The 115,343-nt window shown below is 41.5% G+C and carries 98 protein-coding genes and 3 pseudogenes (2 of these 101 cut by a window edge); 36 read left to right on the top strand and 65 right to left on the bottom strand.

The window, feature by feature from the left end; translation table 11 throughout:
- Positions 1-1,902: the 3' portion of a sensor domain-containing protein gene (locus AC0L6H_RS03885; RefSeq protein WP_473392718.1), read on the top strand. Its footprint begins 780 nt before the window's first position; the window shows 1,902 of its 2,682 coding nt (coding positions 781-2,682); its start codon lies off the left edge, out of view; it ends in the stop codon at positions 1,900-1,902.
- A gap of 37 nt (positions 1,903-1,939) precedes the next feature.
- On the opposite strand, the gene AC0L6H_RS03890 is transcribed toward AC0L6H_RS03885, so the two are convergent.
- From AC0L6H_RS03890 to AC0L6H_RS03900, 3 genes and pseudogenes are all read right to left on the bottom strand, one after another.
- Entirely contained in the window at positions 1,940-2,209 is a 270-nt protein-coding gene (locus AC0L6H_RS03890) for a hypothetical protein (protein WP_473392720.1), read from the bottom strand.
- A 156-nt stretch (positions 2,210-2,365) separates the two neighbouring features.
- Positions 2,366-3,490 (bottom strand): DUF6136 family protein, encoded by a 1,125-nt coding sequence (locus AC0L6H_RS03895; protein ID WP_473392721.1) that lies wholly within the window; start codon positions 3,488-3,490, stop codon positions 2,366-2,368.
- Positions 3,491-3,497: 7 nt separating this feature from the next.
- Positions 3,498-4,013: pseudogene (locus AC0L6H_RS03900) on the bottom strand (ABC transporter ATP-binding protein); the annotation flags it as partial.
- A gap of 248 nt (positions 4,014-4,261) precedes the next feature.
- On the opposite strand from AC0L6H_RS03900, the gene AC0L6H_RS03905 reads away from it, so the two are divergent.
- Positions 4,262-4,657 (top strand): diacylglycerol kinase, encoded by a 396-nt coding sequence (locus AC0L6H_RS03905; RefSeq protein ID WP_473392722.1) that lies wholly within the window; start codon positions 4,262-4,264, stop codon positions 4,655-4,657.
- 156 nt (positions 4,658-4,813) lie between these two features.
- On the top strand, positions 4,814-5,212 hold the full coding sequence (locus AC0L6H_RS03910) for a Dabb family protein (protein WP_473392724.1): 399 nt from the start codon (positions 4,814-4,816) through the stop codon (positions 5,210-5,212).
- 195 nt (positions 5,213-5,407) lie between these two features.
- Here the strand turns inward: AC0L6H_RS03910 and AC0L6H_RS03915 are convergent, their stop codons facing one another.
- Positions 5,408-5,608: a PLDc N-terminal domain-containing protein gene (locus tag AC0L6H_RS03915; protein ID WP_473392725.1), complete on the bottom strand. Its 201-nt coding sequence runs from the start codon at positions 5,606-5,608 to the stop codon at positions 5,408-5,410.
- Positions 5,609-5,927: 319 nt separating this feature from the next.
- Between AC0L6H_RS03915 and AC0L6H_RS03920 the strand changes: the two genes are divergently transcribed.
- Both AC0L6H_RS03920 and AC0L6H_RS03925 read left to right on the top strand, forming a co-directional pair.
- Positions 5,928-6,677: a sulfotransferase family 2 domain-containing protein gene (locus tag AC0L6H_RS03920; protein WP_473392726.1), complete on the top strand. Its 750-nt coding sequence runs from the start codon at positions 5,928-5,930 to the stop codon at positions 6,675-6,677.
- Between the two features lie 136 nt (positions 6,678-6,813).
- Positions 6,814-8,667 (top strand): DUF885 domain-containing protein, encoded by a 1,854-nt coding sequence (locus AC0L6H_RS03925; protein WP_473392727.1) that lies wholly within the window; start codon positions 6,814-6,816, stop codon positions 8,665-8,667.
- Between the two features lie 20 nt (positions 8,668-8,687).
- On the opposite strand, the gene AC0L6H_RS03930 is transcribed toward AC0L6H_RS03925, so the two are convergent.
- The 3 genes from AC0L6H_RS03930 to AC0L6H_RS03940 form a co-directional block, all read right to left on the bottom strand.
- Positions 8,688-10,577, bottom strand: a complete 1,890-nt coding sequence (locus AC0L6H_RS03930) for a propionyl-CoA synthetase (RefSeq protein WP_473392728.1) — start codon at positions 10,575-10,577, stop codon at positions 8,688-8,690.
- Between the two features lie 267 nt (positions 10,578-10,844).
- On the bottom strand, positions 10,845-11,267 hold the full coding sequence (locus AC0L6H_RS03935) for a YidB family protein (protein ID WP_473392730.1): 423 nt from the start codon (positions 11,265-11,267) through the stop codon (positions 10,845-10,847).
- Between the two features lie 46 nt (positions 11,268-11,313).
- Positions 11,314-11,559: a hypothetical protein gene (locus AC0L6H_RS03940; RefSeq protein ID WP_473392731.1), complete on the bottom strand. Its 246-nt coding sequence runs from the start codon at positions 11,557-11,559 to the stop codon at positions 11,314-11,316.
- A gap of 241 nt (positions 11,560-11,800) precedes the next feature.
- Between AC0L6H_RS03940 and AC0L6H_RS03945 the strand changes: the two genes are divergently transcribed.
- The 3 genes from AC0L6H_RS03945 (at position 11,801) to AC0L6H_RS03955 (ending at position 17,810) form a co-directional block, all read left to right on the top strand.
- Entirely contained in the window at positions 11,801-12,892 is a 1,092-nt protein-coding gene (locus AC0L6H_RS03945) for a metal-dependent hydrolase (RefSeq protein ID WP_473392732.1), read from the top strand.
- Between the two features lie 88 nt (positions 12,893-12,980).
- A complete protein-coding gene (locus AC0L6H_RS03950) occupies positions 12,981-15,725 on the top strand; it encodes a M16 family metallopeptidase (RefSeq protein ID WP_473392733.1) in 2,745 nt (914 codons plus the stop codon).
- 57 nt (positions 15,726-15,782) lie between these two features.
- Positions 15,783-17,810, top strand: coding sequence for an oxidoreductase (locus AC0L6H_RS03955; protein ID WP_473392734.1), 2,028 nt, complete (start codon positions 15,783-15,785; stop codon positions 17,808-17,810).
- A gap of 214 nt (positions 17,811-18,024) precedes the next feature.
- Here the strand turns inward: AC0L6H_RS03955 and AC0L6H_RS03960 are convergent, their stop codons facing one another.
- The gene (locus AC0L6H_RS03960; RefSeq protein ID WP_473392735.1) at positions 18,025-18,699 is read right to left on the bottom strand and encodes a choice-of-anchor E domain-containing protein; all 675 of its coding nucleotides are present in this window, start codon (positions 18,697-18,699) and stop codon (positions 18,025-18,027) included.
- A gap of 288 nt (positions 18,700-18,987) precedes the next feature.
- Entirely contained in the window at positions 18,988-19,440 is a 453-nt protein-coding gene (locus tag AC0L6H_RS03965) for a tellurite resistance TerB family protein (protein ID WP_473392736.1), read from the bottom strand.
- Positions 19,441-19,746: 306 nt separating this feature from the next.
- Here AC0L6H_RS03965 and AC0L6H_RS03970 point away from each other — a divergent pair, with 306 nt between their 5' ends.
- The 12 genes from AC0L6H_RS03970 to AC0L6H_RS04025 all read left to right on the top strand — a co-directional run bounded on the left by AC0L6H_RS03970 (position 19,747) and on the right by AC0L6H_RS04025 (position 34,578).
- Positions 19,747-21,375 (top strand): TldD/PmbA family protein, encoded by a 1,629-nt coding sequence (locus tag AC0L6H_RS03970; RefSeq protein ID WP_473392737.1) that lies wholly within the window; start codon positions 19,747-19,749, stop codon positions 21,373-21,375.
- Positions 21,376-21,397: 22 nt separating this feature from the next.
- Positions 21,398-22,741 carry a TldD/PmbA family protein gene (locus AC0L6H_RS03975; protein ID WP_473392739.1) on the top strand — a complete coding sequence of 448 codons (1,344 nt, stop codon included), beginning with the start codon at positions 21,398-21,400 and terminating at the stop codon, positions 22,739-22,741.
- Between the two features lie 110 nt (positions 22,742-22,851).
- Positions 22,852-23,544 carry a DUF4159 domain-containing protein gene (locus AC0L6H_RS03980; protein WP_473392740.1) on the top strand — a complete coding sequence of 231 codons (693 nt, stop codon included), beginning with the start codon at positions 22,852-22,854 and terminating at the stop codon, positions 23,542-23,544.
- An 11-nt stretch (positions 23,545-23,555) separates the two neighbouring features.
- Complete coding sequence (locus AC0L6H_RS03985) at positions 23,556-24,566, top strand: AAA family ATPase (RefSeq protein ID WP_473392741.1); 1,011 nt, start codon at positions 23,556-23,558, stop codon at positions 24,564-24,566.
- Positions 24,567-24,578: 12 nt separating this feature from the next.
- On the top strand, positions 24,579-25,475 hold the full coding sequence (locus tag AC0L6H_RS03990) for a DUF58 domain-containing protein (protein WP_473392742.1): 897 nt from the start codon (positions 24,579-24,581) through the stop codon (positions 25,473-25,475).
- The gene (locus AC0L6H_RS03995) at positions 25,475-26,110 is read left to right on the top strand and encodes a BatA domain-containing protein (protein WP_473392743.1); all 636 of its coding nucleotides are present in this window, start codon (positions 25,475-25,477) and stop codon (positions 26,108-26,110) included. Before AC0L6H_RS03990 ends, AC0L6H_RS03995 begins: the two co-directional genes overlap by 1 nt.
- Before the next feature lie 5 nt (positions 26,111-26,115).
- On the top strand, positions 26,116-26,688 hold the full coding sequence (locus AC0L6H_RS04000; RefSeq protein WP_473392745.1) for a hypothetical protein: 573 nt from the start codon (positions 26,116-26,118) through the stop codon (positions 26,686-26,688).
- Positions 26,681-29,047, top strand: coding sequence for a DUF4175 family protein (locus AC0L6H_RS04005; RefSeq protein WP_473392746.1), 2,367 nt, complete (start codon positions 26,681-26,683; stop codon positions 29,045-29,047). The genes AC0L6H_RS04000 and AC0L6H_RS04005 overlap by 8 nt, the downstream gene beginning before the upstream one ends.
- Positions 29,044-30,909 (top strand): translation initiation factor eIF-2B alpha/beta/delta subunit family protein, encoded by a 1,866-nt coding sequence (locus tag AC0L6H_RS04010; protein WP_473392747.1) that lies wholly within the window; start codon positions 29,044-29,046, stop codon positions 30,907-30,909. The genes AC0L6H_RS04005 and AC0L6H_RS04010 overlap by 4 nt, the downstream gene beginning before the upstream one ends.
- A gap of 154 nt (positions 30,910-31,063) precedes the next feature.
- Complete coding sequence (locus AC0L6H_RS04015) at positions 31,064-32,938, top strand: choice-of-anchor I family protein (RefSeq protein ID WP_473392748.1); 1,875 nt, start codon at positions 31,064-31,066, stop codon at positions 32,936-32,938.
- 87 nt (positions 32,939-33,025) lie between these two features.
- Positions 33,026-33,355 carry a hypothetical protein gene (locus AC0L6H_RS04020; RefSeq protein WP_473392750.1) on the top strand — a complete coding sequence of 110 codons (330 nt, stop codon included), beginning with the start codon at positions 33,026-33,028 and terminating at the stop codon, positions 33,353-33,355.
- 80 nt (positions 33,356-33,435) lie between these two features.
- On the top strand, positions 33,436-34,578 hold the full coding sequence (locus AC0L6H_RS04025; protein ID WP_473392751.1) for a methyl-accepting chemotaxis protein: 1,143 nt from the start codon (positions 33,436-33,438) through the stop codon (positions 34,576-34,578).
- An 11-nt stretch (positions 34,579-34,589) separates the two neighbouring features.
- On the opposite strand, the gene AC0L6H_RS04030 is transcribed toward AC0L6H_RS04025, so the two are convergent.
- From AC0L6H_RS04030 to AC0L6H_RS04050, 5 genes are all read right to left on the bottom strand, one after another.
- Positions 34,590-36,263, bottom strand: a complete 1,674-nt coding sequence (locus AC0L6H_RS04030; RefSeq protein WP_473392752.1) for a phosphoethanolamine transferase — start codon at positions 36,261-36,263, stop codon at positions 34,590-34,592.
- 73 nt (positions 36,264-36,336) lie between these two features.
- Positions 36,337-36,720, bottom strand: a complete 384-nt coding sequence (locus AC0L6H_RS04035) for a diacylglycerol kinase (protein WP_473392753.1) — start codon at positions 36,718-36,720, stop codon at positions 36,337-36,339.
- Positions 36,721-36,748: 28 nt separating this feature from the next.
- Positions 36,749-38,542 (bottom strand): BamA/TamA family outer membrane protein, encoded by a 1,794-nt coding sequence (locus AC0L6H_RS04040; protein WP_473392755.1) that lies wholly within the window; start codon positions 38,540-38,542, stop codon positions 36,749-36,751.
- Positions 38,539-38,835: a hypothetical protein gene (locus AC0L6H_RS04045; RefSeq protein WP_473392756.1), complete on the bottom strand. Its 297-nt coding sequence runs from the start codon at positions 38,833-38,835 to the stop codon at positions 38,539-38,541. Before AC0L6H_RS04045 ends, AC0L6H_RS04040 begins: the two co-directional genes overlap by 4 nt.
- The gene (locus AC0L6H_RS04050; protein WP_473392758.1) at positions 38,823-39,017 is read right to left on the bottom strand and encodes a hypothetical protein; all 195 of its coding nucleotides are present in this window, start codon (positions 39,015-39,017) and stop codon (positions 38,823-38,825) included. The genes AC0L6H_RS04045 and AC0L6H_RS04050 overlap by 13 nt, the downstream gene beginning before the upstream one ends.
- Before the next feature lie 155 nt (positions 39,018-39,172).
- Here AC0L6H_RS04050 and AC0L6H_RS04055 point away from each other — a divergent pair, with 155 nt between their 5' ends.
- Positions 39,173-40,318 (top strand): M14 family metallopeptidase, encoded by a 1,146-nt coding sequence (locus AC0L6H_RS04055; protein WP_473392759.1) that lies wholly within the window; start codon positions 39,173-39,175, stop codon positions 40,316-40,318.
- A 76-nt stretch (positions 40,319-40,394) separates the two neighbouring features.
- Here the strand turns inward: AC0L6H_RS04055 and AC0L6H_RS04060 are convergent, their stop codons facing one another.
- Together AC0L6H_RS04060 and AC0L6H_RS04065 are read right to left on the bottom strand one after the other, a co-directional pair.
- The gene (locus AC0L6H_RS04060) at positions 40,395-43,430 is read right to left on the bottom strand and encodes a TonB-dependent receptor (protein WP_473392761.1); all 3,036 of its coding nucleotides are present in this window, start codon (positions 43,428-43,430) and stop codon (positions 40,395-40,397) included.
- A gap of 280 nt (positions 43,431-43,710) precedes the next feature.
- A complete protein-coding gene (locus AC0L6H_RS04065) occupies positions 43,711-44,829 on the bottom strand; it encodes a zinc-binding dehydrogenase (RefSeq protein ID WP_473392762.1) in 1,119 nt (372 codons plus the stop codon).
- Between the two features lie 223 nt (positions 44,830-45,052).
- Here AC0L6H_RS04065 and AC0L6H_RS04070 point away from each other — a divergent pair, with 223 nt between their 5' ends.
- From AC0L6H_RS04070 to AC0L6H_RS04080, 3 genes are all read left to right on the top strand, one after another.
- Complete coding sequence (locus AC0L6H_RS04070) at positions 45,053-47,101, top strand: amidohydrolase family protein (RefSeq protein WP_473392763.1); 2,049 nt, start codon at positions 45,053-45,055, stop codon at positions 47,099-47,101.
- 98 nt (positions 47,102-47,199) lie between these two features.
- Positions 47,200-48,246, top strand: a complete 1,047-nt coding sequence (locus tag AC0L6H_RS04075; RefSeq protein ID WP_473392764.1) for a hypothetical protein — start codon at positions 47,200-47,202, stop codon at positions 48,244-48,246.
- A 215-nt stretch (positions 48,247-48,461) separates the two neighbouring features.
- Positions 48,462-49,076, top strand: a complete 615-nt coding sequence (locus AC0L6H_RS04080; protein WP_473392765.1) for a hypothetical protein — start codon at positions 48,462-48,464, stop codon at positions 49,074-49,076.
- A 127-nt stretch (positions 49,077-49,203) separates the two neighbouring features.
- Here the strand turns inward: AC0L6H_RS04080 and AC0L6H_RS04085 are convergent, their stop codons facing one another.
- From AC0L6H_RS04085 to pdxR, 10 genes are all read right to left on the bottom strand, one after another.
- Positions 49,204-50,670 (bottom strand): helicase HerA-like domain-containing protein, encoded by a 1,467-nt coding sequence (locus AC0L6H_RS04085; RefSeq protein ID WP_473392767.1) that lies wholly within the window; start codon positions 50,668-50,670, stop codon positions 49,204-49,206.
- A 172-nt stretch (positions 50,671-50,842) separates the two neighbouring features.
- On the bottom strand, positions 50,843-51,859 hold the full coding sequence (gene arsB, locus AC0L6H_RS04090) for an ACR3 family arsenite efflux transporter (RefSeq protein ID WP_473392768.1): 1,017 nt from the start codon (positions 51,857-51,859) through the stop codon (positions 50,843-50,845).
- A 10-nt stretch (positions 51,860-51,869) separates the two neighbouring features.
- Positions 51,870-52,589 (bottom strand): arsenical resistance protein ArsH, encoded by a 720-nt coding sequence (gene arsH, locus AC0L6H_RS04095; RefSeq protein ID WP_473392769.1) that lies wholly within the window; start codon positions 52,587-52,589, stop codon positions 51,870-51,872.
- Positions 52,589-53,059 (bottom strand): arsenate reductase ArsC, encoded by a 471-nt coding sequence (locus AC0L6H_RS04100; RefSeq protein WP_473392770.1) that lies wholly within the window; start codon positions 53,057-53,059, stop codon positions 52,589-52,591. The genes arsH and AC0L6H_RS04100 overlap by 1 nt, the downstream gene beginning before the upstream one ends.
- A 16-nt stretch (positions 53,060-53,075) precedes the next feature.
- Positions 53,076-53,411, bottom strand: coding sequence for a metalloregulator ArsR/SmtB family transcription factor (locus AC0L6H_RS04105; RefSeq protein WP_473392771.1), 336 nt, complete (start codon positions 53,409-53,411; stop codon positions 53,076-53,078).
- 147 nt (positions 53,412-53,558) lie between these two features.
- A complete protein-coding gene (cobB, locus tag AC0L6H_RS04110; protein ID WP_473394460.1) occupies positions 53,559-54,317 on the bottom strand; it encodes a Sir2 family NAD+-dependent deacetylase in 759 nt (252 codons plus the stop codon).
- Positions 54,318-54,804: 487 nt separating this feature from the next.
- A complete protein-coding gene (locus tag AC0L6H_RS04115; protein ID WP_473392772.1) occupies positions 54,805-55,113 on the bottom strand; it encodes a hypothetical protein in 309 nt (102 codons plus the stop codon).
- Positions 55,114-55,164: 51 nt separating this feature from the next.
- Positions 55,165-55,353 carry a hypothetical protein gene (locus tag AC0L6H_RS04120; protein ID WP_473392773.1) on the bottom strand — a complete coding sequence of 63 codons (189 nt, stop codon included), beginning with the start codon at positions 55,351-55,353 and terminating at the stop codon, positions 55,165-55,167.
- Positions 55,350-55,691, bottom strand: coding sequence for a class IIb bacteriocin, lactobin A/cerein 7B family (locus AC0L6H_RS04125; RefSeq protein WP_473392774.1), 342 nt, complete (start codon positions 55,689-55,691; stop codon positions 55,350-55,352). The genes AC0L6H_RS04120 and AC0L6H_RS04125 overlap by 4 nt, the downstream gene beginning before the upstream one ends.
- A 132-nt stretch (positions 55,692-55,823) precedes the next feature.
- On the bottom strand, positions 55,824-57,275 hold the full coding sequence (gene pdxR / locus AC0L6H_RS04130; RefSeq protein ID WP_473392775.1) for a MocR-like pyridoxine biosynthesis transcription factor PdxR: 1,452 nt from the start codon (positions 57,273-57,275) through the stop codon (positions 55,824-55,826).
- Positions 57,276-57,378: 103 nt separating this feature from the next.
- On the opposite strand from pdxR, the gene AC0L6H_RS04135 reads away from it, so the two are divergent.
- Positions 57,379-57,996, top strand: a complete 618-nt coding sequence (locus AC0L6H_RS04135; protein ID WP_473392776.1) for a GNAT family N-acetyltransferase — start codon at positions 57,379-57,381, stop codon at positions 57,994-57,996.
- 15 nt (positions 57,997-58,011) lie between these two features.
- Positions 58,012-58,674, top strand: a complete 663-nt coding sequence (locus AC0L6H_RS04140; protein ID WP_473392777.1) for an FMN-binding negative transcriptional regulator — start codon at positions 58,012-58,014, stop codon at positions 58,672-58,674.
- Here the strand turns inward: AC0L6H_RS04140 and AC0L6H_RS04145 are convergent.
- Positions 58,658-59,515, bottom strand: coding sequence for a PA4780 family RIO1-like protein kinase (locus AC0L6H_RS04145; RefSeq protein ID WP_473392779.1), 858 nt, complete (start codon positions 59,513-59,515; stop codon positions 58,658-58,660). The genes AC0L6H_RS04140 and AC0L6H_RS04145 overlap by 17 nt on opposite strands.
- Positions 59,516-60,111: 596 nt before the next feature.
- Between AC0L6H_RS04145 and AC0L6H_RS04150 the strand changes: the two genes are divergently transcribed.
- Positions 60,112-62,073 (top strand): tetratricopeptide repeat-containing diguanylate cyclase, encoded by a 1,962-nt coding sequence (locus tag AC0L6H_RS04150; protein ID WP_473392780.1) that lies wholly within the window; start codon positions 60,112-60,114, stop codon positions 62,071-62,073.
- 26 nt (positions 62,074-62,099) lie between these two features.
- Here AC0L6H_RS04150 and AC0L6H_RS04155 read toward each other — a convergent pair whose 3' ends face one another.
- The 24 genes from AC0L6H_RS04155 to rpmH all read right to left on the bottom strand — a co-directional run bounded on the left by AC0L6H_RS04155 (position 62,100) and on the right by rpmH (position 83,163).
- Entirely contained in the window at positions 62,100-62,378 is a 279-nt protein-coding gene (locus AC0L6H_RS04155; RefSeq protein ID WP_473392781.1) for a hypothetical protein, read from the bottom strand.
- Positions 62,379-62,521: 143 nt separating this feature from the next.
- A complete protein-coding gene (locus AC0L6H_RS04160) occupies positions 62,522-62,935 on the bottom strand; it encodes a F0F1 ATP synthase subunit epsilon (protein WP_473392783.1) in 414 nt (137 codons plus the stop codon).
- Positions 62,936-62,975: 40 nt separating this feature from the next.
- Positions 62,976-64,358, bottom strand: a complete 1,383-nt coding sequence (atpD, locus tag AC0L6H_RS04165; RefSeq protein WP_473392784.1) for a F0F1 ATP synthase subunit beta — start codon at positions 64,356-64,358, stop codon at positions 62,976-62,978.
- Positions 64,359-64,413: 55 nt separating this feature from the next.
- On the bottom strand, positions 64,414-65,274 hold the full coding sequence (atpG, locus tag AC0L6H_RS04170; protein WP_473392786.1) for a F0F1 ATP synthase subunit gamma: 861 nt from the start codon (positions 65,272-65,274) through the stop codon (positions 64,414-64,416).
- A gap of 69 nt (positions 65,275-65,343) precedes the next feature.
- Positions 65,344-66,885 (bottom strand): F0F1 ATP synthase subunit alpha, encoded by a 1,542-nt coding sequence (atpA, locus tag AC0L6H_RS04175; protein ID WP_473392787.1) that lies wholly within the window; start codon positions 66,883-66,885, stop codon positions 65,344-65,346.
- A 15-nt stretch (positions 66,886-66,900) separates the two neighbouring features.
- On the bottom strand, positions 66,901-67,434 hold the full coding sequence (gene atpH / locus AC0L6H_RS04180; RefSeq protein ID WP_473392788.1) for a F0F1 ATP synthase subunit delta: 534 nt from the start codon (positions 67,432-67,434) through the stop codon (positions 66,901-66,903).
- Between the two features lie 12 nt (positions 67,435-67,446).
- Entirely contained in the window at positions 67,447-67,917 is a 471-nt protein-coding gene (gene atpF, locus AC0L6H_RS04185) for a F0F1 ATP synthase subunit B (RefSeq protein ID WP_473392790.1), read from the bottom strand.
- Between the two features lie 48 nt (positions 67,918-67,965).
- Positions 67,966-68,190 carry a F0F1 ATP synthase subunit C gene (gene atpE, locus AC0L6H_RS04190; RefSeq protein ID WP_297348786.1) on the bottom strand — a complete coding sequence of 75 codons (225 nt, stop codon included), beginning with the start codon at positions 68,188-68,190 and terminating at the stop codon, positions 67,966-67,968.
- A 58-nt stretch (positions 68,191-68,248) separates the two neighbouring features.
- Entirely contained in the window at positions 68,249-69,082 is an 834-nt protein-coding gene (atpB, locus tag AC0L6H_RS04195) for a F0F1 ATP synthase subunit A (protein WP_473392791.1), read from the bottom strand.
- Between the two features lie 50 nt (positions 69,083-69,132).
- Positions 69,133-69,510 (bottom strand): ATP synthase subunit I, encoded by a 378-nt coding sequence (locus AC0L6H_RS04200; protein WP_473392792.1) that lies wholly within the window; start codon positions 69,508-69,510, stop codon positions 69,133-69,135.
- 128 nt (positions 69,511-69,638) lie between these two features.
- Positions 69,639-70,526 carry a ParB/RepB/Spo0J family partition protein gene (locus AC0L6H_RS04205; protein ID WP_473392793.1) on the bottom strand — a complete coding sequence of 296 codons (888 nt, stop codon included), beginning with the start codon at positions 70,524-70,526 and terminating at the stop codon, positions 69,639-69,641.
- A 32-nt stretch (positions 70,527-70,558) separates the two neighbouring features.
- On the bottom strand, positions 70,559-71,338 hold the full coding sequence (locus AC0L6H_RS04210) for a ParA family protein (RefSeq protein WP_473392794.1): 780 nt from the start codon (positions 71,336-71,338) through the stop codon (positions 70,559-70,561).
- 120 nt (positions 71,339-71,458) lie between these two features.
- Positions 71,459-72,103, bottom strand: a complete 645-nt coding sequence (gene rsmG / locus AC0L6H_RS04215; RefSeq protein WP_473392796.1) for a 16S rRNA (guanine(527)-N(7))-methyltransferase RsmG — start codon at positions 72,101-72,103, stop codon at positions 71,459-71,461.
- 27 nt (positions 72,104-72,130) lie between these two features.
- The gene (mnmG, locus tag AC0L6H_RS04220) at positions 72,131-74,032 is read right to left on the bottom strand and encodes a tRNA uridine-5-carboxymethylaminomethyl(34) synthesis enzyme MnmG (RefSeq protein ID WP_473392797.1); all 1,902 of its coding nucleotides are present in this window, start codon (positions 74,030-74,032) and stop codon (positions 72,131-72,133) included.
- A gap of 1,036 nt (positions 74,033-75,068) precedes the next feature.
- Positions 75,069-76,277 (bottom strand): glycoside hydrolase family 88/105 protein, encoded by a 1,209-nt coding sequence (locus AC0L6H_RS04225; RefSeq protein WP_473392798.1) that lies wholly within the window; start codon positions 76,275-76,277, stop codon positions 75,069-75,071.
- Between the two features lie 186 nt (positions 76,278-76,463).
- A complete protein-coding gene (locus AC0L6H_RS04230; protein WP_473392800.1) occupies positions 76,464-77,345 on the bottom strand; it encodes an ATP-binding protein in 882 nt (293 codons plus the stop codon).
- A 21-nt stretch (positions 77,346-77,366) separates the two neighbouring features.
- Complete coding sequence (locus AC0L6H_RS04235; protein WP_473392801.1) at positions 77,367-78,014, bottom strand: DnaT-like ssDNA-binding domain-containing protein; 648 nt, start codon at positions 78,012-78,014, stop codon at positions 77,367-77,369.
- Between the two features lie 61 nt (positions 78,015-78,075).
- Positions 78,076-78,510, bottom strand: a complete 435-nt coding sequence (gene mioC / locus AC0L6H_RS04240) for an FMN-binding protein MioC (RefSeq protein WP_473392803.1) — start codon at positions 78,508-78,510, stop codon at positions 78,076-78,078.
- A gap of 46 nt (positions 78,511-78,556) precedes the next feature.
- Positions 78,557-79,933: a tRNA uridine-5-carboxymethylaminomethyl(34) synthesis GTPase MnmE gene (mnmE, locus tag AC0L6H_RS04245; protein WP_473392804.1), complete on the bottom strand. Its 1,377-nt coding sequence runs from the start codon at positions 79,931-79,933 to the stop codon at positions 78,557-78,559.
- A 3-nt stretch (positions 79,934-79,936) separates the two neighbouring features.
- Positions 79,937-80,419: a YajQ family cyclic di-GMP-binding protein gene (locus AC0L6H_RS04250; protein WP_473392805.1), complete on the bottom strand. Its 483-nt coding sequence runs from the start codon at positions 80,417-80,419 to the stop codon at positions 79,937-79,939.
- Positions 80,420-80,651: 232 nt separating this feature from the next.
- On the bottom strand, positions 80,652-82,340 hold the full coding sequence (yidC, locus tag AC0L6H_RS04255) for a membrane protein insertase YidC (RefSeq protein ID WP_473392807.1): 1,689 nt from the start codon (positions 82,338-82,340) through the stop codon (positions 80,652-80,654).
- 15 nt (positions 82,341-82,355) lie between these two features.
- The gene (gene yidD, locus AC0L6H_RS04260) at positions 82,356-82,631 is read right to left on the bottom strand and encodes a membrane protein insertion efficiency factor YidD (RefSeq protein WP_473392808.1); all 276 of its coding nucleotides are present in this window, start codon (positions 82,629-82,631) and stop codon (positions 82,356-82,358) included.
- A 20-nt stretch (positions 82,632-82,651) separates the two neighbouring features.
- Positions 82,652-83,011 (bottom strand): ribonuclease P protein component, encoded by a 360-nt coding sequence (rnpA, locus tag AC0L6H_RS04265; RefSeq protein ID WP_473392809.1) that lies wholly within the window; start codon positions 83,009-83,011, stop codon positions 82,652-82,654.
- Between the two features lie 17 nt (positions 83,012-83,028).
- Positions 83,029-83,163 (bottom strand): 50S ribosomal protein L34, encoded by a 135-nt coding sequence (gene rpmH / locus AC0L6H_RS04270; protein ID WP_473392811.1) that lies wholly within the window; start codon positions 83,161-83,163, stop codon positions 83,029-83,031.
- Positions 83,164-83,818: 655 nt separating this feature from the next.
- On the opposite strand from rpmH, the gene dnaA reads away from it, so the two are divergent.
- The 6 genes from dnaA to AC0L6H_RS04300 all read left to right on the top strand — a co-directional run bounded on the left by dnaA (position 83,819) and on the right by AC0L6H_RS04300 (position 93,154).
- A complete protein-coding gene (dnaA, locus tag AC0L6H_RS04275; RefSeq protein WP_473394462.1) occupies positions 83,819-85,186 on the top strand; it encodes a chromosomal replication initiator protein DnaA in 1,368 nt (455 codons plus the stop codon).
- A 22-nt stretch (positions 85,187-85,208) separates the two neighbouring features.
- Entirely contained in the window at positions 85,209-86,336 is a 1,128-nt protein-coding gene (gene dnaN, locus AC0L6H_RS04280; protein WP_473392812.1) for a DNA polymerase III subunit beta, read from the top strand.
- A gap of 52 nt (positions 86,337-86,388) precedes the next feature.
- The gene (gene recF / locus AC0L6H_RS04285; RefSeq protein ID WP_473392813.1) at positions 86,389-87,483 is read left to right on the top strand and encodes a DNA replication/repair protein RecF; all 1,095 of its coding nucleotides are present in this window, start codon (positions 86,389-86,391) and stop codon (positions 87,481-87,483) included.
- Positions 87,484-87,485: 2 nt separating this feature from the next.
- The gene (gene gyrB / locus AC0L6H_RS04290; protein WP_473392815.1) at positions 87,486-89,903 is read left to right on the top strand and encodes a DNA topoisomerase (ATP-hydrolyzing) subunit B; all 2,418 of its coding nucleotides are present in this window, start codon (positions 87,486-87,488) and stop codon (positions 89,901-89,903) included.
- A gap of 275 nt (positions 89,904-90,178) precedes the next feature.
- Complete coding sequence (locus AC0L6H_RS04295) at positions 90,179-92,635, top strand: M1 family metallopeptidase (protein ID WP_473392816.1); 2,457 nt, start codon at positions 90,179-90,181, stop codon at positions 92,633-92,635.
- A gap of 3 nt (positions 92,636-92,638) precedes the next feature.
- Positions 92,639-93,154, top strand: a complete 516-nt coding sequence (locus tag AC0L6H_RS04300) for a DUF6702 family protein (RefSeq protein ID WP_473392818.1) — start codon at positions 92,639-92,641, stop codon at positions 93,152-93,154.
- Positions 93,155-93,176: 22 nt separating this feature from the next.
- On the opposite strand, the gene AC0L6H_RS04305 is transcribed toward AC0L6H_RS04300, so the two are convergent.
- A complete protein-coding gene (locus AC0L6H_RS04305) occupies positions 93,177-95,168 on the bottom strand; it encodes a methyl-accepting chemotaxis protein (RefSeq protein ID WP_473392819.1) in 1,992 nt (663 codons plus the stop codon).
- Between the two features lie 282 nt (positions 95,169-95,450).
- Here AC0L6H_RS04305 and AC0L6H_RS04310 point away from each other — a divergent pair, with 282 nt between their 5' ends.
- Positions 95,451-96,305 (top strand): SDR family NAD(P)-dependent oxidoreductase, encoded by an 855-nt coding sequence (locus AC0L6H_RS04310; RefSeq protein ID WP_473392820.1) that lies wholly within the window; start codon positions 95,451-95,453, stop codon positions 96,303-96,305.
- A 15-nt stretch (positions 96,306-96,320) separates the two neighbouring features.
- On the opposite strand, the gene AC0L6H_RS04315 is transcribed toward AC0L6H_RS04310, so the two are convergent.
- From AC0L6H_RS04315 to AC0L6H_RS04350, 8 genes and pseudogenes are all read right to left on the bottom strand, one after another.
- Positions 96,321-97,469, bottom strand: a complete 1,149-nt coding sequence (locus tag AC0L6H_RS04315; protein ID WP_473392821.1) for a DUF2855 family protein — start codon at positions 97,467-97,469, stop codon at positions 96,321-96,323.
- Entirely contained in the window at positions 97,462-98,019 is a 558-nt protein-coding gene (locus AC0L6H_RS04320; RefSeq protein ID WP_473392822.1) for a YgjV family protein, read from the bottom strand. Before AC0L6H_RS04320 ends, AC0L6H_RS04315 begins: the two co-directional genes overlap by 8 nt.
- Positions 98,004-99,041 (bottom strand): dipeptide epimerase, encoded by a 1,038-nt coding sequence (locus tag AC0L6H_RS04325; RefSeq protein WP_473392823.1) that lies wholly within the window; start codon positions 99,039-99,041, stop codon positions 98,004-98,006. The genes AC0L6H_RS04320 and AC0L6H_RS04325 overlap by 16 nt, the downstream gene beginning before the upstream one ends.
- A 490-nt stretch (positions 99,042-99,531) precedes the next feature.
- Positions 99,532-101,619 (bottom strand): annotated as a pseudogene (glyS, locus tag AC0L6H_RS04330) (glycine--tRNA ligase subunit beta); the annotation flags it as partial.
- Between the two features lie 2 nt (positions 101,620-101,621).
- Positions 101,622-102,530, bottom strand: a complete 909-nt coding sequence (glyQ, locus tag AC0L6H_RS04335) for a glycine--tRNA ligase subunit alpha (protein ID WP_473392824.1) — start codon at positions 102,528-102,530, stop codon at positions 101,622-101,624.
- Positions 102,531-102,732: 202 nt separating this feature from the next.
- Complete coding sequence (locus tag AC0L6H_RS04340; protein WP_473392826.1) at positions 102,733-103,191, bottom strand: DUF2489 domain-containing protein; 459 nt, start codon at positions 103,189-103,191, stop codon at positions 102,733-102,735.
- Between the two features lie 9 nt (positions 103,192-103,200).
- Entirely contained in the window at positions 103,201-103,725 is a 525-nt protein-coding gene (gene yihI, locus AC0L6H_RS04345; RefSeq protein WP_473392827.1) for a Der GTPase-activating protein YihI, read from the bottom strand.
- A 466-nt stretch (positions 103,726-104,191) separates the two neighbouring features.
- Complete coding sequence (locus AC0L6H_RS04350) at positions 104,192-104,815, bottom strand: c-type cytochrome (RefSeq protein WP_473392828.1); 624 nt, start codon at positions 104,813-104,815, stop codon at positions 104,192-104,194.
- Between the two features lie 171 nt (positions 104,816-104,986).
- On the opposite strand from AC0L6H_RS04350, the gene yihA reads away from it, so the two are divergent.
- Entirely contained in the window at positions 104,987-105,604 is a 618-nt protein-coding gene (gene yihA, locus AC0L6H_RS04355) for a ribosome biogenesis GTP-binding protein YihA/YsxC (RefSeq protein ID WP_473392829.1), read from the top strand.
- A 507-nt stretch (positions 105,605-106,111) separates the two neighbouring features.
- On the opposite strand, the gene AC0L6H_RS04360 is transcribed toward yihA, so the two are convergent.
- From AC0L6H_RS04360 to polA, 4 genes are all read right to left on the bottom strand, one after another.
- Positions 106,112-106,750: a DNA-J related domain-containing protein gene (locus AC0L6H_RS04360; RefSeq protein ID WP_473392830.1), complete on the bottom strand. Its 639-nt coding sequence runs from the start codon at positions 106,748-106,750 to the stop codon at positions 106,112-106,114.
- Between the two features lie 15 nt (positions 106,751-106,765).
- A complete protein-coding gene (locus AC0L6H_RS04365; RefSeq protein WP_473392831.1) occupies positions 106,766-107,203 on the bottom strand; it encodes a DoxX family protein in 438 nt (145 codons plus the stop codon).
- A 130-nt stretch (positions 107,204-107,333) separates the two neighbouring features.
- Positions 107,334-110,240 (bottom strand): M14 family metallopeptidase, encoded by a 2,907-nt coding sequence (locus tag AC0L6H_RS04370; protein ID WP_473392833.1) that lies wholly within the window; start codon positions 110,238-110,240, stop codon positions 107,334-107,336.
- Positions 110,241-110,286: 46 nt separating this feature from the next.
- The gene (polA, locus tag AC0L6H_RS04375) at positions 110,287-113,070 is read right to left on the bottom strand and encodes a DNA polymerase I (protein WP_473392834.1); all 2,784 of its coding nucleotides are present in this window, start codon (positions 113,068-113,070) and stop codon (positions 110,287-110,289) included.
- Positions 113,071-113,646: 576 nt separating this feature from the next.
- Here polA and AC0L6H_RS04380 point away from each other — a divergent pair.
- Positions 113,647-115,098 carry a TrkH family potassium uptake protein gene (locus AC0L6H_RS04380; protein WP_473392835.1) on the top strand — a complete coding sequence of 484 codons (1,452 nt, stop codon included), beginning with the start codon at positions 113,647-113,649 and terminating at the stop codon, positions 115,096-115,098.
- Between the two features lie 42 nt (positions 115,099-115,140).
- On the opposite strand, the pseudogene trkA reads toward AC0L6H_RS04380, so the two are convergent.
- A pseudogene (trkA, locus tag AC0L6H_RS04385) lies at positions 115,141-115,343 on the bottom strand (Trk system potassium transporter TrkA); it runs 1,173 nt beyond the window's last position.

Raw genomic sequence — 115,343 nt, forward strand, 5'->3', positions numbered from 1 at the left:
TACGATTCTCTATTTCAATGGTCTTCACAAGAACCGAAGTTTGATAGTCCAACTCACGAGACACTGCCTCGGCTATGGATAGACCAGCAGGTAACAAGAAGTTGTGGCGATATCTGCAATGTAAATTTAACGGTCTTCCGCTACGTTTATAACCAAAAGCGCTACACCACGTTACAAATACAAGATATTACCAGTACTCAACAAAGTGCAGAAAAATACAAACTTGCTTCACAACAAATAAACGCACTCACCCAATTATTACCAGTAGGTATTATTCAAGTAGATAAGAACTGGCGCTGCACCTTTGCAAATGACAAGTGGTTTGAATTTTCAGGCCTAACCGCAGACGAAAGTTATGGGCCAGAATGGATAAATGCAATTCATCCTTTAGATATAAATGACTTACTAGACTCTTTACACGCCAGTTTAGAAGCGGGTAAAGATCTACAACGTGAAGTACGTATGGTTACTCCGCTTGGGGCAACAAAATGGATAGACTTTAGTTCTCGTGTGCTATTTGATGAAAACGATAACATTGAAGGATTTTTGGGGACATTTTCTGACGTCACCGAGCGATACTTGACGCAAGAAAAACTCAAGTATGTTGCACAATACGACGGTCTTACGGGTCTTGCGAATAAAATACTCTTTCAAGATCGCCTTAGTCAAGGCTTCATCAGTTCAGAACGGGATGAATCAACCGTTAGTCTATTTTTCTTAGACTTGGACGGCTTTAAAGATGTAAATGACACCCTTGGTCATGATGTGGGTGACTTACTTTTGCAGAAGGTTGCCGACCGACTACTTGATACCTTGCGTCGAAACGATACCGTCGCGCGCTTTGGTGGTGATGAATTTGTTATCTTATTGGGAAAAAGTGAGAGTTTGACTGAGGTGCTCGTTGTTGCTGACAAAATTATCTCTGCTGTCGCGGCTCCCTATTTGATAGAAGATCATGAGGTTTTTATCACCACCAGCCTTGGTATTTCCCAAGGAACTTACCGCAACTCAAGCGCTCGCGCGCTTTTGAAAAATGCAGATGTTGCGCTATACAATGCGAAAAAAGAAGGGAAAAACAAATATCAACTTTTTGATGACGAACTTGCTATTGAATCAAAGCAACGTGTCATTTTACTACACCAATTGCGCAGCGGTATTAAACGAAATCGTTTTATCATGCATTATCAGCCTATTTGCGACTTGCAGTCTGCTGAAATTATTGGTTTTGAATCCTTAATTAGATTTGTTGATAATCAAGGACAGCTTGTTGTTCCTGACGAATTTATATCCATTTTAGAAGAGACCAGCATGATTTTGGATGTAGGTCGCTGGGTAATTGAACAAACTTGTCGTCAATTGAGCGAATGGATTAAAAAAGACAATTTTCCATCGGTCGGTTATTTGGCCTTTAACGTATCGCCAAAGCAACTGGTAGAAGACCATTTCGTTGAAAACATTAGAGCTTGCTGTGAACGCTTTAATGTTAGTCCGTCAAATTTAGTAATGGAAATAACTGAATCGGTTATTATCAATAAACCAGAAAGTATCAAAAGTATATTAAATGAAATTCGGGCCTTGGGCATTCGAATAGCCCTAGATGATTTTGGAACCGGTTATTCCTCGTTGAGCTACCTGCAAAACTACCCTTTCGATATATTGAAAATAGATAAATCGTTTATTGACGATTTATCTGATAACAGTAACGACAGTAAAATAACTAAAGCCATAATCGCCCTAGGGAACTCTCTTGAGCTAAAAATCTGCGCTGAAGGAGTAGAAAATGAGCTTGCCTACAGTGCGGTAAAAGATTGGGGAGTGCAGGTCTTTCAGGGCTACTACTTGAGCAAACCCTTACCGGCAAATCAAGTCATCGAATTTTTACAAGAAAGAGTGCTAGCCTAGGCGCAAGGCGCGCCTAAACGTTGAGACATAGACATCGCTACCAACTGCAACCGCCAATTTCTATGGACTCTGCTTCAGCCGATTTGCGCTGGCTTAATTTAGCAAATAAAAGCCCCATCAGCAGAAAAAACGCGGGGATGACATAATAACTAAATATTATCCCTGTAGCGTGTGACGATGTAACAGCTTGGCTTACATCCAAACTAGAAAATCCCACTATTTTCATCGCGATATTGATGAATAATAAAATAAAGAATAGTACCGCTATTTTTCTTCTAAACCTGGCTTGTTTTCTCGCTTTTGTCAATGGATCCTCCTCTTATTACTAAGTTCAGCAAGGTCGAATTTAGCTAAAGTGAAATAAGAGACATTGTTTGGAATCTTTTTTAGCAGTTTAGTTCAATCAAATTTTTACCACGCTAATTGTTTGCACACGCTTTGCGGGCTTGTGGTGCACTAGGCACTATAAACGGAGGGTTAAAACTGCGGTCAGCAAACAAGTGCTTAGCCAAATAATTAAAAATAAACGAGGGGAGCGCTTGGCAAAAATAATACTAATTAACGCAGGTAGGCAATAGACCATTACTATCGCATTGCTGAACACGAGTGCAGCCGCAGTCAACATGATGACTGCGGCTGCAAAACTCACCCAATATTGTAAAACTGAAATACTGCTCTTGTGACAATACATGGCAAAAAACAAGTTATGCTGACGCATTATTTTAGTAGTCGTAAGCTGAACGCTAGCACATGCTAAGACCACAAATTGAGCAGCAATCATATGCACAACCCGACTATATTGTGGCAATTGCTGGGCGCTGTAATCAGCCATAATAATAAACAAAATAGCGAAAGCCACAGACAGCAATAACGGGCTATTTTTATGATTGCTTCTACTGCTTGAGTGCATAGACGAGCCTGAGGAAAGGCTTAGCCAAAAATACAAGGGAGAGGGCATTAAGCTTGACAAACTAAAACGTTCTAAGGGCATTAAACGTGCAAGGGCTAAGCAAATCAACTGGCTTGCGCACAACACCATGAGAGCAGTGTTTAGCGACAAGTCGCTCACCAATGGAATACATAACAATGCTGTGGCCAAAAACAGGGTATTAATATGTGTTTTATAAATCGCGACAAGCATACTACTAACAAGCAAGTACAATAGTAAAAAGGCATGAGTAATGCCCTTGTAAAAATAAAATTCGATAGACCCGATAACCACTAAATACATGAGTAAAATGGGGTTGCACACTATTGCCAAGATTAGGTCACATAAGTAGCGACTCACTCTAGCCCGCTCAAAAGCGTGTAAAAAAAGAGTATATCGGCTGCCCAAAATGGCTTGTTTGAATAAGAGCAATGTTAAGCTTTGCGTCACAATTATTGCCCAAACTATAAGTAAAGTTTGAGAAACCGAAGACTCGTTATCAAGCACAATCCCAAAAGCAAGCAACACGGCAAAGAAAAATGCCGGCAACGCAGTGCCTAAAAAGACAAAGGTAAGTAGCATGAACTGTTCAATTTGTTTACGCAAATGCTTAATTTCGTGCTTAAACACCTGCCTGCGAAGATGTAAATATGCAAACATATTTTGCTTAACTCACAGCTATAGGCTTAGGATTCAAGCTTTTAATTGCAAATCCTTTACTGGCGAAAAGTTCAGGCTCATTGCTAGCTGCCACAATCATACCTTTGTAACTACCAACAAGTTCCCATAAGACCGCAACACTTTGCTCATCAAGAGCAAGATTAGGCTCATCTAACAGCAATAACGGGGCATGGCGCATAAACGCGATAATGAGCTGCAACTTTTTTAGATTGCCAGTGGAAAGCGCATCAATCGTTTTGTGGACATGTGGTGCAAAGTTAAAACGGGCAATTAACGTTTCGGGCCATGGCAAATCGAAAGTAGATTGATTAAGCTTGAGCACTTGCTGAGCACTTAGAAACTCAGGAATGACAATACTGTCTGAGGCAATCGCAAAATTTTGTTTTCGCTGTTTAGCAACAACGGTCTTTTGCTGCCATTCAATGCCACCGGCATTTGGCAACAATAAACCAGCGATAATTAGTAATAAGGTTGATTTTCCCGACCCATTTTCTCCAACAATACAGCTTAAGGGTAAATCAAACTTAGCAGAATAATCGGATAGAATATTGTCTTGTGACATCGGTGAACTTTGATTTGAGTTTGCATAGGCTTTGCTGATATTTTGCAAAATGAGCATATTTGTTCACACACTTTAAATTTGGTTTACACTAACGAGACGTAACGATAACGCAATATCAAGGTGATTTCGAGCGAGCATACGTAAGAAGGTGTGTCACTATAGATATAAATCCTTAGGAAGAATCTACAATGTCCAAGCAAGTACCAAACATTGGCAAAAACCAATCGGGCATCAAGCGATTGCCTCGTGCAATTGCGTGTTCGCTAAATGGCTTTAAAGCGGCTTGGGTTTATGAATCGGGCTTCAGGCAATACGCATCTATTTCTATCTTGTTGTTTATGCTTAGTTTTTTTATTGCACAATCATCTATGCATTGGTTGATTTTGCTTGCGAGTTTGGTGTTTCTGTTATTTTCAGAGATTGTGAATTCGGCAGTTGAGGCGGTAGCCGATGCAACGAAGCCTGAATATGATGTCTTAATCGGGCGCGCCAAAGATCTCGGCTCTGCCGCTGTGTTTATTGCTTTATTGCTGGTAATCGTGGTGTGGGGTGTTGCGCTGTTTGAATTTGCGCACTCCTTATAAGTCAGCTTTTTAAAATCGCTCTATACTTTTTAAAAGCCATCCCCATCAACGACGGCGCGTGGGCACACACAATAGCTGAATGTGAAAGGGCTGTTGGTGTTGTAAGAATCTTGCTAAGCTAACCACAAAATATACCTATTTTAAGTAAGGAAACTCATGCCAGTGACCAGAAGACAATTTATCGCGGCAGGTGCTGCGACGATAGTAAGCAGCAGTGCGATAGGCGCGAATAAGGACCCAGTGAGCCACAAGCTCGTACATAATGTCTATTTTTGGCTAAACAAGCCTGATTCAAAAGAAGACCGAGACATGTTAGTCGCTGGGCTAAAAACACTTAGTCAAATACCTTCAGTAAAATCTTTACAAATTGGCCTACCCGCAAATACCGAAAAGCGTGATGTTGTTGACAATAGTTTTAGTGTATCTGAGCTTATGTTTTTTGATGACGAAGAAGGTCAACTTGCCTATCAAGAACATCCTATACATACTCAGTTTGTTGAAAAACATGCACATTTGTGGAAAAAAGTTGTGGTGCATGATTCACTTATTGTGTAGGCAGTGGGCTGTATAATAGTCTCTTAATTTCAGTCTCTTAATTTCGCCAACAGCGTCTTGTAAAAAAGCAGCGTGTCGATCGTGCATTTAAGCACAATCGATACGTCTAAAGATTATGGTGGGTTAAGGGCAGGTGCTTGAATTAGAGACCGACCTGCTCAGGCGCGTAATGATGCATGACCTAAAATCAAGCTTTTATACTCTCGTTCGCTTTTCATTTAATGGCGCGATTAGATAATAGAATATCCAAGCAAACCATGAAATAAAGATAACAGCTAGCAACCATGCTAATTTTTCACCACCCGATGTGCGGCTTGAGAGCAAAATGGCAACGAGCGGTATTAACCACAAAATGGCCAGTGGAATGAATAAAATAATGCTAAGAATAGTTTCCATTGTAATACCTCTTTAAAAATGACGAATGATCAATGCCGATCCCCTCGATACTGCCGTCAACTTAGCTAAACTAGTTCATGACAAGTTAGCCTAATTTCTGTATTGACTATAAAAACATTGCAAACAAAGTGCCAAGAATATAAATTAGGATATTCAGACACTTAGCGCTAGCTTCAATAGCTCAGCTTACCTTAGTATTGCGAAATTGACCAAAATATAGTGTATTTTTTACCGACTCTAGCATTTTGGCTTAGTTTTTAGTCTCGTTTATCATTAACGTTTATAGGTAGAAAATAACTACACTTTTATGCCTTTATATTTGCAAAAAAATACGACAAACAACATCGCCGTAGGAGAACCGAATTGTTCTACCTTATTTTTGCATATACCTAAAACAGGAGGCAGTAGTGTAGACGCTTGGTTAGAAAGTGTATATCGCGGCCGTCCACAATTCGCTACTGTACACGGAGCAGCTAAAACAGCATTAACGCCGCAACATTATGGTTATCAATACATCCACGACAATTTAGATAAAACTAATACTGACTCTCTTTTCAAGTTCGCAATTGTACGCAATCCTTATCACCGCTTAGAAAGCGAATTCTTTTATCGTGTAAAATTAAAAACGATAAACCTAGGTCCTAATCCTAAATACATGTTCTCAGCCTGGGTTTGCGATATGCTAAACCAGGCGAAACGAACGCCCGACATGCTAGACAATCACTTTCAATGTCAACAATATTACTTACACAGCGATGTAAATGTATACAAATTTGAAGATGGCTTGCTTGATATCACCAAAAGGATCGCTTCAAGGATAGGAGTGATTGCTCCTGTTTCATTGCCCCTAAAACAAGTCAGTAAGAAAGCGCCCGTGTTTTGGACCAATCAAGCTATTGCAATGGTCAACGCGTTCTACAAAACGGACTTTGAACACCTTGGCTATTCACTAATGCCCTTCAACAACAATGAAGCGAAGTTAGCGTCCTTGCTTGCTAATTTCCAATATAAGATGCTTACCTTTGTGCGTCAAAAAAAGCACGCTTGGATGCACAAAACGCGGACTTAATACAAGTGAAGTCCATGACTCGTGTTTTGACAGCATAAGATAACATCGCAAGTGACGTTTGCTAGCGCTAGCATTAAAGTTTTTGTGTACAACCCTTGAAGGGTTTATGATGAGGAAAAAAATAAGGAAATACCTCATGCGCAAAAGTTTAACTGCCCTTGCTATCACCCTCTCTCTTTTAGGCTGCAACCAAAACCAATCAAACGAAGCTACAACAACGGCTCAGACCACTGATGCTAGCATACACAGTACATTCACCGAAGCTGAAATACAGGCTGAAAGTGCCCGTTTAAATGAATGGTTTAATGAAAAGTATGAGCTGCAAGTTCTCAGTAGCCCTACTCAACTAACCAACCTAGGCCGAAGCGAGCGTCAGAACGAAATAGATGATTTCTCTGAAGCTGCCTTAGATGCCCTAGTAGCGCAGTTTGCCAGTGATTTAACCGAATTAAAGCAAAACTTCAATTATGAAAAACTCAACAACGAAACGAAAATTTCCTATGACTTATGGGTATATTTAGCTGAAGAAGTCGCAAAACAAGACGAATTTAGATATCACATCTACACATTTGAACAAATGGGTGCCATGCATAGCTACTTTCCACAATTACTTATTGCGCTGCATCGTGTAGAAAATCCAATAGACATGGAAAATTACCTATCGAGGATAAGCCAAAGCGCACGCGCGCTTGATCAACTCGTCACATTTTCTAAAAAGAGCGCTGAAAAAGGCATTCGCCCGCCCTATTTCGCCTTTGAAACAGTCATTGCCGAGTCACAAAAAATAATTTCAGGAGCACCATTCGACAATGGTGAAGATAGTGATTTATGGGCAGATGCGCAGTCGAAAATCACAAACTTAATAGAGCAAGATAAACTATCTCAACAAGACGCAGACCGACTGCTAGCAAAGATTAAAAACGCCTTGGTTGAAGATTTCAAACCCGCATACGAACGCTTAATTGCATGGCAACAAGAAGACAAAGTAAATGCCAGCACAAAAGCGCAAGGTGTAAGTGCATTAGAGAACGGACTAGCCTACTATAATGAACGCTTAGCAAATCAAACCACGACAACACTCAGTGCCGATGAAGTACATGAAATAGGCTTAAAAGAAGTCGCCAGAATTCGCAGCGAAATGGAGAAAGTGAAAGCGGAATTTGGCTTTGAAGGAAGCCTGCAAGAATTTTTCGTATTTTTACGCGATACAAAAGATGATGAGCGCTTATATTATCCGAACACTGACGAAGGGCGCCAAGGCTATATAGATGACGCTACCGCCGCAATTAACAAAATAAAAGCCGAACTACCAAACTACTTTGGTATTTTACCTAAGGCCGATATGGTCGTTAAACGAGTAGAAGCATTTAGAGAACAAGCCGGCGCCGCCCAACATTACATGCCCTCTACTCCCGATGGTTCAAGACCCGGTGTTTACTATGCGCATTTGTCAGACATGACCGCCATGCCCAAACGTGAACTTGAAGTTATCGCCTATCACGAAGGTTTACCGGGCCACCATATGCAATTGGCCATTGCACTTGAAATTCAAGGCTTACCTACCTTTAGGCAACAAAGCTATTTAAATGCGTTTGGCGAGGGCTGGGCCTTGTATTCAGAATGGCTCGCTAAAGAGATGCCCGGAACATATCAGGACCCCTTATCTGAATTTGGTCGCTTAGGCTCTGAAATTTGGCGCGCAATTCGTTTGGTCGTTGATACAGGCCTGCATACAAAAGGTTGGAGTGAACAACAAGCAATAAAGTATTTTCAAGAGAACTCGGCTATTACTAACGAACAAGCAAAATCTGAAGTAAGGCGTTATTTGGTTATACCCGGTCAAGCAACGGGCTATAAAATTGGCATGCTTAAAATACAAGAATTACGTGCGAAAGCTGAAAGGGAGCTTGCTGATAAGTTTGATATCAAGGCCTTTCACGATACTATTTTAGGAGGAGGAGGACTCCCCCTCACTATTTTAGAGACGTAAAGTGGATGAGTGGATCAAACTTAGCGCACAAGCCCATTAAGCTCCATAATACCTTTGATCTCAGCAACACTTGATGGGTCATCTATCGTAGATGGAATTGTAAATTCTTCGTTTTCTGCAATTTGTCTTAGTAGTTTACGAAGAATTTTACCAGAACGCGTTTTCGGCAGTCGTGGCACAACAAGTGTATGTTTAAGACAAGCAACAGCGCCTATTTTATTACGAACCATGGCCACCAGTTCTTCTTGCAATTGTGCTTCACTAATATCGGCACCGTCTTTTAAAAGTGCCAGGCCAACTGGTACTTGCCCTTTGAGACTATCATAAACCCCAATAACACTGCACTCAGCTACCGCGCTGTGCGATGCTATTACTTCTTCCATTTCGCCGGTAGATAAACGGTGACCTGCCACATTTATTACATCGTCAGTGCGGCCCATAATAAACAGGTAGCCGTCTTCGTCTATGTAACCACCGTCACCAGAGCTATAGTAACCAGGGAATTCACTTAAATAGCCATCCTTATAGCGTGCAAAGTCTCCCCATATTGTCGCAAGGCAACTAGGCGGAAGTGGTAATTTAATCGCAATCGCCCCTTGTGTGTTTGCCGGTAAAGGTTCGCCCTTATAATCAAGGATTTGCACATTAAAACCAGGGACCGGCTTAGTGGCTGACCCAGCCTTCACTGGCAAAGATTCTATCCCAGTTAGGTTGGCGCATATGGCCCAACCTGTTTCAGTTTGCCACCAATGATCAATTACTGGTTTTCCCGTTTTCTCTACCGTCCACTCATAAGTAGGCGGGTCAAGACGTTCACCGGCCATAAAGATAGTATCTAAACAATCGAGATTATAATTAGCTAACAGCTTCGCTTCAGGATCTTCTTTCCTAATTGCTCTAAATGCTGTGGGTGCTGCAAACACGGCTTTGACATTGTATTGTTCTATTACGCGCCAAAAAGCGCCAGCATCAGGTGTTCTTACTGGCTTGCCTTCGTACACAACAGTAGTGCAACCATGTAATAAGGGCGCATACACAATATACGAATGACCAACCACCCAGCCTACATCAGAGGCCGCCCAAAATACATCGCCCGGTGCTAAGTTGTAAACCGCCTCCATTGAATATTTAAGTGCAACAGCATGGCCCGCGTTATCACGAACCACGCCTTTTGGTTTCCCTGTCGTTCCCGAGGTATAGAGGATATATAGCGGGTCGCTGCCTTTTACCATTTCGCAGTCAGCAGCTTTTGCGCTGGCGACGGCCTGCTCCCAATCGATATCACGCTCAGGAGCCATGTCGGCTAGGCATTGGCTTCTTTGTAGCAAAACAACATGCTTAGGTTTGTGCGTAGCAATGTTGATTGCTTCGTCAACCATTGGCTTGTATTCAATAATACGATTGATTTCAATGCCGCATGAGGCGGTGACGATTAGCGTGGGCTTGGCGTCATCAATACGCACCGCTAATTCGTTTGCTGAAAAGCCACCAAATACAACTGAATGAATTGCGCCAATGCGAGCTGCTGCCAACATAGCTACAAGCGCTTCAGCAATCATTGGCATATACACAACAACTGTTTCACCTTTCTTCACGCCATGTTGCTTTAACACGCCCGCGAAAGTGGCCACCTTAGAAAGAAGTTCATCATAAGTGTATGTGTAGCTTGTGCCTGTTACCGGCGAATCGTATATAAGCGCGGCTTGACTACCGCGCCCATTTTCCACATGGTAATCAAGTGCCATATAGCAAGTATTCATCTCACCGTCAGCAAACCATCTGTCTATGCCATTTTCATCACGCGACAGCACTTTTGAGGCTTTTTTGTACCATGGCAAGGCATCGGCTTTTTCTGCCCAGAAGGTTTCAGGAGAATTTATAGAAGCATTATATTCTTGCAGATAAGTCATTAGGTTAACCTCTTTTTCAAATACGCATTAAAACAAGCCGACTAAATAATCTTAGACACTTGTTCACATTGAAGTAACAATAGTATGAAAATGCTACGAAAAGCTATTCGACTTCAGGCGTATAATGTATGGAGTTTGACGAGGGTATGAACAGGTAATTAAAAAAAGCTTCTTGCTTGCAAAATAGACCCAAATGTAAAGTGATAGGTTAAGCACTTAACACGAAACGTCTTTTTGCCAACAAGAAGCATGATGACATGAGCAGGTTTAGAAAAATTTACCTAAAAGATCTGAGGCCAATTTTGAGCCAACATCAGCAACGAGATTTCCGCCTTCGCTGCCTTTATCTACCAAATCGGGTATCATTCCTGAAAGGCCCCCTGCTGCTTGGTCTGTATTTAAACCTAGGCCTTCAGCAAACTGCGACACCTTCGATTCGCCAAGTAGCGACATAACACTACTCAAATCAAAGCCGTCATTGCCACCATCGCCCAGCCAAGAGGATGCCATAGCAGCCAAACCACCTCCGTTACTGGTAAACATGCTAACAAGCGCACTTATATCAAGGTCACCGTTATTGTTTGGAAGTAGGTTTTGTAAGCCAGATACAACAGAATCAACATTTAAGCCGCTTCCATCGCCGCCTAGTTTGTTGATAAATAATTCTGCGGCCGTTTTTAATAAATCCATGGTCACTCCTTTAGATATAATCCCAACTTATCACTAGCCTAGAAGACTAAAGTGCTGCTACTTTTTCATCAAACAAGCTAGCTGCAGCGTCAGTAAATTCAAAGTTATTGCGAATATAATGAAGGGTTGCTAATTCGATTTCGGTGACTGAACTTCCATCTTGTGCTGAAGCGATTAGGTCAAGTACTTCGTCTTTTGAAATCTTTCCTTCGCCTTTGCCTGTTGTATGTTTCTCAGCAAGATCTAAAAGTTCTTTTTCATATTTAACGCCATCTATTTGCGTGTAAGCCATTTTTAATATTCCTAATTTAGTTATTTTAATAAAAACAATTGTTTATGTTGCATAAGCTGCAAAATTGATGATTTCGTGTCAATATGCCTTTACGATTTTGCAATTAAACGCAGTAAATTACTATTAGTTATTATCATGAAACTTATATGTCGTTGTAAATATTAGAACTAATTTTGTTTCTGTTATTACGTGCGGTAATGCTCTATTCTTAGCACCCATTTATAAACGACGTTACTAAATCATGGATTCATTGACCCAAATAGCACTCGGTGGCGCGGTAGGTTACGCAGTATTAGGCAACAAAGTCGGGCGCAAGGCGATGTTGTGGGGTGCAGTTTTAGGTACCTTACCTGACTTAGATGTATTTTTACCCTACGGTGGTGAGGTAGAAGCTTTTACCTACCATAGAGGTTTTAGTCACTCTTTATTGATGCATATATTAGTAAGTCCTTTGATTGCATGGTTAATTGTTAAACTTCATCCAGCAACGCGCGCATTCAAAAAAGAGTGGTTTTGGCTGGTTTTCTTGACCTTAAGTACACATGCAATTTTAGATAGTTTTACCGTCTATGGCACCCAGCTCTTTTGGCCATTGACTGAATATCCTGTCGGCATTTCAAATTTATTTATCATCGATCCTCTTTATACTTTACCCTTGCTATTTGGTCTCGCAATTGCCGCCATGCCCAAAATGAGCACGCTAAAAGCCACACGCATGAATACCCTTGGGCTTGTACTTAGTAGTGCCTATATTGCCTGGTCGTTGGCAGCTAAGGTATATATAGACAATAAAATTGAAGCTAGTTTAAGCTTGCAAGGTATTGATAGCACGCGCTATGTAAGCACCCCGGCGCCCCTTACGACCTTGCTTTGGCGCGTCGTCGTAATGTCGAACGATAAATATTATGAAGGCTATGCATCAATATTTGATTCTCCCAAAGAAATTACTTTCACCCCTTTTGAAAACCAGATTTATTTGCTAGACGATATCAAAAACGAATGGGGTGTTGAGCGTCTACGGTGGTTTACGAAAGGCTTTTATGCAATAAAACAAGACGGTGAAAAACTCCTACTAACGGATTTACGTATGGGCGTTGAGTGCGCGTATGTGTTTAATTTTGTTGTAGGTAAAATAACGCAAGAAGGGATTGTGAGTGCTAACTATGAAAAAATAAGTGGTCGCCCCGATCTTGGCAAGTTAAGCGCTATTTGGGACAGAATTTGGGACTCCTCTACCTCCTTATCGCCAGCGCTAGGTAGTGCTCAAAGCATGAGTAGCAGCAAAAAGGTGCAAAGCAGTAGCAGTTGCCAAGGCATGACGCATCAACAATAATAGTTGAACCAACGGGAATTGAATTGTCTGAAGAAGAGCTTATTTACTTCACAGCGATACCGTTAAAATACAGAGGTCAGGAATTTATATGCTTGTAAAGATAAAGACATTAGGGTTAGCGATTGGACTATTTACAATGAGTAGTTTTGCGCTTGTTGCCCAATCCAAGATAGAAAAAGTAAATGAGGTAGAGGGGATCAGTGAATATCGCCTTAGCAACGGTTTACAGGTATTGCTCTTTCCTGATCAAACAAAAGAAACAGTGACCGTAAACGTTACCTATCGCGTGGGTTCGAAACACGAGAACTATGGCGAATCAGGCATGGCACATTTACTTGAGCATATGGTTTTTAAAGGCACGCCTTTGCACAAAGACATTCCCGCCGAATTAAGTGCCGCTGGCGCAAGGCCTAATGGTACAACGTGGACCGATCGCACTAACTATTTTGAGACCTTTACCGCGACTGAAGAAAATATCAATTGGGCCCTGTCGATGGAATCTAGCCGTATGGTTGATTCATTTATCGCAAAAGAAGATTTGGACAGCGAGATGACCGTTGTTCGCAATGAATTTGAAAGAGGTGAAAATGATCCTTTTCGGGTTACTTTGCAGAACATGGTAAGTGTTGCCTATGACTGGCACAATTATGGTAAGTCGACTATTGGTGCGCGCTCAGATCTTGAAAATGTGCCTATCGAGCGCTTACAAGCCTTCTATAAAAAATACTATCAGCCCGATAATGCGACTTTAATTATTGCAGGTAAATTTAGCACCGATGACATGCTTGCCTTGGTAGACAAGTACTTTTCGCCCATTCCCAAACCAAGCCGTGTATTACCTACATTGTATACATCTGAACCGGCGAAATCGGGGGAGCGTAGCGTTGTCGTTCGACGTGTTGGTGACATACAGCTCGTTGCCAGCGCCTATCATATTCCTGCAGGTTCTCACCCTGATTATGCGGCAATTGAGGTGCTTACCCAAATTATTGGCGACACCCCCAGCGGACGCTTACACAAAAATATTGTAGAAGAAAAATTAGGTAGTCGCGTATTTGGCTTTAATTTTCAGTGGCAAGACCCAGGTTTAGCGATGTACTTCGCTACCGCCGACAAAGACGCTGCGCTTGAAGAAACTACTGAAGCGTTGCTCAATACTGTCGAAAATATGGCGACAGCATCGATTAAGCAAGAAGAGGTAGACCGGGTTAAACGCAGTTTGCTGAAAGACATCGAATTGTCGTTTAACTCATCTGAACGTATCGCGCTTGAATTAAGTGAATGGCTAGCTATGGGTGATTGGCGTTTGTACTTTTTGCAGCGCGATCGCATTGAAAAGGTCACCTTAGAAGATGTACAACGAGTCGCTAACAAGTACTTGGTACGCAACAACCGCACCCTAGCGCAATTTATTCCCTCAGAAAATCCAGAGCGTATAAGCATTCCACAGGTAGATAGTGTAGCAAAAATGGTCGAAGGCTATGAAGGTCGCGAAGCCATTGCGCAAGGTGAATTGTTTGAACCCTCCTTTGATAATATTGACAAACGTACACAAAATGTCAGCCTAGAAATAGGCGGGCAATTAGCGCTTCTGCCGAAAAAAACCCGCGGTGAATCGGTCGTGGTAAGTTTAACGATGCGTTATGGGAATGTAGATAACCTTCAAAACAAAGCGCTCATTGGTGCAACTGCTGGTAATTTATTGCTTCGCGGAGCTGCAGGCTTAACTCGCCAAGACATTCAAGATGAATTTGACAAATTAAAAGCACAGGTACGTATTGTAAGTGGTGTGTCTTATACCCTAGCAAATATCATGACCAACAAAGAAAATTTGCCAGCCGTACTCGACTTGCTAGCCAAAATACTAAAAAAACCAAGCTACGACGAAAAAGAATTTAGTCAATACATAAGTACGATGAAAGTAGATATTGAAGCCAACTTGCAAGACCCTCAGCGCTTGGCGTTTAACGAATATAGTCGTTTACAAAACCCCTATGAAGAAGGGCATCCACTATACGTCGCCACGTTCGACGAAACTCTCGACAACTTAGAAAACCTCAAGCTAAGCGATGTAAAAGCCTTTCATAAAAAATACTTTGGCGCGAACAATTTACATGTCGCGGTGGTGGGCGATTTTGATAGCGAAGAAATAAGCGACACATTCAAAAGCCTGTTCAATAACTGGGAAAGTCAGGTTGAATTTGCCGACATTATAGACAAATATAAAAAGACTGAAGCCATGAATGTGGTTTTCGATACGGTTGACAAAGAAAACGCAACCTTTGTCGCTGCCCTTATGTTGCCTGTGGGAGAGAATCACCCAGACGCGGCTGCAATTGAACTAGGCAATTATATTTTTGGGGGTGGCTTTTTGAATAGTCGTCTTGCCACTCGCCTTCGTCAACAAGACGGTTTAAGCTATGGTGCAGGGTCTTTCGTTACGCAGTTAGCAAAATCGCAAAAATCAACCTTTGGAGCTTATGCGATTTGCGCACCGCAAAATCTAAAAGCGGTTGAGCAAGGCTTTAATGAAGAGCTCAAACGCATGCTAAAAGATGGCTTTACAGATGAAGAGATTGCCGCTGCAAAATCTGGCTTATTACAAGAGAAAAGAGTCAGTCGTGCCCAAGATAGTGAGTTAGCGGGTAACTTGCGCCGAAACATACGCTATGAGCGCGATATGCAATGGTACAAAGAATATGAAGCGCGTTTGTCCTCTTTGAGCGCAAAAGACGTACAAAAGGTCATGAATAAGTACTTTGATGCTGATGAGTTCTCGATTATTAAAGCAGGTGATATGTCGAAAGTCAGAGCAGCGTCGAAAAAATCTTAGCAATGCCTTAGCTGGCATTGCTTCACCATAGGCAATGCCAGATACAAAGGTCACTTTATGAATAAAGCTGCTAACTTCGAACACTTACTTGCCCCTCTAGACTTAGGCTTTACTACCTTAAAGAATCGAGCCCTTATGGGCTCTATGCACGTAGGCTTAGAAGAAGAGAAGGGCGGTTTTGATAAACTAGCCGCTTTTTATGCAGCGCGAGCTAAAGGTGGTGTGGCCCTTATTGTAACTGGCGGAATATCACCAAATATAGCGGGCTGGTTGGGCCCATTTGCTGGTCGAATGTCAAGTAGCAGGCATGCTAAAAAACATCGCGTAGTGACCGATGCTGTGCACAAAGAAGGCGGCAAAATATGTATGCAAATTCTGCATGCAGGACGTTATGGCTACCATCCTCTGGCGGTGTCTGCGTCAAATGTAAAGTCTCCAATATCACCATTTAAGCCAAAAGCGCTTTCAAGCAGCGGTGTTCGCAGCACCATTAAAGACTATGTAGCGTCAGCGAATTACGCGAAACAAGCTGGTTACGATGGCGTCGAAATTATGGGCTCTGAAGGATATTTAATTAACCAGTTCTTTTGTGAACGCACCAATCAGCGTGATGACGAATGGGGCGGTAGCCTTGAAAACAGAGCGCGTCTAGCCATTCAGGTCGTTACACAAACAAGGCAAAAAGTAGGCCCTGAATTTATCATTATTTACCGCTTATCGATGCTTGATTTAGTTGAAGGCGGGGCACCATGGGAAGAGATTGTCTATCTCGCCAAAGAGATTGAAAAAGCCGGAGCGACGCTGATCAATACCGGTATTGGCTGGCATGAAGCACGTGTTCCAACAATTGTCACTTCGGTTCCTCGCGCGGCATTCACTTGGATAACCGAGCGTATGAAAAAAGAAGTGAGTGTGCCGCTTATCACCAGCAACCGAATTAACACTCCAGAAGTCGCCGAAAAAGTTATCAAAGACGGCCACGCTGACATGGTATCAATGGCAAGGCCCTTCTTGGCGGATCCGAACTTTATTGCCAAAGCCATTGAAGGGAAGTCTGAGTTAATCAATACCTGTATTGCCTGTAACCAAGCATGCCTAGACCATGGCTTTGAACGCAAGCGTGCAAGTTGCTTGGTAAACCCACAGGCTTGTTACGAAACTGAGCTTATCTTCAAGTCGGTCGCACAAGCGAAAAAGCTAGCCGTGATTGGCGCAGGCCCAGCCGGATTAGCTTTTGCTACCTATGCAGCCGACCGAGGTCATAAGGTTGATTTGTTTGAACAGGCAGCCCAAATAGGTGGCCAATTCAATTACGCCAAACAAATCCCCGGAAAAGAAGAGTTTCACGAAACCTTGCGCTATTACGCAAAACAAATAGAACGCACAGGCGTGAGGCTGCACTTAAATACGAAAGTAGACGCTAATCTGTTAAAAGGTGAAGACTATGACGACGTCATAATGGCCACCGGCATTAGCCCAAGAGAGCTTGATATAGAAGGTGCTAATCACCCTATGGTCATGAGTTACTTGGATGTTTTAAAAGAGCACAAACCTGTAGGAAAACGTGTCGCAATTATTGGCGCAGGCGGTATAGGCTTTGATGTCGCGGAGTATTTGGTCGAGTTAGAGGGCCTCACGACAAATTTAGAAAAATGGCTAGCGCATTGGGGAATAGACAAAGAATATAAAGCACCTGGCGCCTTAAGCGCCAAAAAAGAAGTCAAACCACACCGAGAAGTATTTTTATTGCAACGCAAAACAAGCAAAGTAGGCAAAGGCTTAGGTAAAACCAGCGGCTGGATCCATCGCGCTTCGCTAGTGAATCACCATGTCAAAATGATGAACGGCGTTACTTACCAAAAAGTGAACGATGAAGGCTTACACATTAGTATAGGCGACAAGCAAATGTTACTAGCTGTCGACAATGTGATTGTGTGTGCAGGACAATTACCTTTGCGTGAGCTAGAAGCGAGCCTGCTGGAGGCTGGCATGAAAGTTCATGTCATTGGCGGCGCCGATGTTGCTTCTGAACTAGATGCAAAACGCGCAATTCGCCAAGGTGCAGAGCTCGCCGCGATTATTTAACACGCCATTTAGTGGGTAAGTGGTGTGACTGATAAGTTAAGAATTTCAGGCATAGTGATAATTTACATCTAGTGCCTAGACTGACTCCTGTTAAGGCAGATTCAGGCCATTTAAACATCCCAGACGTGGTTTGAAAGTGTAAAAATTCCTGACAAAAAAAATCGCCGTTTGCTAAAACGACGATTTTTCAATAACAATAAACTAATGCAGCGACTTATTTGCGCACTTTTCTCAAACCTGCAAACCCTAATAAACCAAGGCCTAATACAGCAACGTGAGTTGGCGCAGATACAACAATACTCGTATCAGTATAAGAATATACAATAGATACAAGTGCTCCTGCAGTACTTGCAAACCTCGTTGTTATATTACCAGCACCCGTTGACGAACTAGTGGCTTGAGCATCAAAAGTAAACGATGCCATATCCATTCCAGTAAACATTGCAAGGGTTGGAGCGTCAGTATAGGTGGCTTCTTCATATTTATTGGCAGTCAAATCAGGATACGTAATACCAGACGTACCACCAAAATCAAGACTACCGTCATAAGCGCCTGCGTTGAATGTGTTAGTGATGCTCGGAATAGTAACTACTAAGGTATTCATCAATGAATCAATAAGCAACAACTCAGCAGATAACATTGTGATGATAGTCGTTGGTAGCGCATCTCTGCTTTCAACTTCAGCGCTGCCAAAAATTGTACCATCAATAGAAAAAGATACCGAATCGAGAGAGCGCGTACCGCCCATTGTATCGAATTTAGCAAACGAAAGCGTTTGCTGGAAGTTAGTTTTAGTAACAGCAACGGTGTCAGTTAAGGTTATTGTAGCGGCATTAGTGAAACCTGCAGCGCACAGCAACGAGGCTCCACATAGAAGTCTCTTCAACATGGTTTGGTCCCTTATTTATTTAGTTAGAATTAGTTATTAAGAATAATACTACTAAATGTTAAAAGTCATTCCCTTATCCTCAGTTTAAGACGTGCAAATAGTATGCCTGCAATAATTTAAGCTTAAATATTAACAACTTACAAAAATAAATTTAGGTATGAAATTAAGAGTGTAAAAAATCCTGACACTTTAAAGCACAAGCATTATGTATATTGTTGATATTATTTATAAAACATTGGGAGTTTACGATATTTTCTATGACGACAATGTCAGCAATAAACGCAGGTTTTAAAGCCCTTTCTCGCTGGCTTCAAGTTTGGTTTTAACAAAGTCACTGTGGCGGATATAAAGTAAGTCAGCTACTTTCCTAATCACACTATCTTCGTATTTGTCTAAATCGCCATCAGCATAGGCAACTTTCCACATCAACGAGATTAAATTCACTCTTTGATCATAGTCATAATGAGCATTTATCAGTGACGTAAAAGGGTGCACAGAAGTATTTTCTTCGCTTTTGCTTTCGCTATATTCGATTAGTTCAGCTAAGGTTTCGTCGCTTAAATCGAATAAGTTCTTAAGCAAGCCGGTTACTTTGTCTTTTTCACTGTCAGCGATATTAAAGTCAGCCCGTGACACTTCCATCAACAACATTGCACAGGCACGTTGAAGGGCTTTTTCAGGGTCACTATTGGTTGTAGGCTGTAATTCAGCAGCAAAAAAGTCTTGAAGTTTTTTTAGCATAGAGTTCCTATTGTTGGCTCATTACATTGTCAGGATGATAATACTTATACGTTTAGATTGACATAAAAGTAGCATAGTTTGGAAGCATCCTTGCGTTTTTTTGTACCGTAATAAGCGCTCTGCAATCATTTGTTACAAAATCAATGCAAGCAAGATTTGCCGATATGAGATAGTATATTTTTGACAGGTCTCACTAAAAAATAATAATAGGTTTTATCAAGCCATCAATGCTCTTACGCCTGAAATTGATCAATATTGTATAGCGTTTGCTGATGAAACCAATAAACACCTAAACGAGGGATAAAGATGGACAGACGCAAATTTATTAAACTAAGTGGAGCTGGCGTAGGGGCAATGCTTCTACCCATTTCTGGTATGGCGGTAAGTCTTGATCAGATACTAGACAAACCTATGGATGTTGCCTACAAAAAGATGTTAGCAAACATTGCTTTGAATGCGGCTAAAGCAAAAGGCGCAAGCTACGCCGATGCGCGAATTGGCCGCTATCTAAACCAGTTTGTGACAACCTCTGAAGCGGTTGTAGATAACATTGTAAATACCGAAAGTGCAGGGATTGGCATACGCGTTATTGCCAACGGAACTTGGGGATTTGCATCTACGTCGATTATGACACCCGACAGCATAGCCAAAACGGCTGAAAAAGCTGTTGCAGTAGCCAAAGCTAACTCAAAATTTCAGACCGAGCCCGTTAAATTAGCGCCGGTTAAAGGAGTTGGTGATGTTTCTTGGAATACGCCAATAAAGAAAAATGCACTTGAAATACCAGTAAAAGACAAAGTTGATTTATTGCTATCGGTGAATGACGCCGCCATGCAAAATGGCGCTAACTTTATCACCTCTGTATTATTCTTGGTTAACGAACAGAAGTACTTTGCCTCAACCGATGGCTCTTATATTGACCAGGACGTACATCGTTTGTGGGCCCCATTTTTTGCCACTGCCATCGGCAAAAATGGGTTTAAACAACGTACAGGCTTAGGCAATCCGGTGGGTATGGGATTTGAGTATCTTGACGGCAAAGAAGAAGACAAAATACGCGTTAGCGGTGCAAATGTCGGCTACAAAAATAGCTACGATATAATAGAAGACGCGGCTGCAGCAGGCAAACAATTGCAAGCCAAACTCAAAGCGCGCTCAGTAGAACCCGGTAAATACGACTTAGTACTCGACCCAGCGCACTTAATGCTTACTATTCATGAATCTGTTGGCCATCCACTTGAGCTTGACCGCGTACTTGGCTATGAAGCCAACTATGCAGGAACTAGTTTTGCCACCCTTGATAAATGGAAAAGCGGTAAATTCCAATATGGTTCTGACATCGTTAATCTGTTTGCTGATAAAACCCAAGATTACTCTTTAGGCAATGTAGCTTTTGATGATGAAGGCGTTAAAACCAAAGAATGGGACTTAGTCAAAGACGGAATATTGGTTAACTATCAAGCCACTCGTGACCAAGTGCACATGATTGATCAAAACGCCTCACACGGTTGTTGCTACTCACAAAGCTGGCGTGACGTGCAGTTCCAACGCATGCCTAACGTTTCGCTGCGTCCTAACAAAAAAGATATCTCAGCAGACGATGTCATTAAAGACGTCGAAAACGGAATATACATTGCTGGACGCGGTTCGTTCTCTATCGATCAACAGCGTTATAACTTCCAATTTGGTGGCCAGCTATTTTTCGAGATTAAAGACGGCAAAATTACGGAGCAGATTGAAGATGTTGCATATCAGTCAAACACCACAGAATTTTGGAATAACTGCGCGCAAATGGCAGGAAAGTCTGATTATCGTCTAGGGGGCTCGTTTTTCGATGGAAAAGGCCAGCCTTCGCAGGTAAGTGCAGTATCGCACGGTTGCCCAACCACACGTTTCAATAACGTGAACGTTATTAATACAGCGCGTAACGTATAGTCGACGAATAAGGAAAATTACCATGACAATTATGACAGAAAAAGATGCTAAAGCCTTGTTGACTAAAGTAATCAAGCTTTCAAAAGCAGACGAGATTGAGTGTAATCTAGACGGACTTGATGGCGGAAATATTCGCTACGCTCGAAACTCAGTATCAACGGCTGGCGAAGAGAGTGATTTGACACTTGCGGTTCAATCTACCTTTGGCAAGCGTACTGGAGTTGCAACAATTAATGAATTTGATGACGCCTCGTTAGCAAAAGTCGTTAAACGTTCAGAAGAACTCGCTAAACTGGCGCCAGAGTCAAAAGAATACACGCCAGTATTTGGCAAACAAAAATACCTAGAAAGTAAAACCTTTTTTGAATCCACTGCTAGTGTGACGCCTGAATATAGGGCGCAAGCGGCTGAAGATAGCATTGTCCCTTCTAAGAAAAACAAGCTCGTCTCATCTGGCTTTTTAGAAGAAACCGTTAACTTTACCGCTATTATGAACAACAAAGGCTTATTTGCTTACAATGCCTCAACTGAAGTGGACTTTTCGGTAACAATCCGCACCGAAGACGGCACCGGTTCGGGCTGGGCGACACGCGACTACAGTGACATTAAAAAGCTAGATACGGCTAAAGCCTCTAGTATTGCCATTACTAAAGCGAAAAACTCCGTTAATGCAAAAGCCATGGAGCCAGGCAAGTACACCGTAATTTTAGAGCCCGCCGCAAGTGTAGGCCTTTTGGGCAACATGTTCGGTAACATGAGTCAACGCTCGGCAGATGAAGGCCGCAGCTTTTTAAGCTATAAGCCTAAAGAAGGCGAAGATGCAGAAAAAGCGCCTAAAAATCGCATGGGCGAGAAAATGTTTGACGAACGTGTGAACATTCATAGCGACCCACAACACCCTGAAGTGCCAGTAGCACCATTTGGCGGCGATGGATATCCAAGAACAAAAACCCAATGGATAAAAAATGGGGTCGTTACCAATATGTATAACACGCCATTTTGGGCGAAAAAGACAGGCGTTGATTACCAACCACCTGGCGGTAACATTATTATGGCTGGCGGCGATGAAACACTCGAAGATATGATTGCCAGCACGCGTCGAGGTGTTTTAGTGACGCGCTTATGGTACATACGCCAGTTAGACCCACAAACCTTGTTATATACCGGTTTAACACGTGATGGTACTTTTTATATTGAAGACGGTAAAATTAAGTTCCCGATAAAGAACTTCCGTTTCAATGAAAGTCCAATCATTATGCTAAACAATATTGAGGCATTGGGTAAACCTCAGCGCATTGATGGTAATATGATACCGCCAATGAAGTTGAGAGACTTTACCTTTAGTAGTTTGTCTGACGCTGTTTAAGTGCAAAACTCTTGTGTTTGGGCTCAAGGATAGAGCCTAAACCTCGCGTATTGTTATAGCGGCTAAATCCAGCACTGAAACACTACAGCCAATTCTAACGAATAGTAATTATGAAACGTCGACAATTCATTCAAAATGCCAGCGCGCTTGCTTTAGCCAGTGTGTTTCCTAAAGTGGCATTTGCACAAAATTACGACTTTTATTTTACCCGCTTAAGCTATGAGTCTGGCAACTGGGACGTTGATGAACGCATGCCGGCAAATTTGCTAAATTCATTAATAGAATACACGAGTTTACGTGTCGATTTAACAGAACGGGTTATCCCACTTTCAGACCCTAGCATGCTTAATTCCCCCTTTTGCTATATGGCAGGACATCGGCTTGTACAGTTTTCACAGCAGGAAAAACGCAATTTTGAGCGTTACGTAAAAAATGGTGGCTTCGTGTTTGCTGATGATTGCAATCATGATATTGACGGCATGTTTGCTAGGACCTTTGAAAAGCAAATGGCCGATATTTTTGGTGATGACGCCCTTCAAAAAATTCCGAACGATCACCCTATTTATTCAAGCTTCTTTGAGTTTGACGGCCCACCGCGTACCTCTATGGAGTTAAACGGCTGGGGTGATGACATTGTTCATGAGTATCTAAAAGCGATTATTATCGATGGACGTATTGGGGTTTTGTATAGCAACAAAGATTATGGCTGCGAATGGGACTACGACTTTCGTAACAAGCGCTGGCTACGTGTTGATAATACTAAATTTGCAGTAAATATTGTTATGTACGCCATGACAGCATAAGAGATTTTAAAATGACAAACAGCTTAACCCAAGAAGAAATACAAGCGCTAATAAGCAAACTCACCCGTGTCAATGATGAAGTAGGCAAAGTAATTGTAGGCCAACAAGACGTGCTTAAGCTATTAATGGTGAGTTTGCTCGCGGGCGGCCATTGTATGTTAGAAGGCGTTCCCGGATTGGCAAAAACCTTGATGGTTAGCTCGCTCGCCAATGCCTTAGAGCTGATGTTTAAACGTGTACAGTTTACGCCCGACTTAATGCCCAGCGATATAATTGGCACCGAGATCCTAGAAACAAATCACGAAACATCCGAACGCTTTTTTAAATTCCAACAAGGCCCTGTGTTTACCCAAATCTTATTAGCTGATGAAATTAACCGCACACCACCTAAAACTCAAGCCGCTTTGCTAGAGGCCATGCAAGAGAGGCAAGTGAGTTATGCGGGCAAAGTATATCCCTTGCCAGCGCCATTTTTTGTGCTAGCAACACAAAACCCGGTAGAACAAGCGGGCACCTATCCTCTCCCAGAGGCACAGTTAGATCGTTTTCTCATGTTTTTACATGTTGATTATCCCAGCGAAGCAGAAGAAATCGATATACTCAAGCGCACCACAGGTAATCAAAAAACATCGATTTCGGCCCAGCTCTCAGTGGATGATCTCCTTGCGCTGCAAAGTATTGTTAGGCAGGTAGAAATTAACGACGATGTGCTGACTTATGTCGCTCGACTTGCTAGACAAACAAGGCCTAAAGGCTCAAGTATCAACATGGTTAAAGAATATGTGCGCTGGGGTGCGGGGCCACGTTGTGGTCAAGCGCTTGTGCTTTGCGCTAAAGCTTATGCGATTTTGTCGGGGCGCTTTGTTGTCACATTAACAGATATTCATGCTGTAGCTGATGCCGTTTTACGGCATCGATTATTGCTAAACTTTCAAGCCGAAGCGCAAAATGTATCGGTAGGGGCGGTGATCACGGCTTTGCTAGAAGGTGTTGAAAAACCTACTAGCCCGCTGCAAGGCTAAAGGCATTTTTCTGTGTCTGAATTGCTAAACAACGCAACCATCGCTCAAATTAAAGATATTGAACTGCGTACCCGCATGCTCGCACAGGGCGCTATGCACGGTCATCACGCAAGTACTTTACGCGGTGTTGGCATAGAGTTTAATCAATTTAGAAGCTATGAGCCGGGCGATGAACCGAGTAAAATTGATTGGAAGCTGTTTTCACGCAGTGACCGCTATTTTGTGCGCGAAGCAGAAAAAGAAAGTGCTATCAATGTGTGGGGCATTGTCGATTGCAGCGAATCTATGCTTGAGCAATCACGAGATGGCCTTTGGCACAAACTTGATTTTGCCAAAAGAATCGTTGCCGCAATAGGCTATTTATCACAACAACAAGGCGACAACATTGGTTTACTTGGCATCAATAATCATGAATTAGCCTATTTGCCTGCTAGGCAAAACCGCCAGCACTATCATCGATTCTTGTTAGCATTAGAAACACTAAGTGCGTCGGACTATTTTCCTCCTTGGCAACAATACACAAGTTATGTACACGCAGCCCGGCAAAACTCCTTAGTTATTTTATTAAGTGATTTTTATCAACAAAACGACGAACTAATAAACCTAGCAAAAAACCTTCGCCATGCTAATTGTGAGGTGCTTGCCGTGCAGCTTGAAAGTAACGACGAAGTTAGCTTTGATTTTGGCGGCGTTATTGAATTTACAGAACGCGAAACCGGGAAGAAACAAAAGGTATCAAGCGAAAGTATACGTGATGACTATTTGCTCAATCGAGCTTCTTTTAATAAGGCGATTTCACACTCTTTGGCCAAAGCTGATATTCAACACTTACGCATTAACATAGACAAACCCGCCGTGGATGCCCTGCGACAAATCGCCCTCAGTATGTCTAATGTAGGTCATTTTTAATGAGTATTTTGGCGGCGATAGACAGCACATGGTGGTGGGCAAGCCTAAGTTTGGCCATTCCTATTGCAATACATCTTATTAGCCGTGGTAAACATCAAAGCTTACCGTTTTCAACTCTTGCGTTTTTCCCTAAAAAACCACCGCTTAATCATCAACAGATTAAATTGACCCAGCGCAGATTGTTGGCGCTTCGATTATTATTGATATTAGCGATACTGTTCATGTTAGCGAATGTATTTAAAGCTAAACAAGGCAATGAGGCACAAGTTTTTCACTTAGTAAGTGACGCTTGGCTCAAATATGCAAGCTTAGAAAAACGCGAAGCGTTGGCGGCAAAATTACGAGAACCAAGCAAATCGCATATTGCTATTCGCCTACAAAACAACAAAAGAATATTGCCAGAGCAAGTCCTAAACACCACGAATATATTGCCCAAGAAATATAGCAACACATGGCAAAATGTAGCCAAGTGGCAACAAGCAAACCCAACTACCACAAATGAAATGCTTGTATATAGCACCAGTAGCTTGTCTGAGTTTATGGGCGAAAAATTTACGCTTTTAGCAAATACCAAATGGGATATTAGCGAAAATACTAACACTCTTGCGCTCCCCCTCCTATCACCCTTTCGCTGATTGTTTTGCAGCCCGCGGATGAATCAGAGCGTACTAAAGCACAAACTAAATCTGTACTCGGCGCTATAACGGCGTTAAATCAATTGCCTCAGGTCAATATTGAAGTCTACCAATACCCTAGGGACGAGATAAGTTATATTATTGATAAGCTAGCACAACAAATACCACCAACAATCATACAAATTGGCGATCCTCAAACCCAACAGATTGAACAAATAAGGTCACAATTGCCAGCGGTAAGGCTTGTTTATGCCAGTGCGCTTGCGCCAATTGAGCGTGACGATTTTCCTATCGCCTTGGCAAATGTCTTATTTGACCAAGCGCTCAACACCGCTTTTTGGCAAAGCGCAACTCTCAATCCGCAAACCATTGCTGATAATGGCGCGGGGATTACAATCGTTAATAATTCGGCTGCTACACCTTATTCACCAGGCATGTTAAATGAGCCTTTAAATATACCGGCATATTTAGCTCTATTTTGCGTCATACTTTTTGCTGGTGAACGCATTTATAGCGAACACAGCGCAAAACAAAGCCGGCGCGTGTCAGGGCAACAAGTAAGTGCGAATAATGGCTGATTTAGTAGCATTACTTAATGAAGCCAAAAAGCAGTGGTGGCAAAGCCATTTAGTACAAGCCTTGGGCTTTGCCTTTGCTGCCTTGTCTGTATTTTTAATAATCAGTATTGTGGTAAATTTACTTGAGTATTTTGATAATGTTATCAGCATTGAAATGCCCAGCTTATGGCTATTTTTAGTAAGCTTTAGTAGCTATTTATTGTATGCGCGTTTTAGCAAGCGCTGGTCAAAACTCAGCCACGCCAATGTCTTAGCCCATCTGAATAGAAAGCTAGTAGCGCTTGAAGAAAGTGCCGAACTCTTATATGCACCGGCCTCCTCGCACACGGCTATGCAAGCTTTGCAGGTCAAGCGTATACAAAAGGAACTCCTTGAACAAAACATTAGCCTAGATCCCAGCTCAATTAGCTTTTTTGATATTAATGGCGCGTTAAAAAAGTGCCTCTATTCGTTTGTTATCGCACTTATCCTCGTTAGCCTATTTAGCGTTAGCGAACGAGACCTGTTTTCACAGCCTGGCGAAAATACGATAGCAAGCAATAAGGCTGCTTCAGATAGCCAAGATATTCAATGGCGGATAACTATCACGCCGCCTGAATACACCCAACTAGGTGCGCAGCGACTTTCATTTACTAACACGACTGCGCAACTAAATATAGAAGCGCCAGAGGGCTCATTGATTGAATGGCAAGCAAGCACTCAGTCTTCAGCATCTTTGCGCCTGAATATATCCCAACAAGCGCCACAAAACTTTGTTGAGCTTAGTCCAAAGCTTTATTCGGCAAGCTTTGTACTTAACGCACCAACGCTTTATTCTATAAGCAATTTAGATATTAATGATGAAAAGACTCCTCAATTCTATTCCTTGAGTATGCTGCGCGATCAGCCTCCTAATATTGAGATAGAAGCGCCTCTTGCTACCGTGACAGAATTTAAGCGCAGTGAAAAGCCAGTGCTAGATTCCCAAGTGATAATATCTGACGATTATGGCTTGAGTGAAGTATTTATAAGCGCATCGATTGCTAAAGGTAGCGGTGAAGCAGTTAAGTTTAGAGATGCAGTATTTCGTTTTGACAGCAATGAAAATCTAACAGTCGCTACACACGATATTGAAGAAACAGACATGCCACAAAGCACGGTGAAAGTGCTGCGTCGCTATGTTAAACATTGGCGTTTTGAAGATCTAGGTATGGAGCCAGGTGATGAACTGTACTTTAGCGTTAATGCCATTGACAATCGACCCGACTCACCGCAGCTAAGTGTCTCACAAACAAAAATACTCAAGTGGCTTGATGATGAAGATGTTGGCATCACAAGCGATGGGATATTAATGGACTTTATTCCCGAATACTTTAAGAGTCAGCGCCAAATCATCATCGAAACCACAGAACTAATTGAACGAAAGCCATTACTTACAACAGAAAAATTTGAAGAAACATCGAAAAACTTAGCCATTGCGCAAAGTGATTTGAAACTGCGCTATGGTCAGTATTTAGGGGATGAGTTTGAAAGTGGGCTTATGCAGACTATGGAAGCCGGGCCAACTATGGCAGAGCATTCTGATGAACAAGAGCACGATCATCAAGACGATGAACAGAGCAATAGCACTAGCGCAGCTACGCATGAGCATGCACATGAGCAAGCGGGTAGTAACGAGTCGGGAATAAGTTCTGGCTTTGATGAAATCATTGAGAAATTTGGGCATAACCATGGTGAAGCTGACTCCGGCGCAGGGCCTAAGAGTGGACAACTTAATCCACGCGCATTAATGAAACTATCGATTAAAAACATGTGGCAAGCTGAGTTGTATTTGCATCTTAGCGACCCTAAAAGCGCCTTACCATACGAGCAAGAAGCGCTCGACTATCTTAACCGCGCACGCAAAGCCCAAAGAGTGTATGTGAAGCGTTTGGGCTTTAAGCCGCCACCGGTAAGTGAGGAGCGCCGATATGAGGGGAAGCTAGAAGACATTATTGAGCCTAATGTTCAGCAATCTTTTGAAATGCTAGAAAGCAGTAGCGTTATAAAAAGTCGGTTTCTTGCTTATTTGAGTCGTGCCTCGGTCTATTCTGAGCAAATGAATGAAGATGCACTGGCGTTAAATCAACAAGTGATTGCGCTATTAAATGCAGAGCTTGCCCAATCAGAAAATACGAATGAGCGACTCGCGGTGTTGGCAATATTAGAAACAATGAACATTGAGAAAAAATGGCCACTGCGTACCTGCGAAGCTTGTTTGAGCCAAATTAGGTCGCTTTTGTGGCAAGATTTACAGGCCCCAGTTGCCCAACCACAAGTACCCAAACAACGTGCTGAGCAAAACTTGCTTGAACATTATCAAAGAGCAATGAAGCCATGATGACTTGGAATGACTTTTATGTGTATCCAAAACTAGACCCCAGTTTGTTTTGCTTGATAGCGCTTGCCGTGCTCTTTACAGTCCTTGTAAATACTGTTTATGTCTACAAGCGTTTACAAACGCGTAAAGTAAGATGCGGCTTTGTTATTGGCCTCAATGTTCTCCTTGCCGCCGTGTTTTTAAGTTTGTTTTTACAATTTGTGGTTAAACACCAAAGTAATAACACACTACATATTGTCAGCTCTGAAATAAGCAATATAAGTCAGCGCATAGGAGACACTGAGCATATTATTGATTACCCGGTATCTGTCGCTGAAGTCGCACAGCATTTACCTTACTATAACGAACTTGTTATCCATGGTGATGGCTTTTCAGAGTATCAGTGGCAACAGCTTAATGCCTTAGGCACGCTTAATGATGATGCTTTATCAACGTTAAGTATACGTGCAGGGCAGCCCGCTCCTACGCAATTAGGGTTTTCAAGCGCTAATTGGCAAAGGCAAATCATCATTGGAGAATCGCTAGATATAGCGCTGCGATTGTCTGAACAACAAACCCCGCAGTCTATATACGAAATTCGCCTGTATGATCCTACAAACACGTTACTTGATATAAAAAAGGCCAGAGCTGGCGAATATCTAAATTTTAGCACTATACCTCCTGCTCAAGGACAGTGGTTGTATCGCATTGCAATAGTCGACAACAATGACCTAGAGTTAGTATCTGAGAATATAAGTGTTGAGGTAAGGTCGGGCACTCAAACACAAGTGCTAATCGTGCAATCAGCGCCCTCTTTTGAAACTCGGCATCTACAAAATTGGTTATCAAACCAAGGTAGCCAAGTGCGTGTAGTGACGCAAATAAGCCAAGCAAAATTTAAACAACAAGCTTTGAATATTACTGGCGAACAAGCCGCCTTGTGGGACGCTAGGGCTTGGGAGCAATCCTTGGCGTGGGCCGACCTATTGATAGTCGACTACCGTTTTTTATTGCAAGTTTCAGCGCAACAAAAAGCCCGCATTATGCAAGCAATTGAGCTGGGCTTGGGTGTATATGTGCTAGCAGATAGTCAATTTTTACAAGCGCCTCATCCAGACTTTATTACGCAAATAATAAGCCAGCTAAAGCTCATTTCAAGTGAACAAGATGCTGCCTTGTTTTCTTGGAATAGCGAAACATCAAAGGAGCCTATCGCGGCACTTGGCGCTCGCTTTGAAAACAGCACCAAGCTTTTAGTGCAAGATGAGAACCAACAAGGCTTAGTGGGTTTCGCAGGCCATGGTCAGGGTAAACTGGCAATTGCGCTTAGCCAAAACACATTTCAATGGCGCATATCAGGTGACCGCCAGCTTCATAGCCAATATTGGCAAATGATTATTGAAAAGCTTGGTAGAGCGAGTCAAAAAGTAAACTGGCAAGTGGCTAATCAAACCTTATTGCATGCAAGGCAGCACAGTTTTAGCTTGTGTGCAGATAATTTAAGCCAAACGCAGCGTCTTATACTAACAACACCAAAGAATTTGCAGTATGAGCTCAAACACCATGAACATGCACTTTATGAAAATAGGCGTTGTGCGGCTATCAGCCCAGATACAAAAGGATGGTATCAACTTAAGACAGAGTTAGTAGATGAGCCAAATACAAGCATCACAAAATCAGCCTTTTACCTTGATGGCAACGAGACTTGGCAAGCCTTCAATCAATATGAAAAACGCCTAGCCAGTGCTAAGCAAATTCAAAATCATCAGGCCAAAAACAGAGTTACACAGTGGCGGGCGATACCAAGCTGGATAACCTTTGGTATTTTTGTGTTTTTAGCCGCGCTGCTGTGGTCTGAACAGCGCTGGTTTAGTAATCTTTAGTAGTCTTTAGCGTTCTTTTGCATGACTTCATCATATCCTACGCTAGCAAACAATTAATATTTCCTTAAAGTTAATGTCACCTTAGCTTCACTTTTCCTTCATGTTTTTGTCATGGCTTGTTTTTATTCTTGCAAAAAAATTTAAGGATAAACACATGAATAAACAAATGCTCATATCGGTCGTACTGCTAACGACCCTTTCTCTTTCTGGTTGTTTTCTAGAAGGCGATGACGGTGCCCAGGGGCCAGCTGGTCCTCAAGGGAGTCAAGGTCCCGCTGGTGGTGATGGTCAACAAGGAAGCTCAGGGGAAGATGGAAAAAACGCTCCTAGGGATTTATCAATCGAAGTTGTAGGGCGCTTTGCCACCGGCACCTATGGCAAGAGTGCTGCAGAAATAGTTCAATTCCACGGCCCATCACAATCAGTATTCGCAATCAATGGTGCTGACAACCAGATAGAAGTCATTAGCTTAGCGACCTTGCCCGGCGTAGAAGTAGGCAATCCAATAAATGACGAAAGCTTAAGCTCCACCGCATTTACCTTTGAAAATACCGTTACGGTAGTTGACGCCCAAGGAATGAATACGCAAGTCCTTTTAGGTGACGCTAACTCGATTGCCATTTATGACAATATGCTTGCTATCGCAGTCGCGGCAGATACACCGCAAAATGCTGGGGCAGTGCTGTTTTACAACTTGGAAGTAACAGGGCAAGGAAGCTTTCTAAAAGCTGTGCAAACAGGTGCTTTACCAGACATGGTGACCTTCACCCCAGATGGTAGCAAGCTACTAGTAGCAAACGAAGGGGAACCTAACACGGACTACAGTGTTGACCCTGAGGGTTCTATATCCGTTATTGCTATAAATCAGGGGATACCTGATGATCAAGCTGCGTCAATAAATTTCAGTAGCGATATGCGTTTTAGTAGTGATTTAATCGACTCAGAAGACTACGACACCGACGCAAAAAGAATGGCTCTTCTGACCCAAGCTGGCGTTAAATTTGCTGGCCCACAAGGCAATACAGTTGCAAAAGATTTAGAGCCTGAATACATCACAGTATCGGCTGACGGCAAAACCGCTTATGTCTCTTTGCAAGAGAACAACGCAATAGCTGTTGTTAATTTGGACGAAATGACCCTAGAAGTAAAAGCATTAGGCTACAAAGACTGGGGCTTATACGATATTGACTATAGCAATGACGACGAAATCGTAAACTTTCGCAAATTACCCGGAGTTTTTGGTCTTTACCAACCCGATACCATCGCAAGTTATCAATACAATGGTGTAGATTTTATACTAACGGCCAACGAGGGCGACGCCAGAGACTACGACGCCTACTCTGAAGAAATCAGAGTCCGCGACATAGTTGACCCCGACGAGCTGAACGCCACCCTAGCGCCAGCCCTACAAGCAATTTATGACCAAACTGGCGCGCGTAACGGACTAGGCCGCCTTAAAGTAACGAGTGCGCTAGGTGATGCTAATAATGATGGAGAATACGAAGCACTTTACAGTTATGGCGGTCGCTCTTTCTCTATTTATGACCAAAATATCAACCAAGTTTACGATTCGGGTGATGACTTTCTTAAAATTAGTTCTGCAATATTAGGGAATAATTTTAATAGCGCGCATACTGAAAACAAAGGCGACAATCGCTCTGATGATAAAGGCGGAGAACCGGAAGCCTTGGATGTGGGCATGATTGATGGCAGAAATTACGCATTTATCGGTTCAGAACGCTCAGGTGATCTTTTCATTTACGATGTGACTAATCCCTTCAATGTAAGCTTTGTTTCGCACTACAACAATCGAGATTTCAGCGTTGATTTCGAATTGGACGACGATTTAGATAACCCTTGCGATGAAAATGAAGGACTAGATTGTACACAAGTAGCAAACGCTGGTGACTTAGGCCCTGAAAGCATTAAATTTATTGGGGAAGACGATAGTCCTAATGGCAAGCCTTTATTGCTTATAGGAAATGAAGTAAGTGGCACAGTAACAGTCTATCAGGTTTTACTAGACTAAAGGCGTACGCACATGGCTATAAATGCTAAAGCGAAACCCATAACTTGCAGATAAGAAAGTACTTCGTTTATTTTTTGGTCAGCTTTTATGAGCTTTAGCATTTTACTATTTAGCGCTATAACAATTGTTGCAATAATTGGGCATCTGTTTTTACCAAGCGCTTACGCCTTGATGAGTGTCGTCGTTTCAAGTGGAATATCATTATATTGCTTGTATCATCAACAAACAAAAACCCAAATTGCACAGGATGAAGCAGGTTCACAGAAAAGTGCAACATCGCTCAGTGTTGCTCAAAAAATTGAAAATCAAGCAAGTAGAATCGCAATCGGCAGTGCTAGTGTTTCTTATTTCATCGATCAGCTTGCTCGTTTTTTTCCGAACAAGCGCAAAGCAACAAAGAGATCGCTACTCGAATAAGTCATCTTGAAGACGCAAACGCCCAGATTTTAGTCCTAAGTGACGACGTAAATTCAAAAATTACCGAATCTGAGCAAGAGGTGACCGCATCGATAGATACGCTAAATGAGGTTAGTGCACAGCAACAAGGCCTTGGCGAACAAATTGCAAGCACAACAACTTTGCTACATGAGCTACGAGACAACGCCGCTGATATTTCCAATATTGTCGTCACCATTAATCAACTCGCCGAACAAACGAATATGCTTGCCTTAAATGCAGCAATTGAAGCAGCCAGAGCTGGCGAACAAGGCAGAGGATTTGCGGTCGTTGCCGATGAGGTGAGAAACCTTGCAAAGCGAACAACAGATGCGACCCAAGGAATAGAAGTTGTACTTAACCAAATAACCCACAAAAGTGAAAATTCGGTTGCAGCTATTTCACAAGTGTCACAAAGCGGCCTAAAAATGAGCGAACTTGTTGGCGATACGTCCAGTAGGTTAAATGAATCAATGCAAACAGTTAAGCTCGCTCAAAGTGCAATGCAAAAGTTAAATACGAGTATCGAAAATACTAAACAAGACAGCAGCGGAATTGCGCAGATTGCGCATAAGGTATACGAGTCAGTAGATTCGCACACCTCACATTTACGAGAAGTTTCGCAAAAAGCGGTAGACGTAAGCAATCATACCGAGTCCATTTTTAGGGCTATTTCGGTATTTGAACGTAACAGCAAACATAAAAGTGTTCAGCAAATTGCAATGCAGGCTGCTGCGCAAATTGCTAAGCTACTAGAACAAGCAATTAGCGATTCAACACTGGGCCAGCAAGATGTTTTTGATACTCAGTATCAACTCATAGAAGGTACTAATCCGCCAAAATACCACACTAAGTATGATCAATTCACCGATGCTAATTTCCCAATTGTACAAGAGCCTATTTTAGCGCAAAACGACTTTATTATTTATGCAGGCGCGGTTGATGTTAACGGCTACTTTCCTACTCATAACAAAAAGTTTGCCCAAACGCCAACGGGAAACTATGAAAAAGATCTGGTGATAAGCCGTTCTAAACGAATGTTTAATGATCCAACGGGCATCCGTTGCGGCACGAATACAGAGACCTTTTTGCTGCAAACCTATAAGCGTGACACCGGAGAAATCATGCACGATTTATCTGTACCTATTATCGTCAATGGCAAGCATTGGGGCGGTTTCAGAATAGGCTACACCGCTGACTGTTAAGACCCAATGGCTTAATTGACTAGCGCGACATCTTCGTGATGGTGACGACATTGCGCAAAGCTATCGCGCTGCTCCGTATATTGCGCACTTTTAATTGATGTAATGCCCAAGACGATATCAAACAAGTTGTCGTGTGAGACTTCATTTTGTGCTGCTGTTTGATAGCAAGTGGCTTGATCTGCGCTAAGTAAATTACTCTGCCAAAATAGCATAGGCACATGAGTTTGCTCTTCTGGCGCAAAAGCATAGGGCATACCATGTAAAAACACTCCTTTTTCGCCTAAGGATTCACCGTGATCAGAGACATAAAGCATGGCGCTTTGGACATTTGTCTTTTGTTCTACCTGCACTAACTTTTTAATAATCTCACTGAGCACAAAGTCGGTATAGGCAATAGTATTGTCGTAGGTATTAACTATTTCCTCTTCGGTACAATGCTGAATATCGCTGCGGCGACAATCGGGTAAAAAAGTGCGCATATCACTTGGATAGCGTTTAAAATAAGTCGGCCCATGAGAACCCATCATATGCAGCACAATAAGGGTGTTTTTAGACTCTAGCTTGTCAAGTTTTGCTTGTAAGGGCGCTAACAATACCTCATCTAAACAATATTGAGAGTCGCACAAAGGATTTGCACTATTGGGCTCGATTTCAATTGTATTCACTCTTGCACAAACACCTTTACAACTGCCGTTATTATTGTCTATCCACAGCACATTCATACCCGCAGAACTCGCTAAATCTACCAAGTTTTGTTGCGCATTTGCGTGCCTATAGTCGTATGACGTTCTATCTAAGCGAGAGAACATACAAGGTAGCGATACGGCAGTAGCGGTGCCACAAGACGACATATGCGTAAATGAAACGATGCCAGTATTTTCAGTATAGTGATTGGTTTTTTGGTCGTAACCATTTAAGGAAAAATTTTGTGCTCGTGCTGTCTCGCCTATCACAAGTACCGTTACTTTAGCTCTGCTGTCTGATGCATCCATCAGTGGCATTTTATCGAGCACTTTAAACGGTAGGGGGCTTGAAAAGTAATGTAAGTTTACATACTTGACGCTCGCATCTAAAAATTTATAAGGCGTGATGTAGCCCAGTAAATGTGGGTTGTTTCTGCCCACCGCGGCATAGTTGGCAAAAAAGGCACTTCCTATAACAAAGACTATTAAGCTGTTAGCAGCAATAAGTTTAGTACGCGAGAATAAAGCCCTAGCAGCTGACCGTTCTTTTATCTTTGTCATCATTATCAGCAAGGCTGGCAATCCACCGAAAATACAAATAAAGCCGATGGCATAGGCATTAACATAGCTTAGAGCTTCATTAAGGTCGCTTTCAAAACCGTTCTGAATCATGGCTTTGTCAAATACAATCCCGTAGGTGAAGGTAGCGTAGAATAGGGTCGACGAAAGTAACACTGTTATAACGAGTAAGGGTTTCAATAGCTTCGAAACGCCAAGCATACTATTGATAAGAATGAACAAACTCGTAAGAAATACAGGTACCGAAAGTGCAAAAATAACTTCGTATTCAGGCATATTGTTCATCGCATTAAATACGTGTAATAGAAAGGGTAAATTACACACAAAGCATAGGTAGAGACAACTCACGACTATTAGTTTGTTCGCAGAAAATTGATGACTTTGGTAATTTGCTTTTAGCGTCTTGATTATTGTGAAATTCATAGTAGCTTCTTAATATAACAGTCTGTTTTAAATAAATTTATTGGGATAATGTGCTTTTCGCCATTGCGTTGATTTACTGTAAAAAGGTAAAAACGGCTTCACCCCATACCAACATCAAAATAGTGAGCGCGACAAAGACCGCCGCTGACCCTAAATCTTTTGCTCTTCCAATCAAAATGTGATGTTCTAAAGTGATGCTATCAGCGAGGGCTTCTAGTGCCGAATTGACTATTTCAGCAAACAAGACAAGTAAAAGTGAACATGTCAGCAATAGCCAAGACTGCCTCGTATCAGCAAGGACAAAACTAAAAGGCATTAAAAGGGTAACCATTACTAACTCTTGTCTAAATGCGGATTCGTGCAACCACGCTGCTTTAAATCCTTTTATTGAGCACGAAGTGGCGTTACATAAACGTACTAAACCCAAGCCGTTTTGTTTATTCGTTGTATCTGTCATTGCTATCTCACTTCAAAGATTCTATTGATTAAAAAGATTTTTTTATTTGTAAGCGCCACTGCCACGCATCCACGTTGCGAGCGCTTTCAAAGGGTTTTGCCATATCCATGTGAATAACGCTTTTATGACTCGAACGTGACGAATATAAGCGTATCCCGGCACCAATGCTGCTTAAGGTCGCGTCGGTTTCATTAAAGCGAGCTAACTCGCCACCCCATGCCTTGCCTACATCGGCAAAAATAACAAAGCCAAGGTCGAGTATTTTCAGGATGTTGTAGTCAGTATAAAAACGCGCTTCTATTGAACTAGAAAAACGCTTGTCACCATGTTGATATTGCAAGGGATAGCCTCTTACGCCGTTTTCGTCACCCATTGACACTGGCATGTCTAAAAAATTGTTATGTGAAGAAGTACCAGAAATACGGCCATAGGTGCCAATCAAGTCGGTAAAGCGTTTGAAATATTCAAGATTACCCGAAAGCAAATATTGGTCTGGATTAGCAGTATTGAGATGCGCTTCACCATCAATTGAAAACAGTAATAAACCGTCGTATAGAGCCATACCTTTGCTTGACGCAAGATTTAGGTGATAGCCAAAATCACTATCAGGGGCGATATCATTTATCTCCAAGCCTAATGAAAGCTCATGGTGCCAACCTAAATTGATATCTTCTGTTTGCTTAATAAGATAGACATCGGTCATCGTTTGAAATTTGCGTTCGCTATACTCGATACCTACCCAAGGGTACTGAAAATCACGATCTTGGGGGAGAAAGAAAATATCTACAGAAGATAAGGTATCGCGCGGGGCAAAGTCGGCCGAATCATCTGTGTAACCAAATTTAATACGTGTACTGCTGTAGTCATCTTGGGACAATTGCCAACCCCCAGATATAGCATAACGATGACTAATCTGATTAAAACTGTTGCGCGTAAAACCATTTTGAAAAATATCTTCTGTTTTTTCATTCTGAAAAAATGAAACATGAAACATATTTTCACTGCGTAATTGATAAAAGGGCTTATCAAATTCAACATGCACAAGTTGGCCATCGTCATTATTCATAAAATCGAAAAGTACCGTTGAATAATCCACATAAGGAAAAGGCGATTTAAGCGTAAATTGATATCCTGTTCGTTGTTCATCACTGTTGTACTTAAAGCGTGCACGGATGCCTGTGCCAAGCACATTATCTTCTTTAATGCCTAAAGAAAGTTTATTTTGACCGCCTTTACGTCCAAAACTCACCGTTGGTGTTAAAGACCAGTTATCCCAGGTTTGTATTTCTATTTGAGCGGCTTCATAAATGTCGCATGATTCTCTAAACGTGATGCGCACATCTCGGATGTAAGGCTGACTGCGAATAATTCTTTCTGCTTCTAATAGATCTTGCTCATCTAGTTCATCTCCTTCTTTAAAAGGTAGTCTTTCTCGAATAACATCCTCTTTTGTGGTGATATGCATCCAGTTAGCTAAATGATGAAGCGCCATTGTGCCTTCTTCTTTCTCGTCAAAAATAGTATTGTTTGTCACCTCGATACCGGCGACTTGACGTTTTTGTTTTGCTTGGCTGGTCCCTGCGCTAGTGTCTTGCGCCTTGTTCAAGCCGGTATCGCAACTTATCGTTGGCAACATTTTTGATTCTAAGGAACTATTCTCAACAGAGACTTCTTTTGGAGGCTTTTCTTTTTGCTCAATATATCCGGAGCGTTGTTCTTGGGACAGAGGCTCATTCGAAAAGGTAGTGGCATGAAAACCAAGGCCTAGACCCATGATAAACACAGTTTGAGTGAGCCTTTGTAAGGACGAAAACCTTATCACTGTGGCAACCTATAGGATTTGTCTTGATATGCACGTACAGGCCATATCGAATAAGCTAAGGCAGTGTTATATAGTTCAGGGGCAACTTGCGCAGGGATTAGATGCCCATTGTCGTAAACAAACTGCAAAGCTTGCTTTTCTTTTTGTAAGATAACTACGCGGTTTTCTTCCATGTATGCAAAGTTATTTGCAAATTGCATAATCGCTCTGCCCGGTGCTTCGGCGACTTCTTTTCGAGTTAAGTCTCGGCCCACAGCAGGATGGGTAGTTTCAACTCCTATCAGCGATAACATAGTGGGCAACATACGATATCAAAGCGAACACCCTGCAATAGCACAAACCAAAACCCGTTCACATCGGCCACACGCTCGAATTGCCAAAGCGTTAAGCCTAGGCGAGAGAAACTCAAAAAAAGTAGCATGCTTCCAATAAAGCCTAATATTGGATAGGTCCACTTAAAATGATTTTCTTGCATGAATGTTGCCTCTGTTTTTACTTCAGTTGAGGAGAATAAGCATTGGTATGTGAGCAGAATGTCATAGGAAACTTAAGCCAAGCTTAAGCCGATGTAATTGGGAATAATTTACAAGGCGGTGTTGATGCTTTATTGTCAGAGCAACTTAACTATTCATGCTGTTTATACAAATGATGCAAGAAGCAAAAAATCGCGTAAATAAATCTTACATAGCCGTTGCCCAAAACGCCTCAGGGCGCAGTTTAAACGTTCCTATTTATCGTATTAGTGACAATCAGCCAGGCCCAAGTGTGTATATTCAAAGCTCGATACATGGAGCAGAAGTGCAGGGCAATGTGGTTATTTACCATCTGTTGCAGGCGCTTAAAAATACCGCGATAAAAGGCGAAATTGTCCTTGTGCCTAACTGCAATCCAGTGGGCACAAACATTAAAGCCGGTGAATATACAATGGGGCGCTTTGATCCAGTCAATGGCACTAATTGGAACCGCGGCTATTTTTATGACGAAGCTAGAGTGCATAGTTTTGCTGATTCAGTTAGCGAAAAACAAAGTCAAGAAGATATTAAGCAAAAATTTAGAAGCCTCTGGGCTGACGCAATTGAAGACAAGCTAGCGCAAAAATGGGGCTTAGGCTTGGCGCAGCAGCTTAACCTAACATTGCAAAGAATGGCGGTTAAAGCCGATATTGTGCTCGATTTGCACAATGGCCCGGTGTCTACTCGCCATGTGTACATACCAGAATATGCAAAAGAGGCGGCGCATCAATTTTCTATCCCTCATTGTATTTTTATTCCCAATGTATTTGCAGGTGCGCTAGATGAAGCGTGCTTTAGCCCGTGGTGGACGCTTCAAGAGGTATTAAAAGACAAGCTCGGCAAATCGCTAGACTTTGGTGTACAGGCCTTTACCCTTGAAATGGGAAGCCAAGAAGTCATAGATTTTAAAGAGGGTGAAAAAGATGCACGCAGCATCATGGGCTTTTTGGCCTGCAAGGGTGTGTTGAGTCAGGACGAATTTAGACCTGAAAAGATGCGCAGAATCGGCGTTTCATTGGCTAACTATAAAACCATGTTTACAGATTTTGGAGGGATGGTGGAATATGTGGTTAAACCGGGACAGGAAGTTCAAAGAGGAGAGGTGATGGCAAAAGTGCTGAATATTGACGACCTTGATAGTAGCAAAGCCATTCATGAAGTCATTGCACCTTGTAAGCTTATTCCTATATTGCACTTTCCGTCGGCATCAGTACTTAGTAGAACGAAGTTGTATAAATGCTTTACCGAATACGAAGAACTCTAAGCTTTAACAAACTGGCAGACAATAAAAAGCCCGGAATATCCGGGCTTTTTTGTAGCTAAGTGATAGTCAGTAACTACTAGAAGTTGTAGTTAAAGCCTATACGCATTTGCCATAAGGACGCGTCACCAATTCTGTTTTCTGGCGTAGTGTCGCCAACTTGAACAGTGTTAAATGACACACGTTCTGCAACACCCCAATCGTCATTTAAGAAGTTAGTGAAGTTGTCGATGACGAAGAACACGCTAGAGCTGTGGCCTTCAAACAAACCCGGTAGCTCTTGGTTTACGCGAACGTCAATTTTGCTCCACCATGAACCATCTTCACCGTTACGCTCGTTACCCATAGGCAATACGTTGTTGCTATCAAGGAATGGTGTGAAGTTATAAACGCCATTACTGTCATTTCTAGACAAGGTAAAGCTATAAGGACGACCAGATTGAATCAGACCTACCGCAGAGAATGTCGTTTCTAGACCATCAAGCAACTCTACACCGTAACGTAATGAAGAAGTGAAACGATGTTCAATGTTGTAGTCAGACAAGCTAGACACTTGCTCTTGCGGGTCAGTAAATGCTCTGAACTGGTAGTTAGAGAAAGCAACTGAGCTAGTCATTGGCTGTACATCTTCAGCATGGTTATATGCATAACCGGTGGTTAGCATAATGCCGTTATCGTATTCCTTCATTAGGCCAAATGACAATGTGTACGAGGTACTAGACGTTGAGCTGTTTGTAAGTACAAATGATGGAAGTCTAACGCTATCGTAGATAGGATAACCTTCGTCGTTCGTTCCTACTTGCTCTAAATCGCCGCGTAAAACGATTGCTTGATTGCTTGTACGTGATAATAATAAGTCAGCTTGCAGTACGTAGTCACTATCAGTGATGTGAGTTACGCCTAAAGACAACTTAGTTTCTGATGGTATTTCAAAATCGGGGTCAAAATAGTTAATTTCGAAGTTTGCACCGTCACCAGCAGCAACTGCATCAAAAAGTTCTTTTGGAATACCGTAGCCTGGGCCATTTGGTGCACCACTTTCTACCGCTTCGTATACAACATCGTCGTCAAATAATGAACGAGAGCCATCGGTATAACCGAAGTTACGGCCACGTTGACCAAATTGTAGTACGTTGTTGTTTGAGAAGTTGTTAGAGAACCAAACGTTCGGGTTACCACCACTGAATATACCTAAACCACCGCGAATATCTGTAGACTCGTCGAATGAATAGTTAAATCCAATTCTTGGTTGGAACAAACCTTCGCCATCTAAGTTGCTTGAGTTTGAGAAACCGTAAGAAGCAGTAAAGTCAGGGTTTTCTTCAGGGGCAGCATCCGTGGTGTACCAATCATAACGGAAACCTACTTTTAACTTGAGATCGTCTGTAGGGTAAAACTCGTCTTGTACATAAAGTGAGTTGATTTCGTAATCCCAAACAGCGGCTGCATCATTTGGATCGCCTGAAGGCGCGTTATTGTAGTAGATAGCACTTGGTGTTCCAGCTTCGAAATCATCAATGCTTCTGAAACGAATTTCAGTTTCAGTATGTTGAACGAAGACGTTAAATACGCTTAATTCTTCGCGTTCAAAACCAAAGGTGATGCTGTGATCGTTATCAGTAATGTAGTTACCACGGAAGATTAAACCGCCCACATCATAGTTAAGGTCGTTAGCTTGACGGCTATCATCACCACCGATGTAAACAGTTACGTCACCAGTATCAATTTGCATTTCACCAAACTGGCTTCCGCCAACGATGCCGGCTGCGTTCTCAAGTGAAATCTGTCTATTATCAACTTCAAGATAAGATAAACGTAACTCAGTTGAGAAGTTGTCAGCCCAATCTGAATATAGAGAGAACTGATGAGCGTTAAGCTCAACACCAACTTCGTATAAGTGATTTTGTAATTCGAATTCGTCAAAGTCACCGTCAGAAGTGTTGATGAAGAAACCATCGTTGTAGTTGTAGGTGTAGCTTAAACGATGCTGGTCGTTGATGTTCCAATCTAGTTTAACTAGCAGTTTTTCGTCTTCTTCTGGCAAACTAGTAGGGACAGGACCTGGATCGTAGTTATATAGATTGTTAGAAATAGAAATGATTCTATCTAAATCAGACTGGCTTAAATCAATTTCATTTAAGGCGCCAGAACCAGTTGCACCGCGCGTAAAGATGCTCGAACCTTCATATTTTTCATAAGAAGCAAAAGCGAATAGAGTATCTTCAATTAAAGAGAAACCAACGTTAAAACCGTAGCGCTTATCATCATTATCAGGTACGTTGATATCGTCGCCTTCTAGTGAATCACCACCAAAATCGCTATCGCCGTAATCGTAGAAGAAACCACCTGTTAAGTCATTGGTACCTGATTTAGTTACCGCATTGATGTTACAACCAGTAAAACCAGTGTAAACCACGTCAAATGGTGCAATTTCAACAGATACTTGGTCGATTGCGTCGTAAGAGAATGGCATTCTTACAGTAGGATAACCGTTTGAACCAAGACCAAAAGAGTCATTCATTTTTACGCCGTCAACAGTTAAGCTGTTGAAACGGTTACTTTTACCAACGCACTGTACTGGGTTAGAGTCGCCGCGCGTTTCGTCAACATATACTCTTGGGTCAAGACGAATAACATCGGTGATGTTTCTGTTGATAGCAGGTGCGCTTTGTAAATCTTCTAGATTAAAGGTTGCCGCTGGACCAACTTGACCAAGGAAAGACGATGATAACTGGCTAGCAGAAACCGTAATAACTTCTACGCTTGATGCATCTTCTAGTTGTAAATCAACGTCATATGCTTCACCTAAGCTTAAAAACACGCCATCTACTGTCGTATCTTGAAATGTGTCAGAATCAATAATTACTTGATAAGGACCACCAACACGTAAGCCTGAAAGTGAGAAGCTACCATTGCTGTTTACAGTTGCTTTACGCACTGTTCCAGATGGCATATGAATAACAGTTACAACGGTACCACTGGCTGCATTTCCGCTTGGGTTGGTAATTGTACCTTCAATTGCAGACGATGTTTCTTGTGCCATAGTGGCAGTCGAAAGACCAACCGATAAAGCAACCGCTAAAGCGATTTTGCTTATTTTGGTGTTTGTAAACATTTAAGTTTCCCTATGTGTTTTTATTGAATAATGCTGTAAATTTCGGCGCGAATTGTCCATGCTTTTGTTTACAGAATTATGACAATTATAATGATTAATCTATTTTTTATATGTTTGTGTGTGTGAAGTGTCGACGTAGCGTCAACACAGTGGCCTAAGGATAAACCGTAACGCGCTGTTTGGCAAATTTGCATAGCTAAAAACCGAATAATTTTCATACAATTCCCGGCCTTATTTTTCATCACCTCTGCCAAAAACAGCGCTACGCTTATAAGCTAGATTACTTGCTTGGGTTAATTAAAAATTTCTCGCCCGTCTTTTTAGCGTTATAACGTGCAATGTTCTTGGGCTCAAGCGCATCTAGCAACGAAATCTCTTCGCTAAATTCAAGTGCGAAAGTGGTATTAATCTCATTCGCTACGCGTTTATGCAGCGCCAACACTTCTTTTATTTCGAGCTTGCCTAAGAAACGCATCAGCAACCAACCACCTATATTCCAAGTCATGCCATAAGCACGATTTAGCACTGTAGGGCCAAAATCTAAACCACCATAGATATACACTTGTTTATTGTCAGGCGAACCATAAGTATTAAAACCAATCGCATCTTTACTACCCACCATTTCCATAGCACTTAAAATATCACTAACCAAATTACCGCCGCCAATTGCATCGAATGCGAGGGTGGCACCGGTATCGTCTATAGCCGCATATAAGTCCTTTTTAAAACTTTCGCTACTTGAGTTCAGAACATACTTAGCGCCCAATGCCTTTAACATCTCAACTTGCTCTGGTTTACGTACAATATTGACTAGGCTTATGCCTTCCTCAATACATATTTTATTAAGCATAATACCTAAACTAGAGGCAGCTGCGGTATGCACCAGCGCGCTATGCCCTTCACGACGCATAGTTTCAACCATACTTAATGCCGTTAGTGGATTCACAAAAGATGAGGCCGCTTGTTTGGGCGTCGTTCCTTCATTGTGGACAATACAAGCTTGTAAAGGTACACAGCTATATTGTGTATAGCATGCACCCGTTAATACAGCGACTGTTTTGCCTATGAGCGCCTGTGCTTGCGGACTATCGCCAGCGGCAACAACGGTGCCTGCACCTTCATTGCCAATGGGTAATTTTTGATCCAAGCGCGGTTTAACACGCGACACCATCCCAGGGAAAAGCGGTGCACTGAGGGTATTGCTTTGCTCATCAAAGCTAGCTTGCTCTAGATTAGCTGGCCCAAACATCGGCCACATATCAGAAGGATTTATTGGCGACGCTTCAATTTTAACAACAACTTCATGGGGCTTTGGTGATGCTACTTCTACTTCATCTAGTGAAAGTGTTAGCGTACCATCTGAGGAAATATGGGTGAACAGTTGCTTGCTTTTATTCATAGGGTTCTCTAAATGTAGTTAGTGTTTAGTCAATAATATGGAACAATAGCTAAATTAGCATGTGATTCAGCTGCAAACTAGTCACCGCTTATGTTGGCCAACTATCATCCAAATCTATCTGACAGCGCGAGCATTTACAGACTTATCTCTAGCCCCTCAAGACAAGTATCAAAAGGTATGTAATACTCACCGCAGACCAATTAAAACAATAAGATGATCAATTATGCGTAGTGTTCGCCCAAGCCATCCAATGATTTGTGCTTTGTTGCTCCTAAGTACTTTGTTAAGTGCGTGTTCTGTTGCTGAAAATGAATCAACAAGCTCTGAAAAGTTTGACGTATTGCTTGGTGGTACCAACGTTGGCAACCTAGTGGTTGTTAGAGAAGGAAAAAACTATGAAATTGATTATGGTTTTAGCAACAACGGACGCGGTGCGAGCAGCGTTGAATCTTTGAGGATCTCAGACAAGGGCTTGCCGGTTTCTTGGTCAATAGAAGGTAAAACCGTATTTGGCAACGCTGTAGATGAGTACTTTTCTGTTGAAGGCGAGCGCGCAAGTTGGCGCGCGAGTGATGGGGAAGGTAACGCAGCGTATAGCGGCAATGCCATATATGTTGGACAAAGCCCAAGCCCATATGCCCTACATATTTATGCCAAAGCTCTCCTGAATGACCCAGACAATAAAATCCCCGTTCTACCCGGCGGTGAATTAAGTATTACGCCAATTCAAGACCTAAGCGTCACCAATGCCAGCACAGGCCTTGAGTTGGCGGCAAAAGTCTATGCAATCAATGGCATTGACTTAGACCCAAGTTACATCGCACTGGATGCAGAACAAAAAATGCTGGCTATTTTATCGCCTCGTTTTGCCGTGATTCGTGAAGGCTACGAAAATGAAGACAGCCGTTTACGTGAACTTGCTGCCTCCTTAAACGCCACAAGGTTTGAAACCATTGCGAAAAAAGTCACGCATAAGTTCAACAAGTTGCTAAGAATCAACAATGTACGTATTTTTGACCCTGTAAGCTTGAGCCTAAGCAAAAAACAATCGGTAGTAGTAAACACTAACCAAATTGTGGCGATTGAAGATGTAGTGAGCAGCGAATCACCCGATGAAATACTGATTGATGGCCAAGGCGGTACCTTAGTGCCTGGTTTGTTTGAAATGCATGGCCATATTAGCGACAACGACGCCTTATTGAATGTCATGGCAGGCGTAACCTCGGTACGTGATATGGGCAATGAAATAGATGTGCTTGACGCCTTAATAGAGAAAATTGACAACAACACGCTAATTGGGCCGCGGATCACAAAAAGCGGTTTTATTGAAGGCAAAAGCGAATTTTCTGCGGCTACTGGCGAATTAGCCACAAGCAAGCAAGAAGCCATTGATTTAGTCAAGATGTATGGTGAAAAAGGCGACTACTTTCAAATTAAAGTCTATAGCTCTGTGAATGGTGACTGGGTTGCTGATATGGCCACTGAAGCTAAAAAATATGGCATGCGGGTGACTGGTCATATACCCGCTTTTTCAAACGTTGATGAGATGATAGCAGCCGGTTACGACGAAATAACGCATATTAATCAAGTCATGTTAAGTTGGGTGCTAGAGCGTGAAGAAGATACGCGCACCTTGTATCGCATTACCGGTATGAAACGCTTCGCTGACCTAGATTTGAACAGCGAAAAAGTGCAAAACACCCTCAACACTATGATGGAAAAAAACATTGCTGTGGACCCTACCTTGGTGATCCATGAATTTGGCTTAACCTCACGCAATGGCGAAACTCGAGTAGGCACTTTAGATTATATTAAAAACATGCCAATAGGCGTGCAAAGGCAAGCTAAACAAGCCCTACTGAATGTGGAAAATGAGCAAGAAGATACGGCCTACTTATTTGCTTTTGAAAAAATAATGGACACCCTAACCCTTATGCACGAAAAAGGCATTTTTATAGTGCCTGGCACCGATCTTGGTGGTGCCTTTGAACTGCACAGAGAACTTGAGTTATTTCAACAGCTTGGAATGACAAATGCCGAGGTGCTTAGGCGTGCTTCTTACGACATGGCTAATTATTTAGGTCAAGGGGATAAACTCGGTAGTATTGAAGTTGGCAAGCTTGCTGATTTCTTTTTAATACCCGGCAACCCTTTAAATGACCTAAGAGCAATCAAAACCATAGCTATGGTGGTAAAAGATGGCAATGTTTATTACCCATCACAGGTCTATCCCGAATTTGGTATAAAACCTTTTGTTGATTTTCCAAACTAAGACCACGGAGAAAAAATAAGCCTAAAAAAGCGATAAAAGCTTTATAAAAGAAATGACTTTGCCGATATAAGTAATCACGCGGTGTAATAGGTAAATACGTGCTTACTGGCGAAAAATACAAGTCCAACCTGATTAAAAACTCGGCTATATTAACAACAGCGGTTGCTGTGGTTGGCGCGAGCGCGATGTTTATCTTGGGCAATCAAGCACTAGAGTTAACTATGCTTGCCATCTTCAACTGTATTTTGCTATCCATCGTGACGGTCTTTGTTTGCTATTTCCCCCGAGCTAAGTTCAATAGCATATTATTCATTGGGGGTGTTTGTGTAGTATTGTGTCTTTCTATCACCTTTTCTGGTGGCATTAGCAGCCGCTTTACCGTATTAATGCCTATTATCCCGATTATGATGTGTTTAATACTAAAAAGAAAACTGGCCATTGTGCTGACCGGCATATTGGTGGTTTATGTGGCATACATTGGAATTTTTGCTGACAGTATTCCTGATTTCGTAGGTGGTTCGTTAGTCGAAAAAGAACGCTTTGCAAAAACACTTTGGCTGATATTAGCCTTAATACTTCACCTTACCTTTGGGCAAGTATTCGTTAACATAATCGATAAACTGACTATTCGGCTAGAATCAAGTATAGAAGTCGACCGTAAAACCGGTCTTTATGATGTCGAAAACACCCTAGAATTCGCAAACAAAATACTCCATAAGCTACGTGCTAACAAGACTTCCAACCGTTTGTTATCAATTATGATTATTGAAGCGACCTTGCTCGAGAATAATAGCGAAAACGAATACAAAACAGTATTGGATAACCTCGCAATAAGTTTGCAAAAGAATATCGACGGCGCATCTTCGATGATAGGCCGACTTTCAGATAATTCCCTTTTAGTTTGCGTAGAAGTGGGCTCAAATGAAGAAGCTAAAACACTGGTAAACATATGGTTAGATGCCTTCGCTAGAAGACTCAAAAACTCAAAGCCTTATGTTGGGACTAACATCGGGCTTATTTCCGTAAGTGGTAGCATTGATGTGGATGTTGCTAGTCTTCAATTGTTGGCATCTAAGGCCTTAGATAAAGCCAAGCAAAGAGGTATCAATCACGCGCTTGACTACGCAGAAATGCGAAATATTTAACACTAGATTAGTTGATAAAAACTACCGAAACTTAAAAAATTACCACCGAAAAATCAGCTATTTCGCTTGCAAATTATTTGCGGGCGCACAGTTTACATCTTATTATACTCTGCGCTCAAATGAGTAGTTAAAAAGTACTTAGGCAAGGCGAACACACATGTTAGCAACTTTCATAACATTTCTTGTTTTTCAACATTTTTTTAAACGGAATTTATATGCGTAGAACTCTTATTCTTACAAGCTTACTTGCTGTATTTAGCACAGCATCATTTTCACAAGACAACGCTGATGTACTAGGTTCATGGGCATTTTCTGGCTATATTGGGAGCGCGAATATCGACTCTGAAGCCGCCTCGGTTGAAGGCGTAGATACGACGGCCCTAGCAGTAGGCTTATATGGTGACTATCGCAAAAGCGATTGGGTCACCTCGGTAGGTTTTGATATTTTAAGCTACGATGACAACGACGCGTTCACGCAACTTGTAGAAGGTGATGGTTTATTTAATAACGGTGATATTTCTTCAGAGAGCTCTGAAGCGACAGGGGTAGCCTTAAGTGTGGCAAGCGGTATCGAAATGCGTTTTGGGGAAGAAAACAAAGGCTCAGCCAGCATTCAAGGCGGTTATAGCCTTATGGTCTCCTCAGAACGTAGCATAAGCTATTGTTCGAACTGCTATTCTGAAGATATAGACATCGACGGCGGCGCATTTATCATGGGTAAAGTAAATTATGAGATAGGAGCGGTAACCATGGGCTTACAGCTTCGCCAGTACTTAAGCGGTGATGGCATCAAAAATCTAGCTGCCATTCAAATATCAACTCAGTTTTAAGAGCTTATTGAAGGGGCAATTTATTATTGCCCCTTTGTTGGCTACATATTAGTAATTAAATAATCAGGCGCAATCGCATGTTATTGACAGTGAGTGCGTAAAGCGAAGTTCACTTGAAGCAGTTTAGTTAGCGCTTGAACAATGAGCCTAATACACCACGTACCAATTGTCGGCCAATTTGGCTGCCAATGGCTCGACTAATGCTTTTCATAAAAGATTCGCCTACACTTTGGCGGCTGCTAGCACGTTTTTTTGGAGCGCTAGACTTCTCTTGAGCTTCCTTTTCAGCTTCGCGCTCGGCATTTTCCTGTGCTTCTAATGCGCGCTTGGCTAGCATTTCATGGGCCGATTCTCGGTTAACCGCGGTCGCATATTTGCTACGCGTTGGTGAGCGAGTGATTTGAACTGCTCGTTCTTCAGTGTTTGCAGCACCAATACGCGAATGAGGAGGGCACATGAGGGTTCTTTCAACTGGCGTAGGTGCGCCATTCTCATTTAATGTGGAGACTAGTGCTTCACCCATGCCCAATTGCGTAATAACTTGTTTAGTATCAAAAGCCTCATTGCTTCTAAAGCTGTCGCTTACCGCGGCTAAGGTTTTTTTATCTTTGGGGGTAAAAGCGCGCAGTGCATGTTGAATTTTCATGCCTAATTGACCAGCAATGTCTTCTGGAATATCTAAAGGACTTTGGCTAATAAAATAAATTCCAACTGACTTTGAACGAATAAGGCGAACGACCTGCTCTATTTTATCGATGAGTTCTTTTGATGCGCCGTCAAACAATAAATGGGCTTCATCAAAGAACATCACGAACTTGGGTTTGTCCAAATCACCGGCTTCAGGCAAGGTTTCAAACACCTCAGATAGCAACCACAGTAACACCGTAGCATAGAGCTTAGGCGATTTATGCACTAGTTGACTCACGTCAAATACGTTTAAAAAACCATTTCCTGACATATCGCATTGCATCAGGTCCATAATGTCTAGCGCAGGCTCACCTAAAAACTCGCCAAAGCCTTGTTCTTCCATCACCATTAAACGTCGTTGAATGGCGCCAATACTCGCTGATGCAATATTGCCATATTGTGCTTTTAAGTCTTTTGCGTTGTCGCCCATGTAAGTCAGCATAGATACCAGATCATCTAAATCTAGTAACAACATGCCGTTGTCGTCGGCTATTTTGAAACAAGCGTAGAGCACACCAGACTGCGTCTCATTAAGCTCCAACAAATTAGATAAGAGTAAAGGGCCAATTTCACTTACCGTAGTGCGAATAGGCTGACCTAACTTTCCAAACACGTCCCAAAACACAACCGGATTAGCACCAAAAGCATGGTTTTGTTTACCAATAAAAGACAAGCGCTCCGTTATTTTTGGATGCTCACTCCCTGAACATGCTAGCCCAGACAAATCACCTTTAGCATCGACGAGGAAAACCGGTACGCCACTTCTAGAAAACTGTTCACTTAAGGTTTGTAGGCTTACCGTTTTACCTGTACCCGTTGCTCCAGCGATTAAGCCATGACGGTTAGCCATCTTAAGATTGAAAGTGACCTGCTCTTTTCCATTGCCGCCTAACACTATTGATTCCATAACGCGCCTTAGTCTATTTTTGTTGTTTATCTATTATATTATTAACATGACCATATGCACTCACAGTGAGCTTAGTGAATGAGTTTTAGCATAATTAAGAAACGATTGGTAATCATAAACAACGCTAATATGCAGTCAATGCACGAGACCTTAGTCGCCCTTCTCAGGCGTATTAAGCAAACCAATGTCGCGTTCTGTTGGCAAACCACACCAATGACAGCATAACCGGCACTTCTACCAATACACCTACCACAGTCGCAAGCGCTGCGCCTGAATGCAGTCCAAATAATGAAATTGCTACAGCAACCGCAAGTTCAAAGAAATTAGAAGTACCAATCATGCAGGCAGGAGCCGCCACATTATGTGGCAGTTTCATGCGCTTGGCCATGTAGTAAGCAATTGCAAAAATACCATAGGTTTGAATCAGCAAAGGGATCGCAATTAGCACAATGGCTTCAGGTTTTGACATTATCGTGTCGGCTTGGAAGCCAAATAACAAAGCAACTGTCGTAAGCAAGCCGATAATCGACCATGGCTTCATCATGGCAAGAAAGCTATCGATTTTTGAATGATCGTTTCCGTTATCGAGCTTTTTGCGCGTAATCGCACCAGCCACTAAAGGGACTAAAACATATAACAACACAGACAACAATAAGGTATCCCAAGGGACCGTAATGTCCGTAACGCCAAGCAATAAACCAGCAATAGGCGCAAAGGCAAAAATCATAATAATGTCGTTGATAGAGACTTGCACTAGGGTGTAATTCGCATCGCCTTTAGTCATTTGGCTCCACACGAATACCATTGCGGTACAAGGGGCAACACCTAGTAAAATCATTCCTGCGATGTATTCGGTTGCTGTTTCAGGGTCAACCCAATCGGCAAAAAGCACTTTAAAAAACAGCCAGCCTAAAAAGGCCATTGTGAAGGGCTTTATCAGCCAGTTAACAACTAAGGTCAACACCAAACCTTTGGGTTTTTTACCCACATCTTTTATCGAAGAAAAATCTATTTGCACCATCATTGGATAAATCATTAGCCAAATCAGCACCGCAATAACAATATTTACGTGTGCAAACTCGAGTTTAGCGATAACTGCAAAAATATCAGGTACTGTGGTACCAGCAATGATCCCCACAATAATGGCAAGACCAACCCAGACCGACAAATAACGTTCAAATAAGCCCATAATTATCTCCTTAGATTGTCTTTTGATTAACGCGTTGACTGACTTGTTCAGCCGTCTCAACTCGTTCAGAATAGCGGTCAACAAAATAGTCTTTACTGTCTCTCAACAATAATGTGAACTTCATTAGTTCTTCCATTACATCAACAATGCGATTGTAATAGGGAGAAGGTTTCATACGCCCGTCCTCATCAAACTCTAAGAAAGCCTTTGCAACCGAAGACTGATTAGGAATAGTGACCATTCGCATCCAACGTCCCAATACTCGCATTTGGTTTACCGCATTGAATGATTGTGAGCCACCGCAAACTTGCATGATAGCGAGTGTTTTTCCTTGTGTTGGACGTACACCCCCCATATTTAATGGCACCCAATCGATTTGGCTCTTTAGAATGCCGGTCATCGCACCGTGACGTTCTGGTGAACACCATACTTGGCCTTCTGACCACATCATCAACTCATGCAATTCTTTAACTTTAGGGTGGCTACCATCATCGGTGTCGGGCTGCGGTAATCCTTTGGGATCAAAAATACGTGTTTCTGCCCCAAACTCAGTGAGCAAGCGAGCGCTTTCTTCAACAGCTAATCGGCTAAAAGAGCGCGCGCGCAGTGATCCGTATAAAAGCAATATTCGTGGTTTGTGCGCTGAGGTATTAATGCTCATTTTATCAATATTAGGAATATCTAAGAGAGCCTTATCGACGTTAGGCAAGTGCTTATCATTTGTTGCCATTAGTGCGCACCTATTTCGGCCAAGGCTATTTTTAGGGCTTCTTTATCTAATTTTTGTTTAGCAATTATTTGTAGCTTTTTAACACGCTCGGCTATTTCGTCAATACAGGCTAAAAATGCTTGCTCAATTTGTGTTTCGTCGCCCTCTATTTTAGATGGGTCACTCAAGCCCCAATGCACTTTTACGCTGTTGGTAAAATATAACGGGCACGCTTCACCTGCGGCAGAATCACATACGGTAACTACAACATCGGGTTTAAAGTTTTCAAAGTCATCCCATGATTGGCTTTTAAGACCATCTGTAGCGTAGCCAGTTTGCGCAAGATACTTTAGCGACAATGGGTGTACTATGCCAGCAGGCTGACTGCCAGCACTTTTAGCGTCGATTACATCACCTGCAATTTGGTTAGAAATGGCTTCAGATAGAATGCTTCGGCATCGGTTGTGAGTACAAATATAAAGAATTTTCATGGGTATTGGCCTTAAATTAACAACAAGAGAGGGTAGACGACTGCGAAGCAAGTAACTTCTGTAACGCCGCCTTGAAATAACTATCATTGGACTCGGCCGCTTTTAGGATAACGTCATGAGCCCAAGCAGGAAGTGCTGGATGCAATTTATAAAAGACCCATTTACCGCGCCTTTCATCAATGAGAATTTCGCACTTTCGCAGTTGCGCTAAGTGACGAGAAGTTTTGGGCTGGTCAAGCTCAAGTGCTTGCATAAGATCACATACGCAAGCTTCTCCGGTTTTTGCAATTAAAAGGAGTGACTTTAGCCGAGTATCATCCGCAAGGCATTTAAAAAACGTGCATGGGTTCATAGTATTCACATATGAAAAATAACATATGTGAAATATCGCATGCAACTAAATCTAATTCAACTTATATTTACACACACTTATCAGTTTATGTAATAAGGCACCTATTAAGCCCTCGCTTTTGGGCAAAACCGGCTGATATAGCGTGTTTTAGTAAGTGTTTTTAGTATGTAAAATCTCGATGAGTTCATCTACAAAACGTGGTACCAAGCTTGAAGCTAAACCATAGTGACATTCGCTAAACGCGCTTTGGCCTTCACTCGGTTCAAGATTGAGCTCTAGCGAATAAGCGCCTGCTTGATTCGCGATTTGAACAAATCCAGCGGCGGGATAGACATTTCCAGAGGTACCAATAGACACAAACAAGTCAGCTTGTGATAAGTGTTTTTGAATATCGTCCATATGGTACGGCATTTCACCAAACCAGACTATATTTGGACGCATCGCTAAACCAGGTTGGCAGCAGCTACATTTTGTTTGGTTGTTTAAATCATGCTTGATGCTAACCGCCTTATTTGACACTGGGCACTTAGCAGACAAAATTTCACCGTGCATATGAATGACCTCGTCAAACCCAGCACGTTCATGCAGATCATCAACGTTTTGGGTTATCAAAACGACGTTTTCTTGCATAACCTTAGCTAGCTTTGCCAAGGCTACATGAGCCAAGTTAGGACGCACATCAGGACCGAGTAATTGCTGACGGCGCGCATTGTAAAAGCTATTGACTAGCGTTGGGTTAGCAATAAAAGCGTTGGGTGTGGCGACTTCTTCAACGTTGTGATTTTCCCATAAACCATTGTTATCCCGAAATGTTTTTATCCCTGACTCTGCTGAAATACCAGCGCCAGTAAGGATGACCACTTTTGGATTCGCTATTGCCTTGAGATGAGGAATTACCTCAAACATATCAACACCTTCTGAATTGATTATACGTAGTAAACTTACAGCAAAACTGTCATTATTGCCCAGCAACCGCATCGATTTTTTGGGTATCATCCGCGTCGTTCTTGCATATCATCCGCGTCGTTCTTGCTCATCACCCGCGTCGTTCTTGCTCATCACCCGCGTCGTTCTTGCTCATCACCCGCGTCGTTCTTGCTCATCACCCGCGTCGTTCTTGCTCATCACCCGCGTCGTTCTTGCTCATCACCCGCGTCGTTCTTGCTCATCACCCGCGTCGTTCTTGCTCATCACCCGCGTCGTTCTTGCTCATCACCCGCGTCGTTCTTGCGAAGGCAAGAATCTCCAAAATTACACGCTAATAAACAGTATACTTCTATTGGATTTACTATGCTTTTTAGGGGATCTTCGCCTTCGCGAAGAAGACAGTTGCTGCAAAAACGCTGAAACGCGAATCTTTCGGCACAAGCAATGCAAAGCCCTTTTTAGCGTATTACTCTTCCATATATTTTATTGTGTAATAAAGAACAAAAAAACACACTACACCCAACACTATACCCAACAAGCCTAGACGAAAGCTAACTATGGAAAAGAAAAGCAACAGTTGACACCATAAAAAGAATTTACCATAACGGTAAAGCTTATTTTTAAAATCAGCGCTCCCCAAAAAAAGCAAAGTTGAGGATAACAAGCCAAGCAGGCCAACAGGATAAAACTCGCTCGATTTATTTGCAATCAACAGTGATAAAGCAAAAAACAAAACTGCAACACTTAAAAAGACTGCCTCAAATTTTCGATTCACATCCTCTCCTTAAATAAGGCTATCAAGTAAACTCGATAACCTTTTATTAAATTAGCTTTGAGTATATATATACGCGTCGACCGCAAACCACACAACTGCAGCTGCCGTTCCAATACCAGAACCCATTAAAAAACCTCTCGCAATATTTTTTGCAATAATACGAGCTCCGCTTTTTACAATGGTCGCTTTAGAGGCGCCAGCTGACACTTCATTTATTTCTGAAAAGCTTAATTCTCTCATTCTTCTGCTCCAAATATGCCGTGATAAGCAGAAGTTAAGCCCAGCATGGTAATTGTGCCAGATGTGATAATACCTAATGAGATACCGGTAACTTTTGCAGCAAAGCCAACAGCAGGGGGAATAAGAAACACCACGCCGCCGTTTACATTTGCTAATTCTTCAGTAGTTAATTCAAGTCCATTTTTCATCATATAATCCTTTATTGATTCGACTAACAGAATTGTTACGTCAAGTGTATTAAAAAGTATTTTGCTGTATTTGTCACCTAGACCAAAGGCCAGTTTCTGAATGTGGTTGGTGGTATTGGGGGTGTTTTTGGGAGATATTTGCCTTCGCAAATATGACGGTGGGGGGGCAATGATGACGGTGGGGGGGGCAATGATGACGGTGGAGGGGGCAATGATGATGGAGAAGGGACGTTTATGACGGTGGAGGGGTAATGATGACAGGGAGTGGGGCGGTGTGTAGCGTCAGAGTAAACTTCCTAAAATACCCATAGCAGCGATGAATCGTTGTTCACTCATTCCGGCAAAACCGACTCTAATATGCTGGTCTTGTGATTGGCTTTTGTCTACATGAAAGCTATTTTCATCTTGAATGAATATCCCAGCGCGTTTAGCTTCAGAGCACAATTCACTTGCCTTGGTTGAGCCACTGCCACTTTTAAGTTTTAGCCACAAGGCCATGCCGCCATCGGGTAGAGCAAATTCAAACAGACCTTGATGACGCAAAAAATGGGAAGCTCTGTCACGCCGTTGTTCATAACTGCGGGTAGTGCGCCTTATATGGCGCTCAAATCCACCGGATTGCATCCATTTAGCTAGTGCCGATTGCATTACAATATTGTTTTTGTGGTTAATCAGTAAGCGATACTGAGCGACATGCTTTGCAAAGGCTTTGTTAACAGCCATAAAGCCAATTCTTGCACCGGGAAATAAGACTTTTGATAAGGTCGATATATAAATCACTAATTGCTTAGGATCCTCGGTAGCGATAGGTGGTAAAGGCTGGCAAGAATAATGAAATTCATGATCGTAATCATCTTCAATAATGGGAATATTGTGTATTGCCGCCAATTGATAAACCTCAGCTCTGCGGCTCGGAGAAAGAGTGACTGTGGTTGGATATTGATGCAAAGGCGTTAAATACAAAAGACGTATATTTCCTTGTGCAATTTTAGCTTCAAGGCTGGCAGGTACTATGCCAAATTCATCTTGTTCTATGGCGACTAGTTCTGCTCCTGTACTGCGAAAGGCATCAAAAGCTGGAGGATAGCCTAGTGCTTCTACGGCTACCATATCACCTTGCTTTAGTAATAAGTGAGCACTTATGTACATGGCTTCTTGGGAACCATTTGTAATCACAATCTCCCTGTCCCTTATCCCTCTAGATTTTCGTAAATACTTAGCTACTTCTACTAACAAAGTATGAGAACCTTGCACATCGCCATAACCATATTCGTTTATATTTGGACGAGAGAGTGATTCTGACATATAGCTTTTAAATTCAGCGAAGGGAAATAATGCTAAATCTGCTTGCCCGCCAGCAAGATTAAAATCATAACTTTGCGCATTTTTATCGCTAAATATACTGCCTTGGCGAACAATACGGTATTGGTGCACATTGGTCTTGGGTGTGGCTTGCGAGCTAACATGTTTAAAGACAAGGTCAACCGGCAAGGACGAAATGACTTTGTAGCCAACACGTTCAGCAGATTCCACATAGCCTTCGGCGATGAGCTCACCGTAAGCTTTCATTACCGTATGACGATTACAGTGTAGATCTCGCCCTAGAGAAGCAGCACTTGGTAAAGCTTCTCCGGCATTTAGCGTTTGATTGCGAATATTGCGACGAATCACTTCAGCAATTTGTAAGTATTTAGGTAGGTTTGGATTTGCTTTAGCTAGGGTAAATATCTTCACAATGGTTTTCTGGTCTATTCAAATTTTTAATATTGGTTGTTTATATTAGACCAAAACTATCTAGTATTAACCATAATTTCTACTTTATTGAAAAGACTGCAACATGACCCAGCAAATACGTGAATCAATATGTCTTGAAGACGAACATGTAAAACTTAAGCCAATGAGCACTACTCATGCACAAGCGCTCTACGAAGCCGGCAGGTATCAATCTATTTGGCGCTGGACAACACAGGCATATTGTTTAGATTTAGAATCTAGCAAGGCCTGGGTAACTGAAAGCCTAGAAATGCAGAAAAATGCTAGTTTATTGCCTTTTGTAATTTTCGATAAACAAACTAACAAGGTGGTCGGTTCAAGTAGTTATTTAAATATATCCTTAGCTCACAAAGCGATTGAAATTGGCTATACCTTTTTGACCCCCCAGGCGCAAAAAACAAATATAAACCGGCGCTGTAAACTACTGTTACTCGAATATGCTTTTTGCCAATTGAAAATGAATAGAGTTGCCTTTCAAACCCATGAAAAAAATGTTGCCTCACGCAAAGCCATTGAGGGCTTAGGTGCTATTTATGAAGGTACGCATCGCAACTGCCGCATTATGCACGATGGCTCTGTGAGAAGCAGTGCTTTTTACAGTATTATTAGACCTGAATGGCCAAAGCTAAAAATGCAGTTACAAGAAAAAATAGCGCGTCACGCCCTAGTTGAACTACCTTAAGCTAAAGGAAGAAAAATGTTCATACCAAATAGCAATAAATGTAATAACTTAGCTGATATCCACGGTTTTATTCACGAATTCGGCTTTGCTGCTTTAGTATCTTGCTCATCACACGCAGATAGCGCGGCCCTTAGCGACAATGGAAATAGTGCTATTAGTGCAACACATATCCCTTTCGTCTTAGACACAAATATAGGTGAAAACGGCGCGTTAATAGGACACATGGCAAAAGCCAATGACCAACATAAGAGCATAGAAAACGAAGAAGTGATGGTGATTTTTAGTGGTCCTCATGCCTACATTTCGCCAACATGGTACACCGGTAAACCAAGCGTACCAACTTGGAACTACAGCGTTGTGCATGCTTATGGAAAGGTATCATTATTGTCGCTAACCGAGCTTATGGACAGTCTTGATAAGCTTTGCGCTAAATATGAACCCTCTCTATTTGAAGGGGCAGGCTTTATGGATAAAGCCTACATCAATAAATTGCTAAAGGGGATTGTTGGTATAAAAATCTCGGTCACGCGCTTCGAGGCACAAATGAAACTTGGTTTGCAGCGAAGTGCTGATGATCAAGACCGCGTATACGCAGGATTGATGAATACTAAAGACCCGCAAGCGCATGCATTGGCGGCTATGATGAAAAAACATAGAAAACCTAATCAGGCTCGTTAGCGCTACGAATTCTTTCAAGGCGCTCTTGCTCTTCGTCAAAGGCCGCTTTTATTTCGTCCATTACGGTATCAACGTTTGCCTCACTTTCGTCAAATTCAAAATGACCCGTTAGCACAGTATCTGGCGTTAATTCACCAGCTTCAAACAAGGCCCACATTTCTTCTGCGAAATGTGTTTTTAACAATTGCGGGGCAAACTCAGCATAATACTCGGTCATGTTGCGTACGTCGCGTTTCAGCATACTAAAAGCATTGTTGTTTGCAGCAGCATCAACCGCTTGAGGAAGATCTATAATTACAGGCCCATAGTCGTCAACTAATACATTAAATTCAGATAAATCACCATGCACTATGCCTGCGCACAACATTAGTTGAACGTAAAACATCACTTGCTCGTGGTCTTCTATGGCTTGTTCAGCAGACATCGATACATCGTTTAGGCGCGGGGCAACTTCACCTTGTTCATCAGCGATGAGTTCCATTAACAACACGCCGTCGTAACAACCATAGGGTTGTGGCACTCTTACGCCAGCCGCAGCGAGTTTATATAAGGCATCGACTTCCGCGTTTTGCCACTGATCTTCTTGTTGCTTGCGACCAAATTTTGAGCCTTTTTCCATTGCACGGGCGCGACGAGTATTACGTACTTTACGCCCTTCATTGTACTGCGCGGCTTTCTTAAAACTGCGCTTCATTGACTCTTTATATACTTTGGCGCAACAAACATCGCCCTGACTTTTTACCACGAACACAGTTGCCTCTTTACCGCTCATTAATTGGTAAAGCACTTCGTCAATTAAACCATCGTCAACCAAGGGTTGTAGTCGTTTTGGAATTTTCATGCGGAGTTTATACAGCACCCTCGGTGAGATTGAAATAGTTGAGCAGAGCGCAGAGTCAATTTATCTTCGCCACTGTGAATTGTTTACGCTGAAGATGGGATACATTACCCAAAGCAAACAGGCGCTAATACATGCTCTGATGTACGCAAAGCACATAAGTTCATAATAGCACACAAAAAATAGACCTGTTAACGAGGATTTATTGATTAATGATAATGCTAAGCACCATATACGTTTTGTGGATGCAATACTGAAAAGCTAATAAATAAAATAACGAGAAAATTTTTTTGCAAATCAAAAGTGTAAAGATGAAAGGTATGATTAACTGATGGTTAAAACACCGTTTTTCGCACTTTTAGGCAGCGCAAATAGCATCAGGTATTTTAATAAATACTAAAATAAGACACTCTGAAATTAAGCTATTTTTTGTAAGGTTTCTTAGAATATACAAGGTATTGTATTAAATACTTACAAATATAATAGTAGCGATAAAATATACGGTGTGGAGGCTACTGACTTTCGCAATAGTAGTGGTCTAAAGTACGAAAATGAACTAGTTCACTTGGTAAAAATGCAACCCAATTTACGAGAAAAATGTGAAGAAAACGTTTGTATGTTTTATATTTTTACTTGCTAATTTATGCATGATTAACCTTCACGCGACTGCGCAAGTTGGTGACAGCGCTAATATCGTTTTGCAAAGCATAAACGACATTAATCAAAACTCAGCATTTAGCCCGGATCAAAAGCTAGGCGAATTTAATCTCTTAATTGATCATGAGTTACAAAAACAGATTCCAGACCAACATTATCTTTTGATGCTCAACGAACAGACCTTCAAGCTTATGCATGACTTGGGTAAATATGTTGAAATTAAAGAGGCGTTTAGGCGTATAAATACACCTCACCGCATTCGAGACAATAAAAATACGATTAACCTATACTTCCGCTTAAAAATTTACGCGGCAAATGCCCTTTTGATGTTACAGAACTACGAAAGCGCGAAATCTATACTCAGCACCGCGCCTGAATACATAGCCAATGACAATATAACAATTGAAAATAAGGCTTTTGGCAATATGGCCTTAGGGCAATTTTTCGTGCGAACAGGTAAGTATAAAGAAGGCCTAAAAAGTCTACAAACAGCTGCAAGTTTGTACCAGCAAAGTACTAACTTAACAGCAAAAGCCAAAACAAAAAAAGTGTCTGGTGCCCTAATGTATATTGGCAATACTTATTACACTATGGGTGACTATAAAAATGCCATCGAGTTTTATGAACGAAGTATGTACACCTTGGGAGAACTCGCTGATTCCATTGATATTGTCGTAAACCATCATAACATTGCCTTAAATCTACTTATGCTAGAACAATGGGAAGAGGCAATCGGTATTGCTGAACTTGCCGGCCAAAAAGCAAAAGAGATAGAAAGCGAGATGTTCTTCGCATTCTCAAACGAGTTACTAGCACGAGCTAAACACGGTATAGGTGAGACCAGTCAAGCAATTGATATTATTGAGGCTTCAACAGATATTTATCGTAAGACTAAATATTCTCAAAAAATAGTAGAAGCACTTTCTTTTGAATCAGAATTTTTAATTGGCCTTGGTCGCTGGAATGACGCTTTTCGAGTGACTGAAGAGGCCTTGGCGTTGTTAAATAAAAGCGGTAGCGAAACACAAGGTACAATAGAACTATATCAATCTCGCTACCTCGTTCATGAAAGACGACAAGAATACCAAAAAGCACTATCGTTCTACAAAGCAATGACGGCTATAAAAGAAAGCGACTACGAGACAAAGAAAGAACAAGAAGCGCAGCGTTTAATGGTGCAGTATGAGGTCGAACTAACACAAAGCAACGCCCGCCAATTAAGCCAAGATAATAAAATAAAATCCATTATTATCAAAAAGAATGAAAGTATGAATCGTTTTTTAAGTGTCGCTATATTCGTTTCATTGTTCTTGGTTGTATTACTCATGTACGTATATAAAAGGGAAAGAGCAACTAAACTGAGTATGGAAAAACTAGCCATGACCGATGCACTCACCGGCTGTCCAAATCGCCGCAATATTATGCAACAAGCAAAAGCTTTACTGCGCAAACAAAATAAACAATTTTCTCCCTTGGGAGTAGCAATAATTGATATCGACAATTTTAAGAATATCAACGATAGCTTTGGGCATGAAGTAGGTGATACTGTACTTAAAAACTTTACTCAAATCGTACAACAAAATTTGCGAGATACCGATGTGTTGGGCCGCTATGGAGGCGAGGAATTTATATTGCTATTACCTAATGCTGAAACGCAGGATGTTATTCTCGTATTTGAGCGCATCCAAAACGCGCTTAAGCAACATGTATGCAAAATAGAAAAACAAGTTATTACACTACCTATCACGGTTAGTATGGGCGCTTCAATGGTTCAATCGGTATCAGTTGATGGGGCAAACAACAACTTAGGTAAATTCCTCAGTATGATAATTAACAAAGCCGATAAAAAAGTGTACGAAGCAAAAGAACTGGGGAAAAACCAATTAAAAATGGCAAGTATCTAGAGCAGCGCTTGCTTTTTTTAACTCACTTAGCTACGTTTTAGTCTAACCACCTTCATGTATTCAAACGATATCCCGGCCACTTCTTCAGTGCTCGGATAATAGGTCATATTAACACGAGCGCCCTTTAGCGCTTTGTAGGGCTTTTTGCGTTTATATTTAAAAGGAACATCAACGTTCTCAATCATAAGCGTATGCAACCACCAGTCACCATCTTCTCGTTGTACATGGGAAACAACTTTCATATTGTCACTGTGAGTAAGCTCTTTGTGCTTGCCCAGCAGTGCATCTACTTGAGTCTTTGGCATAGGTTTTCAGCTCTATTTTGAGTTTATAAATGCAAAAATTTGGAGGAAGTATACGCGATGGCGGGAATTTATAGAATACAACTTAGGTAACAAAGACATAAAAAAACCCAGCGTTTGCTGGGCTTTTTAAAAGTATGTCACATTTACTTCTTCATTTTTTGAATCAAGCGTAATTGTGCAATAGCCTCGGCTAGTTCAATTGCCGCCTCTGCGTAATTGAAGTCAGCACCACCTTGAGAGATTTTCTCTTGAGCGTGCTTTTGCGCGGCTTCTGCTGCAGCTTCGTCTAGGTCTTCTGCACGTACAGCGGTGTCGGCTAATACAACAACACCACTAGGTTGTATTTCTAAAATACCCCCAGCGACGTAAATTAGCTCTTCAGCACCATGCTGTTTTACTATTCTGACCATGCCTGGCTGCAAACGGGTAATTAAAGGTGCGTGACCAGGATGTATTCCTAGCTCACCTTCACTACCGGTTACTTGAATGGTTTCAACCAGTCCAGAAAATATCTCTGTTTCTGCGCTTACTACATCCAAGTGTGTTGTCATTGCCATTCTTAAGCTCCTTAAATAACACTAAGGTTATTTATAGTGATTACTTCTTAGACTTTTCCATAGCTTCTTCGATAGAACCTACCATGTAGAAAGCTTGTTCTGGAAGACTGTCATAATCACCTTCAAGAATGCCTTTAAAGCCACTTATTGTGTCTTTCAAAGATACATACTTACCAGGAGAACCTGTAAAGACTTCTGCTACGAAGAAAGGTTGTGACAAGAAGCGCTGGATTTTACGAGCACGTGAAACCACTTGTCTGTCTTCTTCAGATAACTCATCCATACCAAGGATAGCGATGATGTCTTTAAGTTCTTTATAACGCTGTAGAACAGACTGAACACCACGAGCAGTATCATAATGCTCTTTACCAATAACAAGCGGGTCAAGCTGACGTGAAGTAGAATCTAGTGGGTCAACAGCTGGGTATATACCTAGCGAGGCGATATCACGTGAAAGTACTACAGTAGCGTCTAAGTGAGCAAAGGTAGTTGCAGGCGATGGATCCGTCAAATCATCCGCTGGTACGTATACCGCTTGAATTGACGTGATTGAACCGGTCTTAGTTGAGGTAATACGTTCTTGCAATACACCCATTTCTTCAGCCAACGTAGGCTGATAACCTACCGCTGAAGGCATACGTCCAAGCAATGCTGAAACTTCTGTTCCTGCAAGCGTGTAACGGTAGATGTTATCAACGAAGAAAAGTACGTCACGACCTTCGTCACGGAATTTCTCTGCCATTGTTAAGCCGGTTAACGCGACGCGTAAACGGTTTCCAGGAGGCTCATTCATTTGACCGTATACCAAAGATACTTTATCAAGTACGTTAGACTCGTTCATTTCATGATAGAAATCGTTACCTTCACGAGTACGCTCACCAACACCAGCAAATACCGAATAACCACTGTGCTCAATCGCGATGTTACGAATAAGCTCCATCATGTTAACGGTTTTACCAACACCAGCACCACCAAACAATCCAACTTTACCACCTTTGGCGAACGGGCATACAAGGTCGATTACCTTGATACCTGTTTCAAGTAGTTCAACTGAACTTGATTGATCTTCGTAGCTTGGCGCTTCACGGTGAATAGACATACGCTCTTCTTCACCAATGGGGCCTGCTTCGTCGATAGGATTACCTAGTACATCCATAATGCGGCCTAGAGTAGCAACACCCACTGGCACTTGAATAGCAGCACCTGTGTTTTCAACTGCTACGTTACGGCGTAAGCCATCAGTAGTACCCATTGCAATTGAACGTACTACGCCGCCACCCAATTGTTGTTGTACTTCTAATGTTAAGCCTTCTAAGTCACCTTCGGTCACTTTTAGTGCGTCATACACTCTTGGTACAGCAGACTGAGGAAACTCAATATCTACAACCGCACCAATGATTTGGACGACCTTACCTTGACTCATAATTTGTCCTCTTAAACTTTAAATGTTCTTTACCTAAATAGCTCGTAATGAGGGCCTATACGGCCGCTGCACCTGCGACGATTTCACTAATTTCTTGTGTAATCGCGGCTTGGCGAGCCTTGTTATATACCAATTGCAAATCATCAATTAGGTCACCGGCATTGTCGGTAGCCGCTTTCATCGCTACCATTCGCGCCGCTTGTTCTGACGCGACATTTTCTACAACACCTTGGTAAACCTGAGATTCAATATAACGAGTCATTAATGCTTCCAAAATATCTTTTGGATCGGGCTCGTATATGTAATCCCAACGATGTTTTAATGCTTTATCTTCTGATTTAGGCAAAGGCAATAATTGATTGACCTGTGGCTCTTGGCTCATAGTATTTACAAAGTCGTTATAGACAAGGTAAACCTTATCTAATTCGCCTTTGTCGTAGGCTTTAAGCATTACTTTTACTACGCCAACAACGTCACTTACAGTGGGCTTGTCACCAAGTCCTGATTCAGCTGCCATTACATTGCCGCCAAAACGACTAAAGAAGGTAACCGCTTTTGAACCTAACGCAGCGAAATGAATCCCCACATCTTTTTCTTTGTAAGCTTTTACTTGTTTTATTACCAACTTAAACTCGTTGGTATTTAAGCCACCACACAATCCACGGTCAGTAGAGATTACAATGAACCCTACGTTTTTGACTTCTCGTTCTTCCAAATATGGATGACGATATTCCAAACTACCGTTAGCAATGTGGCCAATCACTTTTAGCATATTTTGTGCATATGGACGGCCAGAGGCCATACGTTCCTGCGCGCGTTTCATTTTTGACGCAGCAACCATTTCCATTGCACTGGTAATCTTTTGAGTATTTTTAATACTCCCAATTTTACCTTTTATCTCTTTTCCGCTAGCCATGAAACTTCTCCACTTTCCTGATATTACTCAACGCGGCCAACATTAGGTATATAATATTGGCCAATTGAATTACCACGTTTGTGTTGATTTGAACGTATCGAACGCTGCTTTCAACTGTGATTCAATATCATCATTGTAGTTACCAGTTTCGTTGATCATGCTCATCAGCTCGCCATGTTCATTATTCATGTACGATTGAAGTGCTGCTTCAAAATCTAGAATCTTGTTCAATTCTATATCTTTCAAGTAGCCTTTCTCAGCTGCAAACAATGACACAGAAGTTTCAGCTACCGATAACGGTGCATATTGGTTCTGTTTCATCAACTCCATGACGCGTTCACCGTGCTCTAGTTGCTCACGAGTTTCAACATCAAGATCTGATGCAAACTGAGAGAAAGCCGCTAGCTCACGATATTGAGCAAGTGCTAAACGAATACCACCACCCAATTTCTTAACTATTTTGGTTTGCGCAGCACCACCAACACGAGATACTGAAATACCGGCGTTAACTGGCGGACGAATACCCGCGTTAAACATGTCAGATTCTAAGAATATTTGACCATCGGTAATTGAGATAACGTTGGTTGGTACGAATGCAGAAACGTCACCCGCTTGAGTTTCGATAATCGGTAAGGCAGTTAATGAACCTGTTTTACCTTTTACTTCACCCTTGGTGAATTTTTCTACATAAACGTTGTTTACGCGTGCTGCACGTTCTAATAAGCGTGAATGCAAATAGAATACGTCACCAGGGTACGCTTCACGACCAGGAGGACGTTTAAGAAGCAATGACACTTGGCGATAAGCAACAGCTTGCTTAGACAAATCATCATATACGATAAGGGCGTCTTCACCGCGGTCGCGGAAATATTCACCCATAGTACAACCAGAATATGGCGCTAGGTATTGCAATGCAGCAGATTCTGAAGCAGAAGCAGCAACGACAATAGTGTGACCCATTGCGCCGTGTTCTTCTAACTTACGTACTACGTTGGCAATAGTAGAAGCTTTTTGACCAATTGCTACATATACGCATTTAACGCCTGTACCACGTTGGTTAATAATTGCATCGATTGCTAAAGCAGTTTTACCTGTTTGGCGGTCCCCAATGATTAGCTCACGTTGACCACGACCAATTGGAATCATCGCATCGACAGATTTATAGCCTGTTTGCACAGGTTGGTCGACTGATTGACGTTCGATTACGCCAGGAGCGATTTTTTCAACAGGTTCAAAACCAGCTGCGTCAACCGCGCCTTTTCCGTCAATTGGCTCACCTAGTGTGTTAACAACACGACCAAGGAGGCCTGGACCTACTGGAACTTCTAAGATACGACCAGTAGATTGTACTTTAATACCTTCTTGCAAGTCCTGGTAAGGACCCATTACTACCGCACCTACTGAATCTCGTTCAAGGTTCAAGGCTATCGCATAACGACTTCCTGGTAGTTCAATCATTTCACCTTGCATTACATCGGCAAGGCCGTGTATACGGATAATACCGTCGGCTACGCCAACAATAGTACCTTCGTTTCGAGCTTCACTAGCTACATCAAACTTTTCAATTCTTTTCTTGATAAGTTCTGCAATCTCAGTGGAATTAAGTTGCATGCTCTTTATCCCCGTTTATGCTTGTAACGCGTCTGAAAGACGGTTGAGTTTAGAATGTACAGAGCCATCAATTACAGTATCGCCGGCTTTTATAATAATGCCCGCGACCAATTCAGGATCCACGCTACAATTTAGCTTCACTTTACGTGCTAATCTTTTTTCTAGCGCCGCGCTCATTTTACTGACTTGTTCTTTCGACAATTCGATAGCAGATATAACATCTACTTCTACTTCTTTGTCGTATTCTGATTTCAGAATATTGAACTGAGTCGAAATATCAGGCAGAACAGATAATCGATTATTATCAGCCAAAACTTTTACAAAGTTTTGACCATGAGTATTGAGTTGTTCTTCACAAATGCTGACAAATATTTCTGCTAGCTGTTCAGGCGCCATAGCGCTCGAAAGCAAATCGCGAATGTCACTATTTTTAGTCACTTCGCTGGCAAAAACTAACATTTCTTGCCATTTAGCAATATCTGCAGACTCAACAGCAAAATCAAAAGCAGCCTTAGCGTAAGGGCGAGCAACGGTTGTCAATTCAGACATAGCTCTTCTCCCTTACAGCTCAGCGACAAGTTTTTCAACAATGTCATTCTGTGCCTGTGCGTCAATTTCGCGAGCTAAGATACGCTCAGCGCCAGCGATAGCTAAACTAGCTACTTGCTTGCGAAGGTCTTCTTTTACTCGGTTGCGCTCAGATTCGATTTCGGCATAACCTGCGGCAACGATTTTCTCGCGCTCTGCATGGCCACGTTGAGTTTCTTCATCAACAAGTTGATTCGCTCGTTTTTTCGCTTGTTCAACAATTTCAGCAGCTTGTTGCTTAGCTTCTTTCAGCTGAGCAGTAGCGCGTTGTTGAGCAAGTTCTAGGTCTTTTTCAGCTCGGTCAGATGCAGCCAAACCATCAGCGATGATTTTTTGGCGATCTTCGATTGCAGCTAGTAGTGGTGGCCATACATATTTCATGCAGAACAACACAAATACAGCAAATGCTACAAGTTGACCAATTAGAGTGAAATTCATGTTCATATTTCGACTCCTCCTATTTAGGGTTCGCTAACGTAAAATTCTGTTGAATTAACCAAGACCAACTGCGAACAATAAGTATAGTGCTATACCAACACCGATCATCGCGATAGCATCTATTAGACCTGCTACGATGAACATTTTAACTTGAAGTTGTGGTGCTAGCTCTGGTTGACGAGCCGCTGATTCTAGGAATTTCCCACCTAGAATACCGAAACCAATAGCGGTACCTAGGGCACCCATACCGATTAGTAGTGCAACTGCGATTGCGATCATTGTGTATCTCCGATTGTAGTTAAGTTTAAAGTTAAAAATTAAAGTAAATAGTTAAAAATTAGTGGTCTTCACTTGCCAAGCTCAAATACACGATGGTTAACATCATGAAAATGAAGGCTTGAAGTGGTAATACTAGTATATGAAAAACTGCCCACATAAAGTGCAGAGGCAACTGCCATAAGCCTATGGTAGCAATCAAAATAAAGATAAGCTCACTGGCATACAAGTTACCGAATAGACGCAAAGCAAGCGACAGTGGTCTAGCGAACAAGGTAACTAATTCCAAAATAAGGTTAACAGGAATAAAAGCCCAGTGATTAAACGGTTGCATGCTTAGTTCTTTCGCAAAACCGCTTATGCCTTTCATCTTAATTGAATAGTAGATGATAAGGATGAAAACACCCAAGGCTAAAGCAAAGGTGAGGTTGAGGTCGGTCGTGGGCACCGCTTTGTTGTAAACGTCATGTGGGTCCATGCCAAAAACGCTAGAACCGATAAGCCCTGAAATAGTCGGTATTACATCAACCGGCACTAAATCCATTAGGTTCATTAACAAGACCCAAACAAAAATGGTCAATGCTAATGGTGCTATTAGTTTGCTTCTGCCATGGAAAGTACTTGTCACGTTGTCGTTCACAAATTCGATGATTAACTCAACGAAGGCTTGACCTTTTGATGGTACGCCTGTGGTGACTTTTTTCGCCGTACGACGAAACAAGTATAAAAATAAGATACCTAGGCCTATAGACCATGCCATGGTATCAACGTGAATAGCCCAAAAACCAGCGTCACTACATGCTTTATTAAAAGCGACTTCGCCATCAACAGAACACATAGTTGCATTGGTTAAATGGTGTTGGATATATTCAGTAGTAGTATATTCAGTTGCCATTGTTTACCCAAATTATAGAATTTAAAAACCGTTTATTTATTAGACAAAACTTAAGATTTTATCCAATACATGGCTAACCACTGGCTAACCATAACAATTGCGTATGCACCAAGAAGAGGAAGTGGGTGCGCGTTTAACGACGAAAACGCAATTGCAAATATAATACTCGTCAGGATTAATTTTAATTTCATTCCCTGACTAAAACTCTGGGCCACTATATTGTTTTTGGTGGCGCCTGCATACCGGAAAACCCAGTACGCAAAAATACTATGTGGTACTACAAAACTTAAGCAGCCAAGCATTACACTCAAGATGTAATCACTCTGCACAAGTGCTACGGCAATAATGCAAAAAAAGCTTACAAAAACCTGCGTTATAATCCCTTTTATGGCAAGTATTCTGCCTTGGGTCGCGATCCCTTTTTGCATATGGTTTAGCACCTATCGATAAAACCCGCGCTAAAAGCGACAGCAGTATACTGTTTACTTAGAATAATTCAAGCTTTATGCACACTTATGGTGCTAATAGACGTGATTTTTTCGATGTATAAAGCTGTTTATTTTTCGATACTAATTTTTGCTAATATTCCGTCTAACTGTTCAAGATCACCAAAACTAATAACCAACTTGCCCTTACCCTTTGTATTGTGGTCAATTTTCACTTGTGTGCCTAAAGAGTCCGCTAGCTTATTTTGCAAACTAGCCACATCTGGGTCTATTTTAGGTGCTGGTTTAGTTTCTGCTAGCTTATCAGTGTTTTGTGCTTTTTTAACTAAGACTTCAGTTTGACGCACTGTCATTCCTTCATCTGCAATTTGTTTAGCTAGTTTTGCCTGCAGTTCACCATCTACGGCTAAGAGTGCACGCGCATGGCCCATTTCAATATCACCATGTTCTAATAATGTTTTTACCGCTGGCTCTAAGCCATTCAAACGTAAAAGGTTGCTAACCGTGGTTCTTGACTTACCCACAGCATCAGCAACTTGTTGATGAGTTAAATTAAATTCAACCATTAAACGGTCTAGGGCTTGCGCTTCTTCCATAGCGTTAAGGTCTTCGCGCTGAATATTTTCAATCAGAGCAATTGCAACCGCAGCGTCATCGGGCACATTTTTAATCAAACACGGGACAATATCGAGTTTAGCCAATTGTGCTGCGCGCCATCTGCGCTCACCGGCAATAATTTCATATTTGTCATTGTCAATTTGACGCACAACAATGGGCTGAATGATGCCTTGGGATTTTATTGAAGCTGCTAATTCTTCAAGGGCTTCGTCGGCCATATCTTTGCGCGGTTGGTATTTACCAGGCTTGAGGAATTCTATGGGAATTTTTTTGAGTTCGTTGTCATCGACGGCATTTTTTGCATCTTTATCGGCAACGCTTTTACTGGTAGCGAGTAATGCATCCAATCCTCTACCCAGTCCTTTATTCTTCGGTGCCATCTTACATGCCTCTTGCGTATTCTTTTTGTTGATTATGCGGTTTCTAGTTTGCTGCGTCTGCGTAAAATTTCACCCGCCAGCGCTAAATATGCTTTTGCACCGTTAGATGATTTGTCGTAGTACATCGCAGGCTCACCAAAACTAGGTGCTTCTGCTAACCTTACGTTTCTGGGAATAACTGTGCGATATACTTGTTCACCAAAATAGCGTTTTAATTGTTCTGACACATCATTGGCAAGTCGATTGCGTGGGTCGTACATCGTGCGTAAAACGCCTTCGATTTTCAAATCAGGATTTACTACCGATGCTAATTTTTCAATCGTGTCCATCAATGCGGTTACCCCTTCAAGAGCGTAATATTCACATTGCATAGGAACCAAAACAGAGTCAGACGCAGCTAAAGCATTCACGGTAAGTTGATTTAACGAAGGCGGGCAGTCTATGAAAATAAAGTCATAGTCATCTTTAATGGGTGCAATAGCAGCGCGTAAGCGCGTTTCTCTGGCAAAAACATCCATCAATTTAATTTCGGCAGCGGTAATGTCAGAGTTTCCAGCAATAAGATGAAATTTACCGGTGGTTTCGGTAATAATGACTTCTTTAGCGGGTTTTTCTTCTATCAATAATTCATAACAAGTATTTTCAACGTTGTATTTATCTACGCCACTGCCCATTGTTGCATTGCCTTGGGGATCTAAATCAATCAGCAATACTTTGCGTTTAGTCGCTGCCATTGACGCAGCAACATTTACCGCGGTAGTCGTTTTACCGACTCCACCTTTTTGGTTTGCTATTGAAATGACACGTGCCACTAGTTGAACACCTTCCCTAATTAAACTACCTTAAGTCTACCCTAAAAAAACCGGCGATATTTATTTATAAATCGTTTATTTTATTAGGCAACTAATCCAAAATACTTCCAAAAATATTGACTAGGCATCAGCCATTTTTATTTTTACCAAATGTCTATCACCAGTAAGTGATGGTATCAAAAGTGGGATACTTTGTACTAGTGTAAATTGCGCGGGAATTTCATTTAGTTCTTGCTGATGTAGCTGGCCTTTTAGTGCTAAAAACAAGCCTTCCTTAGCAATCAAATGCTTACACCAATGCAGCATGTCATTCAGCGATGCAAAAGCGCGGCTTAATACACCATCAAAACCATGCGCAGGAATATAATCTTCTACTCGGCTCAACATCGGAGTGACATTTTCTAGTTTGAGTGAATGTATAGCTTGTTTCATGAAAGTCACCCGTTTACCCAAAGAATCAATGAGGGTAAAGGATTTATCAGGGCACATAATAGCCAAAGGGATCCCAGGTAACCCTGGTCCTGTGCCCACGTCGGCAAAGTGCGTGCCCTGCAAATATGGGGTAATCACAATAGAATCAAAAATGTGCTTAACTAGCATTTCACTGGGTAACCTAACCGAACTTAAATTGTAGGCTTTGTTCCATTTATGCAGTAAGAGCACATAATCAATGAGCTGGGTTCGCTGAGTTTGGCTAACGTCAAAATCTAATTGCGGCGCAAGTTCGTCAAACTGCTTGAGCAAACTTTCTTTTAGATCATCCACAAGGCAAAGCTCCTAAAATAATACGTATTAAGCTGATTGTTTGTCTTGTTTGAACAAGATATTGTGCTTTTTCAAATATACCACCAACAGCGACACCGCGGCAGGCGTAATGCCTGAGATTCGCGACGCTTTACCGATCGTTTCTGGCCGTGCATCGGTTAATTTGGCTACGACCTCGTTTGACAAGCCAGATATTTTCGAATAATCGAAGTCAGGTGGTAGTAGCGAATTTTCATGTCGCTGTGATTTTGCTATTTCATCTAATTGACGCGAAATATAGCCCGCATATTTGATTTGTATTTCAACCTGTTCGGCCGCTTTTGGATCTTCAAGTCCAGGTCCAATAGATTCAATTTGCATAAGCGTTTTGTAAGTCATTTCTGGTCTACGAATAAGCTCTTCAAGAGAATGTTCTCTGCTTACCGGATTTTTCAAAATACCATTTAATGCTTCAGCGGCTTGGTGACTAGGATGTATCCAGTTGCTGGCTAAGCGCTGTTTTTCTTGCTCAACAGCTTCCATTTTTGCAGAGAAAGCAGCCCAGCGTTTGTCGCACACTAAGCCGAGTTTTCTACCTTGCTCTGTTAAACGAGCATCGGCATTGTCTTCGCGAAGCAGAAGTCTGTATTCAGCACGACTTGTAAACATTCTGTAGGGTTCTTTTGTGCCCATGGTTGCTAAATCATCAATCAATACACCTACATAGGCTTGATCACGACCTAAAATAAATGGGTCTTTTTCTTGGACTTGCAAAGCAGCGTTTGTACCCGCAATTAAGCCTTGTGCACCGGCTTCTTCGTAGCCTGTGGTACCATTTATTTGGCCAGCGAAAAACAAACCTTGAATAAATTTGGTTTCGAGGGTTTGTTTCAAGTCACGGGGATCGAAAAAATCATATTCAATGGCATAACCAGGACGGATAATGTGCGCGTTCTCAAAGCCTTTAATTGACCTTACCAAATTCATTTGAACGTCAAACGGTAAGCTTGTTGATATACCGTTTGGGTAAACTTCTATGCTGTTTAAGCCTTCTGGTTCAACAAATATTTGATGTGATGTTTTATCTGCAAAACGAACAATTTTATCTTCAATTGATGGGCAATAGCGTGGTCCAATCCCTTCAATATTCCCAGTATACATGGGTGAGCGGTCTAAACCACCGCGGATAATCTCGTGGGTGTTTTCGTTAGTATGAGTGATGTAGCAAGGGATTTGACGAGGATGATCGGCAACTGAACCCATAAACGAAAATGTCGGCAAAGGTGTATCACCAGGCTGTTCTTGCATAACAGAAAAATCTAAAGTTCTAGCATCAAGTCTTGCGGGCGTGCCGGTTTTTAGGCGATCAACGCGAAATGGTAAAGCTCTTAAACGGTCAGCAAGGGCGATAGAGGGTGGGTCGCCAGCACGACCGCCTTTGTAATTTTGCATACCAATGTGAATGGTACCACCTAAAAAAGTGCCAACGGTAATTACCACTGTTTTAGCTTTAAATTTTAAGCCCATTTGGGTAACGACACCACATACGCGGTCATTTTCAACAATCAAATCATCACAAGCTTGCTGAAACAGGGTTAAGTTTTCTTGTTGTTCAAGCATGTTGCGAACGGCAATTCGGTACAGCGTTCGGTCTGCTTGGGCGCGTGTAGCCCTTACTGCTGGTCCTTTAGAACTATTTAAGGTTCGAAATTGTATGCCAGCTTTGTCTATGGCTTTTGCCATAACGCCACCAAGTGCATCAATTTCTTTAACTAAATGTCCTTTTCCTATGCCACCAATGGCTGGGTTACATGACATTTGCCCTAAGGTTTCTATGCTATGAGTGAGTAACAGAGTTTTTGCACCCATGCGTGCAGATGCCATTGCAGCTTCTGTACCTGCATGACCACCACCAACAACAATTACATCAAAGTCTTGCTGATAAAACATGTTAACCCTCAATAAGTTTAAAACGCTAATTTCAAAAAAATGTTATTGAACAAATGTGTCTTTTGTCTACATTGACAAATAGAGCAAGTTCTTCTGCTTAAAACATCCTTTTTGAAAGGGCGCGTATTGTATATGAAGTTTTTGATTTTTGAAATACGATTGTTTAAATATTAAACACTTTATAAATTAGCCCGTTTTATTTTTTTAAAACGCTGAAAAATGAAAAACATCCTCAGTAGTATATATATTCTTTTCTTTAAAGATCTTTATTATTACTATTATTAAGTAAGCACTTTTATGTTGATAAGCGATTTTTTTGTATATAAATCAATAAATTATATCGATGATAGATCTTGTATAGTGAAGATCACAACTATGTATAGCCTGAGGATAACTTACCCACTTATACACAGCCTAAAAAGTGAGCAATTTTATACCTACCTTATTCTCCACTAATTAACATGTTTATACCTGAGTTATCCACATGTCATAAATTTTACGGTATAGCTTGTGAATAAGTTGTGGCTTATTTTTTAATAGCTGCGGTTGATGTCGTAATTATGCAGGTTTTGTGAGTAAGTGAATTGAAATGTAGTGTCCTGTGGAGACTTTCTCTTAATGAATATGAAAATAAATTCGTTGTTTTTATAAATTGAGGTTTTATTGAGCGTATTTTGGTGTAAATAGGTGAAATTACTTGTGAAGAAATATCACTATACCACCGTCATGCTCGCGGAGGCGAGTAACTCCTCCATTAGACGGCAAATTGAAAACATGCTCAGTGGTTAGCTTGTTAGGTTAAGTTGGAGATTACTGCCTTCGCAGTAATGACGAGGATCATTACTACGATGATGTCTACCACCGTCATGCTCGCGCAGGCGAGTACCTCCCACAGTACATAGCAAACTGAAAACAAGCTCTGTGGTTAGCTTGTCAGGTTAAGTGGGAGGTTCCTGCTTTTGCAGGAATGACCTTTCTTCGAGTGATATTGGGATTATGGTGTTGCGGGTAATGGCCTTATATAGGCATGGCAAAATTACTTGATTTTATCTGCCATCTCTAGAATTTCCATGCCGGCTAAAAGGAAGGCGCCCGCGCCATATAGCTGGGTTTCATCTGGTGACACTTTGTCGGGGGCATAACCTACTTGCTGTACGTAGCCTAACATTCCATCTTCTTTTTGGGCTTTAAGTAAAGCATCCCAGCCTTTTTGAATCGTCGGTAAGTAGGTGCTTTCATCAAGTATATCGTTGTTAACACCCCACGCTAAGCCGGCCACGAAAAAGGCAGTACCACTACTTTCGGGTGTTGGATATAAATCACCGGCTGCCAAGGATACTGGCCAATAGCCGCTGTCAGATTGTAGTTTAGCTAGACTTACCGACATACGTTTGAACAAATCGATATAGTAACCACGACGCGGGTCATCTTGTTTTAAGGTGTCGATAATATTTGCCAAGCCAGAATATACCCAGCCATTACCACGACTCCAAAATATTTTAGATCCATCGTCTTCTCTTCTCTCTAAAAAGCGACTGTCTCTAAAGTAGAGGTTATATTCAGGATCTAGCAGGTAATCGGTTACCGCAACATACTCTTGATGCGCGTAGGCGGCGTATTTGTCGTCACCCGTAATATTACTTAAATGAAACCAAACCGGTGGTGACATAAACAAAGCATCAGACCAGCACCATCGTTTTTGGCAGTCATGATCGTAACCTTCGTCTTTAATTTTACCTCTTGGGACAAAATCTAGGTCTGTTTTAGGTTGGTTCGAGAGGATAATGTCAAATTCACTAATCGTTTCATGCAAAATTTCTGGGTTTTTATCTTGCTCATAAAGATATAAATAATATTGCGCAATAACGTGGTCATCAGCATGATATGTTCGGTCACCTATGCGCCAGTTTTGCTCTTCTCCATGCTTACGCAAAAAATCAATGTAGTCTTGATTATTGGTAGCCTGTGCCCATCTCACTAAGCCAAGATAGAAAGCACCCTGGACCCAACCACGTTCTTCTACGGTACGGTGAATAAATGTAGGAATGTAGGACTCAAAATCATCCATTCTTGCCAATTGCCAGTCTGCTGCACTGTCGATGGCGGATTTAATCTTTGCTCGGGATGCTTGAGTTTGTGCAGCAGTTTCGGCCACCGGTGTCTTTGTTGGCAACTCGGGTTCACTCGTGCAAGCACCAACTAACAGTAGGCTAGAAAAACAAAGTGAGTGAAGTATTCTTTTCATGGTGGATAAGCCCTTTTAAACAAATTAAATGTAATATTTCGCATGGGTTACTAATTAGCGTGTTAACTAAGTGTTAACATTTATGTACTACCTGTCTTACCACCTTGCCAAAATTATGCGAGATAATAAAGAAGTTTTTACACTAAATTGATGTAATGGGCTTAAATTTTATAGCGCTAAAGGCGATTAGCGCTTTTTATAAGAAATAGTATTTGGTTGATAGCTTGAAGGCGGTGACGCCGGACCTGAGTTTTGAGGATGGGTATTGTGATTACTTGAAACTATTTGTTGGGTGAGCGGGGCACGTCTACTTGGTCCTTGAAAATGAACCTGATAGGTTTCGTATTCGCGAATAGATTCAAAACAATAACGCCCAATCGCGCTTTCTAAATCTGATAGATGATGATTGGTGATTAATATGCAATTTTTGTTTGCGGCTTTGCGTTGGCGTAATAAATTTCCTAACCAAGACTGTGCATTCTTTTTTAATACTGTTTCATTAACGCACACTTCATCAAGAATAAGTAAATCTACATCTAAAAGCTGTTGATTTACTTCACGATAGCGGTAAGAGGCATTGTCTTGGGACTGGTAATCGTATGAATATAAGCGCATATCAAGCAGAGTTTGTAACTGACGATATAACACGCTGGTCTCAAATTTATTAATTAACTCTTGTGCAATAGCGCCCGCTATATGTGATTTTCCTCTGCCATAATCACCATAAAATATCATCATATGGGCACGGCTTTTACGCCACTTTGGGTCTTTGTGAGCAGCAATAAAAGAGCGCGCAATACTGACCGCTTCAATCACATCTTGTGCGTCTTCTTGTAGGTTTTCGAAGGTCCACTTAGGATTTAACTCAGATCTACCATGAAGCTGTTCAACCCGTTTTTGTTTTGATTCTTGATGTAATTTTTGCAAATCAGCATTTGCCAATATTTCATATTCGCGACGATTTTTTTCGTAGTCAAATTTTGGTATATGAGCATTGCTTTTGGCCGCTTGGCGGTCAAGGCCCATAGCACCTTTTAACTCAGCTACTCGTTGTTCTAAGGTTTTCATAACTACCTCGTGGGTGACCTTTTAAATTTGATCTTTATACTGATTGATAAGCTGTTTTACATTATCGTCAAAAACGATACCTGCACTGGGCGTTACGTATTGGTGGCCAGCTTTGGATTTTTGTTCTGACAATGGTAACCGTTGTCGGCGTTGTTTTAAATGAATAACCAATTTTTGTGTCCATTGATATTCTGTGCACTGGGTATCGATGCGCCCCAACCAGTAAGCAATAAACTCACCTAGTTCATCAGCACTGTATATTTTTTCAATTAAACCAACGAGTTGGCATAAGTCTTCAAATATTGTTTGTACCGGTCGCCAGTCTAGTTTCATTGATTTATGTTGTGAATGAAATTGTGGGTTTTCAAGGGACTGGGGCAATGCCGTAAGCGGTAAGGTCAGTTCTTTATTATGTAAGGATTTTGAAAAATCTGTGTCTTCGCCAAGGTCTATTAATCCCACTTGATGTAATTCTTTAAACAAGGCGCTTATTTGGCGGCCCATGGTTAATACGGGTTTCTTGTTATTAATTAGTTGTAATATTGCTTTATTATTTACCTTGGCCGTTTGCTTGTTGCCTTCTACTTGAGGGCGTAAATAAACGCAATACAAAACCCGAGCTAAGTTGCTCATTGGGGTTTGTAAGGTCTCTAATTCAAGTTCGTTCAAGGGATTATGCTTACTATAATAAAAGTTTTATAAGTTAAGCTTGGTTAAAGTATGCCGCAAGCTAATTGAGTGTATCTATTTTTTCTGATAGCCATTCTACCGCGATATCTTCAGGAATGGGATGATGAAGTACATCTATTTGGAAAACAGGAAATAATACTTTTCCACCCGCCTCTTCAATTGTTGTTTGCATTGTTAATGAGCCTTGGCAAAAAGTATCGTAACTAGAATCGCCAAGGCCTATAACTATAGCACGCAAGCCACTTAGGTCGCTGCTAGCCAAATCTTTCGCGAAGGCTTGAATGTTGTCGGGCAAATCTCCAGCGCCATGGGTCGAGGTGACCACGATTAACAGCTTATTTAGGTCGATGTCTTGAAAATGGGGCGTAAAATGACATTGTGTTTGATGGCCCTTTTCCTTCAACATAGCCTCTACAGCTTCTGCGACATACTCGCTAGCCCCAAGGACTGATCCAACAACTATCTCGATTTCCACATTCTTATCCTTTTATGATGAAGCGATAGCGCTTAAAGCTACTATTTTATTTTCCAATACAAAATGAAGAAAATATTTTTCCTAATAAATCGTCAGAACTAAATTCACCGGTAATTTCATTCAAATACGCTTGGGCTATACGCAGTTCCTCTGCTAATAATTCACCCGCGAAATTCAGTTCTAGCTGATCCTTTCCCGTTTCAATGTGCTGTTGAGCATTTATTAACGCTGTAATGTGCCGCTGCCGGGCAATTACTTGGTCTTCACCTACTTGGTCAAAACCCATACATTCTTTTAGATGCGCACTTAAACTGTCTAAACCGCTTTTGTCTTTGGCTGATAATGAAATAACTGGGTAGGTCCCATCAGTACTAATCCCTGGAGTTTCATTGCTTAAATCACATTTATTGCGAATAACGGTAATCGCTGTGTTTGGTGCTAACTTGGCGTAAAATTCTGGCCAAATATCTTGTGGCTGGGTTTGGCTTTCTTCTTGAGCATCGACCATAAACAAAACACGATCAGCCTGCTCAATTTCTTGCCAAGCCCTTTGAATACCAATTTGTTCAACTTTATCGGCGTTGTCACGCAGGCCCGCGGTATCGATAATATGTAGCGGCATGCCATCTATATGAATATGTTCTTTTAAAACGTCTCGTGTGGTGCCTGCAATATCAGTAACTATTGCACTGTCTTTTCCACTCAAGGCGTTTAATAAACTCGATTTCCCAGCATTGGGTCGCCCAACAATGACTACCCGCATTCCGTCACGCAGTAAAGACCCTTGTTTTGCTTGATGCATAATGCTGTTTAGCAAAGTGACAATGTCTACAAGATTAGATTGCACAATCCCATCAGCCAAAAAATCGATTTCTTCTTCAGGAAAATCTATCGCTGCCTCAACATACATTCTTAAATAAATGACTTTATCTACGAGCGCGTTTATTTGCTTTGAAAACTCACCTTGCATAGAACGCAACGCACTTTTCGCGGCTTGTTGTGATGAAGCATTGATTAAATCTGCGATCGCTTCTGCCTGGGTTAAGTCCATTTTGTCATTCAAAAAGGCTTGTTCACTAAATTCGCCCGGTTTAGCAAGACGAACTAAACCACTTTGCAAGCATGTTTCAATGAGCAGTTGCATGACTACCTGACCACCATGGCCTTGTAGTTCAAGCACATCTTCACCGGTAAAAGAATGCGGACCGACAAAAAATAGCGCGATGCCTTGGTCAATGACGTTTTGCTTATTGTCATAAAACGGTTGATAACTAGCTATGCGCGGTTTCGGGCAGTCTTTGAGTATTAACTTTGCAATCGCTTTCGCATTTGGGCCCGATACGCGCACAATACCAACGCTGCCTCGACCCGGAGCAGTGGCCTGGGCGACAATAGTTTCGCTTGTGACAACGGGCTGAGTCATAGGCTAATCTCTAAAATTATTGAATTGAAGAGGTTGACCAAAATCTTCAGAACGGAGCAAGGCCATCACACTTTGCAAATCATCACGCTTTTTGCCGGTAACGCGCAGTTGCTCACCTTGAATCGCGGTCTGAACTTTGAGTTTTTTGTCTTTAATCACTTTGACTATTTTTTTAGCCAAGGGCTGGTCTATTCCTTGTTTAAAGCTAATCGTTTGTTTAAAGGTTTTGCCTGTATGATCAATTTTTTGTGCTTCTAGCGCTGACGTATCTACACCGCGTTTTGAACATGCATCTCGCAACATGGATTGCATTTGTTGAAGTTGAAATTCAGCTTCTGCTTTCATGACAACAGTTTCTTCTACGTATTCAAAACTAGCATCAACTCCCTTGAAATCGAAGCGTGTTGAAACATCGCGGTTGGCGTTGTCTACAGCATTTTTGGTTTCTACTTTATCTAGTTCAGACACTACATCAAAAGAGGGCATAGGGTTCTCCGTTTGTGGGCTTGTATTTTTAGGCTATTACACCAGTGGTGGTGCAATTTTTTCTTTTTTCAAGGTTATGCAGATAGTTTAGTGAAACATTGCAGCGAATAATAGCAATTGTCTCCCACCGTATCCAACGTTGATAAAACCTTAGGCAAAAAAAAGATCTGTTAACCAGATCTTTTTTACGAACTTTCAGTGCTAAGTCAATTAAGACATCAGTCTCTACTATTTATTTCGCCTTCAAACCACGTTTTTCCATCGAAGCATAAATAATCTTAGCTTGTACCAAAGTCACTAAGTTACTGATTAACCAGTACAATACCAAACCAGCAGGGAAGAAGAAGAAGAATACGCTCATGGCTACTGGCATATAAGTCATCAGTTTTTGCTGAAGTGGATCTTGTATTGTCATGGGCTGCAATTTTTGTAGTAAAAACATACTTGCGCCCGTTAGTATCGGTAATACAAAGAAAGGATCTGGTACCGATAAGTCGGTAATCCAAAGTGCAAAGCTCGCGTGTCTAAGTTCAACACTTTCGAGCAGTACCCAATATAAAGCTAAGAAAATAGGCATTTGCAGTAACAGCGGGAAACAACCGCCCATTGGGTTTACCTTTTCTTTCTTGTACATTTCCATCATGGCTTGTGACATTTTTTGACGGTCGTCGCCAAAACGGTCTTTCAATTGCGTGAGTTTTGGCTGTAAGGCACGCATTTTAGCCATTGATTCGTATTGTTTCTTGGTCAACCAGAACATTGCACCTTTTACAATTAAGGTTATTAAAATAATTGCTACACCCCAGTTCATCACAAAACTATGTAACCATTGCAGTAAATGGAATAAGGGTTGTGATAACCACCATAAAGGTCCGTAGTCTACAGTCAGATCAAGACCTCTAGCCACGCCAGAAAGTGTCTCTTGGTCTTTTGGTCCTAAATAAAGCTTACCCGTAAAAGTAGCTTGTTGATTAGGTGCAACGGCCTGTGGTTTACCGGTAACACTAATAATCGCTGTGTTAGCACTGGTGCGAGCGGTAATGGTATTCTTATCTTCTTGTGGTGGTACCCATGCGGCTACAAAATAATGCTCAATCATAGCTACCCAACCGGCTTCGGTTTCCGTTTTTGGGAAGCCATCTTCAATATCACCAAAAGATAATTTTTCGTAACGGTCGTCTAAAGTAGAGTAAGCAGCGCCCCTGAAAGTGGGCATGAACATGCTGCCGTCACCAACATCGTTAGTGGTCTGTTCTAAGCGAGCTAGAAAAGCAAAGTTAACCGGAGCGTTGGTGTTATTTGTTACGTCATAGCTCACATCAATTAAATGGCTGTCACGGGTGAAGGTAAAAGTTTTAGTAACCGCAATACCGTCTTGTGAACGCCATGTGAGTGGAATCGAGAGAGTATCTCCGTTTAGCGTATACTCATTCGATTGGCTAGTGTAGAGCGCGCGATCATTGGTATTTTTTTCAGCGCCAATTAAGAAACTCTGTGCAATGTGCTTAACGTCGGTTTGTGGTTTCAATAGTGGATACGAATCATCTGAACCCAGAGTAACTGGGAATTTTATAAGATTGGCCTCAATGACGTCACCACCGTTTAGATCTATTTTTATATCTAAAGTATCGGTTGTAACGCTTATAATACGATTACTATTTCTGGCGGCAACAAGATTAGAAGAAAGTCCATCACTAGTATCAATACTGAATTCTTCTACTTCACCTGTTGGGCTTGCAGTAGAAAGCTGCTCTGAATCTAAATAGCCGCCTAAGTCGTCACCTTGGTTTGTTTGAACCTGAGATTGATCAGTAGCATTTGTTTCATAAGTGGCGGGTGCATTAGCTTGTTGATAGTTAGTCCATAAAAGGAAACTAACTAACAATAAACCAATAATTATTATACTTCTTTGGGATTCCATATCAGTCTCAGTTAATTAATGTTGATTCTTTATAGTGTTGTTATGGTCACTATTTATTACAGTTTTAGTATTTTTATTTGCACTTGGTACATTATCTATGCCGCCAGGATGCAAAGGTTGACACTTTACAATACGTTTTACAGCTAACCAACTTCCTTTAAATGCACCATGTTCTTTTAAGGCTTGATGCGCATAACAGGAGCATGTTGGGTGGAAGCGACAATTTTGCCCTAACAGGGGTGATATAAATAATTGATAAAACTTCACAATGGCCAATAATGGTAGGGCCATTAAAGAAGATCCACTAGATATTATTCGCATCGTTTACTTATTCTCCGCCATAATTTTTCTAAGTGGATAAAAAGCTCGGTGTTATCAAGGTCGTTTATACCATGCTTGCCAATAACGATAATATCAATATTTGGTAGTTTGTGCGCTGTTAAGCGAAAACTTTCACGAATACAACGTTTGATGCGGTTTCGGTTAACGGCTAGCTTGACTTTCTTTTTGGGTATAGTAACACCTAAACGCGGATGACCGAGTTCGTTATGGCGAGCAAGTAGGGTGATAGTAGGGGTAACTGCTGGGATTGCTTTTTCGAATACAGTAGAGAAGTGGCGAGGAGTCAAGAGCCTTGACTCCCTCGGATAGCTAAAGTCGTTCGCTTCCATGGTTTATGACAACCATTTTACGCTGATAAACTTTTTCTACCTTTCGCTCTACGTCTAGCAAGTACTGCGCGACCGTTTTTAGTAGCCATGCGTGCACGGAAACCGTGAGAGCGCTTGCGCTTTAAATTACTTGGTTGAAAAGTTCTTTTCATGACCTGATTCTCGTTTAGTTACTGTTACCTTGGTTGGCTTATTTACATTAAGCAATTTGCTTGAGTAAAAAGACGACCGCATTTATTGGACGCGGAATAATAGAGATCAAGTCACCTAAAGTCAAGGTAAAGATTGGCTTTAAGCAAAGAAAAAGAAGTGTTTTTAAGGCGATAAATTGTTTCATATGAAACAATTTATCGCCTTGCTTACTAGCTGAGTTTTAATGTCAATTTTTACTTTAAAAATAGCTTAGTTGTTTGCGTCTTTTGAGTTTAGTTTTAATAGTTTTTATGGCTGAATGAGTTGACAAAAAAGTTAAAATACTTATCCACAGGTAAATTTAAAAAAAGGATTAAATTGCGTAAATAATCACTAATCAAGCTGAAAACACATGAATGCGAAGCTATAAATTCGATACTAAAACTTAAAAGTGTTTAAAAACAAAGAGATATGCTGATTTTGTGTATATATGCGTCATATAGGGCAAAGTAAGGGCAGTTTTTGTGGATAACATAGCTATTTTATCATATAGTTATCAACCCGCTATTTATCAAAGCGGTTCAAAAACTGCTTAGAAAGGAACGACGTTTGGCTATTAACTGGAGCGATTGTTTAAATACAATAAAACACGAATTAGAAGCAGAGCAATTTAACATGTGGCTAAAACCACTTGGTTCTTACTTCGACGGCGAAACGCTTCATTTATATGCAGCCAATAAATTTGTTTTGGGTTGGGTGCGAGATGAATATTTTATTTTAATCACCAAAACGCTCAAGCAACTTTATGGAGCCGATGCACCTCTTTTGTCTATCAGCGATTCAAAACCGCCTGTTGCGCAAAACGAACAGGTAACGATTGAAGATACGCCTGAAAAAACTAAAAGCTCGAAAAAAGAAAAATTAGCTCCACCTAAGTTGATTATTAGCGACAATATAAATTCTTCCAATAAAGAACTTATGTCGTTTAACCAAAGTTTACCTGTTCCCAACTTAGAAAATCACAATAGTAACGTAAACCCCAAATATACTTTTGATAACTTCGTAGAAGGTAAATCAAACCAATTAGCACGGGCGGCTGCGACGCAAGTAGCGCAAAACCCTGGGGTAACATATAACCCCTTGTTCTTGTATGGTGGCACGGGCTTAGGTAAGACCCACCTTATTCATGCAATAGGAAACGGCATCATAGAAAGCAATCCCAATGCGAAAATTGTTTATATGCAATCTGAACGTTTCGTACAAGATATGGTGAAAGCCCTACAAAATAACGCGATTGAAGATTTTAAACGCTTTTATAGGTCGGTTGATGCACTCTTAATTGATGATATTCAGTTGTTTGCAAACAAAGAACGTTCACAAGAAGAGTTTTTTCATACCTTTAACGCGCTGTTAGAAGGCAATCAGCAGATCATTCTAACTTCTGACCGCTATCCAAAAGAGATTGACGGTGTTGAAGATCGTTTGAAATCTCGTTTTGGTTGGGGGCTTACGGTTATAATTGAGCCTCCTGAACTTGAAACGCGAGTTGCAATTCTGCTTTCTAAAGCAAAGCAAAATAGAATTGACCTGCCTCATGAAGTAGCTTTTTTTATGGCTAAAAAGTTGCGCTCTAATGTACGTGAATTAGAAGGTGCATTAAATCGCGTTATCGCGAACGCGAATTTTACTGGAAAGCCTATTACGATAGATTTTGCGAAAGACGCGTTACGAGATTTACTTGCCTTGCAAGATAAGTTAGTTACTATTGATAATATAATTAAAACGGTAGCTGACTATTACAAGATAAAAGTAGCTGATTTTTTATCTAAGCGCAGAACCCGAAGTGTTGCTCGTCCTAGACAAATGGCAATGGCGCTTGCGAAAGAATTGACTAATAATAGTTATCCAGAAATAGGTAACTCATTCGGTGGTAGAGATCATACTACCGTTATTCATGCAGTAAGAAAAATTAAAGAGTTACGTAGCGAAGACCATGATATTATGGAAGATTATACGAATTTAATTCGCACATTATCGTCTTAGTCACCAATAACGAGAACGACACATGAATTTTACGATTAGTAGAGAAGATTTTTTACACCCGCTACAGTTAGTAGCTGGTGCTGTCGAGCGTAGACACACTTTACCTATTTTAGGAAACGTACTCATTCGAGTAGAGCAAGAAGCCTTGTGGATGACGGGTACCGATCTTGAGGTCGAACTTATCACCAATGTTCGCCTAGCGGGTAGTTCAACCGAAGGCCAAATAACGGTGCCAGCGAAGAAGCTTCTTGATATTGTGCGTGGATTACCCGACGACTGTACAATTTTGTTTAGCGTTGAAGAAAATAAAGCGCTGATAAAGTCTGGCAGAGCAAAATATTCCTTATCAACTTTAAGCGCTGATGATTATCCTAATCTTGAAGCGTGGGAAGGTGACAGTGAATTTGAAATTACGCAACAAGATTTAAAGCAACTCATTGAATCTGTTCAGTTTTCTATGGCACAACAAGATGTTCGTTACTATTTAAACGGGATGAGTCTTGAAACGTCTGACAACACAATTCGGTCTGTTGCTACCGATGGGCATCGCTTAGCAATGTCTATTGTAGAATACACCGATGCAGTATTACCTGCTAAGCAAGTTATCATTCCCCGCAAAGGTGTTATGGAAATAGCAAGGTTAATCGATGAATCAGACACAAAAGTCAAAGTACGTTTAGGTGCAAATCACATTAGCATGTTAAGCAATTCCTTTGTGTTTACTAGTAAACTCGTTGACGGTCGTTTTCCGGACTATAATCGTGTAGTACCAAAAGAAACTAACAAAGGACTAATTGTATATCGTGATCTCATAAAAGGTGCCTTGTCTCGCGCAATGATCTTGACCAATGAGAAATTTAAAGGCGTACGTTTGAGTCTATCTGCTAGTGAGTTAAAGATAACCGCTGACAACCCAGAACAAGAACATGCCGAAGAAGTTATTGATGTCGATTATGAAGGAGATAATCTTGAGATTGGTTTTAACGTGGCTTATCTTATAGACGTGCTCAACGCGGTTGAAACCGACATGGTAATTTTCAAACTGTTTGACTCAAACACGATGGCTTTAATCCACGGAATAAAATTAGTAGATGGTTTGCCTGTAGATGACGATTCTTCTCAGTACGTTATCATGCCAATGAGAATATAGCTTGTTGGAAAAATCATCTAAATACAATTTCAGCTAAGTCCTTAGCAAACTCATGTACATCACAAAAATTAGGCTGCAAAATTTTAGAAATTTTGCAGCCGCTGATTTTTCTCCCCACAAAAACTTGAATGTCATTTACGGAAATAATGGTGCGGGCAAGTCTAGCCTGCTCGAGGCTGTACATGTATTAGGGTTTGGTCGCTCCTTCAGAACATCTAAACCCGACACATTTATAAACGAATTACATAAACAGGCGTCGGGGTTTTGTGAATTCCAAAATGGAGAGGGCGTCTCAAAACTTGGTTTTAGTCGTTCAAAGCAAGAAGGGAATCTATTTAGTTTAGATGGAGAAAAAACCAAAAAGATTGCTGATATAGCAAGATTACTCCCTGTCCAAATATTTACGCCACAAAGTAGTGATTTGATTTTGGGGCCACCGCTTGGTCGAAGACGATATCTCGATTGGTTGTTGTTTCACGTGGAACATAAATTTCAACTTATCAATGGGCGTTATAATAATTGCTTGAGTCAGCGAAACGCTCTCTTAAAACAGTTTGACTACACTCAAGGTAATGAGTTTAAGAAACAGGATGTATGGCTAGACCAGCTGGCCGAACTGGGTGAATCTATAAGCGCGCTAAGAGAAAGCTATATTAATCGCTTAAATAGCGAAATAAGTGCCTTATATTCGAAATTTTCACCTGAGTTAAATGTAGTATTAAGGTATACTACTGGCTGGGATAAAAATAATTCTTTAAAAGATTCAATGTCTAACAAAGTAGATCGAGATCTTTTTAAGGGTTCAACGTCTAGTGGTCCTCATAAAGCTGACTTGCAGTTTATGGTAGATGATAAAAATGCTGCTGAGTATATGTCACGAGGACAGCTTCGTTTACTTGTATCGTTACTTTTGTTGGCTGAAGTAAAAGTATTGAAGGAATTGACAGGGAAACAAAGTGTTTTTTTAGTCGATGACATTTCAGCAGAGCTCGACGAAGCAACAAGAGAGAAATTTATAACAACCGTGTTGGAGCAAGACACTCAAGTATTTGTGACAGCAATTGAAAAACAACAAATGTCATTTGTACAAACTTATAACAACAAAAAAGTGTTCCACGTGAAACATAACCACGTGATAGAGGAGTAAAGATGTCCGAACAAAACTATGACTCGTCCAGTATCAAAGTATTAAAAGGCTTAGATGCGGTAAGAAAAAGACCTGGCATGTATATTGGTGATACCGATGATGGAACAGGTTTGCATCATATGGTTTTTGAAGTAGTCGATAACTCTATTGATGAAGCCTTAGCGGGACACTGTAGTGAAATAAAAGTTAAGATACATTCTGATAACTCAGTTTCTGTTGAAGACGATGGTCGTGGTATTCCTACCGAAATGCACGAAGAAGAAGGTGTCTCTGCAGCCGAAGTTATTATGACGGTTCTCCATGCGGGTGGTAAATTTGATGACAATTCTTATAAAGTATCAGGTGGATTACACGGTGTAGGTGTTTCAGTTGTAAATGCTCTATCTAAAAAACTTGCGCTGACTATATACAGACAAGGTGAACGATTTGAGCAAGAATACAATATGGGCGTACCAGTATCTCCTCTTGTAGCAACGGCTAAAACCGAAAAGAAAGGTACCAAGATACGTTTTTGGCCTAGTGAAGAAACTTTCACAAACGTGCTGTTTCATTTTGAAATTTTAGCCAAGCGGATACGTGAACTATCCTTTCTCAACTCAGGCATATCTATCACTATTGAAGATGAGCGTGATGGACGCAAAGAAAATTTTCACTATGAGGGCGGTATAAGAGCTTTCGTAGAATATTTAAATACGAATAAAAACGTTGTTCATGGTAAAGCGTTTTACTTTACGCATGAACGCGAGGAAGATGGCGTAACAGTCGAAGTTGCCATGCAATGGAATGATGGTTTCCAAGAAAACGTTTTCTGCTTTACCAATAATATCCCACAGCGTGACGGCGGAACCCATTTGGCTGGTTTTAGAGGTGCATTAACTCGTACGCTTAATAATTATATGGAAACAGAAGGTTATAATAAAAAGAATAAAACCAACGCCAGCGGCGATGATGCTCGTGAAGGTTTAACCGCGGTTGTTTCTGTTAAAGTGCCCGATCCTAAGTTTTCTTCGCAAACAAAAGATAAACTTGTAAGCTCAGAAGTTAAATCAGCAGTAGAATCATCTATGGGGGAAAAACTTGTTGAATTTTTACAAGAGAACCCCGCTGATGCAAAAACAATCGTAGGCAAAATTATTGATGCCGCCCGCGCTCGTGAAGCTGCGCGCAAAGCACGTGATATGACAAGACGCAAAGGAGCCCTAGATTTAGCTGGCTTACCTGGTAAGTTAGCTGATTGCCAAGAAAAAGATCCAGCACTATCTGAACTCTATATAGTGGAAGGGGACTCTGCTGGTGGTTCAGCAAAACAAGGTCGCAATCGTAAGAATCAAGCTATTCTGCCTTTGAAAGGTAAAATATTGAACGTTGAAAAAGCGCGCTTCGACAAAATGCTATCTTCACAAGAGGTTGCGACGCTGATTACTGCATTAGGTTGTGGTATTGGTCGCGATGAATATAACCCTGATAAGTTACGTTACCATAGCATTATTATCATGACCGATGCTGATGTTGATGGCTCACATATTCGAACACTTCTATTGACTTTCTTTTTCCGTCAAATGCCAGAAATGATTGAACGAGGACATATCTTTATTGCTCAGCCACCTTTATACAAAATTAAAAAGGGTAAGCAAGAGCAATATCTTAAAGATGACGACGCATTAACAAAACTACTGACTAGCATCGCAGTAGATGGTGCTTCTTTGCATGTAAGTCCAGATGCACCAGCGATTCAAGGTGTAGCACTTGAAAACATGGTAACGCTATACCAAACCACCATGATAATGATAGCGCGCATGCATAGAAGAATGCCGGAATCACTTTTGAAGCAGTTATTGTATTCACGTCCTTTAACGCAAGAAGCACTGAAAGACAAGGCAGTTTTAAGTGAGATTGGAGAACAAATTGTTAGCAATCTAGCGATTAGTGAAGATGACTCAAGAAGCTTCCTCTTTGCTGTTGAACTAAACGAAGACGGAGCAAATGAACTAGTTATCACTATGCGTCAACACGGCATAGACTATCATTATTATATTAATAGTGATTTCGTAAGTTCACCTGAGTATGAAAAGATCAAAACCCTTAACGAAACTATTAATGACCTAATGGAAGAAGGTGCTTACATTAAACGCGGGGAGAAAACCTTGCCAGTAGGTGAGTTCAAAGAAGCATTAGATTGGTTAATGGCTGAAGCAAAACGTGGCCAATATATTCAGCGTTATAAAGGACTAGGTGAAATGAACCCGAGTCAGTTATGGGAAACAACTATGGATCCTGATGCAAGGCGCATGTTGCAGGTCACTATTGAAGATGCAATCAGTGCTGACCAACTTTTCACAACACTAATGGGTGATCAAGTAGAACCGCGTAGAGATTTCATTGAAACTAACGCCTTGAACGTAGAAAATCTAGATGTATAAATCTATATATTTCAACTGCTTATAGCGTAAATTCAAGTAATATCTATTAAATACAAAGCCTAAAAGCACTCGAAAGAGTGCTTTTTCTTGCGCAATGAAACAATTTCTTACATAAATTCCGTTTGATATACCTCAGTAAAGCCCTTCTATTGTGAACATTCAAGTTTTGCAGCATTGGTTTTTGTCATGAAAAGTTATAATATTACATTCTTGGGAAAGTCGTCGTACCACTTGAGTGTGACCCTTCAAATTTATCGAAGTAGTTAAGGTTTTCTATGTCCATTATTAAGTATTCAGCATTTACCTGTTTTTTGTTTAGCGTATTGAGCACCGCTTCTTTTGCGCAAATAAACCAAACCAAAGGCGATTTCGAAGATAAGTTTCGTCAACTTGACGAAGTCTTGCCAACGCCAAATGTGTATCGAAACGCAGCGGGTGCGCCAGGCCACCAATATTGGCAACAGCAAGTCGACTATAAAATTGATGTTAGCCTTGATGAAGATAAACGTCGATTAACGGCTTCTCAAACCATCACCTATAAAAATAATAGCCCTGATGCTCTCAAGTATTTGTGGATCCAATTGGACCAAAATAAGTTTAAGAATGACTCGATGTCGGCACTTACCACAACCTTTGGTGGGATTGGAAATAGGGGGCCAGCAACGCAAGCGGCTAATGGCAGTTCTCCAGCCAAACTTAGCTTAGGCGAGCTTCGTCGCCAGCAATTTGTTGAAGACGTTGAATTAGGTTATGAACTCTTGAAAGTGAGTACCACCAGAGATAAAGCCCTCAACTACGTTGTTGTTGGCACTCTAATGCGTGTTGATTTACCCAAACCCATAAAATCAGGCGACTCAATAAGCTTTGAGATTGACTTTGCGTTTAATATCGTAGAGGAAGACGCGGTTTCGGCTCGTTCTGGCTACGAACACTTCCCTGATGACGCTCGAGAAGGTGGCAATGACATCTTTTTGTTAGCGCAATGGTTCCCGCGTTTAGCGGCTTATACTGATTATGAAGCATGGACAAATAAAGAATTTATTGGAAGAGGTGAGTTTACCCTAGAGTTTGGAGACTATGAGGTTAATATTACTGTGCCAGCAGACCATATTGTCTCTGCCACAGGCGCTCTAGCCAATGCTAAGGACGTTTTAAGCTCAAGCCAACGTAAGCGCTTAGAAGAAGCCGAAGATGCAAAACGCCCTGTGTTTATCGTGACTGAAGAAGAAGCCTTAGAGAACGAAAAAGAGGGCACCACGAATACGAAAACCTGGAAGTTTAAAGCTGAAAATGTACGCGACTTTGCCTGGGCCTCATCACGCAAGTTTATGTGGGACGCTAAAGGTTATCATCAAGGTGGAGACGATCAGCCATTGGTTATGGCAATGTCTTTCTATCCAAAAGAAGGTGGGGACTTGTGGAAAAAATATTCTACAGAGTCAGTTATCCACACAATGGAAGTGTATTCCCGCTTTTCATTTGATTACCCCTATCCTGTCGCACAGTCCGTAAACGGTCCTGTTGGTGGAATGGAATATCCAATGATTACCTTCAATGGTCCGCGTACTGAATTGCAAGATGATGGCAGCCGTACTTATTCTCTAGCAGAAAAACGTTTTCTTATCGGCGTTGTCATCCACGAAGTAGGGCATATCTATTTCCCTATGATTGTCAATTCAGACGAACGCCAATGGACATGGATGGACGAAGGCTTAAATAGTTTCTTAGACGGCGTCGCTGGTCGTGAGTGGGATCCAAGTATTCCTTGGGGTGTAGAGCCTGCTGATATCACTGACTATATGGCATCGAGCACGCAAGTCCCTATCATGACGCAATCAGATTCGGTTTTACGGTTAGGCCCTAATGCTTATACTAAACCGGCAGCAGCGTTGAATATCTTGCGCGAAACCATTATGGGCCGAGAGCTTTTCGATTTTGCATTTAAAGAATATGCCCAGCGCTGGAAGTATAAACGCCCAACGCCATCAGACTTTTTTAGAACGATGGAAGAGGCCTCTGGCATCGATTTAGATTGGTTTTGGCGCGGTTGGTTCTATTCAACTGACCATGTTGATATCTCCCTAGACTCGGTTTACAAACTTCGTTTAGATACTAAAAACCCAGATGTTGATTTTGACCGTGAACGTCGAGAATATAACGACAAACCTTTATCAATGACAGTTGAGCGAAATAGTAAAGAAGGTAGAGCCTTGTGGATAGACCGTAACGCCGATATCAAAGATTTTTATGATGATAACGATATGTTTACGGTCACCAATAAAGACCGAAATGAGTATCAAAAATTCTTGAAAGAACTTGACCCATGGGAGAGAAAAACGTTCGAACGCGCTGTAAAAGAAGATAAAAATTACTATGTATTAGAATTTAGTAATCATGGTGGACTTGTTATGCCTATTATCTTTGAAATGACGTTTGCAGACGGCAGCACTGAAATGATGCGCATTCCTGCAGAAATTTGGCGCCGTACACCTAAAAATGTTCAAAAGTTAGTTGTCACTGACAAAAACAAAGTGCTAGTGAGTGTTGAGGTAGATCCACGCTGGGAAACTGCTGACGTTGATATACACAATAACCACTACCCACGTAAAATAATTGATTCACGCATTGAAGCGTTTAAAGATAAACGAGAAGAAAGCAGAGTCCGTCGTGATTTGATGCAAGAAGTGAAAACCAAGCTAAAAACTGGCGATGAACTTGACAAAGAAGAGTAAACAATGGCTTTAGCTAAAGTGTTAAAAGCGCTGTTAAGTATACTATTGATAATGGGTGTGTTTAGCGAACTAAGCTGGGCACACCAGCAAAAAATGGCAATAACCAGAGTAGAGCTTAACCCACGAACAAAAATGCTTGAAATTATGCACCGTTTTGACCTGCACGATGCAGAGCATGCCGTAAGCGAAATCTTTGGTGATGGAGCTGATATTATTAGCTCAAAGCTTACTCAGTCACAATTTGCAGATTATGTTGCAGAGCGTTTTGGTATTTATTATCCAAACAATGACGCTTTGCCCATGACGCTTGTTGGGTTTGAGATTGAAGGAAAGCATTTTTGGGTGTACCAAGAAACACCCAAACCTCAAAAAACAGAAGGCCTACAAATTGTGCACAATGTCCTACGAGATATTTGGTTCGCGCAAACCAATACCGTTAACGTGAAGCTAGATAAGCAGATTGAGACGCTAACCTTTACTGACAACACTGAAGTCCTAAGTATCGAGTTTGCGCGCTGAAATGGGCATATACGCCTAGGCACTATTCAACCTTGAATCGTTTAATGCCCTCTAGGGTTTTAGCAAATGTTTTATCAAGAGACTCAAGTGAGTCATTGCCCGAATGACTTGACGATAAAATAGTACTCGCGCTAGTGTCGAGATCGACAATGTTTGTGTGCACATCTCCGGCTACTTGGGTCTGCTCTTGAGCTGCAGCGGCGATACTATGAAACAATGTGTTTAATCTTTCCAACCCTTCAAACAAGGGCTGAATTTGTGCTTTATTTTCTTCTATTCTTTCGTTTGATAAGTCTGACAACGATAGGCATTTAGTCATTGACGCGCTAGCTTGTTTCGCACTATCGGTCAATAAATTGAGCATCGACGTAATTTCTTCGGTCGACTCTTGCGTGCGCTTCGCTAAGTTACGTACCTCGTCTGCGACCACAGCAAAGCCTCTGCCTTGTTCACCTGCTCGGGCCGCTTCAATAGCAGCGTTTAAGGCAAGTAGGTTAGTTTGCTCGGCGATAGATTGTATGTTCTGTAGTATCTGCGAGATTGACTCTGTGTGTCCCGCAAAATTTTGTACGATGTTATGGGAGTTTGTAACCTCTTTATTTAAAGAAGCAAACTGGGAGGAAACCTCTTGAAGACTATTACTGCTTCGGTCGCTAGAGTCTTTAATTACGGCAGTCTCATCAGAGGCTACCGACAGGTCAGCAGCAATCATTTCGCTGGCTTGCTTAAGTTGCAACACCGCTGTCGACATCGCTGTCGTTTGGTCTTTTTGACTTTGTGCACTAATCAGTGTGTCGCTACACTGCGCTTTGTTTGCGTTAATTATTTGGATTGATAGTTGGAGCTGCGCCAATACATCATGCAAGCAAACCCGGGTGGTGGATACATGCTTTTGAAGGTTGCTAATAATAATGGATAATTCATCGTTGTTGTTGTCTTCAATAGTGGCTGTAAAATTATGGTTGATTGACAATTCATCTAAAAACTTACTTATCCGTTCTACGCGAGAACTTATCGATTTCCTTATCAGCAATCCTAACAAGATGATGGGCGTTAATATTAAGCAACAAAGTACAAGCAACAAGAGTCTAAAATTTTGCTGTTCTTTGGTCGCAGAAAGGGCTTTTTGCTGCAGGGTCGCACCAATATCATCGCTTAATTTCTTAATATCGCTTAAACGTGACGTAGCTAGTGAAAACCAATCTTTTGGTCCGCTTATATCTGTAGTCGCATTGCTAGTGATGAAACTATCGGTAATTTTCGTGACTTGTTGCCAATTATTTTTTGTGCTGAACGACTCCAAAGCATTACTAAATTCTAGTGGCGCCCACTGCGAAAAAAGTGCTGCATGGCGTTTTTCATCATCAATAAAACTAGCTAAAAGTACATTTTTTGTAGCACTTGACGACCCTTTGCCAAAAATACCATTTAGCAAACCTCTCGTTTGCCCAGCTCGCTCTTTCATCCAAAGCAAGTTTAAACGTGCAAGCATATACTGATTTAACTTAAAATCATTTAACCGATTTACAAGTTGATCTATTGAAGCAAGTGCAGCGCTGTTTATTGAGGAATAAAATTGAAAAGCGTTGTTATCGCTAGCCAAGACATCTACCTTTTGTCTTACAGTTTGCTTGTCTTTTGCTAAAGCGATGGTCGCATGAGTAAATTTTCTGAATTCACTTTCGCTTAAAAAAGGGTAGTCTTCTTGTTTCAGCATTTGTAACTGCTTCATTGCATTATCGGCATTCTCTCGAGCCTGTAGCAATTTAGTCTTTCCTGATTTACCGTTGCTCCCTAAAAATCCAGCGCTCAGGCCTCGTTCAACGGCATGGGTGTGCGCCACGTCATCAAATACTGCCGACAACTGTACAACTTTTTCTGAAACGCCGTATTCATCAATTTTGATGTTTATATTTTCGACGACTAAGAAAATAGCGCAGGCAATGACAACAAGCGGCAGTGCAATAATAAATCCAATAGCTTGAGAAACGTTAAGCTTTCTTAAAAAGAACATAAAACCTCTGTGTTTGTTTGATGTAGCGCTGTTAAATACAAAAAATAGGTGCTATGCCATAAGTGAAGCTAGCGCTGAGGACCGGCACCTAAATATCGCCTGTGTTTTGCAAACGAACTAAACGACAAATACCGTCGTGTTGATAATTCACGTCATTAGCTATATATCGGCACCAACAAGTATATTTTTACGTTTAACAAGCGCTATTTTCTAAAAAATCTTGTAATGTTAAGTCACAGCAAATAATCAGTTTGACTGCGCACCTTTAAATTTAGGGCTAATATGAGTATTCTCAAAAACAAAGTATTTATGGTTACCGGTGCAGGTAATGGTATTGGGGCGGCTTTGGCCAAACACTTAGATGCCCTTGGTGTAAGATTAATTCTTAACGACATAAACGAAAATGCTTTGTCTGAACTTGCTTCTACTCTTGAACAATCCCCCTTGTGCTTACCCTTTTGCGTCTCACAACAACACGCTTGGCAGGCAGCGAAAACTAAAATAGAGCAGCATTTTGCCCCGCAACAAGGCGCAGAAGGGCTTTTTACTGGCATTGACGGAATTATTAATAATGCAGGCATTGCGCACGACTCAGTCGCTTTTGAGGCTATTGGTAAAGAAGATTTTAAGCGCGTAATGGACATTAACTTTTATGGCGTGCTTTTTGGTACACAAACTTTCTTGCCTGAATTGAAAAACAAGGAGGAGGCCTGGGTTGTGAATATCAGTTCTATTTTTGGTATTACGTCTATTGCTAAACTCAATGCTTATTGTGCATCCAAGTTTGCTGTGAAAGGTTTAACTGAATCCTTGCGTATGGAAGCGTTGGCATTGTTTCCTAACGTTACGATTTGTAGCGTACATCCTGGTGGAATAAAAACAAACATAGCGAGTACTGCGATTAGTGTAGATAAGCGTAGTGAAAAAGAGCGTAATGAACAAGTGAAAACCTTTAATAAACAATTGCTTACTTCGCCAGAAAAGGCAGCCTCGGTGATTGTAAACGGGATCTGTAAAAAGTCAGTGCGTGTATTAATTGGTAATGATGCTAAATTGATGGACTTCTTAGCACGTTTATTTCCGGTTAAATACACTCAAATATTGCTCAAGCAATTTAGCAAGCGCGGCCTTTTCTAAGGCCTAAGCTATGTTTTACTTACTACTTTTTTGCATTTGAACGATCAATCCAGCATCGGCCTCGGTTTTACCTTCACAAATGTCTACAAATATTGAGCGCATACCTTCTAGTCCATTTAGGTCAGTCATTTTTAACCATTCTTTGCTCTTGCCAATAGAAAGCGCCAAATATTCACGACTTTTTTGGTCAAACACTTGCTCGCCCCATTCTTGTAATCGCTTTTGAATTTGTGATGGTGCAAAAAAGAATTCGCTTCTTTCTTCTATAATATCACTGCTACGACCAAGATCATGCCAATGCGTGACGCCAACATTAGAACAAAACTTCATATTATCGCCAAGGTGCTTATGCAAGGCGCCCAAGGTTGTTGTATTTCCAGACATATCTACAATTAATGTGGGAATGCTGTTATCGATTTCTGCAATGTCGTTATAACTTAAGACAGTATCGTAGGCCTTAATCTTATTGACCATAGCAAGGTTGTGTTCAGAGGTGAGTGCGATGAGTTTTGGTGGCGCCTGCTTTGTTTCTTGCTCTGCCTGAGCTTGGTTTTGTATGCCATAAGCCAAGCCTGTGCTGGTTTTACTTGAAGCACTTAGCATAACTAACTGCTTTGCACCAAACCAATTGTTTTCTTGAAAATAATCAAACAGAACAAATGACGTAATATGCAATGGAAACAGTAACATACGATAATCTTCAAATGCTTTACTATAGCCCGGTTCGGCTTCTACTCGTCGATAGATGTTGTAGGCCGCAGGCAGTTTTTTGCGATGTTCACTGGCATCTAACCATGTGGTAGCGGTTATTTTGCTTGGTTTCATCACGATATGTGTGGCAGGTGGGAAATACCCAAATAAACGTTCGCCAACCGCAACGCCTTCACATTTTGACGAAACAACATCTGCAAAACCCCAAACAGGCAGAATTCCCCAACCTTCGGTGTCAACTTGCTCGCCGGTTTTTTCAATATTATGCGGCGGGAAAAACTGCCAATAACCTATTTGTTCGCCCACTACAGCATAAGTAATATTATTTGCTGTTAGCGCAAATTTATCGATTTTTAATAGTACTTTTCCATCTTCTAAAGTAGCAGTACTTAGGTCGTTATCGATGATGCGCGACTCGCTTATTTTAGATTTTTGTATTTGCAGTTCACTCACGTGTTTTCCCTTTTTTAATTTTGATGTGCTTGCCAGTGCGCAATCTATAAATCGTACTTAAATTAACAATAATCAGCGTAAACTCTAATAAACTAGTACCAATAGACCCAATAAGCAAATTATTGCTAAGCCAGCAAAGCCCGCCAAACAAAAAACCAACACGCATCTGTATTCCTTGTAAACAAAACAGAGCGTAGGTGCCTATGCAGGTGCCCACGATGGGTAAGATATCAAGCCATGTAGTGGCAAGGTATGCTCCCCAAGAAAGACTAACAAGAATAAAAATGATGGCCATGCTTTTTGAGGTCGACTTTAAAGCGATACCAGTCCGTAGAATGGCTAAAATTGACCCTAAGGTCGAGGTGAGGGCGCCCAAAAGTGCAAAGTGAATCGCATGGTTTATATACATAAGCAACATTAATAGTTTGAGTCGCCGGTCATCTTTTTGATAGAAGCAAGCAATGCCTAGCCCAAAGCTCAGCAGCCCTAGTAGTTGAATAAAGTCGAAAGGTGGCAGAGCGTTGAGTAAAGCACTCAACCTTGACCCCATAAGAAGGGCTCTGATTGATACATTGTAGCGCCCTCAAATATAAATCCATTAGGGCGGTCTTTTAGGACTAAGACCGGACCATCTAAATCAATAAAGTCTGCGCTGGCGGCAAGGACATAAATGGGTGCCATGGCGAGTGAGCTGGCCACCATGCAACCAAGCATTATTTGCATCTTATGCTCTTTTGCTGCATGCATTAATTTAATTGCTTCGCTAAGGCCGCCAGTCTTATCTAACTTTATGTTTACCATACTATACTTAGATACAAGAACGTTCATTCCTGAACTCGTGTGACAAGACTCGTCAGCGCATAAGGGGATAGGAGATTTAAAACCAATCAGTTCATCATCTTGCTGTGCAGGCAAGGGCTGCTCAATGAGCGCAACATTTAGCTTAGCTAAGTCATCAACAACATTTTGCAAAGTAGCAAACGACCACGCTTCATTTGCATCAACAATAAACTGAGAATGAGGACACTGTGCTGCAATAGCTTGCATCTTTGGAACAATATCATCAGCATCAAGTTTGATTTTAATTAAGGGTAAATGAGACATCTTTTTAGCATTACGCAACATCACATCAAGATTATCAACACTTAGTGTTTGCGCACTTATTGCTTTTTTCTGTGGTGCGAGATTGCATAAAGTATTGACGCTTTTCTTAGAAAGCTTGGCTTTTAAATCCCATAGTGCACAATCAAGTAAATTTCTCGCTGAACTAGCCTTAAGCTCTGTGTTAACGTAATTAAGGGCTTGATCAATTAGAGAAATAGGGTTGCTATTACTTAGTTTTGATAACGCGCCTTCAATACTGCTGAGTAGTTCGATGGTCGAATCAAGGTTTTCACCATAGCGACTATAAGGGACAGCTTCTGCCCAGCCTTCTTTCTCTAGCAGAGCTATCTTAAGTAGCACTACATCTGCGTGTGTTTTCGTGCCACGCGAAATTTTAAACGCTTTTGCCAGTGGTATTGATTCGGTCACCCAAGATAAACGCAGCTGCTTACAATGACTCGACGACATTGACCCTTTATTCCACTTTCTGTATGACCAGCGACGGATCGCTGTTGTTAGATACGTCTAGTTCAAATCGATAGAAACCTGTCTCGGCTGGAGTAAACTGCAAATTAAGCGAATCACTCGCACATACAAGGTCGGTTTCATCGTCTAATCGCATTGCTGATGCACCAAATTGATTGCCGCAATTTAACAACATTGTCCAGCTTTCATCAGCGACTTTAAAATCATAAGGTTGTCCGTCAGCAATCAATTCAATAGTTACTGCATATACATCGTTACTTGTTGGTAGCAATTTAAAAGCTTGGTTGACTTCCCACCAATTAAACACCCCTCGTAAATACATATTCGAGTAGTCTTTTGTGGGTGCTTGTTTGAAAAAATCAGCAGAACCAGATGACGCGCAGCCTGCAAGTATTTGCAGGCCAATGATTAGGCTAAGCAGACGAATGACGTTTGCATACTTCATGATTGCTAACTCGTTTCCTAAAAAATTAAGTACAGAAATGTCGGCAACCGACAAAAACTGTTTGCGAATGTGTGAAACCATGGCTATGCGATTATGCTTAACCGCTTCGTCGTCAGCCATAATCATGACCTTATCAAAGAAATCATCAAGACTGCCTTTTAGAGAAGAAAGCTGGCTTAATACCTCTTGGTAATGGCTTTGGGCAACTAATTGAGGCAATTGTTCCATTACCGCGCTAAAGTTTGTATATAAGGCTCGCTCTTCTTCTTCAACAAATAGCGCTGGGTTGATGTCAGCAACCGCATCTAAATCCACTTCATTCTTAGCTAATATATTAGCTACGCGCTTATTGGCTTTCACTAAGCTTTCAGCGCTCGGGGTAGTTGCAAATTTAGCAACCGCGTTAACGCGCTGATTTATATCACTTAGTGACTGCTTACTCTCACATGCAAGTACAGCAGTTATGACATCGGCGTTAATATCCTTATCTGCATAGAAAGGTTTTAAGCGGTCTAACAAAAAGGCGACAACTTGCGCTTCTACTTTCGCATTGCTCAGTTTGTTGCCAAACAACATAGCAACCTTTTGTACAATGTCACTAAGGCTTACATCAATATCGAAAGTGACTAATATACGCAAAATACCAATAGCACTTCGGCGCAATGCAAAGGGGTCTTTATCACCTTTAGGTAATTTATTGATACCAAAAATACCAACAAGGGTGTCGAGCTTCTCTGCTAATGACACAAGCATACCGGCCGTTGTTTGTGGCAATTCGTCACCAGCAAAGCGGGGCAAGTATTGCTCTTTGATGGCAATAGCAACGTTTTCGTTTTCACCATCATGCAAGGCATAATGATAACCCATCACGCCTTGTACGCTTGGAAACTCCATTACCATGTTGCTCACAAGATCCGCTTTCGCAAGACTCGCGGCGCGTATTGCGTCGCTAATATCTTGTTCGCTAGCAGAGATTAAGCTACCGATTTCTTGTGTGATTTTAGCTACGCGCGTTGATTTATCAGCAACTGTACCTAATTCTTTTTGGAATAATATCGTGTCTAATTTTGCCGCTTTATCTGCTAGGCTGCTTTTTTTATCTGTATCAAAAAAGAACTTTGCATCAGATAAGCGCGGGCGAATGACTTTCTCATTCCCAGCAACAACTTGTGCAGGGTCTTTACTCTCAATATTAGACACAAACAAAAAGGTTGAAGACAACTGACCGTGCTCGTCTAACAAAGGCACGTATTTTTGATCATCCTTCATGGTGTAAATGAGCGCTTCTTTAGGCACATCTAAAAACGCAGGTTCAAATTCTGCTTGCAATACTACAGGCCATTCTACTAATGAAGATATTTCTTCAAGAAGGTCGCTATCGTAGTCAGGGCTGAGATTTAAGGCAGTAGCTTGGGCGAGTAATTGGTCTTCAATCGCTTTCATTCGTGTGTTGTAGTCAACCAATACGAATTGATCTTTCATCAGCAAGGTGTATTTATCGGCGTGTTCTAAGGCCACGCGGTGTTCACCATGAAAACGGTGTCCCGACACCATATTGCTCGAATCTAGGCCTAAAAGCGTAAGGTCTATTACTTCGTTGCCATACATAACGCACAGGGTATGTACTGGGCGAATAAATTCTACCGAAGAACTTCCCCAACGCATTGCTTTTGGGATAGGTAACTGCTTGATAGTGCGTTCAAGTGCACCTTGAAGCTGAGCATCTAGACTTTGCCCAGGAACAAGGGCTTGGTGTAATAACCATTCGCCTTTATCTGTTTTTAAACGCTGGGCTTGATCAACGCTTATGCCATTTCCTCTCGCCCAACCCATGGCTGCGGGCGTTGGATTGCCGTCTCCATCAAAAGCAACCGAAACTGCTGGTCCACGTTTATCTACCTGTTTGTCAGCTTGTTTACGCTGGCAATGGGTAAAGGCAACGGCCAATCTGCGCGGCGCGCCAAAAGGAATACATTCTTCAAAGGCAAAGCCAAGTTTTGTTAACTCATTCGATAGGCCTTCGGCAAAGCTAGTCGACAATGATTTTAAGGCTTTTGGCGGTAGTTCTTCGCTACCAAGTTCTATTAATAGGGTGTGTGTCTGTAAATCAGTCATGCTTACTGCTCCTTCGATTTACAAAGTGGGAAGCCAAGAGCTTCTCGAGAATCAAAATACATTTGTGCACAGGCTTTTGCCAATGCGCGCACTCTTAAAATATAGCCTTGACGTTCTGTCACCGAAATCGCGTGGCGTGCATCTAGCAAGTTAAATGCATGAGAGGCTTTCATGACTTGCTCGTAAGCAGGTAAGGGCAGCGCTTTTTCAATCAGTAATTGACTGGCTTTTTCGCATTCATCAAAAGTTTTAAACAAGAAGTCCACATTGGCATATTCAAAGTTGTAGGCAGATTGTTCCTTTTCGTTCTGTAAAAATACATCACCGTAGGTAACTGTGCCAAAAGGTCCTTGAGTCCAAATTAGGTCATATATGCTATCTACACCTTGCATATACATGGCAAGGCGTTCCAAACCGTAAGTGATTTCACCGGTAACCGGCTTGCATTCAAGACCGCCTACTTGTTGAAAGTACGTGAATTGCGTCACTTCCATACCGTTTAGCCAAACTTCCCAGCCTAAACCCCAGGCACCAAGCGTAGGTGATTCCCAGTTATCTTCAACAAAACGGATGTCATGAACGAGGGGGTCAAAGCCCAACATTTCTAAAGAACCTAAATACAGCTCTTGAATGTTACTTGGGGAGGGTTTCATCATGACTTGAAACTGATAATAGTGCTGTAAACGGTTGGGATTTTCGCCGTATCGACCATCTGTTGGACGACGACACGGTTGCACATAGGCACTGTTCATTGGCTCAGGGCCTAATGAACGCAAAAATGTCATGGGATGAAAAGTACCCGCGCCTACTTCCATATCTAAGGGTTGAATAATTACGCAGCCTTGCTGCGCCCAATAATCTTGTAAAGCCAAAATTAACCCTTGGAAGGTATTTAGATCGTATTTTTGCATAGCCCTAACAGTCTTAAGCCTCAATAGTTGGAAAAGAAACGGCAACAGATTTTACTAAAGTTCGCTTTAAAGTGAAGTTAATAAGCAAAATGGCGCCGAAAAAAACGCCCTAGTATACCTTGAATTGCCTTGCCTTGGTAAGTTTGAATACAAAGAATAGCTTGGAAACAGCCAAAGTGACGTGGAATTTATCGATTAATTGCTATTTTGCGCCAATTTCTATGCTTCGAAGCTGGGTAGTCTCTTTCATTATCTTCGACTCAAATTGGCTTTCAAACTCTTCTCGCTCTTTATCTTGCTTGCGTCTTTCAAGCTTACTCAATTGGCTGCGACCTTCATGGGTGGGGTAGTTTTTGACCAATTCAAACAGTGCGTGAGTCGCTGGGAATGATTTTGCGTAGTCAGGATGTGGATCAATTGGCATTGCCTCAAGAAGGCGACAAATACGAATGACGCCTTCTGATAAATCACATTGTTGCTGTTGCATAGCAAACGCAATGGTTTGTATAGATGATTGCATCGATGCGATACGCTTATTTCGCACTCCCTCCCGTTTACTACGCTGAGACTTAACTAAAAATAGTAATCGCCCTGCATAAATGCCAAGCCCTAAAATAATTAATGCGCCTAAGCTTATTAGTAAAATGAAGGTATTACTCATAATAGATGTTTATTCCTTGTAATCGTCTATCTTTATTGCGTCAAGCTTCGCAAAGGGATCATCTTCATCATCAGAAACTTCTTCAGTATCTTTTTCATAGTCGTCAACATCTATGCCCATTAATTCGCAAAGTACGCGATAGCGAGCAGTCACTTTATCTACATAGGCTTGTTCAGAGGCCTTTAATAATCCTAATTCTTGTTTTTCTAAAAGGGCTTCTAATTCAGTGTCATTTTCAATAGCGTCTAATTCTTCTTGCGGTGTTTTGTAGACAAGCTTTTCCGGCGCTTTTGCCTTCTCTTGTGGCTTTTGACCTTGTGCATACTTGCTCAAATCAATAGCTTGCTTGCTACCACTTCTGGGATCTTTCTTTTCTTTTTTCGCAGATGCAAGAATGGACTCAGCCATTTGTTGACGGCTGCCTGATTTATTGCCTTTTTTCGCTTTGGGTCTTTCTTCGACTTTTATTGTGCGTGGCTCGTTAGATTTTGGTATGCCTATGCGGCCTACTTTTCTGGATTTCTTTCTTGGCATGGGGTTCTCAGTTTGGAAAACGTAAATGGGGTATTGATTTAATCAAATATAATATTTTGAATATTCGCGGATTATACCTGATGCTTAACAATACACCAAAGAATCAAAAATATTAAAGGGGAGGGGATGATACCTAGCGTAAGTTTATAAATAGCAGACAAGAAAAAAGGCGATAGCTTTCACTATCACCTTTATATAATGAGTGTCTTTAGACACCTCTCCCGTATCGGCACGTCTTGTGCACATGTTCAATGCTAAACTAACTTTTTATTATTTTTCTCTAGCTAGCGAACTGGTTCTTGGTCTTCCGTTACACTTTATTATGTAAATTATTATTATTGTTATGAAACGTGCGCTAACTATGCTTTTTACAAAATTATCAGCAAAGGCTCTAGTCAGCAAGTGATGTAGATAATACTTAAAAAAATATTATTTACAACAAATTTAACAATAAATTTACAAGATATTAGTTTAAACCTTGTAAATACTGAGAAAGTATTGAGATATCTTCGTCAGTCAGTTTGCTCGCAATACCGCGCATCATACCATTTAAGTCGTTATTTCGATCGCCTGAACGAAACATTTCAAGTTGCGTTTGCGTATAGCTCGCATGTTGACCACCAATAGCCGGAAAACCAGCCAAATTCATGCCACGGCCGTCGCCACTGTGACAAGCGATGCATGCAGTAATGCCACGCTCAGCGTCGCCACCACGATAAAGTGCTTGGCCTTTTTCAACGACGTCTTCTGGTGTTTCACCAATTTTTAATGTTTGACTAGAGAAGTAGGCAGATATATCGAACATATCTTGTTCGGATAGGTTCATCGCTTGCCCATTCATAATGGCGTTATTACGGCCTTCTTTGCCACCGGTCTGGGACGCAAGTTTGAATTCTTGAAGTTGTTTTACTAAATAACCTTGATGTTGGCCAGCAAGCTTTGGATTCATTGGAATTGCGCTGTTACCGTCGCTACCATGACAAGCTGCACATACCAACGCTTTTGTTTTTCCAGCTTCGGCGTCACCTTTGGCTTGGACTGCCGCTGTGGTGGCGAAGAACAAAGCTAAAATTAAACAATATTTTTTCATACTTACTCTCTCTAAAAGTGAGGTTTAACTGATCACCAGTTGTGATGGAGACATATTTTACACAAATAACGGCTTAAAAAAACATTTCCTTGTTAATACTATGGATTTACATCAAACAAAGTGTCTGTTTAGGTGTAAACTTAGCTTTTATTTAGTCTACTTTAAACACTTATGTCTTATTTTACCCTTGCAAAATTTTTAACTAGCGCACCTGATATATCTCATCTCGATCCCTTTGATGGCGGGGAAGTCGCCTTCGCTGGACGTTCAAACGCGGGTAAGTCTAGCGCGCTAAATCGGTTGACGCGACAAAAAAACTTAGCACGAACCAGTAAAACACCAGGAAGAACGCAATTAATTAATCTCTTTGAGCTTGATGAAAAGAGGCGACTTGTTGATTTGCCCGGTTACGGTTACGCAAAGGTGCCACTAGCCATGAAACAAAAATGGCAAAAGTCTTTAGGAGAGTATCTGCAAAAACGCAATTGTCTTAAGGGTTTGGTTGTTTTAATGGACATTCGCCATCCCCTCAAAGATCTTGACCAAGATTTAGTGTTTTGGGCAGTAAGTGCTAATTTGCCTGTGTTAATCTTATTGACTAAAGCCGACAAACTCAAAGCTGGAAAGCGCAAAAGCCAATTATTAATGGTGCGTGAAGCATGTATCGCATTTAACGGTGATGTGACCGTGAATGTGTTTTCGTCTTTAAATGGCTTGGGTATACCTGAAACGGAAATAAAATTATCTCAATGGTTAGATATTCCGAGCAAAAAAGTGAATGAAGAGTAAGGGAATAGAATACAAAATAAGAGCATAAAAAAAGCCCCGTTCACACACTAAACGGGGCCACTTCTCAGGGAGAACAACACATTCAGTATATAAGAACGTGCAATGTGCTAAAAAGTTCCTTTTAATGTAAAAAAATAAATTTTTTTGAAAACCACTTAAAAAAGACCTAAACCATCTTTCCTGTGAGGCCATAATACCGTTGGTTTAAACGCCGAAACGTTCAACTTCCTCTGTCATCTCAGCGCAGGCTTAATGCTGCTCGCCTAACATCAAATCCAAACTTATCCGTCTTTCCCGCGGAGGCGAAATGCTGTTCGGTTAACATAAAATCCAAACATATCCGTCATTCCCGCGGCGGCGGGAATCTGCCAATACATCCTTTAACTATCTGATTTTACTGTGTTCCAATGAGGTTCCCGCCGCCGCGGGAATGACGTTTTTGATGGTTTTTACGCTTAATCGAAAGGCATTAAGCGCAGGCGAAGATGACGGCGGAGTATTTGAGCTTTATGCGCGGCCTTTTAAGCAGTCACTTAATATCTTGTAAGCTTTAGTGATGCGCTGAGTGCTTTCTAAACAGCCGCCTTTATCCGGGTGGTAGCTATGCTGTAATTTTCTATATTGCGCTTTGACTTGGTCGAATGACAGTTCATCGAGACTGTATTTGCTTAATCCTAAGACTTCGATTGCCTCAGTTATGTCATGGGAGCTGTGATTTGCACGCATGTTTGGTTTTAGCATTTTCTGCCAAAATTCATCGAGAAGAGAGTTAAGTTCCTCTTCGTTAGTATCATGTAAGTTTTGCCAATTGAGATAGTATTCGCCCAGTGGGTCAATGGTTTCGAGCGACTGCTCAGTGTTTGCTAAATAAGGCTTTAGCTTGATATTTGTCGCGCAAATTTCAAGTTCACCTATTTTCTTGCGCCGCCAATCATCTCGAAGTTTGTACAAAGAGTGAAACAAAATAAAGTGAGTTTGAAATAACACAAGGGTGTCACTTAGCGCATGCCTATCGAAGATTTCGTAAGGGGCTAACTTAAGCAATGTTATGAGCTCATATTCGCTCATGCCATTTTTAAACAAAGGCTTAAGAGACTGCAGTATTTCATGCAGTTGTTGTTGGCATTGGATATGAGCTTGTGTCATTTCGGTCGAAGCACGCTAGAATAAATTGCGTGGACGCTCCATCTTGTTGTCAATACTAAATTGCCCCGCACCTCTGGCTGATAGCACCAATAAGCCCGCCATTATTGCCATATTTTTTGCAAAATTTTGGGATTCATGGGCAAGGTTACTGCCTTCTGGTAAGTTCCAAAAGTTATGCATGTATAAACTGATTATCAATGTCATACCGGCCAACAAGAAGGCCGATAGTTTTGTCTTAAAGCCGATGATAAGCATGAAACCTAGTAATATTTGCAATACGATTGTGACTGGAAGGAGTATATCTATCATCGGCACATTGTGTTTCGTCATGTATTGAACCATGTTTTCATATTGCAGAATCTTTTGTAGGCCTGGTGCAATGAAGTACAGTCCTAAAAGCGTTCTACCAAGCACCAGACTTGGTGTTTCAAGCAAGTTCATGAACTTTTCCATACAAGGTCCGCCTTTTTTCTTATTGTCGTTTCACTAACAATAGAGGATAAAAGGTTTTAGGTATAGATATTTTAGTTATAAAAAAAGACCAAAAAACAAACAATGGCCTTTTTAAAGATTCTGCTTAATACTATAAAACGATATTTGCTTCTGTCCCCATGCCAGGACCGTACACTATCGCATTTAGCAATAAGCGGTTGGTTCCCAAAGTTGCTCCTCTAAATATAGGTTCGCCTGAAAACATGATAATTTGACCTTCACCATGACTTTCGCGAGTCAAATAGGCCGAATTTGCTATCCGCTGAGCCGCTTCTGGCCATAATAAGCCACTCATGCGTACGTGCAAATTCTTATCCTTAGGGATGCTATACCAAGCAATGGCTTTCTCATCCTCTTCGTCCTTAGACTGTTTTGTTTTGTCGGTATACATACCAACGGTTACAACAGCTTCGGCATTCTCAGGTACAAGTAGCACGGGCTGTCGCCCATAAAGCAGGGGTAGTGTTTCACTGGTACCAAATGTTAACCAATGCCTTTGGTCGGCATGGCCCGACACCATTGCGCCAGCAGGCATAAATAAGGTCTGCCAAGCACTGCGTTTTTCAAGTTCTTCTTTACTGAGGCGTTTTGGTGCATCGTCCCACGGATAGGCTAGGTCTTGTTGTACCGTTGTTGCAAATAGCTTTTCCATATCACCAATTGGCTCATCCGCTAGCAAGCGGCGCTGTAAGGCAATATCATATTTTTCAGCGTCTTCAAAAGTATCATCAAGCAATTGCACTTTGTTGCCCGCTTTTGCGGCAAAAGCTTGCGTGGCATTTTCATGGGTGATTAATGTGCCACCTTGTTCAACCCATGTTTTCAGAGCTTGCACAGTTGCGTCTGAAACTTGCCATGCGCTAGGCATGACAATCACGTTATATCGGCGCAAATCAGTTCTTGAAATAGCGTTACTGTCTAGTTGTGAATGTCTAATACCCAAATGCGTATCAATACTCCACCAGGTTGCACCCACATCATTTGAACTACTTCCGGCTTGTCCTAAAATGGCAAGCTGAGGTTGTTGTAGTAAAACAAAATGTTCGCCGCCCCATTCAGGTAAGTCCCCGTTACCAAAGCCGGTACTGATGTTTTGAATCACGAGGCTAGTTTCTTTTGCGGTGGTGTTAATCAAATCAATTAAGTTTTTATTGCCAACATTGTCGGTAATCGTTACCACTACCGATCCGCGAACTAGTTTTTCACTGCCCAACTGCGTTGCTTTATTTATCACGCGCACCTTAACACCGCGCTCCATTAATCGAGCAGCAAAACCCACAGAAGCATCGTCATCACCATTGACCGCCCAAGCAATTGCGCCTGCATTTGCTTTGTTTAAGGCTTGTTTAGATGCTTGGTAAGGAGCAATATTTTTAGTTAGGTGGTCGGGTACCGTAATCGCTTCTAACCCGTACATCATAGTCAGGTTCCAAGCAGAAGTGTCATACATGATTGAACGACCTTCTCGCAGTATCTTTTGACGTTCTTCCTGCACGGTTTCAGGCAATATTTGAGCATCAAACTCCATAATTGCGGCTAGAAGGCGTGCTTCAGGTTGCCTGTTTGGAATGACCAAACTGCCTTTTGGAACCGTGGTATCTATTTCTTGGCCGAGTTGATTGATTGCCTTGCGTACACGGAAGTCTTTTTCCGCGATAAATATTTCTATATCTTGAGCTTGCAGTTTTTCAGCTAAGGTATTCATACGTGAATGGTTATTACTGGCTTTTACTACAAAGGTTTTGTTGGCGTAGGGACTATCTTTTTCTAAGATACTTTTGCGGTCCTGCCAATAGTCTTTATACATCGCTTTACTGTGTTTGTGCAGGGTTTCTAAGTTAGCTAGGGTGCTCACAAATTGATGATGCACTGACTCCTTGTACGTTTGAATTGTGCCTTCAGGGCGTCTAACGCCGTCTTCGGCCATTCTCGATTGTTCATACAAAATATGCATAGAACCGCGATATTCGGCATAGTTTGAATAGCCTGGATACCAGTTCTCAAACCATTCACCAGTGTAATATCGCCAACCTTTTTGGTCAAAGGCTGCGCCTTGATCAAGGGCAAAGGTATACGCCCACTTCTGCACGCTGGGCGCGATATTGGTATTTAGTGGCTGGCGAGGTGGGCCCATTAAGTAGGTATCTTGCGGTCCCATTTCGTGGCCATCTATCATGAGCTGTGGACGCCATTTATTAATAAGTGCGACGCGACCTTTGGTTTCTGGCTGCGTGAGGTAGAAAAAGTCACGGTTGAGATCAAAAAAGTAATGATTGGTTCTCCCGTATGGCCAGTCGCCGCGATGCAATAAGGATTGGTCGTCTACGTTAGGAGCTGTGCCGCGATACTGTTCTAAAGACTTGGCGAAACGGGCACGACCATCGGGGTTCATGATAGGGTCAATCACAATGATCATGTCTTCTAACATGTTTATTACTTTAGGGTCCTTTGATGCGCTGTAGTGATAAATAGAAGCTAACGCAGCATCTGCTCCCGATGTTTCATTTCCATGTATTGAATAGGCCATCCAAGCGATAGCAGGCAATTGTCCAATAATAGATTGCGCGTCACTTTCTGAGGTATTGCGTGGGTCTGCAAGAGACTGTAACTTGTCCAATATGCTGTCCATGTTGGCTAAGTTTTCAGGACTAGAGATGAATACTGCGTGCAGTGGGCGTCCTTCATGGCTTTTTGCGTATTCAAGAACGTGCATTCTATTACTTTGGTTTTCCCACGTTTCTATAGCCGTTTTGATTTGAAGCGGAGTAGCGACACGCTGCCCTATTGAAAAACCTAATAACTGGTCTGGGTGGGTAAGCGCAGAGTCATATTCTCCGCTTAATAAACTTGCTTTATAATCTAAATCAGCGTTATAGGTCGGCTTCATCAATAAGCCTGCGTTGCTTGACCCAATTGACAAAAAGAGTAAGCACGCACATAAAAATATGCGCACCGTGTTTAAGGCTGAAAATAAGCCAGCGGAGTTTGTCGTTTGCATTACTTTTCCTTTTTATTATTAGTTTTTATATTCGCGTTATTGTTTACTAGTGTGCTTCATCCCAATTGTCACCAACACCAGCTTCAACTACCAGCGGCACGTCAAGCTTTACGCAGTTTTCCATTAAGCTGTTAATTTCGTTTATATACTGCTCAACTTTATCTTCTTTTATTTCGAAAACGAGTTCATCGTGTACCTGCATGATCATGGCAACGTCACTTTGGTCAGCCAGTGCTTTCATCCAATCACTTACTGCAATCATGGCCTTTTTGATAATATCAGCTGCAGTACCTTGCATAGGTGCGTTTATTGCGGCGCGTTCAGCCCCTGCACGACGCATACCATTAGTCGCGTTAATATCAGGCAAGTAAAGGCGACGGTCAAATACGGTAGTAACGTAACCTAAGGACTTTGCACCTTCACGCGTTGTTTCCATATAACGCAACACGCCTGGGTAACGCTCAAAATACTTATCCATATAGGTTTGTGCATCATGACGGCCAATACCCAGTTGTTTCGCTAAACCAAAGGCAGACATTCCGTAAATTAAACCGAAGTTAATCGCTTTAGCGCTGCGGCGTTGATTGTCGCTTACTTCATCGAGCGCTACACCAAATACTTCGGCGGCGGTAGCTTTATGCACATCTAAACCTTGTGAAAAGGCATTTAATAGTCCTTCGTCTTTACTCAAATGCGCCATAATACGCAGTTCTATTTGTGAATAATCTGCAGCGACTACTTTATAACCATCTCGTGCAACAAATGCTTGTCGTACTTGGCGACCTTCTTTAGTGCGAATGGGAATATTTTGTAGGTTAGGATCGGTCGATGACAACCTACCGGTGGCGGTTACCGCTTGATGATAAGAGGTGTGCACGCGGTTCGTGCGATGGTTAATCATGCGTGGCAGTTTATCTGTGTAGGTATTTTTCAGTTTAGTTAAACCACGAAACTGCATAATTAACGCAGGTAATTCATACTCTAGCGCAAGTTCTTGTAACACTTCTTCTGAGGTTGAGGGCGCGCCTTTTGGCGTTTTCTTTTTGACAGGTAGCGCTAGTTTTTCAAACAAGATGTGTTGCAGTTGTTTGGTCGAGCCTAAATTAAAACTTTCACCTGCTAGTTCATGTACCTGAGACTCTAGTTCAACAATACGTTTGGCTAAATCTTGGCTTTGCTGAGCAAGTTTTTGCGAATTGATTAATACGCCAGTTTGTTCCATCGTCGCTAATATACTCGATAGCGGGATTTCTACTTCATTGAGCAAAGTACTTAGGCCTTCTTGCGCTTCTAAAAGCGTTTTTAAGGCAAGGTACAAACGTAAGGTAATGTCAGCATCTTCTGCCGCGTATCTAGCGGCTACCTCAAGTTCAACTTGGTTAAAGGTAATCTGCTTAGCGCCTTTACCTGCAATTTCTTCGAAACTGATTGTTTTATGTCCTAAGTATTTAAGTGACAAACTGTCCATGTCATGGCGAGTCGCTGTGCTATTTAGTACATAACTGGCTAACATGGTGTCGCATAAAATACCTTGAAGATGGATGTCGTAATTGGCAAGTACGTTATTATCGTACTTGATATGCTGACCGATTTTTTTGGCTGCTGTGTCTTCGATGCAGGGCTTAAGGGCTTGTAAAACCATTTCCCGATCAAGTTGCTCAGGGGCGCCTGGGTAATCGTGACCAACAGGTATGTAGTAGGCTGAATCATCAGCAAAGGCAAATGACAATCCGACTATCTCGGCCTGCATATAATCAAGGCTGGTTGTTTCGGTATCAATTGCGTAAAAATCGCTACTGTTGATTTTATCAATTAGCGCGTTTAAGGCATCTTCAGTAAAAATAGTTTGGTATTGTGTTGTGTCGATAGGGGCGGTGGCGGCGGTTTCTGTGCCATCTATCTTATTCGCTTGTTCGTTTTGATTTTGGGCAACTTGCTTAAGGGTTTCAGCGTCGCTTACTTCACTTAACCAGCGCTTAAACTCAAGTTCAGTAAACATTTCTCGAAGCAAAGGTTTGTCCATTTCATCAATGGTAAATGAGGATAGTTCGAGATCTAACTTAAGGTCGGTAACAATGGTTGCAAGCTCATAGGAAAGTAGCGCTTGTTCTTTATATTCGGCCATTTTCTTGGCCATTGTTTTGGCACCACGAAAGTCTAACTCTGCAATCTTGTCAAGGTTTTCGTATATTGCTTTGATGCCGCCAATTCCGTTGAGCATAGCGATTGCACTTTTATCACCAACGCCAGGAACGCCGGGAATGTTATCAACTTTGTCACCTTTTAGACCAAGGTAGTCGATGATTAGCTCGGCAGGTACACCAAACTTTTCTACAACGCCGTCAACATCCATTATAGTGCGCGTCATGGTGTTTATAAGCGTGACATTTTCGTCAACCAATTGCGCCATGTCTTTGTCGCCGGTACTGATAATACAGGGAATGCCTGCTTGTGAAGCCTGTTTTGCTAATGTGCCAATTACATCATCGGCTTCAACGCCAGGTTCAACGACCATTGAAAAGCCCATCGCTTCGACTATTTTGTGCAAGGGTTCGATTTGGCTTCTTAACTCATTGGGCATGGGCGGACGATTGGCTTTATATTCGGGATATATATCATCTCTGAAAGTCTTCCCTTTAGCATCAAACACGACCACCATGTGAGTGGGTTTATAGTCTTTTACCAAAGAACGCAGCATGTTTACTACACCGTATATTGCGCCAGTATCCATGCCTTTGGAATTGGTTAATGGCGGCATACCGTGGAAGGCCCTGAATAGATAGGAAGAACCATCAACAAGCACTAAGGGTGCTTCTTTCTCTTTGTGCATAATAAACCTTCTTTATTCTTTATAAGTTTGTAAGCTGCTGAATATAAACACTTTAATGTAATTTTGCCAAGCGAAATCTGTGGATAAGTTTGTTAGCAAGTGTAAATTAAACGCACAATAAACCTACCTTTTTCACACGAAAAAAGTATCGATTCAGGTAAGATGTGGAATGAAACGAGCAGGTATCCTGTATTTCCATATTCTTTTATTATTTTAATTATTACTAGTGATACTAGTTGCTACACTTTACATAATATTGCATCTGATAGTATCGGATATCATTTGCAGACGACGAGAACCAACAAGTAAAGTGATTGCTTAATTTCGATTTTGCATCGTAATTAAGGGCGGTAAATCTAGCACAAATTATTTGTTTGCCAAGTGTTAATTTTGATTAATTTTTTTGTCTTTTTTGTTCAATGAGTTATAAATGAATTATAGACATTGGCATTGTGTTTGAATAATTGACTTTAGGCGTAAATTTATTCGGTAAAGCGCTTTAATTATCATGACAAAGGAATACAATACTCAATATAAGCTAAAACACGAACAGTAGTATAACGGAGCGCACGTCACGTGCAATACGGCGCAATAATAAGAATTTTAGGCCTACTGGTCGCATTATTTAGTGTGACTATGTTGCCGCCTGCCTTGATTTCTCTCATCTACGAGGACGGTGCAGGGCTAGCTTTTGTCATCGCATTTTTACTAAGCTTTTTTACTGGCCTTGCTTTTTGGTATCCCTATCGGCGCGACCGTACCGACCTTCGTGCAAAAGAAGGCTTTTTAATTGTGGTGCTTTTTTGGACGGTACTTGCGACTTTCGGTGCGCTTCCTTTTGCACTCTTAGATCAACCCCAAATGAGCATAACCGACGCGGTTTTTGAGTCTTTCTCGGGCTTAACGACAACTGGCGCAACGGTAATAGAAGGCATCGATTTCTTACCTAAAGCAGTACAGTTTTATCGTCAGCAACTGCAGTGGTTAGGGGGGATGGGGATCATTGTATTAGCCGTCGCTATTTTACCTATTCTTGGTGTTGGTGGTATGCAGTTATATAGGGCCGAAACACCCGGCCCCGTAAAAGACTCTAAAATGACGCCGCGAATTGCGGATACCGCAAAGCACCTTTGGTATATTTATTTGTCGCTTACCATCGCATGTACTTTTGCGTATTGGCTTGCCGGTATGAACTTGTTTGACGCGGTGTGTCATTCATTTTCTACTATTGCGATTGGAGGCTTTTCAACTTATGACGCAAGTTTAGGCTACTTCAACAGTACCGCAGTCAATACGATATGTGTGATATTTTTATGGATAGCCGCAATTAACTTTTCACTGCATTATTCGGCGGTAAGTGGTCGTAATATTAAAAATTACTTTAGAGACCCTGAATGCAAAGCTTTTTTCACTATTCAGTTTGTGCTGATCACTGTGTGCTTTTTAGTGTTGGTGTATTATTCAGTTTATGATTCGGCTGAAGTATCTTTAGACCAAGCACTGATACAAGCGGTGTCTATTAGCACAACCGCGGGTTTTGCGACGACTGATTTCTCCTCATGGCCTACGTTTTTACCTATTTTGTTGATATTTTCTAGCTTCATTGGCGGTTGCGCAGGCTCAACCGGTGGTGGTTTAAAGGTGATAAGAGTGCTGTTGTTGTTTCTTCAAGGTAAGCGCGAAGTTGACAGGTTAATTCACCCTAAAGCAGTGTATTCGGTCAAATTAGGCGACCGTGCAATGCCTAGCCGAGTGGTTGAAGCGGTTTGGGGATTTTTTGCAGCCTACGCCATTGTATTTGTCGTGATCATGATTGGGCTTATAGGCACGGGTTTGGATAATATCAGTGCCTTCTCGGCAACAGCCGCTGCACTAAACAATCTAGGGCCCGGTTTAGGTAGCGTAGCCGGTACTTATGCGCAAGTGTCCGATGGTGGAAAATGGCTATTGATGACGGCAATGTTGTTTGGCCGACTCGAGATATTCTCTTTACTCGTTTTATTCTCTCCTACGTTTTGGCGTAGTTAACAGCGCCAAAACGACATTAAAATAAATCGCGTAAAAGATTTCTTAAAAGAACAGCGCGCTTGGTTGGAACAGTTTCTCAACATCACCAATAAACTTTTTATCCACTAAGAACAAAATGACATGATCGTTTGCTTGGATTGTTGTGTCGCTATGGGCTATCACCACTTCATCGGCACGCACTACTGCGCCAATAGAGGTTCCGGGGGGAAGCTTAATATCTTTAATTTGTTTGCCAATGACTTTCG

The organism is Glaciecola sp. G7-5, assembly GCF_055808975.1.

What these genes read in the sequence shown, in the direction of transcription:
- AC0L6H_RS04045 (WP_473392756.1), bottom strand. Translation starts at nt 38,835, where the DNA reads ATGTTATCGCTGATAGGAGTTGAAACTACCCATCCTGCTGTGGGCCGA.
- AC0L6H_RS03975 (WP_473392739.1), top strand. Translation starts at nt 21,398, where the DNA reads ATGACAATTATGACAGAAAAAGATGCTAAAGCCTTGTTGACTAAAGTA.
- AC0L6H_RS04005 (WP_473392746.1), top strand. Translation starts at nt 26,681, where the DNA reads ATGGCTGATTTAGTAGCATTACTTAATGAAGCCAAAAAGCAGTGGTGG.
- recF (WP_473392813.1), top strand. Translation starts at nt 86,389, where the DNA reads ATGTACATCACAAAAATTAGGCTGCAAAATTTTAGAAATTTTGCAGCC.
- AC0L6H_RS04300 (WP_473392818.1), top strand. Translation starts at nt 92,639, where the DNA reads ATGGCTTTAGCTAAAGTGTTAAAAGCGCTGTTAAGTATACTATTGATA.
- yihI (WP_473392827.1), bottom strand. Translation starts at nt 103,725, where the DNA reads ATGCCAAGAAAGAAATCCAGAAAAGTAGGCCGCATAGGCATACCAAAA.
- arsH (WP_473392769.1), bottom strand. Translation starts at nt 52,589, where the DNA reads ATGGCAACAAATGATAAGCACTTGCCTAACGTCGATAAGGCTCTCTTA.
- AC0L6H_RS03960 (WP_473392735.1), bottom strand. Translation starts at nt 18,699, where the DNA reads ATGTTGAAGAGACTTCTATGTGGAGCCTCGTTGCTGTGCGCTGCAGGT.
- AC0L6H_RS04050 (WP_473392758.1), bottom strand. Translation starts at nt 39,017, where the DNA reads ATGCAAGAAAATCATTTTAAGTGGACCTATCCAATATTAGGCTTTATT.
- AC0L6H_RS03940 (WP_473392731.1), bottom strand. Translation starts at nt 11,559, where the DNA reads ATGGCTTACACGCAAATAGATGGCGTTAAATATGAAAAAGAACTTTTA.
- AC0L6H_RS04295 (WP_473392816.1), top strand. Translation starts at nt 90,179, where the DNA reads ATGTCCATTATTAAGTATTCAGCATTTACCTGTTTTTTGTTTAGCGTA.
- AC0L6H_RS03915 (WP_473392725.1), bottom strand. Translation starts at nt 5,608, where the DNA reads ATGGAAACTATTCTTAGCATTATTTTATTCATTCCACTGGCCATTTTG.
- AC0L6H_RS04020 (WP_473392750.1), top strand. Translation starts at nt 33,026, where the DNA reads ATGAGCTTTAGCATTTTACTATTTAGCGCTATAACAATTGTTGCAATA.
- AC0L6H_RS04120 (WP_473392773.1), bottom strand. Translation starts at nt 55,353, where the DNA reads ATGAGAGAATTAAGCTTTTCAGAAATAAATGAAGTGTCAGCTGGCGCC.
- AC0L6H_RS03925 (WP_473392727.1), top strand. Translation starts at nt 6,814, where the DNA reads ATGCGCAAAAGTTTAACTGCCCTTGCTATCACCCTCTCTCTTTTAGGC.
- AC0L6H_RS04205 (WP_473392793.1), bottom strand. Translation starts at nt 70,526, where the DNA reads ATGGCACCGAAGAATAAAGGACTGGGTAGAGGATTGGATGCATTACTC.
- AC0L6H_RS03935 (WP_473392730.1), bottom strand. Translation starts at nt 11,267, where the DNA reads ATGGATTTATTAAAAACGGCCGCAGAATTATTTATCAACAAACTAGGC.
- AC0L6H_RS04030 (WP_473392752.1), bottom strand. Translation starts at nt 36,263, where the DNA reads ATGAATTTCACAATAATCAAGACGCTAAAAGCAAATTACCAAAGTCAT.
- AC0L6H_RS04070 (WP_473392763.1), top strand. Translation starts at nt 45,053, where the DNA reads ATGCGTAGTGTTCGCCCAAGCCATCCAATGATTTGTGCTTTGTTGCTC.
- AC0L6H_RS04250 (WP_473392805.1), bottom strand. Translation starts at nt 80,419, where the DNA reads ATGCCCTCTTTTGATGTAGTGTCTGAACTAGATAAAGTAGAAACCAAA.
- yihA (WP_473392829.1), top strand. Translation starts at nt 104,987, where the DNA reads ATGTCTTATTTTACCCTTGCAAAATTTTTAACTAGCGCACCTGATATA.
- AC0L6H_RS03895 (WP_473392721.1), bottom strand. Translation starts at nt 3,490, where the DNA reads ATGTTTGCATATTTACATCTTCGCAGGCAGGTGTTTAAGCACGAAATT.
- atpE (WP_297348786.1), bottom strand. Translation starts at nt 68,190, where the DNA reads ATGATCGCAATCGCAGTTGCACTACTAATCGGTATGGGTGCCCTAGGT.
- AC0L6H_RS04085 (WP_473392767.1), bottom strand. Translation starts at nt 50,670, where the DNA reads ATGGAATCAATAGTGTTAGGCGGCAATGGAAAAGAGCAGGTCACTTTC.
- AC0L6H_RS04080 (WP_473392765.1), top strand. Translation starts at nt 48,462, where the DNA reads ATGCGTAGAACTCTTATTCTTACAAGCTTACTTGCTGTATTTAGCACA.
- AC0L6H_RS04100 (WP_473392770.1), bottom strand. Translation starts at nt 53,059, where the DNA reads ATGAAAATTCTTTATATTTGTACTCACAACCGATGCCGAAGCATTCTA.
- AC0L6H_RS04155 (WP_473392781.1), bottom strand. Translation starts at nt 62,378, where the DNA reads ATGCCAAAGACTCAAGTAGATGCACTGCTGGGCAAGCACAAAGAGCTT.
- atpH (WP_473392788.1), bottom strand. Translation starts at nt 67,434, where the DNA reads ATGTCTGAATTGACAACCGTTGCTCGCCCTTACGCTAAGGCTGCTTTT.
- yidC (WP_473392807.1), bottom strand. Translation starts at nt 82,340, where the DNA reads ATGGAATCCCAAAGAAGTATAATAATTATTGGTTTATTGTTAGTTAGT.
- polA (WP_473392834.1), bottom strand. Translation starts at nt 113,070, where the DNA reads ATGCACAAAGAGAAAGAAGCACCCTTAGTGCTTGTTGATGGTTCTTCC.
- glyQ (WP_473392824.1), bottom strand. Translation starts at nt 102,530, where the DNA reads ATGCAAAAATACGATCTAAATACCTTCCAAGGGTTAATTTTGGCTTTA.
- gyrB (WP_473392815.1), top strand. Translation starts at nt 87,486, where the DNA reads ATGTCCGAACAAAACTATGACTCGTCCAGTATCAAAGTATTAAAAGGC.
- atpF (WP_473392790.1), bottom strand. Translation starts at nt 67,917, where the DNA reads ATGAACATGAATTTCACTCTAATTGGTCAACTTGTAGCATTTGCTGTA.
- AC0L6H_RS03995 (WP_473392743.1), top strand. Translation starts at nt 25,475, where the DNA reads ATGAGTATTTTGGCGGCGATAGACAGCACATGGTGGTGGGCAAGCCTA.
- atpB (WP_473392791.1), bottom strand. Translation starts at nt 69,082, where the DNA reads ATGGCAACTGAATATACTACTACTGAATATATCCAACACCATTTAACC.
- mnmG (WP_473392797.1), bottom strand. Translation starts at nt 74,032, where the DNA reads ATGTTTTATCAGCAAGACTTTGATGTAATTGTTGTTGGTGGTGGTCAT.
- AC0L6H_RS04305 (WP_473392819.1), bottom strand. Translation starts at nt 95,168, where the DNA reads ATGTTCTTTTTAAGAAAGCTTAACGTTTCTCAAGCTATTGGATTTATT.
- arsB (WP_473392768.1), bottom strand. Translation starts at nt 51,859, where the DNA reads ATGGGCTTATTTGAACGTTATTTGTCGGTCTGGGTTGGTCTTGCCATT.
- dnaN (WP_473392812.1), top strand. Translation starts at nt 85,209, where the DNA reads ATGAATTTTACGATTAGTAGAGAAGATTTTTTACACCCGCTACAGTTA.
- AC0L6H_RS03950 (WP_473392733.1), top strand. Translation starts at nt 12,981, where the DNA reads ATGCTTGTAAAGATAAAGACATTAGGGTTAGCGATTGGACTATTTACA.
- AC0L6H_RS03945 (WP_473392732.1), top strand. Translation starts at nt 11,801, where the DNA reads ATGGATTCATTGACCCAAATAGCACTCGGTGGCGCGGTAGGTTACGCA.
- AC0L6H_RS04350 (WP_473392828.1), bottom strand. Translation starts at nt 104,815, where the DNA reads ATGAAAAAATATTGTTTAATTTTAGCTTTGTTCTTCGCCACCACAGCG.
- AC0L6H_RS03980 (WP_473392740.1), top strand. Translation starts at nt 22,852, where the DNA reads ATGAAACGTCGACAATTCATTCAAAATGCCAGCGCGCTTGCTTTAGCC.
- AC0L6H_RS04065 (WP_473392762.1), bottom strand. Translation starts at nt 44,829, where the DNA reads ATGAATAAAAGCAAGCAACTGTTCACCCATATTTCCTCAGATGGTACG.
- AC0L6H_RS04135 (WP_473392776.1), top strand. Translation starts at nt 57,379, where the DNA reads ATGACCCAGCAAATACGTGAATCAATATGTCTTGAAGACGAACATGTA.
- AC0L6H_RS04340 (WP_473392826.1), bottom strand. Translation starts at nt 103,191, where the DNA reads ATGAGTAATACCTTCATTTTACTAATAAGCTTAGGCGCATTAATTATT.
- AC0L6H_RS04055 (WP_473392759.1), top strand. Translation starts at nt 39,173, where the DNA reads ATGCTGTTTATACAAATGATGCAAGAAGCAAAAAATCGCGTAAATAAA.
- AC0L6H_RS04360 (WP_473392830.1), bottom strand. Translation starts at nt 106,750, where the DNA reads ATGACACAAGCTCATATCCAATGCCAACAACAACTGCATGAAATACTG.
- mnmE (WP_473392804.1), bottom strand. Translation starts at nt 79,933, where the DNA reads ATGACTCAGCCCGTTGTCACAAGCGAAACTATTGTCGCCCAGGCCACT.
- AC0L6H_RS03970 (WP_473392737.1), top strand. Translation starts at nt 19,747, where the DNA reads ATGGACAGACGCAAATTTATTAAACTAAGTGGAGCTGGCGTAGGGGCA.
- AC0L6H_RS04365 (WP_473392831.1), bottom strand. Translation starts at nt 107,203, where the DNA reads ATGGAAAAGTTCATGAACTTGCTTGAAACACCAAGTCTGGTGCTTGGT.
- rnpA (WP_473392809.1), bottom strand. Translation starts at nt 83,011, where the DNA reads ATGGAAGCGAACGACTTTAGCTATCCGAGGGAGTCAAGGCTCTTGACT.
- atpA (WP_473392787.1), bottom strand. Translation starts at nt 66,885, where the DNA reads ATGCAACTTAATTCCACTGAGATTGCAGAACTTATCAAGAAAAGAATT.
- rpmH (WP_473392811.1), bottom strand. Translation starts at nt 83,163, where the DNA reads ATGAAAAGAACTTTTCAACCAAGTAATTTAAAGCGCAAGCGCTCTCAC.
- AC0L6H_RS04015 (WP_473392748.1), top strand. Translation starts at nt 31,064, where the DNA reads ATGAATAAACAAATGCTCATATCGGTCGTACTGCTAACGACCCTTTCT.
- AC0L6H_RS03965 (WP_473392736.1), bottom strand. Translation starts at nt 19,440, where the DNA reads ATGCTAAAAAAACTTCAAGACTTTTTTGCTGCTGAATTACAGCCTACA.
- AC0L6H_RS04320 (WP_473392822.1), bottom strand. Translation starts at nt 98,019, where the DNA reads ATGGGGTCAAGGTTGAGTGCTTTACTCAACGCTCTGCCACCTTTCGAC.
- AC0L6H_RS03955 (WP_473392734.1), top strand. Translation starts at nt 15,783, where the DNA reads ATGAATAAAGCTGCTAACTTCGAACACTTACTTGCCCCTCTAGACTTA.
- dnaA (WP_473394462.1), top strand. Translation starts at nt 83,819, where the DNA reads ATGTGGCTAAAACCACTTGGTTCTTACTTCGACGGCGAAACGCTTCAT.
- AC0L6H_RS04370 (WP_473392833.1), bottom strand. Translation starts at nt 110,240, where the DNA reads ATGCAAACGACAAACTCCGCTGGCTTATTTTCAGCCTTAAACACGGTG.
- AC0L6H_RS03985 (WP_473392741.1), top strand. Translation starts at nt 23,556, where the DNA reads ATGACAAACAGCTTAACCCAAGAAGAAATACAAGCGCTAATAAGCAAA.
- AC0L6H_RS04160 (WP_473392783.1), bottom strand. Translation starts at nt 62,935, where the DNA reads ATGGCAATGACAACACACTTGGATGTAGTAAGCGCAGAAACAGAGATA.
- AC0L6H_RS04145 (WP_473392779.1), bottom strand. Translation starts at nt 59,515, where the DNA reads ATGAAAATTCCAAAACGACTACAACCCTTGGTTGACGATGGTTTAATT.
- AC0L6H_RS03930 (WP_473392728.1), bottom strand. Translation starts at nt 10,577, where the DNA reads ATGACTTATCTGCAAGAATATAATGCTTCTATAAATTCTCCTGAAACC.
- atpD (WP_473392784.1), bottom strand. Translation starts at nt 64,358, where the DNA reads ATGAGTCAAGGTAAGGTCGTCCAAATCATTGGTGCGGTTGTAGATATT.
- AC0L6H_RS04035 (WP_473392753.1), bottom strand. Translation starts at nt 36,720, where the DNA reads ATGACAGATACAACGAATAAACAAAACGGCTTGGGTTTAGTACGTTTA.
- AC0L6H_RS04225 (WP_473392798.1), bottom strand. Translation starts at nt 76,277, where the DNA reads ATGAAAAGAATACTTCACTCACTTTGTTTTTCTAGCCTACTGTTAGTT.
- AC0L6H_RS03905 (WP_473392722.1), top strand. Translation starts at nt 4,262, where the DNA reads ATGTCCAAGCAAGTACCAAACATTGGCAAAAACCAATCGGGCATCAAG.
- AC0L6H_RS04310 (WP_473392820.1), top strand. Translation starts at nt 95,451, where the DNA reads ATGAGTATTCTCAAAAACAAAGTATTTATGGTTACCGGTGCAGGTAAT.
- AC0L6H_RS04200 (WP_473392792.1), bottom strand. Translation starts at nt 69,510, where the DNA reads ATGCAAAAAGGGATCGCGACCCAAGGCAGAATACTTGCCATAAAAGGG.
- AC0L6H_RS03910 (WP_473392724.1), top strand. Translation starts at nt 4,814, where the DNA reads ATGCCAGTGACCAGAAGACAATTTATCGCGGCAGGTGCTGCGACGATA.
- AC0L6H_RS04060 (WP_473392761.1), bottom strand. Translation starts at nt 43,430, where the DNA reads ATGTTTACAAACACCAAAATAAGCAAAATCGCTTTAGCGGTTGCTTTA.
- AC0L6H_RS04010 (WP_473392747.1), top strand. Translation starts at nt 29,044, where the DNA reads ATGATGACTTGGAATGACTTTTATGTGTATCCAAAACTAGACCCCAGT.
- AC0L6H_RS04230 (WP_473392800.1), bottom strand. Translation starts at nt 77,345, where the DNA reads ATGAAAACCTTAGAACAACGAGTAGCTGAGTTAAAAGGTGCTATGGGC.
- AC0L6H_RS04325 (WP_473392823.1), bottom strand. Translation starts at nt 99,041, where the DNA reads ATGTCGTCGAGTCATTGTAAGCAGCTGCGTTTATCTTGGGTGACCGAA.
- cobB (WP_473394460.1), bottom strand. Translation starts at nt 54,317, where the DNA reads ATGTTTGAGGTAATTCCTCATCTCAAGGCAATAGCGAATCCAAAAGTG.
- AC0L6H_RS04140 (WP_473392777.1), top strand. Translation starts at nt 58,012, where the DNA reads ATGTTCATACCAAATAGCAATAAATGTAATAACTTAGCTGATATCCAC.
- AC0L6H_RS04105 (WP_473392771.1), bottom strand. Translation starts at nt 53,411, where the DNA reads ATGAACCCATGCACGTTTTTTAAATGCCTTGCGGATGATACTCGGCTA.
- atpG (WP_473392786.1), bottom strand. Translation starts at nt 65,274, where the DNA reads ATGGCTAGCGGAAAAGAGATAAAAGGTAAAATTGGGAGTATTAAAAAT.
- yidD (WP_473392808.1), bottom strand. Translation starts at nt 82,631, where the DNA reads ATGGCCCTACCATTATTGGCCATTGTGAAGTTTTATCAATTATTTATA.